This window comes from Devosia indica, assembly GCF_003056405.1.
Classification (GTDB): domain Bacteria; phylum Pseudomonadota; class Alphaproteobacteria; order Rhizobiales; family Devosiaceae; genus Devosia; species Devosia indica.
Genome location: NZ_PYVZ01000006.1, coordinates 57,672 through 171,631 on the forward strand (window position 1 = coordinate 57,672; position 113,960 = coordinate 171,631).

Annotated in this window: 107 protein-coding genes and 7 tRNA genes (2 of these 114 cut by a window edge); 40 read left to right on the top strand and 74 right to left on the bottom strand. The window is 61.0% G+C overall.

Annotated elements, in window-relative coordinates; all coding sequences use genetic code 11:
• The 21 genes from nuoL to DDE76_RS07780 form a co-directional block, all read right to left on the bottom strand.
• Positions 1-1,238, bottom strand: partial view of an NADH-quinone oxidoreductase subunit L gene (nuoL, locus tag DDE76_RS07680; RefSeq protein WP_104894424.1) — the 5' portion only. Its footprint begins 814 nt before the window's first position; the window shows 1,238 of its 2,052 coding nt (coding positions 1-1,238); its start codon is at positions 1,236-1,238; the stop codon falls past the left edge of the window.
• A 10-nt stretch (positions 1,239-1,248) separates the two neighbouring features.
• Entirely contained in the window at positions 1,249-1,557 is a 309-nt protein-coding gene (gene nuoK / locus DDE76_RS07685; protein WP_086470809.1) for an NADH-quinone oxidoreductase subunit NuoK, read from the bottom strand.
• A 15-nt stretch (positions 1,558-1,572) separates the two neighbouring features.
• Entirely contained in the window at positions 1,573-2,181 is a 609-nt protein-coding gene (locus DDE76_RS07690; protein ID WP_104894425.1) for an NADH-quinone oxidoreductase subunit J, read from the bottom strand.
• Between the two features lie 11 nt (positions 2,182-2,192).
• Positions 2,193-2,681, bottom strand: a complete 489-nt coding sequence (gene nuoI / locus DDE76_RS07695; protein ID WP_104894426.1) for an NADH-quinone oxidoreductase subunit NuoI — start codon at positions 2,679-2,681, stop codon at positions 2,193-2,195.
• Positions 2,681-3,778 carry an NADH-quinone oxidoreductase subunit NuoH gene (gene nuoH / locus DDE76_RS07700; RefSeq protein WP_104894427.1) on the bottom strand — a complete coding sequence of 366 codons (1,098 nt, stop codon included), beginning with the start codon at positions 3,776-3,778 and terminating at the stop codon, positions 2,681-2,683. Before nuoH ends, nuoI begins: the two co-directional genes overlap by 1 nt.
• A gap of 9 nt (positions 3,779-3,787) precedes the next feature.
• A complete protein-coding gene (gene nuoG / locus DDE76_RS07705; protein ID WP_104894428.1) occupies positions 3,788-5,890 on the bottom strand; it encodes an NADH-quinone oxidoreductase subunit NuoG in 2,103 nt (700 codons plus the stop codon).
• Positions 5,891-5,896: 6 nt separating this feature from the next.
• A complete protein-coding gene (gene nuoF, locus DDE76_RS07710; RefSeq protein ID WP_104894429.1) occupies positions 5,897-7,204 on the bottom strand; it encodes an NADH-quinone oxidoreductase subunit NuoF in 1,308 nt (435 codons plus the stop codon).
• 2 nt (positions 7,205-7,206) lie between these two features.
• Complete coding sequence (locus DDE76_RS07715) at positions 7,207-7,410, bottom strand: hypothetical protein (protein ID WP_104894430.1); 204 nt, start codon at positions 7,408-7,410, stop codon at positions 7,207-7,209.
• Complete coding sequence (locus tag DDE76_RS07720; protein WP_104894431.1) at positions 7,411-8,727, bottom strand: NADH-quinone oxidoreductase subunit E; 1,317 nt, start codon at positions 8,725-8,727, stop codon at positions 7,411-7,413. It lies immediately after the preceding gene.
• Positions 8,727-9,917, bottom strand: a complete 1,191-nt coding sequence (locus DDE76_RS07725) for an NADH-quinone oxidoreductase subunit D (protein ID WP_104894432.1) — start codon at positions 9,915-9,917, stop codon at positions 8,727-8,729. Before DDE76_RS07725 ends, DDE76_RS07720 begins: the two co-directional genes overlap by 1 nt.
• A complete protein-coding gene (locus tag DDE76_RS07730) occupies positions 9,917-10,546 on the bottom strand; it encodes an NADH-quinone oxidoreductase subunit C (RefSeq protein WP_104894433.1) in 630 nt (209 codons plus the stop codon). Before DDE76_RS07730 ends, DDE76_RS07725 begins: the two co-directional genes overlap by 1 nt.
• A 9-nt stretch (positions 10,547-10,555) precedes the next feature.
• Positions 10,556-11,137 carry a NuoB/complex I 20 kDa subunit family protein gene (locus tag DDE76_RS07735; RefSeq protein ID WP_104894434.1) on the bottom strand — a complete coding sequence of 194 codons (582 nt, stop codon included), beginning with the start codon at positions 11,135-11,137 and terminating at the stop codon, positions 10,556-10,558.
• A complete protein-coding gene (locus DDE76_RS07740; protein ID WP_104894435.1) occupies positions 11,128-11,493 on the bottom strand; it encodes an NADH-quinone oxidoreductase subunit A in 366 nt (121 codons plus the stop codon). Before DDE76_RS07740 ends, DDE76_RS07735 begins: the two co-directional genes overlap by 10 nt.
• A 421-nt stretch (positions 11,494-11,914) precedes the next feature.
• The gene (locus tag DDE76_RS07745) at positions 11,915-12,505 is read right to left on the bottom strand and encodes an outer membrane protein (RefSeq protein WP_157955704.1); all 591 of its coding nucleotides are present in this window, start codon (positions 12,503-12,505) and stop codon (positions 11,915-11,917) included.
• Between the two features lie 315 nt (positions 12,506-12,820).
• Positions 12,821-13,372 carry an outer membrane protein gene (locus DDE76_RS07750; RefSeq protein ID WP_104894437.1) on the bottom strand — a complete coding sequence of 184 codons (552 nt, stop codon included), beginning with the start codon at positions 13,370-13,372 and terminating at the stop codon, positions 12,821-12,823.
• A 226-nt stretch (positions 13,373-13,598) separates the two neighbouring features.
• Positions 13,599-14,348 (bottom strand): peptide-methionine (S)-S-oxide reductase MsrA, encoded by a 750-nt coding sequence (msrA, locus tag DDE76_RS07755; protein WP_198650868.1) that lies wholly within the window; start codon positions 14,346-14,348, stop codon positions 13,599-13,601.
• A gap of 152 nt (positions 14,349-14,500) precedes the next feature.
• Positions 14,501-14,577: transfer RNA gene (locus DDE76_RS07760), tRNA-Asp, on the bottom strand.
• Between the two features lie 281 nt (positions 14,578-14,858).
• A tRNA-Val gene (locus DDE76_RS07765) sits at positions 14,859-14,934 on the bottom strand.
• Between the two features lie 135 nt (positions 14,935-15,069).
• Positions 15,070-15,342, bottom strand: a complete 273-nt coding sequence (locus DDE76_RS07770; protein WP_046104301.1) for an HU family DNA-binding protein — start codon at positions 15,340-15,342, stop codon at positions 15,070-15,072.
• 201 nt (positions 15,343-15,543) lie between these two features.
• Entirely contained in the window at positions 15,544-16,743 is a 1,200-nt protein-coding gene (gene tet / locus DDE76_RS07775) for a Tet(A)/Tet(B)/Tet(C) family tetracycline efflux MFS transporter (RefSeq protein WP_104894438.1), read from the bottom strand.
• 142 nt (positions 16,744-16,885) lie between these two features.
• Positions 16,886-18,379, bottom strand: a complete 1,494-nt coding sequence (locus DDE76_RS07780) for an NAD(P)H-hydrate epimerase (protein WP_104894439.1) — start codon at positions 18,377-18,379, stop codon at positions 16,886-16,888.
• Between the two features lie 150 nt (positions 18,380-18,529).
• On the opposite strand from DDE76_RS07780, the gene DDE76_RS07785 reads away from it, so the two are divergent.
• Together DDE76_RS07785 and DDE76_RS07790 are read left to right on the top strand one after the other, a co-directional pair.
• Positions 18,530-19,186, top strand: a complete 657-nt coding sequence (locus tag DDE76_RS07785) for a PilZ domain-containing protein (RefSeq protein ID WP_104894440.1) — start codon at positions 18,530-18,532, stop codon at positions 19,184-19,186.
• A gap of 104 nt (positions 19,187-19,290) precedes the next feature.
• A complete protein-coding gene (locus DDE76_RS07790; protein ID WP_157955705.1) occupies positions 19,291-19,941 on the top strand; it encodes a PilZ domain-containing protein in 651 nt (216 codons plus the stop codon).
• Positions 19,942-20,025: 84 nt separating this feature from the next.
• Here DDE76_RS07790 and glnA read toward each other — a convergent pair whose 3' ends face one another.
• Both glnA and DDE76_RS07800 read right to left on the bottom strand, forming a co-directional pair.
• Positions 20,026-21,435 carry a type I glutamate--ammonia ligase gene (gene glnA, locus DDE76_RS07795; RefSeq protein ID WP_104894442.1) on the bottom strand — a complete coding sequence of 470 codons (1,410 nt, stop codon included), beginning with the start codon at positions 21,433-21,435 and terminating at the stop codon, positions 20,026-20,028.
• 70 nt (positions 21,436-21,505) lie between these two features.
• On the bottom strand, positions 21,506-21,844 hold the full coding sequence (locus DDE76_RS07800; protein ID WP_067452386.1) for a P-II family nitrogen regulator: 339 nt from the start codon (positions 21,842-21,844) through the stop codon (positions 21,506-21,508).
• Positions 21,845-22,162: 318 nt separating this feature from the next.
• Here DDE76_RS07800 and DDE76_RS07805 point away from each other — a divergent pair.
• Together DDE76_RS07805 and tig are read left to right on the top strand one after the other, a co-directional pair.
• A tRNA-Leu gene (locus DDE76_RS07805) sits at positions 22,163-22,247 on the top strand.
• Between the two features lie 46 nt (positions 22,248-22,293).
• Positions 22,294-23,673, top strand: coding sequence for a trigger factor (tig, locus tag DDE76_RS07810; protein WP_104894443.1), 1,380 nt, complete (start codon positions 22,294-22,296; stop codon positions 23,671-23,673).
• Positions 23,674-23,745: 72 nt separating this feature from the next.
• On the opposite strand, the gene DDE76_RS07815 is transcribed toward tig, so the two are convergent.
• Together DDE76_RS07815 and DDE76_RS19515 are read right to left on the bottom strand one after the other, a co-directional pair.
• Positions 23,746-25,257 (bottom strand): ABC-F family ATP-binding cassette domain-containing protein, encoded by a 1,512-nt coding sequence (locus DDE76_RS07815; protein WP_104894444.1) that lies wholly within the window; start codon positions 25,255-25,257, stop codon positions 23,746-23,748.
• Positions 25,258-25,530: 273 nt separating this feature from the next.
• Entirely contained in the window at positions 25,531-25,701 is a 171-nt protein-coding gene (locus DDE76_RS19515; protein WP_157289107.1) for a hypothetical protein, read from the bottom strand.
• Between the two features lie 274 nt (positions 25,702-25,975).
• Here DDE76_RS19515 and parE point away from each other — a divergent pair, with 274 nt between their 5' ends.
• From parE to DDE76_RS07830, 3 genes are all read left to right on the top strand, one after another.
• Entirely contained in the window at positions 25,976-27,994 is a 2,019-nt protein-coding gene (parE, locus tag DDE76_RS07820) for a DNA topoisomerase IV subunit B (RefSeq protein ID WP_104894445.1), read from the top strand.
• Positions 27,995-28,327: 333 nt separating this feature from the next.
• Positions 28,328-29,758, top strand: coding sequence for a DEAD/DEAH box helicase (locus tag DDE76_RS07825; RefSeq protein ID WP_245891836.1), 1,431 nt, complete (start codon positions 28,328-28,330; stop codon positions 29,756-29,758).
• Between the two features lie 140 nt (positions 29,759-29,898).
• Positions 29,899-30,966: a GGDEF domain-containing protein gene (locus DDE76_RS07830; protein ID WP_104894447.1), complete on the top strand. Its 1,068-nt coding sequence runs from the start codon at positions 29,899-29,901 to the stop codon at positions 30,964-30,966.
• Here the strand turns inward: DDE76_RS07830 and aroA are convergent, their stop codons facing one another.
• The 9 genes from aroA to DDE76_RS07875 form a co-directional block, all read right to left on the bottom strand.
• A complete protein-coding gene (gene aroA, locus DDE76_RS07835; RefSeq protein WP_104894448.1) occupies positions 30,967-32,250 on the bottom strand; it encodes a 3-phosphoshikimate 1-carboxyvinyltransferase in 1,284 nt (427 codons plus the stop codon). It abuts the gene before it with no gap.
• A gap of 97 nt (positions 32,251-32,347) precedes the next feature.
• Positions 32,348-32,728: a HesB/IscA family protein gene (locus DDE76_RS07840; protein ID WP_104894449.1), complete on the bottom strand. Its 381-nt coding sequence runs from the start codon at positions 32,726-32,728 to the stop codon at positions 32,348-32,350.
• Between the two features lie 51 nt (positions 32,729-32,779).
• A complete protein-coding gene (locus DDE76_RS07845) occupies positions 32,780-33,175 on the bottom strand; it encodes an SUF system Fe-S cluster assembly protein (protein WP_104894450.1) in 396 nt (131 codons plus the stop codon).
• Positions 33,176-33,186: 11 nt separating this feature from the next.
• Positions 33,187-34,407: a cysteine desulfurase gene (locus tag DDE76_RS07850; protein ID WP_104894451.1), complete on the bottom strand. Its 1,221-nt coding sequence runs from the start codon at positions 34,405-34,407 to the stop codon at positions 33,187-33,189.
• A 97-nt stretch (positions 34,408-34,504) separates the two neighbouring features.
• Complete coding sequence (sufD, locus tag DDE76_RS07855) at positions 34,505-35,716, bottom strand: Fe-S cluster assembly protein SufD (RefSeq protein ID WP_104894452.1); 1,212 nt, start codon at positions 35,714-35,716, stop codon at positions 34,505-34,507.
• 2 nt (positions 35,717-35,718) lie between these two features.
• Positions 35,719-36,480 (bottom strand): Fe-S cluster assembly ATPase SufC, encoded by a 762-nt coding sequence (gene sufC, locus DDE76_RS07860; protein ID WP_104894453.1) that lies wholly within the window; start codon positions 36,478-36,480, stop codon positions 35,719-35,721.
• 42 nt (positions 36,481-36,522) lie between these two features.
• On the bottom strand, positions 36,523-37,014 hold the full coding sequence (locus DDE76_RS07865) for a cupin domain-containing protein (protein WP_104894454.1): 492 nt from the start codon (positions 37,012-37,014) through the stop codon (positions 36,523-36,525).
• Positions 37,014-38,543 carry a Fe-S cluster assembly protein SufB gene (sufB, locus tag DDE76_RS07870; protein WP_104894455.1) on the bottom strand — a complete coding sequence of 510 codons (1,530 nt, stop codon included), beginning with the start codon at positions 38,541-38,543 and terminating at the stop codon, positions 37,014-37,016. The genes DDE76_RS07865 and sufB overlap by 1 nt, the downstream gene beginning before the upstream one ends.
• Positions 38,544-38,608: 65 nt before the next feature.
• Positions 38,609-39,754 carry a cysteine desulfurase family protein gene (locus tag DDE76_RS07875; protein WP_104894456.1) on the bottom strand — a complete coding sequence of 382 codons (1,146 nt, stop codon included), beginning with the start codon at positions 39,752-39,754 and terminating at the stop codon, positions 38,609-38,611.
• Positions 39,755-40,042: 288 nt separating this feature from the next.
• Here DDE76_RS07875 and DDE76_RS07880 point away from each other — a divergent pair, with 288 nt between their 5' ends.
• Positions 40,043-40,705: an alpha/beta hydrolase gene (locus tag DDE76_RS07880; RefSeq protein ID WP_104894457.1), complete on the top strand. Its 663-nt coding sequence runs from the start codon at positions 40,043-40,045 to the stop codon at positions 40,703-40,705.
• Positions 40,706-40,835: 130 nt separating this feature from the next.
• A complete protein-coding gene (gene tyrS / locus DDE76_RS07885; protein WP_104894458.1) occupies positions 40,836-42,080 on the top strand; it encodes a tyrosine--tRNA ligase in 1,245 nt (414 codons plus the stop codon).
• 62 nt (positions 42,081-42,142) lie between these two features.
• Here tyrS and DDE76_RS07890 read toward each other — a convergent pair whose 3' ends face one another.
• Positions 42,143-45,664 (bottom strand): YhdP family protein, encoded by a 3,522-nt coding sequence (locus DDE76_RS07890; RefSeq protein WP_157955706.1) that lies wholly within the window; start codon positions 45,662-45,664, stop codon positions 42,143-42,145.
• Between the two features lie 110 nt (positions 45,665-45,774).
• Between DDE76_RS07890 and DDE76_RS07895 the strand changes: the two genes are divergently transcribed.
• Positions 45,775-46,260 carry a peroxiredoxin gene (locus DDE76_RS07895; RefSeq protein ID WP_104894460.1) on the top strand — a complete coding sequence of 162 codons (486 nt, stop codon included), beginning with the start codon at positions 45,775-45,777 and terminating at the stop codon, positions 46,258-46,260.
• 141 nt (positions 46,261-46,401) lie between these two features.
• Positions 46,402-47,466, top strand: a complete 1,065-nt coding sequence (locus DDE76_RS07900) for a M23 family metallopeptidase (RefSeq protein ID WP_157955707.1) — start codon at positions 46,402-46,404, stop codon at positions 47,464-47,466.
• 47 nt (positions 47,467-47,513) lie between these two features.
• Here the strand turns inward: DDE76_RS07900 and prfB are convergent.
• Both prfB and DDE76_RS07910 read right to left on the bottom strand, forming a co-directional pair.
• Positions 47,514-48,639 (bottom strand): peptide chain release factor 2 gene (gene prfB / locus DDE76_RS07905; protein WP_104894462.1). Its coding sequence is split into 2 segments (ribosomal slippage): positions 47,514-48,569 and positions 48,571-48,639, totalling 1,125 coding nucleotides; the frame shifts between segments, so codons are not numbered across the junction.
• A 50-nt stretch (positions 48,640-48,689) separates the two neighbouring features.
• The gene (locus DDE76_RS07910) at positions 48,690-49,211 is read right to left on the bottom strand and encodes a peptide deformylase (RefSeq protein ID WP_104894463.1); all 522 of its coding nucleotides are present in this window, start codon (positions 49,209-49,211) and stop codon (positions 48,690-48,692) included.
• 54 nt (positions 49,212-49,265) lie between these two features.
• On the opposite strand from DDE76_RS07910, the gene DDE76_RS07915 reads away from it, so the two are divergent.
• Positions 49,266-49,342, top strand: a tRNA-Arg gene (locus DDE76_RS07915).
• On the opposite strand, the gene DDE76_RS07920 is transcribed toward DDE76_RS07915, so the two are convergent.
• Genes DDE76_RS07920 through DDE76_RS07930 form a run of 3 tightly spaced genes read right to left on the bottom strand, consistent with a single transcriptional unit; the run spans position 49,337 to position 53,030 of the window.
• Positions 49,337-50,362: a carbohydrate kinase family protein gene (locus tag DDE76_RS07920; RefSeq protein ID WP_104894464.1), complete on the bottom strand. Its 1,026-nt coding sequence runs from the start codon at positions 50,360-50,362 to the stop codon at positions 49,337-49,339. The two genes, DDE76_RS07915 and DDE76_RS07920, sit on opposite strands and share 6 nt — an antisense overlap.
• Before the next feature lie 41 nt (positions 50,363-50,403).
• Positions 50,404-51,294, bottom strand: a complete 891-nt coding sequence (locus DDE76_RS07925) for a siderophore-interacting protein (RefSeq protein ID WP_104894465.1) — start codon at positions 51,292-51,294, stop codon at positions 50,404-50,406.
• Complete coding sequence (locus DDE76_RS07930; RefSeq protein WP_104894466.1) at positions 51,291-53,030, bottom strand: ABC transporter ATP-binding protein; 1,740 nt, start codon at positions 53,028-53,030, stop codon at positions 51,291-51,293. Before DDE76_RS07930 ends, DDE76_RS07925 begins: the two co-directional genes overlap by 4 nt.
• A 366-nt stretch (positions 53,031-53,396) precedes the next feature.
• On the opposite strand from DDE76_RS07930, the gene DDE76_RS07935 reads away from it, so the two are divergent.
• A complete protein-coding gene (locus tag DDE76_RS07935; RefSeq protein ID WP_157955709.1) occupies positions 53,397-53,879 on the top strand; it encodes a CAP domain-containing protein in 483 nt (160 codons plus the stop codon).
• Positions 53,869-54,111, top strand: coding sequence for a sulfurtransferase TusA family protein (locus tag DDE76_RS07940; RefSeq protein WP_245891837.1), 243 nt, complete (start codon positions 53,869-53,871; stop codon positions 54,109-54,111). The genes DDE76_RS07935 and DDE76_RS07940 overlap by 11 nt, the downstream gene beginning before the upstream one ends.
• Here DDE76_RS07940 and DDE76_RS07945 read toward each other — a convergent pair.
• Positions 54,108-55,385: a D-alanyl-D-alanine carboxypeptidase family protein gene (locus DDE76_RS07945; RefSeq protein WP_104894469.1), complete on the bottom strand. Its 1,278-nt coding sequence runs from the start codon at positions 55,383-55,385 to the stop codon at positions 54,108-54,110. The two genes, DDE76_RS07940 and DDE76_RS07945, sit on opposite strands and share 4 nt — an antisense overlap.
• 41 nt (positions 55,386-55,426) lie before the next feature.
• On the opposite strand from DDE76_RS07945, the gene DDE76_RS07950 reads away from it, so the two are divergent.
• A complete protein-coding gene (locus tag DDE76_RS07950) occupies positions 55,427-55,996 on the top strand; it encodes a DJ-1/PfpI family protein (RefSeq protein WP_104895050.1) in 570 nt (189 codons plus the stop codon).
• Positions 55,997-56,007: 11 nt separating this feature from the next.
• Here DDE76_RS07950 and DDE76_RS07955 read toward each other — a convergent pair whose 3' ends face one another.
• Together DDE76_RS07955 and DDE76_RS07960 are read right to left on the bottom strand one after the other, a co-directional pair.
• On the bottom strand, positions 56,008-58,464 hold the full coding sequence (locus DDE76_RS07955) for a beta-glucosidase (RefSeq protein ID WP_104894470.1): 2,457 nt from the start codon (positions 58,462-58,464) through the stop codon (positions 56,008-56,010).
• Between the two features lie 84 nt (positions 58,465-58,548).
• Positions 58,549-58,959 carry a DoxX family protein gene (locus tag DDE76_RS07960; RefSeq protein WP_104894471.1) on the bottom strand — a complete coding sequence of 137 codons (411 nt, stop codon included), beginning with the start codon at positions 58,957-58,959 and terminating at the stop codon, positions 58,549-58,551.
• A gap of 93 nt (positions 58,960-59,052) precedes the next feature.
• Here DDE76_RS07960 and DDE76_RS07965 point away from each other — a divergent pair, with 93 nt between their 5' ends.
• Positions 59,053-59,469 (top strand): winged helix-turn-helix transcriptional regulator, encoded by a 417-nt coding sequence (locus tag DDE76_RS07965; protein ID WP_104894472.1) that lies wholly within the window; start codon positions 59,053-59,055, stop codon positions 59,467-59,469.
• A 3-nt stretch (positions 59,470-59,472) separates the two neighbouring features.
• Here DDE76_RS07965 and DDE76_RS07970 read toward each other — a convergent pair whose 3' ends face one another.
• Positions 59,473-60,372 carry a division plane positioning ATPase MipZ gene (locus tag DDE76_RS07970; RefSeq protein WP_104894473.1) on the bottom strand — a complete coding sequence of 300 codons (900 nt, stop codon included), beginning with the start codon at positions 60,370-60,372 and terminating at the stop codon, positions 59,473-59,475.
• A 260-nt stretch (positions 60,373-60,632) separates the two neighbouring features.
• Here DDE76_RS07970 and DDE76_RS19520 point away from each other — a divergent pair, with 260 nt between their 5' ends.
• From DDE76_RS19520 to DDE76_RS07985, 4 genes are all read left to right on the top strand, one after another.
• A complete protein-coding gene (locus DDE76_RS19520; RefSeq protein WP_157955710.1) occupies positions 60,633-60,785 on the top strand; it encodes a hypothetical protein in 153 nt (50 codons plus the stop codon).
• A gap of 201 nt (positions 60,786-60,986) precedes the next feature.
• Positions 60,987-61,136 (top strand): DUF1127 domain-containing protein, encoded by a 150-nt coding sequence (locus DDE76_RS07975; RefSeq protein ID WP_104894474.1) that lies wholly within the window; start codon positions 60,987-60,989, stop codon positions 61,134-61,136.
• 138 nt (positions 61,137-61,274) lie between these two features.
• Complete coding sequence (gene trmFO, locus DDE76_RS07980; RefSeq protein WP_104894475.1) at positions 61,275-62,657, top strand: methylenetetrahydrofolate--tRNA-(uracil(54)-C(5))-methyltransferase (FADH(2)-oxidizing) TrmFO; 1,383 nt, start codon at positions 61,275-61,277, stop codon at positions 62,655-62,657.
• Complete coding sequence (locus DDE76_RS07985) at positions 62,654-63,109, top strand: YiiD C-terminal domain-containing protein (protein WP_104894476.1); 456 nt, start codon at positions 62,654-62,656, stop codon at positions 63,107-63,109. Before trmFO ends, DDE76_RS07985 begins: the two co-directional genes overlap by 4 nt.
• Positions 63,110-63,122: 13 nt before the next feature.
• Here DDE76_RS07985 and DDE76_RS07990 read toward each other — a convergent pair whose 3' ends face one another.
• Genes DDE76_RS07990 through yajC form a run of 4 tightly spaced genes read right to left on the bottom strand, consistent with a single transcriptional unit; the run spans position 63,123 to position 67,314 of the window.
• Positions 63,123-63,968, bottom strand: a complete 846-nt coding sequence (locus DDE76_RS07990; RefSeq protein ID WP_104894477.1) for a phytoene/squalene synthase family protein — start codon at positions 63,966-63,968, stop codon at positions 63,123-63,125.
• Complete coding sequence (locus DDE76_RS07995; protein ID WP_104894478.1) at positions 63,968-64,375, bottom strand: Mth938-like domain-containing protein; 408 nt, start codon at positions 64,373-64,375, stop codon at positions 63,968-63,970. Before DDE76_RS07995 ends, DDE76_RS07990 begins: the two co-directional genes overlap by 1 nt.
• Positions 64,359-66,908 carry a protein translocase subunit SecD gene (secD, locus tag DDE76_RS08000; RefSeq protein ID WP_104894479.1) on the bottom strand — a complete coding sequence of 850 codons (2,550 nt, stop codon included), beginning with the start codon at positions 66,906-66,908 and terminating at the stop codon, positions 64,359-64,361. The genes DDE76_RS07995 and secD overlap by 17 nt, the downstream gene beginning before the upstream one ends.
• A gap of 58 nt (positions 66,909-66,966) precedes the next feature.
• Entirely contained in the window at positions 66,967-67,314 is a 348-nt protein-coding gene (gene yajC, locus DDE76_RS08005) for a preprotein translocase subunit YajC (protein WP_104894480.1), read from the bottom strand.
• 261 nt (positions 67,315-67,575) lie between these two features.
• Between yajC and DDE76_RS08010 the strand changes: the two genes are divergently transcribed.
• A complete protein-coding gene (locus tag DDE76_RS08010) occupies positions 67,576-68,379 on the top strand; it encodes an ATP-binding protein (RefSeq protein ID WP_104895051.1) in 804 nt (267 codons plus the stop codon).
• A 77-nt stretch (positions 68,380-68,456) separates the two neighbouring features.
• Here the strand turns inward: DDE76_RS08010 and DDE76_RS08015 are convergent, their stop codons facing one another.
• From DDE76_RS08015 to DDE76_RS08065, 11 genes are all read right to left on the bottom strand, one after another.
• Positions 68,457-69,740 carry a M23 family metallopeptidase gene (locus DDE76_RS08015; protein ID WP_104894481.1) on the bottom strand — a complete coding sequence of 428 codons (1,284 nt, stop codon included), beginning with the start codon at positions 69,738-69,740 and terminating at the stop codon, positions 68,457-68,459.
• A gap of 175 nt (positions 69,741-69,915) precedes the next feature.
• The gene (surE, locus tag DDE76_RS08020) at positions 69,916-70,689 is read right to left on the bottom strand and encodes a 5'/3'-nucleotidase SurE (protein WP_104894482.1); all 774 of its coding nucleotides are present in this window, start codon (positions 70,687-70,689) and stop codon (positions 69,916-69,918) included.
• Positions 70,690-72,018, bottom strand: a complete 1,329-nt coding sequence (gene serS / locus DDE76_RS08025) for a serine--tRNA ligase (protein WP_104894483.1) — start codon at positions 72,016-72,018, stop codon at positions 70,690-70,692.
• A 116-nt stretch (positions 72,019-72,134) separates the two neighbouring features.
• A complete protein-coding gene (gene tatC / locus DDE76_RS08030; RefSeq protein WP_104894484.1) occupies positions 72,135-72,968 on the bottom strand; it encodes a twin-arginine translocase subunit TatC in 834 nt (277 codons plus the stop codon).
• On the bottom strand, positions 72,969-73,757 hold the full coding sequence (gene tatB / locus DDE76_RS08035; protein WP_104894485.1) for a Sec-independent protein translocase protein TatB: 789 nt from the start codon (positions 73,755-73,757) through the stop codon (positions 72,969-72,971).
• Between the two features lie 61 nt (positions 73,758-73,818).
• A complete protein-coding gene (locus tag DDE76_RS08040) occupies positions 73,819-74,037 on the bottom strand; it encodes a twin-arginine translocase TatA/TatE family subunit (RefSeq protein ID WP_104894486.1) in 219 nt (72 codons plus the stop codon).
• A 120-nt stretch (positions 74,038-74,157) separates the two neighbouring features.
• Complete coding sequence (gene scpB / locus DDE76_RS08045; RefSeq protein ID WP_245891838.1) at positions 74,158-74,829, bottom strand: SMC-Scp complex subunit ScpB; 672 nt, start codon at positions 74,827-74,829, stop codon at positions 74,158-74,160.
• Positions 74,822-75,613 (bottom strand): segregation and condensation protein A, encoded by a 792-nt coding sequence (locus DDE76_RS08050; RefSeq protein WP_245891839.1) that lies wholly within the window; start codon positions 75,611-75,613, stop codon positions 74,822-74,824. The genes scpB and DDE76_RS08050 overlap by 8 nt, the downstream gene beginning before the upstream one ends.
• A 78-nt stretch (positions 75,614-75,691) precedes the next feature.
• Positions 75,692-77,734: an SPOR domain-containing protein gene (locus tag DDE76_RS08055; RefSeq protein ID WP_104894489.1), complete on the bottom strand. Its 2,043-nt coding sequence runs from the start codon at positions 77,732-77,734 to the stop codon at positions 75,692-75,694.
• A gap of 73 nt (positions 77,735-77,807) precedes the next feature.
• Positions 77,808-79,553, bottom strand: coding sequence for an arginine--tRNA ligase (gene argS / locus DDE76_RS08060; protein ID WP_104894490.1), 1,746 nt, complete (start codon positions 79,551-79,553; stop codon positions 77,808-77,810).
• An 89-nt stretch (positions 79,554-79,642) separates the two neighbouring features.
• Positions 79,643-80,791 (bottom strand): deoxyguanosinetriphosphate triphosphohydrolase, encoded by a 1,149-nt coding sequence (locus tag DDE76_RS08065; protein WP_104894491.1) that lies wholly within the window; start codon positions 80,789-80,791, stop codon positions 79,643-79,645.
• 87 nt (positions 80,792-80,878) lie between these two features.
• Here DDE76_RS08065 and DDE76_RS08070 point away from each other — a divergent pair, with 87 nt between their 5' ends.
• The 3 genes from DDE76_RS08070 to xth are packed head-to-tail and all read left to right on the top strand — an operon-like array spanning position 80,879 to position 83,185.
• Positions 80,879-81,232 (top strand): HesB/IscA family protein, encoded by a 354-nt coding sequence (locus tag DDE76_RS08070; RefSeq protein ID WP_104894492.1) that lies wholly within the window; start codon positions 80,879-80,881, stop codon positions 81,230-81,232.
• Positions 81,233-81,290: 58 nt separating this feature from the next.
• On the top strand, positions 81,291-82,388 hold the full coding sequence (locus tag DDE76_RS08075; RefSeq protein WP_104894493.1) for a serine hydrolase domain-containing protein: 1,098 nt from the start codon (positions 81,291-81,293) through the stop codon (positions 82,386-82,388).
• A 17-nt stretch (positions 82,389-82,405) separates the two neighbouring features.
• Positions 82,406-83,185, top strand: coding sequence for an exodeoxyribonuclease III (gene xth / locus DDE76_RS08080; protein ID WP_104895052.1), 780 nt, complete (start codon positions 82,406-82,408; stop codon positions 83,183-83,185).
• 4 nt (positions 83,186-83,189) lie between these two features.
• Here xth and DDE76_RS08085 read toward each other — a convergent pair whose 3' ends face one another.
• Positions 83,190-83,996 (bottom strand): tetratricopeptide repeat protein, encoded by an 807-nt coding sequence (locus tag DDE76_RS08085; protein WP_158672425.1) that lies wholly within the window; start codon positions 83,994-83,996, stop codon positions 83,190-83,192.
• 639 nt (positions 83,997-84,635) lie between these two features.
• Between DDE76_RS08085 and DDE76_RS08090 the strand changes: the two genes are divergently transcribed.
• Positions 84,636-86,480, top strand: a complete 1,845-nt coding sequence (locus DDE76_RS08090; RefSeq protein ID WP_104894495.1) for an ABC transporter ATP-binding protein — start codon at positions 84,636-84,638, stop codon at positions 86,478-86,480.
• Positions 86,481-86,499: 19 nt separating this feature from the next.
• On the opposite strand, the gene DDE76_RS08095 is transcribed toward DDE76_RS08090, so the two are convergent.
• Together DDE76_RS08095 and DDE76_RS08100 are read right to left on the bottom strand one after the other, a co-directional pair.
• Complete coding sequence (locus DDE76_RS08095; protein WP_104894496.1) at positions 86,500-87,501, bottom strand: CorA family divalent cation transporter; 1,002 nt, start codon at positions 87,499-87,501, stop codon at positions 86,500-86,502.
• A 13-nt stretch (positions 87,502-87,514) separates the two neighbouring features.
• Positions 87,515-90,268 (bottom strand): valine--tRNA ligase, encoded by a 2,754-nt coding sequence (locus DDE76_RS08100; protein WP_104894497.1) that lies wholly within the window; start codon positions 90,266-90,268, stop codon positions 87,515-87,517.
• A gap of 165 nt (positions 90,269-90,433) precedes the next feature.
• Between DDE76_RS08100 and DDE76_RS08105 the strand changes: the two genes are divergently transcribed.
• Entirely contained in the window at positions 90,434-90,721 is a 288-nt protein-coding gene (locus DDE76_RS08105) for a hypothetical protein (protein WP_104894498.1), read from the top strand.
• 2 nt (positions 90,722-90,723) lie between these two features.
• Here DDE76_RS08105 and DDE76_RS20025 read toward each other — a convergent pair whose 3' ends face one another.
• The 4 genes from DDE76_RS20025 to DDE76_RS08125 form a co-directional block, all read right to left on the bottom strand.
• A complete protein-coding gene (locus DDE76_RS20025; RefSeq protein ID WP_104894499.1) occupies positions 90,724-91,509 on the bottom strand; it encodes a DUF2497 domain-containing protein in 786 nt (261 codons plus the stop codon).
• A gap of 185 nt (positions 91,510-91,694) precedes the next feature.
• Entirely contained in the window at positions 91,695-93,059 is a 1,365-nt protein-coding gene (locus DDE76_RS08115) for a TolC family outer membrane protein (RefSeq protein WP_104894500.1), read from the bottom strand.
• A gap of 126 nt (positions 93,060-93,185) precedes the next feature.
• On the bottom strand, positions 93,186-93,803 hold the full coding sequence (locus DDE76_RS08120; protein WP_157955711.1) for a protein-L-isoaspartate O-methyltransferase family protein: 618 nt from the start codon (positions 93,801-93,803) through the stop codon (positions 93,186-93,188).
• A gap of 183 nt (positions 93,804-93,986) precedes the next feature.
• The gene (locus DDE76_RS08125; RefSeq protein ID WP_104894502.1) at positions 93,987-94,199 is read right to left on the bottom strand and encodes a hypothetical protein; all 213 of its coding nucleotides are present in this window, start codon (positions 94,197-94,199) and stop codon (positions 93,987-93,989) included.
• Between the two features lie 146 nt (positions 94,200-94,345).
• Between DDE76_RS08125 and DDE76_RS08130 the strand changes: the two genes are divergently transcribed.
• The 10 genes from DDE76_RS08130 (at position 94,346) to DDE76_RS08175 (ending at position 103,204) form a co-directional block, all read left to right on the top strand.
• Positions 94,346-94,419: transfer RNA gene (locus DDE76_RS08130), tRNA-Cys, on the top strand.
• A 94-nt stretch (positions 94,420-94,513) separates the two neighbouring features.
• Entirely contained in the window at positions 94,514-95,701 is a 1,188-nt protein-coding gene (locus DDE76_RS08135; protein WP_245891840.1) for a benzoate/H(+) symporter BenE family transporter, read from the top strand.
• Complete coding sequence (gene mobA / locus DDE76_RS08140) at positions 95,698-96,312, top strand: molybdenum cofactor guanylyltransferase (RefSeq protein WP_157955712.1); 615 nt, start codon at positions 95,698-95,700, stop codon at positions 96,310-96,312. The genes DDE76_RS08135 and mobA overlap by 4 nt, the downstream gene beginning before the upstream one ends.
• A 96-nt stretch (positions 96,313-96,408) precedes the next feature.
• Positions 96,409-96,484, top strand: a tRNA-Asn gene (locus DDE76_RS08145).
• A 100-nt stretch (positions 96,485-96,584) separates the two neighbouring features.
• On the top strand, positions 96,585-97,805 hold the full coding sequence (locus tag DDE76_RS08150; RefSeq protein WP_104894504.1) for an MFS transporter: 1,221 nt from the start codon (positions 96,585-96,587) through the stop codon (positions 97,803-97,805).
• A complete protein-coding gene (locus tag DDE76_RS08155) occupies positions 97,802-98,254 on the top strand; it encodes an SRPBCC family protein (protein WP_104894505.1) in 453 nt (150 codons plus the stop codon). Before DDE76_RS08150 ends, DDE76_RS08155 begins: the two co-directional genes overlap by 4 nt.
• A gap of 54 nt (positions 98,255-98,308) precedes the next feature.
• Positions 98,309-99,727, top strand: coding sequence for a cryptochrome/photolyase family protein (locus DDE76_RS08160; RefSeq protein ID WP_104894506.1), 1,419 nt, complete (start codon positions 98,309-98,311; stop codon positions 99,725-99,727).
• A 157-nt stretch (positions 99,728-99,884) separates the two neighbouring features.
• A complete protein-coding gene (locus tag DDE76_RS08165) occupies positions 99,885-100,934 on the top strand; it encodes a cysteine synthase A (protein ID WP_104894507.1) in 1,050 nt (349 codons plus the stop codon).
• 95 nt (positions 100,935-101,029) lie between these two features.
• Complete coding sequence (gene cls, locus DDE76_RS08170) at positions 101,030-102,481, top strand: cardiolipin synthase (protein ID WP_245891841.1); 1,452 nt, start codon at positions 101,030-101,032, stop codon at positions 102,479-102,481.
• Positions 102,482-102,490: 9 nt separating this feature from the next.
• Positions 102,491-103,204 carry an alanyl-tRNA editing protein gene (locus tag DDE76_RS08175; protein ID WP_104894508.1) on the top strand — a complete coding sequence of 238 codons (714 nt, stop codon included), beginning with the start codon at positions 102,491-102,493 and terminating at the stop codon, positions 103,202-103,204.
• 14 nt (positions 103,205-103,218) lie between these two features.
• Here DDE76_RS08175 and DDE76_RS08180 read toward each other — a convergent pair whose 3' ends face one another.
• The 5 genes from DDE76_RS08180 to DDE76_RS08200 form a co-directional block, all read right to left on the bottom strand.
• The gene (locus tag DDE76_RS08180) at positions 103,219-104,244 is read right to left on the bottom strand and encodes a transporter substrate-binding domain-containing protein (RefSeq protein ID WP_157955713.1); all 1,026 of its coding nucleotides are present in this window, start codon (positions 104,242-104,244) and stop codon (positions 103,219-103,221) included.
• A 106-nt stretch (positions 104,245-104,350) separates the two neighbouring features.
• The gene (locus DDE76_RS08185) at positions 104,351-105,154 is read right to left on the bottom strand and encodes an amino acid ABC transporter ATP-binding protein (RefSeq protein WP_104894510.1); all 804 of its coding nucleotides are present in this window, start codon (positions 105,152-105,154) and stop codon (positions 104,351-104,353) included.
• A 5-nt stretch (positions 105,155-105,159) separates the two neighbouring features.
• Positions 105,160-106,296 carry an amino acid ABC transporter permease gene (locus tag DDE76_RS08190; RefSeq protein WP_104894511.1) on the bottom strand — a complete coding sequence of 379 codons (1,137 nt, stop codon included), beginning with the start codon at positions 106,294-106,296 and terminating at the stop codon, positions 105,160-105,162.
• A gap of 10 nt (positions 106,297-106,306) precedes the next feature.
• A complete protein-coding gene (locus DDE76_RS08195; RefSeq protein ID WP_104894512.1) occupies positions 106,307-107,842 on the bottom strand; it encodes an amino acid ABC transporter permease in 1,536 nt (511 codons plus the stop codon).
• A 177-nt stretch (positions 107,843-108,019) separates the two neighbouring features.
• Positions 108,020-109,036, bottom strand: a complete 1,017-nt coding sequence (locus DDE76_RS08200; RefSeq protein WP_104894513.1) for an amino acid ABC transporter substrate-binding protein — start codon at positions 109,034-109,036, stop codon at positions 108,020-108,022.
• A gap of 220 nt (positions 109,037-109,256) precedes the next feature.
• On the opposite strand from DDE76_RS08200, the gene metC reads away from it, so the two are divergent.
• Complete coding sequence (gene metC, locus DDE76_RS08205; RefSeq protein WP_104894514.1) at positions 109,257-110,444, top strand: cystathionine beta-lyase; 1,188 nt, start codon at positions 109,257-109,259, stop codon at positions 110,442-110,444.
• Here metC and DDE76_RS08210 read toward each other — a convergent pair.
• Positions 110,426-111,163, bottom strand: coding sequence for a phosphatase PAP2 family protein (locus DDE76_RS08210; RefSeq protein WP_104894515.1), 738 nt, complete (start codon positions 111,161-111,163; stop codon positions 110,426-110,428). The two genes, metC and DDE76_RS08210, sit on opposite strands and share 19 nt — an antisense overlap.
• 104 nt (positions 111,164-111,267) lie before the next feature.
• Here DDE76_RS08210 and DDE76_RS08215 point away from each other — a divergent pair.
• From DDE76_RS08215 to DDE76_RS08225, 3 genes are all read left to right on the top strand, one after another.
• A tRNA-Pro gene (locus DDE76_RS08215) sits at positions 111,268-111,344 on the top strand.
• 28 nt (positions 111,345-111,372) lie between these two features.
• Positions 111,373-111,678 (top strand): ETC complex I subunit, encoded by a 306-nt coding sequence (locus tag DDE76_RS08220; RefSeq protein WP_104894516.1) that lies wholly within the window; start codon positions 111,373-111,375, stop codon positions 111,676-111,678.
• A gap of 103 nt (positions 111,679-111,781) precedes the next feature.
• Positions 111,782-112,648, top strand: a complete 867-nt coding sequence (locus tag DDE76_RS08225; RefSeq protein WP_104894517.1) for a TraB/GumN family protein — start codon at positions 111,782-111,784, stop codon at positions 112,646-112,648.
• 52 nt (positions 112,649-112,700) lie between these two features.
• On the opposite strand, the gene DDE76_RS08230 is transcribed toward DDE76_RS08225, so the two are convergent.
• Both DDE76_RS08230 and DDE76_RS08235 read right to left on the bottom strand, forming a co-directional pair.
• Complete coding sequence (locus DDE76_RS08230; protein ID WP_104894518.1) at positions 112,701-113,852, bottom strand: Gfo/Idh/MocA family protein; 1,152 nt, start codon at positions 113,850-113,852, stop codon at positions 112,701-112,703.
• A 23-nt stretch (positions 113,853-113,875) separates the two neighbouring features.
• A protein-coding gene (locus DDE76_RS08235) for a sugar phosphate isomerase/epimerase family protein (RefSeq protein WP_104894519.1) crosses the window boundary here: on the bottom strand, positions 113,876-113,960 show its final stretch. 974 nt of this gene lie beyond the right edge of the window; 85 of the gene's 1,059 nt are visible here — the last part of the coding sequence; its start codon lies beyond the right edge, outside the window; its stop codon occupies positions 113,876-113,878.

Consider the following 113,960-nt stretch of genomic DNA (forward strand, 5'->3'; position numbering starts at 1 on the left):
GTGCCCGGAATGCCGACACCGGTGAGTGCCAGTGTGCCGATCATCATCATGGCGTAGGTGATGGGGATCTTCTTGCGCAGGCCGCCCATGTTCCGCATGTCCTGCTCATGGTGCATCGCATGGATGACCGAGCCGGCGCCCAGGAACAGCAGGGCCTTGAAGAAGGCGTGGGTGAACAGGTGGAAGATACCGGCCGAATAGGCCCCGACGCCGAGTGCCACGAACATGTAGCCGAGCTGGGAACAGGTCGAATAGGCGATGACGCGCTTGATATCGTTCTGGACGAGGCCAACCGTTGCCGCAAAGAAGGCGGTGATGGCACCGATGACGATGACGACGGTCAAGGCGATCGGCGAGGTTTCGAACAGCGGCGACAGGCGCGCAACCATGAAAACTCCGGCCGTCACCATGGTGGCGGCGTGGATCAGCGCCGACACCGGGGTCGGGCCTTCCATGGCGTCCGGCAGCCAGGTGTGCAGCAGGAATTGCGCCGACTTGCCCATGGCACCCATGAACAGCAGCAGGCAGATAACCGTCATGGCATCGAGCTGCCAGGAGAGGAACTGGATTACGGGCAGGCCGGTGGCGGCGAACTCGTCGGCGGCGTGGAAGGCCCCGTCGAAATCGATGTGGCCCAGCACCAGGAAGGCGCCGAAAATGCCCAGGGCAAAGCCGAAGTCACCGACACGGTTGACGATGAAGGCCTTCATCGCCGCCGCCGTGGCGGAGGGCTTGGTGTACCAGAAGCCGATCAACAGATAGGAGGCCAGCCCCACGCCTTCCCAGCCGAAGAACATCTGCAGGAAGTTGTCGGCGGTCACCAGCATCAGCATGGCGAAGGTGAAGAGCGAGAGATAGGCGAAGAAGCGCGAGCGATGCGGATCTTCTTCCATGTAGCCAATGGAATAGAGGTGCACGAGCGCGGACACGGTGTTGACCACGACCAGCATGATGGCGGTCAGCGTGTCGACACGCAGGATCCAGCGCAGATCCATGTCACCAACCTGGATCCAACGCATCACCTCGACCTTGACCACGGCCGCGTGGCCATCGCCTACGGCGCCGACCAGGCCGTCACCAAAGGCAACGGGGATGAACACGATCCAGCTCAGCACGGCCGCGATGAGCAACAGACCGGTGGTGATGAACTCGGATGGCCGGTGGCCGATGGTGCGGCCGAGCAACCCGGCCACAAGCGCCCCGATGAGGGGCAGGAAGACAATCGCCTGAATGATCATAGCGGTGCTCTTAGCCCTTCATCATATTGACGTCTTCAACCGCGATCGTCCCGCGGTTGCGGTAGAAGATAACCAGGATCGCCAGACCAATGGCGGCCTCGGCGGCAGCCACGGTCAGGATCATCAGCGCAAAGACCTGACCCTGAAGGTCATTGAGATGCGCGCTGAAAGCCACCAGGTTGAGGTTCACCGCCAGCAGGATGAGTTCCACCGACATCAGGATGACGATGATGTTCTTGCGGTTGATGAAAATGCCGAACACGCCGAGCGTGAACAGGATTGCTGCTACGGTCAGGTAATGACCGAGCCCGATTTCCAGACCCATAGTAACCCCCTATAGCCCCTGACCGCTTTTGACTTTGACGTTGCGAACCGTCTCGCTGGGCTTGCGACCCAGTTGCGAGGCGGTGCTCTGCCGTTTGATGCCCGTCCGGTGCCGCAGCGTCAGCACGATGGCGCCGATCATGGCGACAAGCAGAACTGCAGCAGCCCCCTGGAACAGGAAGACGTAGCGCGTGTAGAGCACCAGCCCGAGCGCCCTTGTGTTGTCCATGGTAGCGTCGATCGGCAGCCCCCCGGCACCCACCACATCGGGCGCAATCACAAAGCTGCCGGCCACCAGCAGAAGTTCAAGAAAGAGGATAGCGCCGACCACCATGCCGATCGGTGCATAAGACAGCAAACCAGATTTCAGCTCGGCAAAATCCACGTCGATCATCATCACGACGAAGAGGAACAGCACGGCCACGGCGCCGACATAGACCACGATCAACAGCAGAGCGAGGAATTCGGCTCCGGCCAGCATGAACAGACCTGCTGCGTTGACGAAGGCCAGGATCAGGAACAGCACCGCATGCACGGGATTGCGCGCGGATATGACCATGAAGGCCGACGCCACGGTAATGGCGGAGAAGACGTAGAAGAAGAACAGCGGAAGGGTCATGCTCTTCCCTCTCAGCGATAAGGCGCGTCGGCGGCCAGATTGGCAGCGATTTCACGCTCCCACCGGTCGCCATTGGCAAGGAGCTTCTCCTTGGAGAAGTAGAGTTCCTCGCGCGTTTCTGTTGCGAACTCGAAATTCGGACCTTCGACGATGGCATCGACCGGGCAGGCTTCCTGGCAGAAGCCGCAATAGATGCACTTCACCATGTCGATGTCGTAGCGCACGGTCCGGCGGGTACCGTCATTCTGACGCGGGCCGGCCTCGATGGTGATGGCCTGGGCCGGGCAGATGGCTTCGCACAGCTTGCAGGCAATGCAGCGCTCTTCCCCATTGGGGTAGCGGCGCAGCGCATGTTCACCCCGGAAGCGCGGCGACACGGCGCCCTTTTCGAAGGGATAGTTGATGGTTGGCTTCGCCCCGAAGAAATAACGCATGGCCAGGAAGAAGGCCGTGACGAATTCGGTCAGCAGCAGCTTGTTGATCAGTTGTCCGGCGCGCATCAGGCGATACCCCCGTGCCAGCCCCAGCCGGTGAGCTGGAGAACAAAAGCGACGATCACGACCATGAGCAGGGAGAGCGGCAGGAACAGCTTCCAACCGATCCGCATGAGCTGGTCGTAGCGATAGCGGGGCACGATGGCCTTTGCCATGGCAAACATGAAGAAGACGAGACTTACCTTGATAAAGAACCAGATGACGCCCGGAATCCAGGTAAAGGGCGGCAGGTCAATCGGCGCTGCCCAACCACCCAGGAATAGGATGGTGGTCATGGCGCACATGAGCAGAATGGCGATGTACTCGCCCAGCATGAACAGCAGGTAGGGCGTCGAGGAGTATTCGGTCATGAACCCGGCAACCAGCTCGGATTCGCCTTCGACCATGTCGAAGGGTGGGCGGTTGGTTTCAGCCAGAGCCGAAATGTAGAACACTACGAACATCGGGAAAAGCGGCAACCAGAACCAGTTCAGGAACGAGAGCCACGGCACCCCCAGAGCATGGGCCAGGCCCATTTCAGACTGGGCGATGACGATGTCATTGAGGTTCAGCGAACCGACGCAGAGCAGCACGGTGATGATAACGAGACCGATGGAGACTTCGTAGGACACCATCTGGGCAGCGGCGCGCAGCGCACCGAAAAACGGGTATTTCGAGTTAGAGGCCCAGCCACCGATGATGACGCCATAGACGCCAAGCGAGGAAATACCGAGCAGGTAGAGAATACCGATATTGATATTGGCCATGGCCCAGCCATTGTCCACCGGCACAACGGCCCAGCCGGCCAAGGCCAGGGTCGCGGTAATCAGGGGCGCCAACAGGAAGAGCACCTTGTCAGCGCCGGCGGGAATGACCGCTTCCTTGACACCGAACTTGATCAGGTCGGCGAAGGATTGCAGCAGACCAAAGGGGCCGACAACGTTGGGACCACGGCGCATCTGCACGGCGGCCCAGACCTTGCGGTCGCCCAGAAGGATGAAGGCGGTGAAGATCAACAGGCCAACAAGCAGCGCGAGCGCTTTATAGACAAAGCCGATCTGCTCACCCCATCCAAGGAACGGGATGCCCAGCAGATAATCGAGGGCGGAGAGAATAAAGTCCATTGTGCTCCCCTACTCCGCCGCCTGCCGCAAACCAGCGGCCATCTGGGCGCATTCAGCCATTGTGGCCGAGGCGCGGGCAATCGGATTGCTGAGATAGAAGTCTGCGACCGGCGACACGAAGGGCGCAGACTTGGTCTTGATGGCGGCTTTGCCGAGCTTGGCGATTTCCGCTGCCGAGCCGGGTGCGATTTCATCGATGCGCGCCAGATGCGGGAACTCCGCATAGAGCGCGGCACGGAGCTGGGCCAGCGAATTGTAAGCCAGCGGCTTGCCGATGGCGCCCGAAAGGGCACGAATGATGGCCCAGTCTTCCCTGGCATCGCCCGGCGGGAACACGGCACGGGTGGTGACCTGCACGCGCCCCTCGGTGTTCACATAGGTGCCGGACTTTTCCGTATAGGTCGCGGCCGGCAGGATGACGTCGGCGCGGTGTGCGCCCTTGTCGCCATGCGAGCCGATATAGACCACAAAGGCCTTGCCCATCGCGGTCATGTCGTATTCGTCGGCACCGAGCAGGAAGAGAACATCGAGTTCACCCTTGCCAGCCAGAGCGATCTGGTCGGCCGAGCAGACGCCGCCGTCATGCGGCACGAAACCGATATCGAGCCCACCCACACGGCTGGCCGCATTGTGCAGCAGGGCAAAGCCGTTCCAGTCGCCTTCGACATTGGTGCCAGTGGCGAGCTTGGCGGCGAGTGCGATGGTGTCGCGGCCGGCCTGCTTGCCGAGATCGGCATGCGAAACAGCGCCTTCGCCCACAATGATCAGGGGGCGCTTGGCGTTCTTGAGGGTTTCGGCAAAGGCACCCTTGCCAGCGGCAAGATCGGCCAGGGTTTCGAAGCCTGAACCGAGATAATCGTAAGCGTATGTGAGATCAGCCTGCTCGCCGATGACGGCGATGGGCAGGTTGGTGGCGCGCCAGGTCTTGCGGATGCGCGCATTGATCAGCGACGCTTCCTTGCGCGGGTTGGCGCCGATGATGAGGATGGCGTCGGCCTGCTCGATCCCGGCAATGGTCGGGTTGAACAGATAGGCCGAGCGCGGCATGGACGGATCGATGCCCGACATGGCGGGGCGCACATCAGTCATGCCCGAACCGATCGAGGCGAGCAGGCCCTTGAGGGCATACATTTCCTCGACAGCGGCGAGATCACCGGCAATGGCGCCGACCTTGCTGCCGGCCTTCTTAACCTTGGTGGCAACCGCGGCGAGTGCCTCTTCCCAGGTGGCGGCCTGCAACTTGCCCGACTTGCGCACATAGGGGCGGTCCAGGCGCTGGCTCTTCAAACCATCCCAGATGAAGCGGGTCTTGTCCGAGATCCACTCTTCGTTGATGGCCTCGTTGATCCGCGGCAGAACGCGCATGACTTCGCGGCCACGGCTATCGACGCGGATGGCCGAACCGACAGCGTCCATCACGTCGATGGATTCGGTCTTGGTGAGCTCCCAGGGGCGGGCGTTGAAGGCGTAGGGCTTGGACGTCAGCGCACCGACCGGGCAAAGGTCGATGACATTGCCCTGCAATTCGCTGGTCAGCGCACGCTCGAGATAAGGCGTGATTTCGGCGTCTTCGCCGCGACCCAAGAGGCCCAGTTCGGAAATGCCGGCGACTTCGGTGGTGAAGCGAACGCAGCGCGTGCAGTGAATGCAGCGGTTCATCACCGTTTTGATCAGCGGGCCCATATATTTGTCTTCGACGGCGCGCTTGTTTTCAGCGAAACGCGAGCCGGAAACGCCATAGGCCATGGCCTGATCCTGCAGATCGCACTCGCCGCCCTGATCGCAGATCGGGCAATCGAGCGGGTGGTTGATCAGCAGGAATTCCATCACGCCTTCGCGGGCCTTTTTGACCATGGGCGTGTTGGTGAACATTTCGGGCGGTTCGCCGTTCGGGCCGGGACGCAGATCCTTGACCGACATGGCGCACGACGCCTGCGGCTTTGGCGGGCCACCCTTCACCTCAACCAGACACATGCGGCAATTGCCGGCGACCGACAGGCGCTCATGGTAGCAAAAGCGCGGAATTTCAGCGCCGGCAGCCTCGGCAGCCTGCATCAGGGTGTAGTGATCGGGGACTTCGATGAGCTGCCCGTCGACTTTGAGATTTGCCATGGTCTCTTACTCCGCCGCGATCGACGGAACGGCGCCGTCGCTGGTGGATGAATAGGTGTATTGCTCGATCCGCGCCTCAATGGTGGGGCGGAAGTTGCGGATCAGGCCCTGGATCGGCCAAGCTGCCGCGTCGCCAAGGGCACAGATGGTGTGGCCTTCGATCTGCTTGGTCACTTCGAACAGCATGTCGATTTCGCGCTTCTGGGCGCGGCCCTGAACCATGCGTTCCATGACGCGCATCATCCAGCCGGTGCCTTCGCGGCACGGCGTGCACTGGCCGCAGCTCTCGTGCTTGAAAAAGGCCGAGATGCGCCAAATGGCTTTGATGATGTCGGTGGACTTATCCATGATGATCATGCCGCCGGTGCCAAAAGACGACTTCTTTTCGCGCATGCCGTCGAAGTCCATGATGGCGTCCATCATGTCCTCGCCCTTGACGACGGGGCACGAAGCGCCGCCGGGGATGACGGCGAGCAGATTGTCCCAGCCGCCGCGAATGCCGCCGCAATGCTTTTCGATGATGTCCTTGAAGCTTTCGCCCAGGGCTTCCTCGAAGGTGGCCGGCTTGTTCACATGGCCCGAGACCATGAAGAGCTTGGTGCCGACATTGTTCGGGCGGCCGATGGAGGAGAACCAGGCGCCCGAGCGGCGCAGGATTTCGGGCACAACGGCGATGGATTCGACATTGTTGACGGTGGTCGGATTGCCATAGACGCCCATGCCGGCCGGGAAAGGCGGCTTGAGGCGCGGCTGGCCCTTCTTGCCTTCCAGCGATTCCATCAGCGCGGTTTCTTCGCCGCAGATGTAGGCGCCGGCGCCGTGATGGACGATGATGTCCAGGTCCCAGCCGTGGATATTGTCCTTGCCGATCAGCTTGGCGTCATAGGCTTCCTGAACGGCCTCTTCCAGGCGCTGGCGTTCACGGACGAACTCGCCGCGCACATAGATGAAGGCCAGATGCGCATCCATGGCGCGGCAGGCCAGAAGGCAGCCTTCGATCAGGTGGTGCGGATCGTGGCGCAGGATTTCGCGGTCCTTGCAGGTGCCGGGCTCGGATTCGTCGGCGTTGACCAGCAGGTAATGCGGGCGTCCGTCGGACTGCTTGGGCATGAAGGACCATTTCAGGCCCGTCGGGAAGCCGGCGCCGCCACGGCCACGCAGGCCGGACGATTTGACTTCATTGGTGATCCAGTCGCGTCCGGAATCGATGAATTCCTTGGTTCCAACCCAAGAGCCGCGCTCGCGCGCGCCGTCCAGCCGCCAATCGTGGTGGCCATAGAGATTGGTGAAAATGCGATCCTTGTCAGCGAGCATGATCAGCTTTTCCGCTTCAGCAAAAAGACAAACCAGGCAGCGATACCGATCGCTGCCCCCACCGCCGCAGCCACGAAGCTGGGCAGTGCGATATTGAGAACCATTTCAAAACCGGTGACGATGAACGTGCCCAGCACCGCATAGACCACGCCAACGGCGTAGTCCGCGATCGTCAAAGCCCGAAAATCGATGCCACCAATGGTCATTTAGCGCGGGTCCTTCCCGAAGACCTTGCGATATTCCTCGGCGCCGCCCTTGGCCAGTGCCTTGGCCTGCTTGAGCCAGTCGTCCCGCTCGATACGACCCTTGAAGTTCAGGACCTCGTCGACACGGGTAATGTCGGCCTTCTTGAACTTTGCGACCTGGTCATAGCGCGTGATGCCCAGGGCATTGAGTTTGCGCTCGATCACCGGACCGACGCCCGAGATCAGCTTCAGATCATCAGCAGGGCCTTCGGGACGCTCGAACAAGGGCGTCAGTTCGCCCCCCTTCTCGGCGGTCGGGGTGACTTCCCTGGGATTGGCCGCAGGGGCCTTTGCCACGGGCTTTGACTTCTTGACCGAAGACGATGCGCCGCCCTCTGCGGGCTCAGCGGCCTTCTTCTTGCCTACCGCCTTGCCGTCGTCCACAGCTTCGGCGTGGGACTCGGCGCCGGTGGCACCTTCGCGCATGGCAGTGTTCGGCTTACCGGTGGCCTTGGCCGCGGAATCGGCCGATTTGCGTTCGGCTTCGGCCTTGGCCTGGCTGACCTTGGCTTTCTTCGGGGTGCCCTTGATGGCCGGCGCGTTCTCGGCGGCCACATCCTTGGGCTTTGCAGCAGTGTCGGGCTCAGTCTTGGCTGCCGGTGCAGCAGCGGGTGCCGCTTCTGCCTCGGGCGACGGTGGCGGCACGAACTTTTCGCGCTTGGCTGTCGGCTGCTCGAGCAATGTGGTGCGACCGCCGATGGCAGCAGACGTCATGCGATCGATCTGTGGGCCGGGGGCAATCGTGTCACCCTTGCCAGCAGCGAAGGCATCCACGATCTCTTCCATGCGCTCGGGTGTCAGGTCTTCGTAAACGTCGTGGTAGATCATCACCATGGGGGCGTTCACGCAGGCGCCGAGGCACTCGACTTCTTCCCAGCTCATGGTGCCATCTTCATTGAGATGATGCGGCTCGGGATGGATCTTGTTCTTGCAGACCTCGATCAGCCCCTCAGCCCCACGCAGCATGCAGGGCGTTGTGCCACAGACCTGAATATGGGCGTTCTTGCCCACGGGCTGGAGCTGGAACTGGGTGTAGAAGGTCGCCACTTCGAGCACGCGGATATAGGGCATATCCAGCATCTCGGCGACCTTTTCGATGGTCGCACGGGTGACCCAGCCATCCTGATCCTGCGCACGCATGAGCAGCGGAATGACGGCGGATTGCTGACGACCGGCCGGGTAAAGCGCGATGCGCTTTTCGGCCCAGGCCTGATTTTCAGCATTGAACGCAAAGCTCGCCGGCTGCACCGACTCGTCTGCAAGGCGTCGCGTAGACATCAGCGATCCACCTCTCCGAACACAATATCAATTGACCCCAGGATCGCGGTCACGTCTGCCAGCATGTGTTTGCGGCAAAGGTAGTCCATGGCGCTGAGATGGGCAAAGCCCGGCGCACGGATGTGGCAGCGATAGGGCTTATTGGTGCCATCGGACACCAGATAGACGCCAAACTCACCCTTGGGGGCTTCGACGGCAGCGTAGATCTCGCCAGCCGGCACCTTGTAGCCTTCGGTGTAGAGCTTGAAGTGGTGGATGAGCGCCTCCATGGACTGCTTCATCTCACCGCGCTTGGGCGGAACCACCTTGCCGTCCGTTGAGGCCACCGGGCCCTTACCGTCCGGTGCATTCAACTTCTTCACGCACTGGCGCATGATTTCGTTGGCCTGGCGCATCTCTTCCATGCGGATCAGGTAGCGGTCATAGCAATCGCCATTGGAGCCAACAGGAATGTCGAACTCCATTTCGGCATAGGCGTCATAAGGCTGGCTCTTGCGCAGATCCCAAGCCGCGCCGGACGCGCGCACCATGACCCCAGAGAACCCACGCCCCCAAGCCTCTTCGAGCGGCACGACGCCAATATCGACATTGCGCTGCTTGAAGATGCGATTGCCGGTGAGCAGCGTATCAATGTCCTTGAGGGCGGCCGGGAACTCGTCGCAGAACACGGCGATATCGTCGATCAGCGCCTGCGGGAGATCCTGGTGGACTCCGCCGGGGCGGAAATAGGCAGCATGCATACGAGCGCCAGATGCGCGCTCATAGAAGACCATGAGCTTTTCGCGCTGCTCAAAGCCCCACAGCGGCGGGGTAAGCGCGCCAATATCCATGGCCTGGGTGGTCACGTTCATCAAATGCGCCAGAAGGCGGCCAATTTCGGCATAAAGCACGCGGATGAGCTGGCCACGACGAGGCACCTCAAGCCCGAGCATGCGTTCGACAGCCAGGGCAAAGGCGTGCTCCTGATTCATCGGCGCCACATAGTCGAGGCGGTCGAAATAGGGAACGGCCTGCAGATAAGTCTTGTACTCGATCAGCTTTTCAGTGCCGCGATGCAGCAGCCCGACATGCGGGTCGACGCGCTCGACCAGCTCGCCATCGAGCTCAAGGATCATGCGCAGCACACCGTGTGCCGAAGGGTGCACGGGGCCAAAGTTCAGAGTGAAGTTGCGAACGTCGACTTCAGACATCAGTTCTTCGCCTTCTCGTCACCCGGCAGCACGTAATCCGTACCCTCCCAAGGCGACAAATAATCAAACGAGCGGAATTCCTGAGCCAGGGTTACTGGCTCATAGACCACGCGCTTGCGCTCTTCGTCGTAGCGCACCTCGACGAACCCGGTCAGCGGGAAATCCTTACGCAGGGGGTGACCGTCAAAGCCATAGTCCGTCAGGATCCGGCGCAGATCGGGGTGGCCGGAGAAAAGGACACCGTAGAGATCATAGACCTCACGCTCGAACCAGTTGGCGCCGGCAAAGACATCGCAGATGGAGGGAACGGGCGTCACATCATCGGCTTCCAGCTTGACCCGGATGCGATGATTCAAGTGCGGGCTCAGGAAGTGATAGACCACATCGAAGCGGAACTCGCGCGCAGGATAATCCGCGCCGCAAACATCGACAAAGCTGATGAAACGGCATTTCGGATCATCGCGCAGGAATGTCGCCACATTGACGATAGAATCACGCGCAACAGTGACGGTCAGGTCACCATAAGCCACTTCAAAGCCCAGGACAGCATCACCCAGGGACGCCGCGACATGCTCGCCAAGCGTCACCAGCGGGTCGACAGCAATCGGCTCGACAACAGTTTCGTCCATGCCCCTGCCCTATCGTTCGATCGTACCGTCGCGGCGAATCTTCTTCTGCAGAAGAAGAATGCCGTAGAGAAGCGCTTCCGCCGTCGGCGGGCAGCCCGGAACATAGACGTCGACGGGCAGCACCCGATCGCAACCGCGCACCACGGAATAAGAATAGTGGTAATAGCCGCCGCCATTGGCGCAACTGCCCATGGAGATGACGTAGCGCGGCTCAGGCATCTGGTCATAGACCTTGCGCAGAGCGGGCGCCATCTTGTTGGTCAGCGTGCCGGCAACAATCAGAACGTCGGACTGGCGCGGCGAGGCGCGCGGAGCCGTCCCGAAGCGCTCAATGTCGTAGCGCGGCATCGACATCTGCATCATTTCGACGGCGCAGCAGGCCAGGCCGGTCTGCATCCACATCAACGAGCCGGTACGGGCCCAGGTAATGAGTTGCGACACGGTGGTCACAAGAAAGCCCTTGTCGGCCAGCTCATTGTTGACGCCAGCAAAGAACGGATCATCCGCGCCAACAGGCTTGCCGGTTGCCGGATCGATCGCGCCCGTGGGCTGCGGAGTAACCAGTGTCGAACTGGACGGGCTCAATCCCATTCCAGAGCTCCCTTACGCCATTCATAGATAAAGCCGATGGTCAGCACGGCCAGAAAGATCATCATGGACCAGAAGCCGAACCAGCCTACATCCCGGAAAGCCACCGCCCATGGAAACAGGAAGGCGACTTCAAGATCGAAGATGATGAAGAGAATCGCCACGAGGTAGAACCGGACATCGACCTTCATGCGGGCGTCGCTGAAGGCATCGAAGCCGGCTTCAAAGGCTGAAACCTTCTCCGGATCAGGACGCTTCACCGCAACCAGGAAAGGCGCCACCAAAAGGGCGCCCCCAATGAGGGCGGACAAGGCGATGAAGATGACGATGGGCAGGTAATTGCTGAGCAATTCAGTCATGCGGCAGCCTAAAGTTCAAACCGGCCAGAGGGGACCGAGAAGCGCGCGGGCCACAATGCGATTGGGGCAAACAGGCCGATGCGCCGGTGATGGGCAACGGCTTAGACCTTCCCCCCAAACGTTTCAAGGGAAAGAAAATATGAGAAAAACATTCATGTAACTTGGGGGCGTCTTTTCGCGTCTCCAGCCCCGGCTCGCGGCCCAAAAAGGCAATAGATTTGCTCCAGACGCGGGTTTGCTGGCATGCCCTGTTTCAGGGCCGCGTGCAGGACATCCAATTCTGAGTGAAATTGTGACGCAAGACGGAGGCCCGATTCAGATGGCCAGAAAGTCAAAACGGCGGACCGATAGAATCGGTCCGCCGCGATGGGTTGCAAGATTGAGAGCTTCGGGGCGATAGCCGTCCCGAAACGCTGCAAACTTAGAAGTGGTAGAAGACGCCGACGGTGGCCTTGGCCGACTCGAAGAACGTGTCGCCGGCTTCAGTGGCGAAGTCGCCCTGGCCAACAACTTCACCGCGAACGGTGATGACGTCGTTGACGGCGAATTCAACGCCACCACCGAGCTGGTACACACCAACCGAGCCAGCGGTGGTGTTGTTGAAGCCAACGCCGCCCAGGGCATAGATCAGGGCGTTGTCGGTGACGATGGCACCGGCGCGGAGGTTCGCGAAGAACTCACCCGAGTTGGTGACAGCAGCAGTGGTGTTCCACATGTAGTCAGCGGTGACTTCAACGCCGAGCAGAACCGGGTCCATCGGGATGAAGTTCACACCAACGGCAGCACCGACGACACCGTAGGTGGTGTTGTTGGTGACGTTGGCATAGTTACCAGCGTTGGCGCCGACGAACTGACCGCCGAGACGGGCACCGACGTAGAGGCCTTCCCAGTCGAAACCGGCCGGAGCATAGATCGGCTCCGGAGTGGTCGGGATGATGAGGTCAGCGGCCTGAGCGCCACCAACCATGAGAGCCGCGGCAGAAACGCCAATGGCCAAAGAACGTACAAACATGTCTTGCACTCCCATAGAGTTAACCGTAGTCGACCGATAGATGCCTGACGGGCGCGTGGCTGACAAGAGCGCGCGCCACCAAATTTGGCAGCGCGGATAAGATTTGATGACCATTTCCGGGCAGGTGTTGCACGAACACACCGGAATTGGTTCAATTTGATACAATTGCCATGTTCTGCCCCCTGCCCGCGCAAATGGCGCTGACAATTGTGACAGCCAAAACCTCACTTGCCATCTAGCTGACACAATTTCGCCAAAAACACAATCGGCCCCGAATGCCTGCACCCGGGGCCGATCGCATCAATTTGGAGCTGCCTAGAAGTGGTAGCTGGCACCCAAAGTGAACTGATTCTTGTCATTACCGCCCTGGAGCGGGAAGCCATGCAGATATTGGGCGCGCACGGACACGTCTTCAGTCACTGCCAGTTCGACGCCGCCACCGAGAAGGGCGTCTTCCTCATCGGGGGGCCCCATATCGATGCCGTATCCGCCGGCGGCATAGACAACCACGTTATCGGAGACCACCAGGCCGGCCCGACCAAGGATCTGACCGTAGGACGTTTCGCCCACTGTTCCGTTCTCCAGCAGGCCGCTGACCGCCACTTCGGCTCCCAGCAGATAGAAGTCGAACTGGGCATTCACGCCGGCCTGAACGCCCAGGCCATATTGGGTGCCACTGGTCGAACCGTTCTGCGCAGTGCCATGCACGCCGGCATAAAAGCCGGTCCAGTCGAAGCCTGCGGCGTCAACCATGGGCAATTCGGCCTGGGTCGATGTGGGCACGGTGATAAGGTCGGCCGCCATGGCAGCGCCGGCCGGAAGGGTGGTGGCAAAGGCCGCCAGGGCGAAGGTTGCTGCAACACGCATTGCTGTCATCCTTGTACTGTACCATCTGATGGAGCCGAAACGCCCCCTGCATGCGGGAGTTCCGGGATGGTTTTCCTTTGCGGCGACCACCGTCTCGGCCGTCCATACAGCCCTGGACGGGGTCACCATAAGACCGGTTTTGCAGGCCTTTGAGGGCCAAACGCTGACGATCAGAAGGCCAGAACAGGGCAACTATCCAATGTGGCCACAAGGCCACACTCGGCCATCAGCTTGCCGGCAGCATCCCCACAAGCACCGGCTCGGCGCGGAACTTGTCAGGAAAAATCTCCTCGAGGGCCGCGATCTTGGGCAGGTCGTGCACCACGATATAGGGCCAGTCCGGATTGAGCGTCAGGAAATCCTGGTGGTACTGCTCGGCCGGGTAGAAGGCCTTGAAAGGCTCGAGCGTCGTGACGATCGGACCCTCGAACAGGCCGGTCGCGTCCAATTGCTCGATGTAGGCCTGGGCGACGCGGCGCTGATCCTCATTGAGCGGGAAGATGGTCGAGCGATATTGCGTGCCACGGTCGGGGCCCTGGTAGTTGAGCTGGGTAGGGTTGTGCGCGACCGAGAAATAGATGTGCATCAATTCGCCGAAGCTGACGATCTGAGGGTCGTAGGTGATCTCGACGGTTTCGGCATGGCCGGTGTCGCCGCGGTTGGTCCTGTCATAGGTAGCGGTGGCCGCCTCGCCCCCGGAGTAGCCCGAGACCGCGTTGGTGACACCCTTGACCCGCTGGAACACGCCCTGGACGCCCCAGAAGCACCCCCCGGCGAACACTGCAGTCGCGGTGGTATTGCCCGTTTCGTCCAGATCCAGCGCAGGGGCCGGAATAACCACAGGCTCTTCCTGTGCTTGCGGGGACATTGCGGCAAAAGGCAAGGCGAGAGCAGACAAGGCGGCGAAGCCTGCCAGCAAGCGGCGGCGTGGCAGGCGACCTGCAAATGCGAATTGTGGTGACCGGCTTTCGGGCATCTTGAAACCTCATGCTGAATAACTGCCAGCATATACGGTCATCATGCGCCCGAAGTTACGCCGGATCACCCGGCTCACGACTATATGATAAATGGCAGCGCCATTGCGCGGCAGCGCCAACCTAATCCGAACCAACAATGTTATGGAAAAGGTGGCGCGAGAGACGGGGCTCGAACCCGCGACCTCCGGCGTGACAGGCCGGCGCTCTAACCAACTGAGCTACTCCCGCAGCGCTTGCGAACAAGTCTTTCGCGCAACGTGGCGTCCATGTACTGGGCGCCTAATGTGAAGTCAAGCGCCCTGCCCGCATTCTGTCGCAGAAAATGCGCATTCGCCTGACGGGGCTGTGGATAACTTCTTAAGATCAAAGGATAGGAGCGAAAAGCTGATGCGTTGGGTCAGCTCAGCGCAATCGCGGGACATTGGGTAGGGACGACGCTTTGCAGGTCGGGCGGGACGGGTCCCGCTTGTGGCCCGCGCTGATCGGCCTATTGTGCAATTGCGGGGGAATGGTGGGCGATGACGGGCTCGAACCGCCGACATCTTCGGTGTAAACGAAGCGCTCTACCAACTGAGCTAATCGCCCGCAGCGGCCGGAGCCGACTGATTGGCGCCCTGATTAGGGCGCAAGCCCCTGCCCGTCAACTGACATTTGCAGGAATAGAAACGGCCCCGGCGAAATCGCACGGGGCCGATTGCCAAAGTCCGGCAGAACGCAATCTTAGTTGATGGCGTCCTTGAGACCCTTACCGGGCTTGAACTTGGCCTGGTTCGAAGCCGGAATCTGAATCTCGGCACCAGTGGCCGGATTGCGGCCGGTCGAAGCCTTGCGCTGGGAGACGGCAAAGGTGCCGAAACCGACCAGACGAACTTCGTCGCCGCCCTTGAGAGCAGCAGTAATGGCTTCGAACACTGCGTCAACCGCTTCGGCGGCCTGTGCCTTGGTGATCGTAGCCTTGTCGGCAACGACGCCAACCAGATCGTTTTTGTTCATAGCGTTTCCTCACAGTGAATGCCCGCCGTCTCTGGCGAACGAAAACGCCGACAACCTTTTGTGATTCTGCGCTTGGCGCAAGGAAATCCGGGGGTTTTCGGCTGCCCGACGGTGCAAAGCTGTTAATGAACTGGAAAAAACGCCCCCGCAAGCCCGCATTGGGCAAAAAGCCCCGTATTCCGGGGATTGTCCCCGTTTTGCCTAGCCAGGGTGCACCGTTTGCACAGTCAATGTGCGTCGAATGCCCGTCATCAGCGGTACGGCCATGAGATAAATGCAGATGGCGACCAGCCAAATTGCGCCCGGCCAGCTCGGGCGCAGGCCATGATAGGTCAGTGAGAAGAAGAGTGGCCCGAACACGGATGCGAGGCTGACCAGGCTCGCCAGGACGCCCTGCAGCTGGCCCTGCCGTTCCGAATCGACTTGCCGGGTCAGCAAGGATTGCAGGGCCGGCATGCCGATGCCGCCCAGGGCGAATATCGGCATGATGACAAAGACCAGCCAGCCTTGTCCGGACAGGGCCATGACCAGCATGGCGCTGATCTCGCAGGCCATGCCCAGCAAAAGGGCCCAGCGTTCACCCAGGCGCGCCACGGCGGGGCCGGTCAGGAAGGCCTGCGCGATGGCATGCAACAGACCATATGCCCCCAGGGACAACCCGATCATCATGCCGTTCCAGGCAAAGACGTCCTCGCCAAAGATAGCCCAGATGCTGCCGTAGACGGTGCCGACGAGGTTCATGACGAGATAGATCGCCATGAGCGGAATGAGCGCTTTGAACGTCAGCGCCCAGGCCAGGGGCTTGAATGGGTTCAGCGTGCTCCAGGTGAAGCGTGTACCCTTCTGGCCGGGACGAGATTCAGGCAGCAGAAACAGCGCCAGGGCGAAGTTGGCAGCGTTGAGAAGCGCGGCGATCAGGAAGGGCGAACGCAGCCAGATATCGCCAAGTATGCCGCCCAGCACGGGGCCGACGATGAAGCCGATTCCGAACATGGCATGGAACAGGCCGAATCGCCTGGCCCTTTGTTCTTCAGTCGAGATGTCGGTGATGTAGGCGGTTGCCACCGCCATATTGGCGCTGGTGATGCCGGCAATGGCACGACCGATCACCAGCAACCAGAGCTCGGGTGCAAAGGCCATGACCAGATAGTCGATGGCCGCACCCGCCAAGGAGACCAGCAGAACCGGCCGACGGCCGAATCGGTCGCTCAGCACGCCAAGGATGGGCGAAAACAGGAACTGACAGGCAGAGTAGAGCGCCAGCATGACACCCAAAAGGGTGGCGATGTCGGTGGTGTGTCCCACATCGCGCAACAGCGCGGGCAGAATCGGGAAGATCAGTCCGATACCCACGGCATCGAGCATGACTGCGGCGAGAATGACGACCAGCGCCTTGTTCATTGGGCAACTCCAGACATACGCGCCGCATGGGATAGGGCCTCAAGCGCGGCTCAGGCCAAGCCAGGTCGATCCGCGATTTAGTCAAACCGCCCTTGTGCAGCAAGACAAAGGCGGCAATGGCCCGAATAAGTGACAAGGCATGTCAGGAGCCCGCGCCGCCTTCAAATAGGTGTGTGGCGAGCAGGTTGGGCAGCAAGGGAGGCAGGTCCTCGCTCAGCATGCCCGGACCGCCGAAGCGGCTGGCCGCCTCGGCGTGCAGCCAGACGGCCGCGCTGGCCGCTTCAAATCCCGGCATGCCCTGGGCGAGCAGGCCGGCGACCATGCCGGCCAGAACATCCCCTGCCCCCGCTGTTCCGAGCCAGTATGGAGCATTGTCGTTGATTGCAGCATGGCCATCGGGTGCGGCGATGACGGTGTCGCGTCCCTTGAGGATTACATAGGCCCCTGACCGGTTGGCTGCAGTGCGCGCGCGCGCCAGCTTGTCGCCCTCAAGACCGGGAAAGAGCCGGGCAAATTCGCCTTCATGGGGCGTCAACACAACTGGCGTGGCTCGCCGATGGATCTGAACGAACAGTCTGTCCGGCCAGTCGGCGAAACTGGTCAGGGCGTCGGCGTCGAGCACCAGCGCCGCTTTTGCAGCAAGGCCCACTTCGACATGCGCCATGGTTGCCGGTCCGATACCGGCCGCCGGGCCGATGACACAGGCATTGTGCCGCTCGTCCGCAAGGATCGCCGCTGTGTCTTCGGCAGATGACGCCGATCGCAGCATGATGGCGGTGACATGCGCTGCGTGTACCGTGAGTGCCTCTTCGGCACCAAAAAGCGTAACGAGACCCGCACCGATCCGGAAGGCACCCATCGCCGCCAGACGCGCAGCACCCGTCTGCAACGGGCCGCCAGAGAGCACCGCCACATGTCCCCGATCAAATTTGTGACCATCGCTGACCGGGCTGGGCAGCACCCACAAACCGGGTGCGTTGCGCCAGGTCCTTGGCCCGATAGCATCAAGGACGCTGGCGGGTATGCCGATGTCGGCAAGGGCCAGCCTGCCGCACAGGTCGCGCCCCGGCATCAGCAGGTGGCCGGGCTTGCGTCGAAAGAAGGTCACGGTCGAATCGGCGTTGATGGCGACGCCCCTGACCGCACCCGAGGCGCCATCGACGCCACTGGGCACGTCAATGCTGACAACGGGCAGTGCGGATTGGTTCACACTTTCTATGACCGCTCGAAGTGGCCCGGTAATGTCCCGGTCGAGGCCAGCACCGAGCAAGCCGTCCACGATCAGGGCAGCCCCCTCGAGCGCCAACTGACCTGTCTCGCATGATCCTGTCCAGCGGGCCGCCATTTCCGCAGCATCGCCGTGCAGGCGTGTCTGGTCCGTGGACAACCAGAGTCGCACCGACCAACCCATGCTCTGCAGCAGGCGGGCGACGACAAAGCCATCGCCGCCATTATTGCCAGGCCCGCACAGCACCAGTACGGGCACGCGTGAGTACGTGGCGGCGATCCAATCGGCCACCGCCCGGCCGGCGTGCTCCATCAGGTCCTGCGAAGCAATACCGGACTGCACCGCCAAACGGTCGGCTTGTGCCATCTCCGCAGGGGTCAAAAGAGCATCACGGTGCTGAAGGGACATGTGGGTGGCCGAAATTGGAAATGTGAACGATTGGAAACTTCAGATTAAGAACAAATTTACATCAGATGCGCCAATTGATTATCGATTGGGAAAACTCCTTAAGGGGTAATATTCGATTGGTTCTGATAGTGACAGCTGGGAGGGGGGCCCATGTCATTGATCGCCACAGTAGATGGCAGCGGCCTGGGCGCAAAGGCCAGCACACATGATGTCCGGTTCATTGGGGCGCTGGCAGGCCGCTATGCCCTGCCGGAGCGCCGCCAAGGCGAGAATGGCAAGATTCCGGTCTATGCCTGCCGGCTTTGCTCAATCTCCACCCGCATACTGGTTTCGGTGGGTCCGGTGGTTGGAAAAGAGGGCGAGACAGTCTCCTGTCACTTCAACGAATTCGGGATGCTGCGAGGGCGCATAACGCGCCGGCTGGCGTCTGGTTTCGTTGCCGACCTGCATATGAATGACAATGAGCGCGAAAAACTGGCAGCCAAGATCGACTGGCGGAAAAGGCATGTGCATGCGCAAGTGCCGGACAAGCGCGAGCACAAGCGCGTCCAGCCACGCGATCCGCGCAGCACAATCGTCTTGGCGGACGGTCAAAGCCTGCCCTGTTTCGTGATCGACATGTCGCGGTCGGGGGCGGCCGTTTCGGCCCACTACTGGCCAGAGTTGGGCACGCCCATGGCGCTGGGCCGCATAGTCGGCCGGGTGGTCCGGCACCTTGAAGTCGGGTTTGCATTGCAGTTCATCCAACCCCAAGCGTTCGAAGAGCTCGAGCACCTGATCAAGCCCGCCATTGCGCCCACGCCGTAACGTAAGCCATTGGTCACCGATCTCGATAAAATGCGAATAATCAGTGCAATGCCGCGTTGACGGGGCTGATGCATGCTCTTTCGACCACCAGAGGGAGGTCGGAATTGCCCGAAGTTCTGGAACGTCCAACAATTGCCTTGCACGGTATCGCCAGCGTGGCGGGACGCTATGTCATCGGCGAACAACCAACCCACCCCGGAATCAACCTGTTCGCCTGCCGGCTGCGCATGATCGGCAGCGACAATCTGCGGCTCACGGCCCCGGTCATTCCGCAAATGGGTGAGCAGGTTACAACCAGCTTCAACTCCTTTGGCACCCTGACTGGCCGGGTCACCCGCCAGTTCGAAGACGGGTTCGAGGTGAGCATCGAGCACGACGCAGCGGGGCGCGATCGCCTCAATGCCCGCATCACCAGTTTCAGCGAGAAGCTCTGGACGGCGGAGACGGACCGGCGAGCGGCCCAGCGCGTTATGCCGAGCAATCCACGCACCGTGATCGCGCGTCCGGACAATTGGTCCCAGCCCTGCCTGATCGTTGACTACTCGATCTCCGGGGCGGCCGTCTCGGCGGCTTTTCAACCCGAGGTCGGGGAGATCGTTACCGTCGGCCGGGTCACTGGCGAAGTGGTGCGCCTGTTCGACTTCGGCTTCGCGGTGCGCTTCTTCGAGCCGCAGAATGCCGATCACCTGGAGGGGCTCCTGGAGGCCCCGGATGAATGGCGCGAGGTGATGCGGCGGACCTTCAAGGCGGTCTGAGAGGGCTTCGACCCAAAAGGCTTCACAGAGCCAAAAAGAAAGGGGCCCGAAAGGCCCCTTCCCTGTTCTTTGTGTCTGCCCGCCTTAGGCGGAGTAGTACATCTCGTATTCGACCGGATGCGGGGTGTGCTCGAACTTGACCACTTCCTGCATCTTGAGGTCGATATAGCTATCGATGAAGTCGTCATCCATGACGCCACCCACCTTGAGGAAGTCGCGGTCGGCCGAGAGGCTTTCCAGGGCTTCGCGCAGCGAACCGGAAACGGTCGGGATTTCCTTGAGCTCTTCCTTGGGCAGCTCGTAGAGGTCCTTGTCCATCGGGTCGCCCGGGTGGATCTTGTTCTTGATGCCGTCGAGGCCGGCCATCAGCAGCGCGGTGAACGCCAGATAGGGGTTGGCCATCGGATCGGGGAAACGCACTTCGACGCGCTTGGACTTGGGCGACTGACCAAACGGGATACGGCAGGAGGCCGAACGGTTGCGGGCCGAGTAGGCCAGCAGCACAGGCGCTTCGAAGCCCGGCACCAGACGCTTGTAGGAATTGGTGGTCGGGTTGGTGAAGGCGTTGATGGCCTTGGCGTGCTTGATGACGCCGCCGATGTAGTAGAGGCACTCCATCGACAGGCCGGCATACTGGTCACCGGCAAAAAGCGGCTTGCCGTCCTTCCAGATCGACTGGTGACAGTGCATGCCCGAGCCGTTGTCGCCATAGACGGGCTTGGGCATAAAGGTTGCGGTCTTGCCATAGGCATTGGCAACCTGCTGCACGGCATATTTATAGAGCAGGACGTCGTCGGCCGACTGGATCATCGGCTTGAACTTCATGCCGAGCTCGTGCTGGGCCGAGGCCACTTCGTGGTGGTGCTTCTCGATGATGACGCCCATCGAGCCCATGGCTTCGAGCATCTCACCGCGCATGTCCTGGGCGCTGTCGAGCGGCGGCACCGGGAAGTAGCCCTTCTTGAGGCCAATGTGGTGACCGTTGTTGCCGCCTTCATACTCAGCATTGCTGTTGACCGGCAGTTCGCTGGAATCAACCGAGAAGCCGACATTGTAGGTCGAGGTGGAGTACTTCACGTCGTCGAAAATGAAGAATTCCGGCTCAGGACCGAACACCACGGAGTCGCCGATACCGGACGACTTGACCAGGGCTTCGGCCTTCTTGGCGATGCCGCGCGGGTCGCGGTTATAGGGCTGGTAGGTGGCCGGCTCGAGAATGTCGCAATTGACCGCGAGGGTCGGCGCCGCAAAGAACGGATCCATATAAGCGGAGTCCGGATCGGGCATCAGCACCATGTCGCTTTCGTTGATGGCCTTCCAGCCTGCAATCGAGGAGCCGTCGAACATCACACCTTCTTCGAACATGTCGGCGTCCACCACCGAGGCGTCCATGGTGACGTGCTGGAGCTTACCGCGCAGGTCGGTGAAGCGCACATCGAGGTATTTGATGTTCTCGTCCTTAATACGCTGAACAATATCGCTTCCGGTGGTCATTAGGTCTTCCCCTGTCAAATGCGGAATGCTTGTTGTTGAGTTTGGCGCGGTGCGTCAGAGAGGGAGGGTCTCAGAGCGCGTCGTCGCCGAATTCGCCGGTACGAATACGGATGGCCTGCTCGATGGAATAGACAAAGATCTTGCCGTCCCCGATGCGGCCGGTCTGCGCAGCAACGCGGATCGCCTCAATGGCCTTTTCGGCCAGATCATCTGGACAGACGACTTCGACTTTCACCTTGGGCAGGAAATCCACCACATATTCAGCGCCGCGATAGAGCTCGGTATGCCCTTTCTGGCGCCCGAAACCCTTGGCCTCGGTCACGGTGATGCCCTGCAGACCAACTTCCTGCAGCGCTTCTTTGACTTCGTCGAGCTTGAATGGCTTTACGATAGCCTCGATTTTTTTCACTCTTGCCTCCACAGGCCGTTTTCGGCGGTTACCGGCCAGATTGTATGCATGGGCTGTGCCAGCCTGCCAGAAGGCCAAAACGCACAATTTTTCCAATGCTTTAACTGGCGCAGTGGACACTGCGCCAACGAAGCGCCACACAGCAACTGATTAAAGATTAGGCGAAACGCTTACTTTCTGCTCATTTTTGTCAGAACGCAAATTCGCAATTGCCGCACAAATGGGCGGTCCGGTAGCGTGACCGCACGCCAATTCAAGCTTTGACTGGCTTACACTCTTCATATAGATGCATCGCCAACCCGGCCGACGGGGACCCTTGCGGGTGTGGCGGAACTGGTAGACGCACTGGATTTAGGTTCCAGCGCCGCAAGGCGTGGAGGTTCGAGTCCTCTCACCCGCACCATATGGCCTTCGGCCAACACTATTAATCAATACGGGATCAGACCCCAATGCAGGTAACAGAAACCCTCAACGAAGGCCTGAAGCGCAAGCTGAGCGTCACAATCCCGGCCGCGGATCTCAATTCGCGCCTGGACGTCAAGCTCGAAGAGCTCAAGGGCCAGGCCAATATCAAGGGCTTCCGTCCCGGCAAGGTGCCCACCTCGCACCTGAAGAAGGTGTATGGCCGCTCCGCCATGTCGGAAGTGATGACCGACGCGATCAATGCGACGGTTTCCGACACACTGGACAAGCGCGAAGAACGTGCTGCTGCACAGCCCAAGGTTGACCTGCCGGACGATCAGAGCGTCATCAATGACGTGCTCGACGGCAAGGCCGATCTCGCATTCGAAGTCGAATATGAAGTGCTGCCGCCCGTCACGCTGATGGACATCAAGGGCGTCAAGCTCAACAAGCCGGTGGTTGACGTTTCCGAAGAGGAAGTCGATGCCGAAGTGAAGCGCGTGTTCGCGCAGAACCGCGGCTATACCGACAAGGGCGAAGACGCCGTTGTGGCCGATGGCGACCGACTGGGCCTGAGCTTTGTTGGCAAGATCGACGGCAAGGAATTCGAGGGCGGCTCGTCCGACCATGCGCACCTTACTATCGGATCGGGCGAGTTCATCCCCGGCTTCGAAGAGCAGCTTGTCGGCATGAAGAAGGGCCAGACCGGCGAAGTGAACGTAACCTTCCCGGCGGACTACCAGAACGAAGACCTGGCCGGCAAGAAGGCGACCTTCGAGGTCACCATCCTGCATGTCGATGGCCCCAATGAAGGCGAACTGGACGACGAGTTCGCCAAGCGCCTGGGCCTGGAAGACGTGGCAGCGCTGCGCAAGGCCGTGCGTGACCAGATGGAAAACGCGCTGGCATCGATGGGCCGCCAGCACATGAAGCGCCAGGTGCTGGATGCGCTGGACGATGGTCACAAGTTCGAGGTTCCGGCCCAGCTGGTCGACGCCGAGTTCAACACCATCTGGCAGCGCGTCGTGCACGAGATCGAGCATCACGGCCGGTCCTTCGAAGACGAAGGCACCACCGAGGAAGCTGCCAAGGAACAGTATCGCCGGATCGCCGAGCGTCGCGTGCGCCTGGGCCTGGTCGTTGCCGAAATCGGCAACACCAATGAAGTCCAGGTGACGGACGAAGAGCACCAGCAGGCTCTGATCGCCGAAGTGCGCCGCTTCCCGGGCCAGGAACAGCAGGTCTACGATTACTACCGCAAGAACCCCCAGGCCCTTGCCAGCCTGCGCGCCCCGATCTTCGAAAACAAGGTCGTCGACCACATCATCTCGTTGGGCGAAGTCACCGACAAGACGATGACCCGCGACGAACTCGCCAAGCTGATCCAGGCTGACGAGGACGAGGTTCCGGAAGAGCACCACCACTAAGGCAGTGCCATTCCAGACTTGAAAAGGCCGCCTCCGGGCGGCCTTTTTGTTTTTGCTCGCAACTAGTCCGCGCTAGCCTGCCATTTCGGCGAAAAACCCCTCGGGGCCATCGACCTCGACCAGTTTCCGGCGTTCGATGTGCAGGAAGCGCGTACCGATAGCCTTGAGAAAGGCGCGGTCGTGGGTCACCAGAATAGTGGTTGCCCCCTGCTCTCTTATGTCGGCCTCGAGTTGCTCCTGCCCCGGAATGTCGAGATGGTTGGTCGGCTCATCGAGCAGGTAGAAATTGGGGCGCTCCAGGCGCAGGGCGAGGAGCGCAAGCCGCGCCCGCTGGCCCAGTGACATGGTGCGGATCGGTTTGGATTGCCTATCGGGCGGAAACCCGGCCCCGGCCAGCAAGGCAATGATGCGGCGATCGCCTTCATCAAAGCGATGCAACAAGTAATCGAGCGGTGACGGGTCGAGCGGCAGCCAGCCCAGTGCCTGGTCCATATAGCCCGGCGAGAGTTGCGGGCTGATCCGTAACCCCTGTGGCGCGTTTCCTGCCAGGGCCTCGGTGACTACCCGCATGAACTGGGATTTTCCCGTGCCATTGCGCCCAAGCAGGACAATACGATCACCCTGAAAGATGTGGAGCTTCTCGACGGCAAAAAGCGGCTTGCCGTCCGGCGTGGCGATGGCGACGTTGTCGAACGCCATCATTACGCGTGCCTCGGCGCCGGAATTGCCAAGCTTGACGAGACCGATACGATCCTTGTGTGCCTCCTGTACCTGGGTCTCAATCTTTTCGGCGCGATCGCGCAGTTGCTTGGATTTGACGGTCAGCAGGTCGCTGCCGGAGTTGATGCCGATATTGGTCAGCTTGGCCGCCTGCTTGCGCAATTGTGCGGCCTGCTTGAGATCGCGGTCACGCTGGGCGGCGATGGCCGCATCAATCTGGTCAAGTTCGGCACGGGCTGCCGAATAGCTCAGGGGCAGATAGACCTGCTCGCTTGGCCTGAGGAACAGAGTGCGATTGGAGACTTTGTCGAGGAAGGCCCGGTCATGGCTGGCGATGACCAGAGGAATGTTCCGGGCGGCGTAGGCCAGCCAGTCTTCAAGCATCAGAATGCGGCCGAGATCGAGATGATTGGTGGGCTCGTCCAGCAGCAAGGCATCGGGCTGAGTCACCCAGGCGCGCGCAATCAGGGCCATGCGCTGCCAACCGCCACTGAGTTCCTGCAGCGGCCTGTCGCGCATTTCCTGTGGAATTGAGAGCTCTTCCATGACCACGTCAACGCGCCAGCTCTCGCTGGCCAGGATCTCGGTATCGAGCGCAGATGCCACGAACTCCATTGCGGTCTGGCGCAATGCGGTCTCCGGCACTTCCTGAGGCATGTAGCCGATGGTCAGGCCGCGCGAGCGCGTCACCTCGCCGTCGCTGAGTTCTACCTGGCCCGCCAGGGCGCGCAGCAGCGTGGTCTTGCCGCGGCCATTTGGCGCGACAAGACCGACACGGTCCTGCTCGCCAATTGTCAGGGTCAGGTTTGAAAAGAGAATTTCGCCTGCCCGATGGCCGGCATTGCGGAGATTGATAGTGCCCATGAAAGTCGCTCACTGGTGCGGCGCCAGCAAAGGGCGCCAAATGCCTTGAAATCAGCGTCCTGGGTGAAACCAGGCCGCCAAGAAGGGCAAACCAGAGAAATGAGAACGGGGAATTGGCGTCCGGACCTCGTCTGGTCAGCCCTGCAGCGTCTGCCACAGGGCACAAACGGGACCACGCGTGCGATGCGTCTGAAACAGGATCATCTGCAGCCTCCCCGTTTGAATGAACAACACGACACACCTAACCGCGTTGCCGAGGCAACGCAAGTCAGGTCAGACCAGATAGAAAAGCAGGCTGACACCCAAAAGGGCGCCCAAGCGCGAAATACGGAAACTGGCCAGCCGGTACGCAATACTATCAAATCCGGCGATCGGCCAATATCCGAGAGACGCTGAACCAACCTTGACCGATTGATACGCAATACCCGGTTGTTCGGTTCGCATACGGCAACTCCAGACAAAAACCGTATGTCCATAGGTCTATCAGCGCGCGCTTAAGAAAGTGCTTTCAAGAAGGAAACGAGGGGTAAACCTGCCGCCCTATCTTGGGACGAAACTGTTCCTTTCTTGCGCAGGGGCGCGTTCACATCCGTTCCGCTTGACGAGGCGTGATCACCTTGGCTGTGGGAATTGGCTGGACGGCCAGACCCTCGGAAATGCTTGCTATATGCTAGAAGTTGGACTTGCCTGATTCGGGCACGAACCTTACGGAAAGTGCATGTCGCCAGATCTCTTCGGAAGCGCCGCTCCCAATCCGGAACCGCCCAAGGAAACGAAGCCAGCCAAGCCGGCTGCCCGTTCCGGTGCGGAGCCACCTGCGGAATATGGCGCCTCAGACATCGAAATCCTCGAAGGGCTCGAACCGGTCCGTCGACGCCCCGGCATGTACATCGGGGGCACCGATATCAATGCCTATCACCATCTGTTTGCCGAGGTGATCGACAACTCGATGGACGAGGCCATTGCCGGCCACGCGACGCGGATCGAGGTGCATCTGGGTGCCGACGGATACATCACGGTTACCGATAATGGTCGTGGCATCCCCGTCGAGAAGCACCCGAAATTCCCTGCCCGTTCAACGCTGGAAATCGTCCATACGGTCCTGCATGCCGGTGGCAAGTTCGACAGCAAGGCCTACGAAACCTCCGGCGGCCTGCATGGTGTGGGCGTCTCGGTGGTCAATGCGCTGTCCGACGACATGGTGGTCGAGGTGGCGCGCGACCAGCAATTGTACCGGATCCAGTTTTCGCGCGGTCTGGTGGTCGAGGATGTGGTCAATGTCGGACGGGTGCAGAACCGGCGCGGCACGACCACGCGGTTCCACCCAGATCCGGAGATTTTCGGACCGACGGCGCATTTCTCGGCAGGCCGCATTTTCCGCATGACCCGGGCCAAGGCCTATCTGTTTGGCGGGGTGGAACTGCGCTGGAGCTGCGACGAGGCGCTGGCCAGTGACGAAGTGCCGGCCAAGGCGGTGTTCCACTATCCCGATGGCCTGAAGGACTACATGACCGCGCGGATCGAGGGCGAGACGCGGATCACCGAGGATATATTTGCCGGACGCAGCGGCAGGCCGGGCAGCCATGGCTCGGTGGAATGGGCCATTGCCTGGACCATTGGCGATGGTGGTGTTCAGTCTTATTGCAACACCGTGCCGACCCCCGATGGCGGCACGCATGAAGCAGGTCTGCGCATGGCGCTGCTGCGCGGCCTCAAGAACTACGCCGAACTGACCAAGAACAAGGGCGCGGCAAACCTGACGGCCGAGGATGTGCTGACCAGTTGCGCGGCGATGCTTTCAGTGTTCGTGCGCGAGCCGGAATTTGTCGGTCAGACCAAGGACAAGCTGGCTTCGGGCGAAGCGACGCGCATCGTCGACAACGCTTTGCGCGACGCGTTCGACCATTGGCTGGCGGCCTCGCCGCAGCAGGCAGGCAAGCTGCTCGACTGGGCACTGGAGCGTGCCGAGGAGCGCCTGCGCCGGCGCAAGGAAAAGGAAATCGACCGGGCCAGCGCCACGCGAAAGCTGCGCCTGCCCGGCAAGCTCGCCGACTGTACGCAGAACGCAGCGCAGGGCGCGGAGCTGTTCATCGTCGAAGGCGATTCCGCCGGTGGCTCGGCCAAACAGGCTCGCAACCGGACCAATCAGGCCGTGCTGCCGCTGCGCGGCAAGATCCTGAACGTAGCTGGCGCCAGCCGGGACAAGCTGGCGGCCAACCAGTTGATCGCCGATCTGGTGCAGGCCCTGGGCTGTGGCACGCGAGATCGCTATACCGAGGATGATCTGCGCTATGACAAGATCATCATCATGACAGACGCGGATGTCGACGGGGCCCATATTGCGTCGCTGTTGATCACTTTCTTCTTCCAGGAAATGCCGCGCCTGATCGAAAACGGGCACCTCTATCTCGCCCTGCCCCCGCTGTACCGGATCAGCCAGGGCGGCAAGACGCTTTATGCACGCGATGATGCGCATCGGGCCGAATTGCTGGCCAGCGAGTTCAATGGCAAAGGCAAGATTGACACAACCCGCTTCAAGGGCCTGGGCGAAATGCCTTTCGCGCATTTGCGTGAAACGACAATGTCGCCCAAGTCACGGACCCTGCTGCAGGTGAAAATTCTCGATGATCGCGACGTGACGCGCAATACGGTTGACCGCCTGATGGGGACCAAGCCCGAGGCCCGTTTCGAGTTCATCCAGGAGAATGCGGCCTTTGTGACGGACCTGGACGTCTGAGGCCGCCTTAACCGCGTTGCAGTGTGAATGGCCCATGACCGTTGACAGTCAAGGGGTTTGCGCTATGGTCCGCGCCGCTGGGTAATTCCATTGGACCCATTTTTTTCGGGGCCAGATTGGTGTTCTATCAGCGCGACATTGACCCCGGCGCGATGCACTTGCCGCTGCAATGTCACTACGCGGATGCGCAACAGTATTTCATAGCCCATTCGCTCTCATGCAAGGGACGCGCGCCCTAAGGGCAGAACTTGCGCAATTCCAATGACCGGCGCACCGGCCCGAACCCTTCGGTCCGGACAGGCATCGGACAGACCGCTGAGTGGAACGACCGACTTGACCGACGACTTTTCTGGACTGGGCCTTTCGAGCAAGGTCACCGATGCGGTGGCCGCAGCTGGCTATGACAAGCCAACCGAAATTCAGGCACAGGCCATCCCACACCTTCTGGAAAAGAAGGACCTGATCGGCATCGCCCAGACCGGCACCGGCAAGACAGCATCTTTCGTGCTGCCCATGCTGACGCTGCTGGAAAAGGGACGGGCCCGCGCGCGCATGCCGCGGACGCTCATTCTTGAGCCTACGCGCGAGCTGGCCGCACAGGTGGCCGACAATTTCGAAAAATACGGCAAGAACCACCGTCTCACCATGGCTCTGATCATTGGCGGGGTGTCCTTCGAGGATCAGAACAAGAAGCTCGATCGCGGCGTCGATGTACTGATTGCAACGCCGGGGCGCCTGCTCGACCAGTTCGAACGCGGCAAGATCCTGCTGACGGGCGTAGAAATCCTGGTGATCGACGAAGCCGACCGCATGCTCGACATGGGCTTTATCGACGACATCGAAAAGATCGTGTCCCGCCTGCCGCCGCGCCGCCAGACGATGTTGTTCTCGGCCACGATGGACAACCAGATCGAGCGCCTGACCAAGAAGTTCCTCAAGGACCCGGTGCATGTGCAGGTTTCGCGCGCCGCATCGACCGCCGACACAATCGACCAGAAGCTGGTCAGGGTCCCGTCCAAGCCGGACGAAAAGCGCGCAGCCCTGAGAGCCCGAATTGACGCCTCGGTGGGTCTGACCAACGCTATTATCTTCTGCAACCGCAAGCGTGACGTGGCGACACTGGCCCGCTCGCTGCAGCGGCATGGCTATTCCGCCGGCGCGCTGCATGGCGACATGGACCAGAAGAGTCGGACGGAGACGCTGGACGCGTTCAAGACCAACAAGCTTACGCTGCTCGTCGCCAGCGACGTTGCCGCGCGGGGTCTCGATATTCCGGCTGTCAGCCATGTGTTCAATTTCGACGTGCCGGTACATGCCGAGGACTATGTGCACCGCATTGGCCGCACGGGGCGCGCCGGAAGATCCGGCGTTGCCTACACCTTTGTGGGCCCGTCCGACAGCAAGCATCTGGATGCCATTCTCAAGCTGATCCAGAAGCCGATCGACTGGCTGGAAGGGGACAAGCCCAAGCCGGCGGCGGCGGCGGAGAGTGATGTGTCCACACCGGATGCAGACAAGCCCAGCCGCGGCCGGCGCGGGCGAGCCGCCGTCAAGCCAAGGACCGCGTCCCGGACGCGAGCCCAGGCTGAGGCCGAGGCCGCACTCGAAACGCCAGTGGAGACAAAGGACAACGCAGAACCTGCGCCCAAGAGCACCAGGAAGCGTGCACCCAAAAGGACAGAAACGCCGCCGGACGATTCGCCTTTCGGCGATGCGGGTCCGATCCCGGCATTTTTGTTGCGGCCAGCGCGAATCTCGCAATAAACAGCGCAATAAAGGCCCCAACTGGCAGCAATGTTACCACATGGAGCTTGTTAGAACGGGGTGCGGGGCTGTATTTATTGGCCACGACTCAATTAACGTAGATCGATACGATCGGGGCGCAAATTTGCGCGGGGTGGGTAGTGTCGGACCAGGAATTTACGCGTACGCTGGGATATGCGAATGCCGCGTTTGACTTGCTCAAGCGCAGCGGAATCCCGCCTTATCCACAATTCTATGAGCTGCTCTACACTTACGCGACCGGTGTTAACCCATCGCTGAACAATCGCATCAACGCGATTTTCCGTAGTGGAACAGTCCCCTCCTCCGAACTTGCGGAAACACTCTACAACGAGTTTCTCAAGTCCGACGTCAATGACCGCATGTCGAGCGTGTCCGAGCGGATGCATGCCCGGATCGAGGCTGTGCATGAGGCCATCGACAGCGCGATGACCACGGCAAACGCCTATTCCGGCTCGCTGCAGTCAGCTAGCGGTGATCTGGAGCGTGAGCTCGATGCCGAAGGCATGAAGGCATTGTCCCTGCGATTGCTGGCCGAGACGCGCCGGATGCAGGATACCAACCGGCAGCTTGAGAGCAAGCTGGAGGCGTCGCGCGAGGATATCGCCGCCCTGCAGCGCGACCTGGACGATGTGCGGCGCGAATCCATGCTCGATCCGCTGACCAAGATCGCCAATCGCAAGAGTTTCGATGAAGGCCTTGCCGATGCGATTGCGGTGGCGGCGGAAGGCGGCACGCCGCTTTGCCTGATGCTGCTGGATATCGACCACTTCAAGAACTTCAACGATACCTATGGACACCAGACCGGTGACCAGGTGTTGCGCCTGGTGGCGATGACGCTCAAGTCCAATATCAAGGGCAAGGATCTGGCGGCCCGCTATGGTGGCGAGGAATTCGTCGCTGTCCTGCCCTCCACGGACCTCGATGGCGCCGTCATCGTGGCGGAAAATATCCGCAAGGCGATCCAGGCAAAGGAATTGCTCAAGCGCTCGACCAATGAGAAGCTGGGCCGGATTACGGCCTCCTTCGGTGTTGCCGCCTTCACGCCCCAGGATAATGCCATGTCGCTTATCGAACGGGCCGATCGGTGCCTCTATGCGGCCAAACGGGCGGGCCGCAATAGAGTTGTCAGCGAGACCGAGCTGGTCGAGATCGACGACGCTTCCGAAAGGGATGCGTCGGCCGCCTGATCAGCCGGCTTCTGGCGTCAGTTCGACACCCAGATCCGTGAGCATCTGCCAGTATTCAGGATAGGTCTTGCCGGTGCAGGCCGGGTCCAGAATGACGATATTGGGCACGAGCAGCCCAGCCAGCGCAAAGCTCATGGCAATACGGTGGTCGTGATAGGTCTCGATCTTGATACGCGAATTCCGCCCCTGGAGCCTAGTGGCCAGGTCTGGATCTGCTGCAACGATCAGGTCGTCGCCTTCTTCTCTGGCCAGTCCCGGCAGGATGCGATTGAGCTCATTGGCAACAGCTCGGATGCGGTCGGTTTCCTTGACCCGCAAATTGGCAATGCCGACAAAGCGGACTGGGCGGTTGTTGAAGGCGGCGACGACAGCGATGGTCGGCACGGCGTCCTGCATCTGAGAGCCATCAATGACTTCAGGCATATTGGGGAACTGCGCAAGCACGGCCTGTGCGGCCGCATCCGGCTGCGAGAACGCGTTTGCGGCGATGCCCAGGTCGATCTTGCCACCAGTGAGGGCCTCAATGCCCCATAAATAAGTCGCGGCAGACGCGTCTGGCTCAATGTGGAAGTCAGTTGCTCGATAGCCGGTGGGCTGCACCAGCCAGGAGCCGTCTTGCTGATCTTCGACCTGAGCACCAAAGGCTCGCATGGCACTCAAAGTCAGGTCGACATAGCCGCGGGCGCCGATATCCTTACCAGCCAAGGCGACTTCGATCGGACCGTCTCCGCGTGGCGCGGCCATTAACAGCGCCGACACATACTGGCTGGACAGCGAGGCATCAATTTCCACACGGCCGTGACCGAAAGAGCCCCTGCCCTGAATAGTCACCGGTGGGCAGCCCGTCGGGCTTGCAGCGTCAATCCCGAGCACGTGCAGGGCATCCACGAGCGGCTTGATCGGACGAAGGCGCATGTCTTCATCGCCATCGACAATGACGGTCCCGTCAATCGTGGCGGCGGCGGCGGTGAGGAAGCGCGTTGCGGTTCCGGCATTGCCCAGAAACAGCGGCGCATCGGGAGCGTCCAGCCAGCCTTTGCCGGTGACCAGAAAGGTGGTGGCATCAGGTTCGTCGACTTGCACGCCCATCTCGCGCAAGGCGCGGGCCATCAGGTCCGTATCCTTGCTCTTGAGTGCCCCTGTCAGCCGGCTGGTGCCCTCAGCCAATGCGGCAAGCAGCAGCACACGATTGGTGATCGATTTACTACCCGGCGGCGAAACGCGACCGGACAGTGGACGATCTGGAGGGGTGATGGTCAGAGCAGGCGGAAGGTCGTTTTGCATGATGCCGGATCAATGCCTTACCTGAGCGGCGTGCGCAACTGGAGAGATACCGGCCGGAAGTGCTCGCCAGTCGCCGCCCGCGGGATCGCTCTGGGGATCAGGCGTTCGTTCGTGCCTCGGCCAGAGCTTTCAAGTCGGCTGGTGCCAGGGTCACGCTTTCGCCACAGCCGCAAGCGCCCGTCTGATTGGGATTATTGAAGGTGAAGCTGGAGCCCATCTTGCCCGCTTCAAAATCCATTACGGTGCCGAGGAGGTACATGGTCGCCTTGGGATCGACCCAGACATTGACACCCTTGTCCTCGACATGGTCGTCGCCAGCATTCGGGGCCTCGACATATTCCATGGTGTAGGACACGCCCGCGCAGCCCGCATTCTTGATGCCGACGCGCAAGCCAATCACCGGCTTGTCGGAATCCTCTATGATCTCGGTGATGCGCTCAGCGGCTGCATCTGTCAGCGACATGATCTGGAACGGCATGGCCTAAACTTTCATCGGCGTTTCACGATATATAGGGCAAAACGCGCTAAATTACCACCAGTTCAAAGCAACTTGCGCTTCCTCGCTCATTCGTGAGGCGTCCCAGGGCGGGTCGAACACCATGTTGACGGTGACGTCCTGAATGCCTTCGACACCCCGGGCGGCATTTTCAACCCAACCTGGCATTTCGCCGGCTACGGGGCAACCGGGTGCCGTCAAGGTCATGTCGATGGTCAAATTGCGCTCGTCATCCAGGTCCACCCGGTAGATCAGGCCTAACTCATAGATGTCGACCGGTATCTCGGGATCATAGACCGTTTTCAGGGCCCCGATGAGATCGGTCGTGATGCGTTCGACTTCGCCTTCAGGCAGGGTTGTGGGCATGCTGGGCGCGATACGGGTGTCCGTTTCGGCTGCAGTCTGGTCGATCTTGGTCTCTTCGGTCATATCAGCCTTCCTCAGGCGAAAAATTTCTGGGCACGCTCAATGCCGTCCACCAGCGCATCCACGTCGTCCTTGCCGTTATATAGGGCGAAGGAGGCGCGACATGTAGAGGTGACGCCAAATCGGGCCAGTAGCGGTTGGGCGCAATGAGTGCCTGCCCGCACGGCAATGCCATAGCGGTCGAGAATGGTGGCGATGTCGTGGGCATGCGCGCCGGCGATCTCGAAAGAGAAAATGCCGCCCTTGCCAGGCGCGGTGCCGATCTGGCGCAGAGAGTTGATGCGGCCGATCCGCTCCTGCGCATAGGCAGCAATTTCGTGCTCATGGGCAGCAATGGCGTCGCGGCCAACGCCCTGCATGTAGTCAAGCGCGGCGCCGAGGCCCATCGCCTGCACGATGGGCGGCGTGCCGGCCTCGAAGCGATGGGGCGGCTCGTTATAGGTGACGCCTTCAAGCGTGACGGATTCGATCATCTCGCCGCCGCCCTGGTAGGGCTGCATTTCGGCCAGCAGATCGTATTTGCCATAGAGCACGCCGATACCGGTGGGCCCGTAGAGCTTGTGACCGGTCATCACGTAGAAGTCGGCGCCGAGGTCCTGCAGATCCACGCTGGTGTGAACGGCCCCCTGCGAACCATCAACAAGGACGGGAATGCCGCGCGCATGGGCGATCTCGACGATCTGCTTGATCGGGTTGACCGTGCCCAGCACGTTGGACATATGCGTAACAGCGACGATACGGGTGCGATCCGTCAGCGATGCCTCGAAGGCCGCCATGTCGAGGACGCCATCATCATCGACATCGATCCATTTGATCAACGCGCCCTTGCGCTCGCGATGAAAATGCCAGGGCACGATATTGGAGTGGTGCTCCATGATCGTGGTGACGATCTCATCGCCCTCGCTGACCCGTGGGCCGACAAAAGATGATGCGACCAGATTTATCGCTTCGGTGGCAGATCGAGTGAAAATAATCTCTTCGACACGACCGGCATTGAGGAAGCGGCGCACGCTTTCGCGGCCGGCCTCATAGCCTTCGGTGGCCCGATTGGCGAGCGTATGCAGGCCTCGATGCACATTGGCATATTCGTGCCGGAATGCGTGGTCCATGCGGTCCAGAACCTGGACCGGCTTCTGGGCCGAGGCACCGCTATCGAGGTAGACGAGCCTGTTTCCGTGGATCTGTTCGGACAGGATCGGGAAATCGGCTCGGATTTTGTCGAGGTCGAAGGTCATAGGGGTTACCCCCTCCCTAGCTTTGCCACGGCCCGGCGGGCCAGGCGACGCTACCCTCCCCTCGAATGGAGAGGGTGTAGTTGTGCGTGTGATGAGCTTACTTGCCGCTCATCAGCCAGCCGTCGACAATGCCCTGCAAAGCTTCATTGAGCTCCTCATCCTCGATCGGGTCGAGCAGCTCGGCGATGAAGCCGCGCACCAGCATGGTTTCTGCCTCTGGCTTGGGAATGCCACGGCTCATCAGGTAGAACAGGCTATCCTCATCGATCATGCCGCAAGTCGAACCATGGCCGCAGACGACGTCGTCGGCATAGATCTCGAGTTCGGGCTTGGACAGGATTTCGGCTTCGTCCGAGAGCATCAGGCCCTGATGCATGAATTTGGCATCGGTCTTCTGGGCGTCGCGGGCGACAACGAGCTTGCCCTGCACGACGGCCTTGGCGCGGCCGCGCACAATGGACTTGAACAGCGGCTGCGACGAGGTGTGCGGCACCGCGTGCAGGGTTTCCATGGTGATGTCGGCGTGCTGACCATCGGCCACCAGATTGAGGCCAGTGAGATCAGCATGGGCCCCTGCACCGGCCATGCGCGGGAACACATGGGTACGGGCGAGCCCGGCACCAGCATGGATCACCAGGGTGCGCAGCTTGGCGCCATCGGCGAGCTGATATTCATTGGTGGCGAAGTGCGACACGGCGCGGGCGCTGAGGTCGATGGTGATATGGGTCACCACCGCGTTCTTGCCTGCCGACAGATAGGTTGCGTGATTGCCAACATGGGCCGCGTCGGAGCCCGAGAAGGTTTCGACAATGGTCGCCGAGGCGTCGTCTGCCACGAAGATCTTGAGCGCATCGGCGACATGGGCCGCCTCGCCTTCGATGCGACGCTCCACCTGGATGACCGGATCGACGCTGTTTTCCAGCGTGAGAGTCAAAGCTTCCCTGGCCAGCGCCCCGTTGACATGCACCAGCACGTCGTCACGGGTGGTCAGTACGCCACCCTCGGCCTTGCCAACAATGACGCCGGCCGGGGCCGTGGCGGCATTCTGGATAGCCCCATTGGCGATCATCAGGTTGAAGGCGCCGGGAATGCGCAGCGCCGGGGCGCTGGCTTCATTGGCGGCGGTTGCCAGCGGCGGGATCGCGCGCAGCAGGGTTTTCAGATCGGTATAGTGGTAACTCTCGACGCGACGGGTCGGCAGGCCGGCCACGGTGATGCGCTCGGCGGCAGCATCAGCGCCGGCAGCCTTGAGCTGGGCGATAAGAGCGTCCTCGGCGGGGCCAAGGCGGACTGGAAAGTTTGCGCGCATGATTAGGCAGCCTCTCCGCCGTAGCTGGCATAGCCCTTGGCCTCGAGCTTGAGTGCCAGGTCCTTATCGCCGCTCTCGACGATCTTGCCGTCCGAGAAGACGTGCACGACATCAGGCACGATGTGATTCAGCAGGCGCTGATAGTGGGTGATGACCAGCATGGAGCGCTGGCCATCGCGCAGGGCATTGACGCCCTTGGAGACAACCTGCAGCGCGTCGATGTCGAGGCCGGAGTCGGTCTCGTCGAGCACGGCCAGCGAGGGCTTCAGCAGCGCCATCTGCATGATCTCGGCGCGCTTCTTTTCGCCGCCGGAGAAACCGACATTGAGCGGGCGCTTGAGCATGTCGTTGTCGATGTTGAGCTGGCTGCCAGCCTCCTTGACCAGACGCATGAAGTCGGGCGTCTTGAGCTCCTCCTCGCCACGCGCCTTGCGCTGAGCGTTGAGTGCGGCCTTGAGGAAGGTCATGGTCGCTACGCCGGGAATTTCGATCGGATACTGGAAGGCCAGGAAAAGGCCGGCGGCCGCGCGCTCATCGGGCTCCATCTCCAGGATGTTTTCGCCATTGAGCAGGATTTCGCCCTCGGTGACCTCATAGTCTTCCTTGCCGGCGAGCACATAGCTCAGCGTCGACTTGCCCGAACCATTGCGGCCCATGATGGCATGGACTTCACCAGGCGGGATGATGAGATTCACACCCTTGAGGATTTCACGCTCGTCGATACGGGCATGCAGGTTGCGGATTTCAAGAACGGGAGTGGTCATTTCTTCTACCTTCTTCAGTCTGGGCGGCGTCGCGGCCGGCTCTCAGGACTGGTCATCAATTTCGTTCAGGCCTTTGGCGGGCGTGGGCAGTTCGATACTTTCGTAACCGCCCGGTTTCCGGTCATGGACGCGCAGAACACCTTGCTCAGGCAATTCGACCACGTTGGTCTCTGTCTGATTGGCGACGCAGATATATTTCAGCACGCCCGTGCCGGTATTGGTGAGCTGGTGCGCCAGCTCTGCCCGGCCGGCAGGTGCGCCGAGCACGTCGCCCACGGTCACCTTGTGGGACGTCTCGCCGAAGCGATAGGTCCCCTCACCTTCCAGAATAACGATGATCTCGTCTTCCAGATAATGGACATGAAAGGGGAAGGCCGATTCGCCCGGCTGTACTTCGAAGTAACTGGCGCCAAGCATGGTCAGGCCCATAGCCCGGGTGAAGTTGGCGCCGTTGGCCCCGATCCCGGGGCCCCGGTCGTGCCGCTTGAGCGTCAGACCGGACAGGGCAATGACTGGTGCAATGGTCTTGTCCATCAGCCAACACTGCCTTCAAGGCTGATCGCGATCAGCTTCTGGGTTTCAACCATGAATTCCATGGGCAGGTGCTGAAGCACATCGCGCACGAAGCCATTGACGATCAGGGCCACAGCATCCTCTTCGGAAAGGCCGCGCTGCATGCAGTAGAACATCTGGTCGTCGGAAATCTTGGACGTGGTCGCTTCGTGTTCGAAGACGGCCGTGCCATTGCGGCTCTCGATATAGGGCACGGTGTGCGCGCCGCACTTGTCACCAATCAGCAGTGAGTCGCACTGGGTGAAATTGCGGGCGTTTTTCGCCTTGGCGTGGGCCGAGACCTGGCCGCGATAGGTGTTGTCCGAGAAGCCGGCGGCAATGCCCTTGGAAATGATGCGGCTGGACGTGTTCTTGCCCAGATGCAGCATCTTGGTGCCGCTATCGACCTGCTGGTAACCGTTGGAAATGGCGATCGAATAGAATTCGCCGCGCGAACCGTCGCCGCGCAGGATGCAGCTCGGGTATTTCCAGGTAATGGCCGAACCGGTTTCGACCTGGGTCCAGGAAATGTGCGAGTTCTTGCCCCGGCAGTCACCACGCTTGGTGACGAAATTGTAGATGCCGCCCTTGCCGTTCTTGTCGCCGGGATACCAGTTCTGGACCGTCGAGTACTTGATTTCGGCATTGTCGAGGGCCACCAGTTCCACCACGGCGGCGTGCAACTGGTGCTCGTCGCGCATCGGGGCGGTGCAGCCCTCGAGATAGGATACGTAACTATCATCGTCGGCGATGATCAGCGTGCGCTCGAACTGGCCGGTCTTCTTTTCGTTGATGCGGAAATAGGTCGAGAGCTCCATGGGGCAACGGACGCCCTTGGGGATATAGACGAAGGAGCCATCGGTGAAGACAGCGCAATTGAGCGTGGCGTAGTAATTGTCCGAGACCGGCACCACCGAGCCCAGATACTGCTTGACCAGATCGGGATATTCACGAATGGCGTCAGAAATCGAGCAGAAGATGATGCCCTGCTTGGCCAGTTCCTCACGGAAGGTTGTGACCACTGAAACCGAGTCGAAGACCGCGTCGACCGCGACATTGCCCGAGAACGGCGTGCCGGTCGGTTCGCCCGCGCCTTCGACGCCAGCCAGAATGGCTTGTTCCTTTAGTGGAATGCCGAGCTTCTCATAGGTGCGGAGCAGTTCGGGATCGACTTCGTCCAGGCTCTTGGGGCCGCTGAAAGACTTCGGCGCAGAATAATAGCTGATCGCCTGAAAATCGATCTTGGGATAGTGGACCTTGGCCCAATTGGGCTCTTCCATGGTCTGCCAGCGGCGGAACGCCTCAAGACGCCATTCGAGCATCCATTCAGGCTCGTCCTTCTTGGCCGAGATGAAGCGGATCGTGTCTTCCGTCAGGCCAGCAGGGGCGACGTCGGACTCGATATCTGTTTCGAAGCCGTATTTGTACTTGTCGACGTCGAGCGCCAGCACCTGCTCGACCGTCTCCCGGTCGATTTCTTCCTTGAGGGTCGGAATGTTGTAATCCGCCATGCGGCTTCTCCTTTGTGTCCCTCGGCGGTTCAAGGCCGCCGCGAACGAATAGTCTGATGTGGCGGCTAGGCCGCTTTCCCTGCCCGCTTCTGGCGGGAAAGGAGCGTTTCAAATCCGGCAAGGAACGCGTCCGCGTCCGCCATGGTCGAGTTCCAGCCGAAGCTGACGCGCAATGCGCAATTGGCGAGATCCCTGGGCACGCCCATGGCGGCAAGCACATGGCTGGCGCCGACCTTGCCCGACGAACATGCCGAGCCCGAGGAGACCGACAGTCCCATAAGGTCGAGCGCCATCATCGCGGTCGCATTGCCCACACCCGGTACGGCGAAATTGGTCACATTGCCGATACGGTTCGCGCCTTGGCCGAAAATGACCACATCCGGCGCCAATTTCCTCAGACCGGCCTCGACGCGCTGCACAAGGCCCGAGAGTGTTTCGGCATCATAGTCGTTCGCCGCTGCTGCCGCCCCGAAGGCCGCGATCAGCGTTGCCGATTCCGTGCCGCCTCGGCGACCCTGCTCCTGACCACCGCCGGGAATGAGCCGCACCGTGTCGGCATGCGATTTCACCAGAAGTGCGCCAATGCCGGCGGGTGCGCCGATCTTATGGCCGCTCACTGCCATCATGTCGGGAGCCGAGGTGGCAAATTCCAGAGGGCGTTTGCCAATGGCCTGCACCGCATCAATGAAGAGGGTGTGACGGGTGGGGCCAACAAGCGCGTTGATCCGCTCAATAGGCTGGATGACGCCGGTTTCGTTGTTCACCCAGTGCAGAGCGACCAGAAGGGTCAACCCCTGTTCTTCGGCCTTTTGCAAAGTGACAGTCAGTTGATCGAGATCAATGCGGCCTTCGCCATCCAGTGAGATGGTCCAGACAGGCAGGCCCGTGGCTTCTGCTGCCTTGCCGACAGCAGCGTGCTCCCCCGCACTCAGAGCAACGGCGCCTGCCGAAAAAGCCCTGGCACCGCCCAGGATGGCCTGGGTGATGGCTTCGGTTGCCGAACCGGTAAACACGACCTGCTTGGGTTCGGCGCCCGCCAGTTCGGCCACCTGGCGCCGTCCTGTTTCAACAAGGTTGCGCAGGGCACGGCCATGGGCGTGCACGGACGAGGGATTGCCCACCAGGTCAAGCGCAGCAAGCACGGCTTCCCGCGCTTCGGGGCGAAGCGGAGATGATGCATTGTGATCGAGATATGTGGCCGCTCTCGTCATTGCGCTTTCCGGACGCATGTGCGTCCCATATAGCTTCCATGCCTGCAGCGGGACGCTTCTTGCGTCCACGCAGTCAAACACTTCTTGAAATTTTACGCCCAACTTCATTACAAGGGGCGCTCCATTGGGCCGTTTCGCGGCTCAAAACCGAGTTTCGAATAATTCTAAACTGGTGTTTCGGACCCATGTTTTAGGGAGCAGTCCGCGCTTAGTCAAGCCGCGAACCGCTTTCCACCAGAGGGCCCGCAAGACCAAACGGACAGAGCCAGAAAAGGCCGGAACAAACTTATGCCAGAAGTGATCTTCAACGGCCCGGAAGGGCGCCTGGAAGGCCGGTACCAGCCGGGTAAGGAACCGAACGCGCCCGTAGCGATCGTGTTGCATCCTCACCCGCAATTCGGCGGGACGATGAACAACCAGATCGTCTACAATCTCTTCTATATGTTTGCCGAGCGTGGCTTTTCGGTTCTGCGCTTCAATTCGCGCGGCGTCGGCCGTTCGCAGGGCGTGTTCGATCATGGTATCGGCGAACTCTCGGATGCGGCTGCGGCGCTGGACTGGCTGCAGATCATCAACCGGGAATCGCGCGGGTGCTGGATTGCCGGCTTTTCCTTCGGCGCCTGGATCGGCATGCAGCTTTTGATGCGCCGTCCGGAAGTGGAAGGCTTTATCTCCGTATCGCCACCGGAAAACCTGTACGATTTCTCGTTTCTGGCCCCCTGCCCGTCCTCTGGCCTGATTATCCATGGCGACAAGGACCGCGTGGCCCCGCCCACTTCGGTGCAGAAGCTGGTGGACAAGCTCAAGACGCAGAAGGGTATCACCATCGAGCAGCAGATCGTGGAAGGGGCGAACCACTTCTATGAAGGCAAGGTCGACGAGCTGACCACGCGTTGCGCCGAATATCTCGACCGTCGCCGTCAGGAGATCGCGGACGGCGGCGGGCGCTAACGAGAGCGCAATTGAGACGGTCATTCGGAGGAACCTCATCCCGAGCACGTCGAAGGATGAGGTTCCGGATGTACCGACCCCGTGGATCGACGAGCTCGCCACGCGGTCTCACAAGGCTTCAGTGATTCAAATGACCCAGTTCAAATCCGACTTCCTGCGCACCCTTTCCGAGCGCGGCTTTATTCATCAGACCTCCGACGATGAGGGGCTGGACAAGCTGTTCGCCACCGAAACCGTCACTGCCTATATCGGGTTCGACCCCACCGCTGCCTCGTTGCATGTGGGGAGCCTGATCCAGATCATGATGCTGCACTGGCTGGAAAAAACCGGCCACCGGGCCGTTGCCCTGATGGGTGGCGGCACCGGCATGGTCGGTGACCCGTCCTTCAAGGACGAAGCCCGCAAGCTGATGACGCCTGAGATGATCCAGGCCAATATCGACAGTATCAAGCGGGTGTTCTCCAACTACCTGACCTTTGGCGATGGACCAAAGGACAGCCTGATGCTGAACAATGCCGAATGGCTGATGCCGCTCAACTACCTCGAATTCCTCCGCGATGTTGGCCAGCACTTCTCGGTCAACCGCATGCTGAGCTTTGACTCGGTCAAGCAACGGCTGGATCGCGAACAGTCGCTGAGCTTCCTTGAGTTCAACTACATGATCCTGCAGGCCTATGACTTTGTGGAGCTTAACAAGCGCTATGACGTCAAGCTGCAAATGGGCGGTTCGGACCAGTGGGGCAACATTGTCAATGGGATCGATCTCGGGCATCGCCTGGGGACGCCGCAGCTTTACGCGCTGACCTCGCCGCTGCTGACCACGGCTTCGGGCGCCAAGATGGGCAAGTCGCTCAACGGGGCCATCTGGCTCAACGAAGACATGCTCTCGGCCTATGATTTCTGGCAATACTGGCGCAATACCGAGGACGCGGATGTGGAGCGGTTCCTGAAGCTTTACACCACGCTGCCGCTGGACGAGATCGCCCGGGTCGTGGCCGGCGACGTCAACGAGGCCAAGAAGCGGCTGGCTACTGAGGTGACCGCAATGCTGCGCGGTCGAGAGGCTGCTGAGGGCGCTGCGGAAACGGCGCGTGCGACGTTTGAAACTGGCAAGCTTGATCTGTCCCTGCCCACCGCCGAGATCAATCATGCCGAGCTTAATGCTGGCATTGGCGTACTCAATGCGCTGGTCAAGGTCGGCCTCGCAGCCTCGAATGGCGAGGCCCGGCGGCATGTCTCCTCAGGCGCAGTTCGGATCAATGATGCGGTCATTGACGACGACAAGCTCGTTCTGGCGGACAATGCCTTGCTAGCCGAAGGGGTTATCAAGCTTTCCATCGGCAAGAAGCGGCATGCGCTGCTCAAGCCGGTCTAGAGCGTTACCAAAGTCCCGAAACAGCGATGTCTAGTCGAAAGGCACCCTGGCGGGTGCCTTTCTTATTGAGCGGCCTCCGGGGGCAGTTCGCGGGCGCGGAATTCGAACATTTCGCGGAAGATGCCCGGCGCCAGGATCGAGAGCGGATTGACGAGGAATTGCGGATCTTCAAGTGGCCCGCGCACCGCGAAGGTGACGCCAACAAGCCCCTCACCATCGCGGCCACCGAGAAGCGGTCCCAGGATGGGCAATTGCTGGAAGATATTGTTGAGGCCAAAGAGCGGCACATAGGTGCCACTGAGATCGTATTGGCGCTGGTCGGTATAGATGAAGCCGCGCATGGTGCCGCCAACGGTATCCCCAGCCAGTACTGCATCGGTTACCTCAACCCGGTCACTTTTGCGGATGAAGTCCACTTCCCCGGCCCGGAAGTCCAGCCTGTTTCTGGCGGCAATGGCTGCCCGGGAGTCGGAGTGATTGCCAAGAATCTGGACGACGTTGTTCTCGTCGACGATGGCGAAATTGCGCAAGACCAACCGCCCGACTTCCTGATCGGCCTGTCGATCGATCGTCATCACCAGGCTGCCCGATCCACCAGCGAGCTGGGAGTAGATGCCGAGCAGGCGCAGCACGGTACCCGCATCGTTGAAAGCCATTGAGAGCGTGCGCCCGTTGGGGGCCGGATTGGTGGTGATCGAAACTGCGTTGCCCTCATCGAACTGGGCCGTGAGATTGACCCGCGAAAGGTTCTCACCGCGCAGCGACAGATCGAGGTCCAGGTTAAAGGCGGTGGTCGCGTAGTAGCCAATGGCGCGATCAAGCTGCACATCAAGGACGATAGACTGGTCAAATTGCGTGGACTGCACGCCGCCGCTGCCCTGACCCAGGCTGAAGAAGCGGCTCAACACAGGCTTGAGATCGAGCTGGCTCCCGCGAATTCGGACAGAGAACCCACCGTCCACCGGTGTCAGATCCACGGTCGCGCTATCGCCTTCGCTCAGCGCGAAATTGGTGAAGTTGGCGGCCACCAGACCTTCTGTGGCGTGGTAGTCGAGTAAGCCGTTGAGGCGGACGCTGCCGAAGGTGAGCGCGATATCTTCGAGATGGGTCACATCGCCATCGGGACGGATGATCGCCGTGAGCAGGCCAGGCGTCCCAACCGGCTTGGAGATCCCAAGATCGCGTATGGTGAGACTGGCTTCGGCCAGATCCACGGACATAGACAACGCGCCGCCATCCAGCGGCTGCGCCACGAAACGGACCTGCCCGCCCAGAAATTCGGACGCGTCGAACCCGAAACCGGCCAGGTCGGCCACGTCGATGGTCGACCCCAGCCGGACCACTGGATCGGTTTCCGGCGTGCCTTCAATCGAGATCTCGGCGGCCATGCCATCGATCTCGGCAGTGCCACCGAGCTGATAATTGTCCTGTGAAGCGGAGAAGGACAATTGGCCATTTCCGATCAGCCGCCCCTCGATGGGCTGCGTACTGGCGAAATCGGCTACGGAACCGTTGACGACATAGTCGAAATCCATTTCACGACCGGACTGTTCGTCGCCCAGGGCAATGGTGGCCACCAGCCCGAGATCGACGGCGCCAGTTATGCTGGCCAGGTCGATAGGTAATTCCACCCCACTGAGGGCATCTGGTTGCTGCTGCTCGACCAGCGCCAGCAGGGCAGGAATAGGCGCCATGAGGTCGCCGGAAATTTCCACAATGCTTTCCCCGGGCACGGAATTGTCCATGACCAGGGCCGGATTGGAGACATCAATAGTGCCCGCCTCGGTTTCCAGTGTGCCGCCGCCACCCGCAATCGACATATTGGCGTCGTCCAGCCGCAGGCGCGTCTCGCCGGAGATCAGGATCGGCGACATTTCCGGTGTCGGCTTGATGGCAACACCTTCGCCAACGATATCGATCTGCATGCTGTCAGGCGGAATAGGCACGTCTTCGTCGCCGATGGCCAATGTTCCGACGGGAAAATTGAACCGCATTCGCGCGTCCTTGACCCGGCCCTCAGTGACGTTGGCAACGAACCAGTCCCGGCTCTCGCCCGACATGACATAGGGCCAGAGGCGCTTGAAATCGTCCGCTGTCACCCCCTGCCCGGCTATGGTCATGTCGAGACCCATGCCGGCCTGCACCATATCGATCCGCCCGGCCGCTTCGACGGTGGCGCCGGGTTTGGTGGCAGTCAGGCGGTCAATGCCAAGTGCGCCATATAGTGGCGCTGACCAGCCAGAGAACTCGACCAGGTCGAAGGGCGTTTCGGGCGCATCCATATCATCGGGGTGAATCAAGACATCGCGCGCGGTCAGCGACATACCGATCGTTGGCCCATAGGCCCGATCGAGGCCCAGGGCGAAAACGCCGGACACACGCGCCGACGAACGCCCAATCCGCAATGCCCCTTCTGCTAGGCGGAACTGGCCGAGCTCCGGATTCCAGGTGACATCAAGGATTGAGCTCGCCACGGGGAAATAGTCATCAGCAAGACGCAGATCGAGTCCGGTCAAATCAAGCTTGAAGCCGCCCCCGACGAGCTTTCCTTCGTCGGCGGTGAAGGTCACGTCGATCGAGATCGAGCCGGCGCCGCGCATTGCGGCCACGCTGTCGCGATCGTCGATGAAGGGCACAAAGGCAGAAAAATCGAGATTGGTCAGGTCGGCCTGGAGGCGCCTGACACCATCAGGATCGACCGATCGATCAATCGTACCCACGACAGTCTGGCCACCGATACGCGCGCTGAACTCTCCGGTCACCCGTTCTTCACCAGGCACGGGTCCAATTTCGAGCGACACCGCCTCGAACTGCCGGAACAGGCCGTATATGGGGTCGGCCATATCGATCAGCCCGTCGCGGACGACGAGCCGGGAGAAACGCCCCTGTGCGGTCTGCTCCACAAGGTCGGCAATGGCCAGCTCGCTGGCCTCCAGATTGTAGATCAGCCAGTCATTGTCCGAGCGCATGGGCGGTGCGACACCCTCTTCGAACGAAATGCCTTCCGAAGAGATCGCAACGGCCGGAAAGCTGTCATCGCCTTCGAGAACCCGGACAATTGGCGGGCCACCCTCGGGGTTTTCCTCGACCTCAAGCGTTCCGGGGCGTGGTCCATAGAGGTCCTGGACGATCTGCACATGCGGACCAACAATGGTGATCGTGGTACCCGGCTGCCCGAACAGCGCGCGGGCCGGGGAAAAGCCGACTTCGAGGGCATCCATCTGAACACGGGCGCCGGATTTGCTGTCAGTGTAGGAGACCGGCGAGAACTGGATGACTGGCCAGACACCGCCTTCGAGCGCAAGCGCCATGTCTCCCATCTGCAGATCGGCCGTCTCGGCCACGAAATTCTGCACGAAACTGCGGATAGCCTGGCCGGTAAACGGAACGCGGATCGGCGTAATCAGCATGATCGCATAGAGGACAAGCAGGATAAGGCTGGGAACACCCAGAACCCAGACCGCAATTCGACGCGCGCGACGAAATCCGGTCGAGCGAACCCGCCTGTCTGATGGCGGCGCCTGAGACGGATCTGGTTCTGCTACTTGGTCCACTGCCACCACGTCAAAGATCGGCTGGGTCAACCCCTCCCACCGGAAACAGAATCATCCACCGCAAGTGGTGCATTGATTGATGATACCGGCTGGAATGTGGCGCCGACACCCTCTATTCAAGCAGCAGCACAGGATAGGCCATGACACATCTCAAATCCGGCGACCCAGCACCCGACTTTGTCCTGCACCGTGATGACGGCTCGATCATCGCGAAGGCAGAGCTGATTGGAAATCCCGTGGTCATGTTCTTCTACCCCGAGGACGACTCGGGCGGGTGCACCGACGAAAACCAGGAGTTCTCAGCGCTGTCAGATGCGTTCAGCGTTCGCGACACGTTTCTGGTTGGGGTGTCGCCCGACACGCGGGAAAGCCACCTGAAATTCCGAGCCAAGTACGATCTGAAGGTTCCGCTAGCGTTCGATCCCGACCGATTGGTGATTGAGTCTTTCGGCCTTTGGCAGCTCAAAAAGCTCTATGGCCGGGAGTTCATGGGGCTGGTGCGGACCAGCTTCATCATTGATGCAGAGGGCAAGATCGCCCGCATCATTCGCGCGACCCGCATCAAGGGACACGCCGCCAAGGTGCTGGCAGCGCTCGATGACGTCCTCGCTTCAGACCGGCCATAGCAGGGCTTTCGCCTTTCTTAACCAAACGCCGCCATAGTTTACTAACCATGTTTGGGGCGTTTGGGGGTAGTAGCGTTGCGTCACTCTGCCAGTTCTGAAGGCGGGAACAGCCGGCCAACACGGCGTGGCGTACACCCCGCGTTGTTCTATGTCATGTTTGCCCTGCTGCTCGGCGGTAATGCGCTGCAGGGCACTGCCCTGCTGATGGCGCCGGATATTGCGCGGCTGCTCAGCGGACAAAACGAGCTGATCGTCACGGCCTATGAAGACAGGCTGGCGCAGATGCGGGTCGAAATTGATCGCCTGCAATCGCGCAATTATGCCCAGGCGGGCGATATCAATCTGCAGCTCCAGGAATTATCGGTGCAGCAGGAGGCTCTGCTGGAGCAACACCAGCTTGTCAGGGCGCTGGTGACCAAGGCCGACGAGCTCGGTCTGGCAGCTCTGGGGGATGTTGATGAACAGGTGCCCGTTTCGCCAAGCACGACCAGTGGCAATCCCGATGTTGCTGCCACCTCCGCTTCCGTGGTCCAGATGATGGACGAAACGCAACGGGCGATGAATGGCATTGCCAGCGCCGCAACAGAGCGCACAGCAAGCATTGTGGGCGAGCTCTCCAAGCTTGGTATCGAAGTGGACCTTCCTCAGAGCGCGCTGAGTGGCATGGGCGGGCCATTGCTGGCAGCCGAAAGCGGTGCTGATCTTGCTTCGCCATCGCTTGACGACGCCAACGCGGTAATGGAGGCACTGCTACTGTACAAGGCGGCGCGGGACAGTCTGGAACTGGCGCCCGTACACATGCCCATAACCGGGAACTTCCGCCAGAGCTCGGGCTACGGCAATCGCAAGGACCCCTTCACAGGGGGCCGCGCCTTTCACTCCGGGCTCGATTTCGCAGCACCGACCGGGACGACCGTCCTGAGTGCGGGCGAAGGCGTGGTCATCTTTGCCGGTCAACGCTCAGGCTATGGCAAGGTGGTGGAAGTAGAACATGGCAATGGGCTGGTGACACGCTACGCCCATTTGAGCGCCTTTCTCTCGCAAGAGGGTCAGAGGGTGCAAACGGGCACGCCAATCGCCAAGGTCGGCTCGACTGGCCGCTCGACCGGGCCGCATCTGCATTTTGAAGTGCACCGTGCCGACAAGAGCGTCGACCCCAAGCCTTTCCTCGATACCGGCAAGCGCATCCTGTCGATGCTGAACTAGCAATAGAAGACCCCAGACGCTGTCCGGGGTCTCTTGTCCTGCCAAGGCTAGTCTTCGCTCGTCACGTCTGTCGCCACACCCACACGCTGGGCAAGCGCTGCTTCCATGAACTCGTCCAGCCCACCATCGAGCACGACCGAGGGCTGGCCACTTTCGACGCCAGTGCGCAGGTCCTTGACCATCTGGTAGGGCTGCAGGACGTAGGAACGGATCTGGTGGCCCCAGCCGATATCGGTCTTGCTGGCGGCCTGGGCGTTGGCGGCCTCTTCGCGCTTTTGCAGTTCCATTTCGTAGAGCCGGGCCTTGAGCATGTTCATGGCCGTGGCGCGGTTCTTGTGCTGGCTACGCTCCTGCTGACACGCCACGATGATGCCGGTGGGCACGTGGGTGATGCGGATGGCTGAGTCGGTGGTGTTGACGTGCTGTCCGCCGGCACCGGAAGCGCGATAGGTATCGATCTTGAGATCGGCTTCGCGGATTTCGATATCGATATTGTCGTCCACCACAGGGTAAACCCAGACGCTGGAGAAGCTGGTGTGACGGCGCGCAGCCGAATCGTACGGACTGATCCGCACCAGGCGATGCACGCCACTCTCGGTCTTCATCCAACCATAGGCGTTGTGGCCCTTGATCATGATGGTGGCGGACTTGATGCCGGCCTCTTCACCATCATGCATTTCGATGGTTTCGACCTTCATCTTCCGGGCCTCGGCCCAGCGGGTGTACATGCGCAGCAGCATGTTGGCCCAGTCCTGGCTCTCGGTACCACCGGCGCCGGAGTGAATTTCGACGTAACAATCATTGCTGTCGACTTCACCGGAAAGCAGGGTTTCGATCTGGGTGCGCCGCGCTGTCTGCATCAGTTCGAGCAGAGCATTTTCGGCGTCGCGCACGATCTCCTCATCGCCCTCGGCCTCGCCCAGTTCGATCAGTTCGCAATTGTCCCGAATGCCGGCCTCAAGCTCGCGCACCGTCTTGACGGCAACGTCCAGCTCGTCGCGTTCACGCATGGTGACGCGGGCCTTTTCGGGATCATTCCAGAATTCTGGAGATTCAGTTTGCGCGGTCAGCGCGTCGAGACGGAGTTGAGCTGTGTCCCAGTCAAAGATGCCTCCTCAGCAGGGTCAGAACCTGCTCGATTTCGGCGACGGTCTTTTCGATTTCCGTGCGCATTTGTCTTCCTTCGTGTGTGGGGCTCCGTTTAGCGAAACGGCACCCCCGGATCAACCCATGCGGCGCGTGAGCTTGGCATATCGCTTGATGGCCGCTTCGCGCCTGAGCCGTGACAGCCGATTGAGGAAGAAGATCCCATTGACCTGATCGATCTCATGCTGGGCGACGCGGGCGGGGAACCCGGTCAACTCCAAACCCACTGTGGCGCCGGTTTCGTCGTCAAAGCCGATCCGGGCGAAGCTTGGTCGCGTGATCTCGACCTCGATACCGGGCATGGACACCGATCCTTCCTTGCCGGGGACCGGGTCGCCCCCGGTTTCGATGACGCGCGGATTGAAGAGAACGCGATATTCCCGGCCAGGTGGCGGGACGATGCTGACAACGGCGACTGGGACCAACATGCCGATATGGACTGCCGCCAGCCCATAGGCCTGCGCTGCCTTCGCCGCGTCCAGCAGATCCGTGCCGATTTGCAAGAGCGCTGCGTCCACTGCGACGGGCGCTGCAGCGGCGTGAAAACGCTCATCGGGGAAGAGAATGAATGGCGCTACATCATAACCCATGGCTGGCATTTACCTCCGCCATCTTGCAACTCCTGCCCCCTGCTGGTACGTCGATCCTCGGCTGGTCCCGTAGCTCAGCAGGATAGAGCACAGGATTCCTAATCCTGGGGTCACGCGTTCGAATCGCGTCGGGATCACCATTCCGCTTTCACTATCTTTGTGACGATCTCGCGCCGCGTAGTGTCGGTCAGGGCCAGTGGTCCGGCCATACCGACCTTGTGGCGCGCCAGCGCAAAGCCGAGAGCCACTGCCCGCTGAAGCCGGGTCACGTCCTGACAATAGGACCAAAGAAATGCCCCGCAAAACGTATCCCCTGCCCCTGTCGCATCCCTGACGTCCATGTCCTGTAGCTCGGGGGCATAGGGCGAAGCGCTTTTCTCCGAATACAGCGTCACACCCTCATGCATCCTTGCAACGAGCAGCCAGCCGGGCTGCAGGCCAGCGCCAATTTCGGCCGGGCTCGCCTTGCCCAAGAGACGCGTGAATTCCTCGCTATTGAGGTGCAGGATGTTGGTCTGGGCCAAAAGGCGAGCGAACCCGTCTCCACCCGGGGCGATCCAGGCCATGCCGGGATCGAGCGAGACGATCAGCTCCGGATTGTCGATACGCGCCCGTTCCAAGATCCGGGCGATCAATGCAGGCGATGCTGGATCGAGGTATGAGGTGATGTGGATGGCGTCGCAGCGGGCGATGGCAATGGCCAGAGCTGAATGCTGGCGTTCCAGCCAGTTTGCGATGGCGGCATTGGCGCCATGGGCGGTCAGAAGTGTGCGCCCGGCCTGTTCGACGATGGCAAGACAGGTGGCTGGCGGGATCGCACTTGTTTCTACGCCCGATGTGTCGAAACCCCAGCCATCGAGAGCCTCAAGATGCGCACGGGATGGTCCCAGCGTGCCGGCAACACCGAAAAAGGCCAGATCGATCTCATTGCCGTCGTTGAGCAGGGCCGCCACCCGTGCGGCGTTGAAGGCCGAGCCGCCGAGATAGTCGGCTGCGCCAAGCTCCTGCAGGAGTTCGGCCCCGCGCTGCGCATCCTCGTCGGAGATGGGTGTTTCGACCAGGGGTGACGCATTAATGCGGAGGGCATCAAGGACCGTCGCGCAGTCCTGCTGCGCGACAAGGTCGCGGTTCATTGCCCCCAGAAAGCCCAGTCTTGTCATGGAGCGCTGGTAGCGCCTGCACGGCCAGTGGGCAAGCAGGATCAGAGGCCGAACTTCTCCAGGGTCGCGTCATATTCGTCGCGCAGTTCTTCCCGATCCCGATCCGAGGCCCAGCCAGCCTCGATGGCGCTCTTGACCGCGTCGGGCAAGGCTTCCCACCTTGCCTCCCAGGCTTCGCCTTCGTGGGTCCAGTAGCCAACCAGTTGGTAGCGCTCGGGAGGCAGCTTCAACTCATGGCGCACATATTTGCGAATGGCCCGGACGACGCGCTGTTCCCCGGCGACCCAGACATAGCCGCTGCCCGAAGGCAGGGGCACGGCGCGCACCACATCTTCCATGCGGCTGGGCGCGGTTCCATTGCCGCTCTTGTGCAGCCAGGTGATCGTGGCCTTGGGATGGTCGGGCAGTTCCTGTTCATGCTCGAGTTCGGCCACTTCGATGAAGACGCGGGACTGCACATGCGCGGGCGTTTGCTCGAGTATGCGCGCCAGGGCCGGCAGGCCGGTCGCATCGGCAACCAGCAATTGCCAGGTGAGGTCCCTGGGCGGGGCATAGAGGCCACGCGGGCAGTTAACGGTGATCGTGTCACCGGGCTTTGCCTGTTGCGCCCATTCGCTGGCGAGACCGCCCTTATGCACCACGAAATCGATGTCGACTTCCCCGTCATCCCGACGGTGACGGCGAACCGTGTATGTCGAACACCGGATCGCCTCTCTGCCTCCATCGGGATAGGTCCAACGCCCTTCCTCGTCGATATGAGGCAGATGCAGGTGGCCGGTATCCGGATCGGGGAAGAAAAGGCGAAGATATTCGTCCGCAATGCCAGTTCCCGGGAAACCCGACAGCTCCTGCCCGCCAAAGGTCACCCGGATCATGCCGGGTGTGAGGTAGCGGGTTGCGAGGACAGTGGCCTGGAAGAACATCTTGCTCATGCCGTTTCCTTTGGCGAGGCCAAGCCGCCGAACTGGGCTGAATGCAGATGGGCATAGGCACCCTTACGGTCGAGCAATTCCTGATGCGGGCCCTGTTCGACAATGCCGGTCTCGTCGACAACAACAATGCGATCGGCATGTTGAATGGTGGCCAAGCGGTGGGCGATGACCAAGGTAGTGCGGCCGCGCGACAACTCGGTCAGCGATTGCTGAATGGCCAGTTCGGTGGCGGTATCGAGCGCGGATGTCGCTTCATCCAGAACCAGGATGGGTGGGTTCTTGAGGAAGATCCGGGCGATGGCCACGCGTTGCTTCTGCCCGCCGGACAGCTTGACGCCACGCTCGCCGACTATGGTGTCGAGGCCATTGGGTAACCGGGCAATGACCGATTCCAGCCGCGCCCTGCGGGCAGCCTCGAGGATTTCCTCGTCGCTGGCGTCCAAGCGGCCATAGGCGATGTTCTCGCGCAAGGTGCCGCCGAAAAGGAACACATCCTGCTGCACGATGCCGATCTGGCTGCGCAGGCTGGTCTGGGTCATGTCGCGAATGTCGATGCCATCAATGCTGATGGAGCCTTCGTCAATCTCGTAGAAGCGCGGCAGCAATGCGCACAACGTGGTTTTGCCGGCGCCCGATGGCCCGACAATCGCCACGGTTTCGCCCGCGCGGACGGCCAGATTGAGATTGTCGATGATCTTGCGGCCATGCTCGTAAGCAAAGCCGACCTTGTCGAAAACGATGTCGCCGCGGAGCGTATCGACCACGCGTGCGCCCGGACGGTCGGCGATGTCGGGTGCGGTATCGATGAGCCGGGTAAAGCGGGAAAACCCGGCAATCCCCTTGGGATAGCTTTCAAGCACGGCGGTGATCTGGTCGATGGGCCGCATGAAGACATTGACCAGCAGCAGGAAGCTGACAAAGCCGCCATAGGTCAGTTCCCCGGCGGTCACCAACCAGGCGCCAAACAGCATGACGGCAAGCTGAATCAGGCGCGTGCTGAGATAGGTAACTACATTGCTTGCGGTCATGAGGGCGTAGGCGCGCAGCTTGGTTGCTCGATAGGCCTCGTTGTTGCCCGCGAACAGCTTTTCTTCGTGGTGCTCATTGGCGAAGGCCTTGACCACGCGCACGCCGCCAATCGAGTCCTCGACGCGCGTATTAAAATCGCCGACACGACTATAGAGCTCGCGCCAATTGCGGGTCATGCGCGCGCCATAGGTGCTTACAAGCCAGGTGACGACGGGCACCAGGACCACGGTGATGCTGGCCAATTGCCAATTGGTCCAGAACATCAGGACAAAGGCCCCGACAAAGGTCATTATGGCGAGGAAAACATCTTCCGGGCCGTGATGGGCGACTTCGCCGATATCCTCGAGGTCCTTGGTCACATGGGTGATCAGATTGCCGGTCTTGTGATTGTCGAAGAAGCGGAAGCTGAGCTTTTGCAGGTGGTTGAAGACCTGCCGGCGCATGTCGGTTTCGATCGAGATGCCCAGCATGTGGCCGAAATAATTGACCACGCCGCGCAGAATGGCGCTGACGCAGTAAACGACCAGCAGCGCGATCCCGGCCGCAATAATGAGGCTGAACTCGCCCTGGGGCAGCAATTGATCCACGAAACGGGCAACGGCCAGGGGAAAGGCCAGTTCGAGCAGGCCGGCGATGACCGCACTGCCGAAATCGAGGGCGAAAAGCCCCTTATAGGGGGCATAATAGGAAAAGAAACGCTTGAGCATATTAAGTTGACTTGTTTAATCCGCTTATCCCAATGCCCGATTTGCCGCCTCACCTCAAGGATAATCGGGGTGGGCGATGCCGGGCGAGCGGCGGCCATGGTTTCATATTGCAGCGGGAGTAGCGCAGGTCCGGTCGCGGTGCCAAGGCGGCGGGGCTCTGGCAAGCGTCGTTCAGGATCGATCCGGCTCACAATGCTGCCCCTTTTGCGCGGTCTTCTCACCGCCATTGGCTGAGGCCAGCCCAGATGTTCAATTCAGGATTTTCTGAGCGCCACTCCAGTTTCATCCACCACCACGCCGTTAATGCGGGCTAAGGCGTTGGCTGCTAGAAGCCAGGACGCCCGGATTTCTCCCGGAAGGAAAAACATGTCGAAAATCATCAGCAAGCTGGCAAAAGGCGCGGCGGCCGCCGGCGCGGTCCTGGCGCTGGCCGCCTGCTCCTCATTTGGTGGCGCAACGGCACCGGCCGCTTTGGCACCAGCCCTTTCAGCGCGTATGGACCAGCCCAATGCGCGGCTTGATTCACAGCAGGCCATCGGCCTGATCAATGCCTATCGCGCGACCCGCGGCGTGGCACCACTGACCGCAGATTCGGGCCTGAATGCCACGGCCCAGGCGCTTGCCAGCCAGTACGCGCAGACCGGCAATGCCCCGACCAAGCCACAGGCACTGGTGCAAATGAAACTGAGCGCCGGCTATTCCAGCTTCGCCGAGACATTCTCGGGTTGGCGCAACAATGCCGCCGACGCTGTAAGCCTAGCCGCCCCGGCGAGCAAGGCCGGCGTTGCCGTGGCCTATAATCCATCCTCAAGCTATGGCGTCTATTGGGTGCTGGTCCTTGGCAACTGAGGTCGAAACAATCGACGCCAGGGGACTGAAATGCCCCCTGCCCGTTCTCAAACTCGAGAAACGCCTGGCCGACGCGGAAATGGGGACGACCATCGTGGTGCTGGCGAGTGATCCGATGGCGCGGATCGATATTCCGCTGCATTGCCGAAAGCACGGGCATGGGTGTGCGGTGGCGACGGCCGACGACTACATGCAGTTTACTGTGACGGTCGGCGCCGCCAGCCCAGCCTAGAGGTCGGCGGGACGGGGGCGCGGCAGAGCGATGTCGAGGCCGCCCGCAGTCAGAGCGGGGCGCAGGACGTCCTCAATGGCGGCGCTTTCGACCGGCGCGGGCGTGCCGAAAATCGGCATGTGCGCCGGGCGCGGGCGCGGCAGGGCAATGCCGGTGCGGATACGGCCAAGATCGATGGCCGTGTATTCGCTGACAGCGAGTTCTTCGGTCAAATAGGAGGGCTGATCCTCCAGACCCATCGGGAAGGCCGCTTCCTGAGCCGCAACATATTCCTTGGCATCCTTGCCACAGATCAGTGGGCGCATGTCGACAGGCGCAGCGCCGGCAGCGTTGGCAAGGGTCAACACGCTCTGTCCGGTCGGCTGCAATCGGCCGCCAAGGGCATTGAGGAACAATTCGGCAGCCCGCTCATTGCGTTCGCGACCGGAAGAGCCGCCCAGCACGACCGCCAGAAGCTGGCGTCCATTGCGATCAACCGTGGCCACGATGTTGAGGCCGGATGCGCAGACATAGCCGGTCTTCATGCCGGTGGTGCCGGCAAAGCCTTCGAGAAGGCCGTTGTTGGACTCAAGGCGCGCCTTGCCCAGATTAACCACGCCGGTGCGAAACATGGGCATGTATTGCGGGAAACTCTGCTCGATATAGAGCGCGATGATGGCAAGGTCGCGCGCCGAGGAGACCTGGCGCGGGTCGTGCAGTCCGTGGGGATTGACGAAATTGGTGGCTGTCAGCCCCATGCGCCCGGCTGTCTCGTTCATCTTGGCGACAAAATTTGACTCGCTGCCACCGACCGTTTCGGCGATGGCGACGGCAATGTCGTTGGCCGATTTGACCACCAGAATGTAGAGCGCGTCCTTGAGAGAAACCGTACTGTCAATCTTGAGGCCGGATTTGCTCGGCGCCTGATTATAGGCATTGCGCGAAATGGTCACCGGCGTATCAAGGGTTACCGTGCCCTTGGCCAGTTCCTCGAAGGTCACATAGGCCGTCATCAGCTTGGTCAGCGAGGCGGGATGCCAAGGCTGGCCGGCCTGTTCCGCATAGAGCACCTGCAATGTCGCACGATCCACCAGCAGCATTGGATTGGCCCAGGCCTGGCTCAGGCCGGCAAAGGTCAGGACCAGGGCGAGCAACAATCGACGGACAAGCAGCAAGGTGGAGCGACTCCAGAGGGCATTTCGGAAAGCGGGCCCCTCATACCAGCCGATCCAGCCAATCTCAAGCAAGGCCCGGGCGCCTGACAGCCATGTGAAGGTGCTGACACGGCCTGTCATGCCACAGGCACACCGTTGCGTCAGTGAAATGGAGACAGATGATGACCACCTTGCTGACGATACTGACGCCCGGCTTTGCCGATTGGGAAACCGCTTTGCTGAATGCCGGCGCGCGCGAATATTACCGGCTCGATACCCGCTTTGCGACGCCCGGCGGCGAACCGGTCACGTCAGCGGGCGGACTGAGAGTGGCGCCCCAGCTTGCCATCGAGGAGATCGATCCAAGCGACTACGACGCCCTGCTGGTCAATGGCGGCAGTATCTGGCAACAGCCGGACGCCCCCGACCTGACCAAATTGCTGCAATCTGCCCAGGCGGCGGGCGTGGTAATTGGTGGGATCTGCGACGGCGTCATTCCGCTGGCCCGCGCCGGCGTGCTTGATGACCGGCGCCACACGGCGAATGGTCCCGAGAGCCTGCCACAGACCGGATATGGCGGGGGCGCGTTCTTTGTCGGGTCCCCGAGGGCCATTCTTGATCGCGGCATCATCACCGCGCCGGGAACCGCACCCGTGAGTTTCATGGGTGCGGTCCTGGAAGCGCTCGGGCTGCGCACCGGCGACCTCGACTTCTATCTCGGCCTTTATGCCGCCGAGCATCAGGCCGCCTGATGCGGGGATGGTCAGACCGGCAACATCAAGGTCGAGCTGCGCGAAAGTTCGGCGCTGAGTGGCAGATCGGCGGATGACTGGCCAATGCGCAAGGTGAAGGTTCCGGCCTCGACCAGCCAGTGATGGGCCGTTTCCCGGTACCACGCAAACGCCCGGGCATCGAGGCTCAGGCGGACCATATGCGTTTCGCCGGCATTTAGATGCAGCTTGGCGAAGGCCTTGAGCTCCTTGGCGGGACGGGGCTCTGTCGACTTCTCGTCTGACACATAAAGCTGGACCACGGTCGAGCCGGAACGTGCGCCGGTGTTGGTAACGCTGACAGTAACCGATACGGCGCCATCCGCTTCAAACCTGCTGTCGTCCATGCTGAGATCGGACAGCTCGAAGTCCGTGTAGCCCAGGCCGAATCCAAAGGGATAGAGCGGGGTTATGCCCAAGCGGTCATAGTGCCGGTAGCCGACGAAAACACCTTCTTCGTAGCGCACCTTGCCGTCGAGGCCAGGATAGACTTCGCGATCCTGGCTGTGGGCCGGATTGTCCGCCCAGCGGACCGGGAATGTCTGTGGCAGGCGACCTCCCGGCTCTGCCACGCCGGTCAGCACATCGGCGATGGCATTGCCGGCTTCCTGACCGGGATACCAAGCCTGTAAAATAGCGGCCACCTTGCCGGCCCAGGGCATCTCGACCGGGCCGCCGGTTTGCAGCACAACGACCGTCCGAGGATTGGCGGCGGCAACGGCTTCCACCAGCTCGTTCTGACGTCCGGGCAGCACAATCCCTGGCAGATCGCTCCCCTCGGTATCCCACTCGCCATTGCGGCCGATGAACACGATGGCGGTTTCGGCATTGCGCGCCGCCTCGACCGCCTCAGCTATTGCCGTGTCGCCCAGTGGCAGCCCGATGCCGGCAGCAAAAGCAGCAAGCCCCAGGGTCGCAAAGTCCTTGGTGGTAAATTCAATGACGATGTCATGCGCACGCCCGGCTTCCAGGGTCAGCGTCCCGACAACCTCGTCGCATCCTTCCTCGAAGAATGTCCGGCCCTTGGTCCAATTGGTCGAAGCGTCGGCGATCAGCCTGCCGTCGACATAGACCTTGGCGAAACCGGCAGCGTAGATGCCGACGCGATGCTCGCCGGTCTCTGCGGGCGTATAGGTTCCCGAGACACGAGCAGAGAAGTGCAGCGGATCGACCTTGCCCTCGGCAACCTGGCCCACCCAAAAGGCCTGGGCATCCTCCATGGTGCCGATATGAACCGGGTCACCCGCCAGAGTCTGGTTGTCGAAGTACTCGACTTTCAAGGTTCCGCGTAGCACCGGTTCGAAGCGATGATTGGTGCAGCCCGTGGCGTAAGAGAGGCGGTCCGGGCCCAGGGCAGCGACCAGGCCATCCCAAGGCGAAATACGATAATGCGCGTTGAGCTGGGCGGAGCCACCACCCATGATCTGCGCAGTCTTGGCGTTGGGGCCAATTACCGCTACACGGCCCGATTTGGCCAATGGCAGCACGCCGTCATTCTTGAGCAACACCGCCGCTTCAGCGCCGGCGCGACGGATCAAGGCGCGATGCTCTGGACGGTCGTCAGCACGTTCTTCGAAGGGGCGATGATCGTCAAGCGAACCGACACGCTGCATCAGGCGCAGCATGGCGGCGACCCGCTTGTCGAGCGCTTCGATGCTTACCTCACTGGCAGTGACCGCCTCAACGAGCTTCTGGCCGCGATCGCGGGCGGGTCCAGGCATCTCCAGATCCAATCCGGCATTGACGGTCGCCGCGGTTGAGTGGGAGCCGAACCAGTCGGACATGACGATGCCGTCATAGCCCCATTCGTCGCGCAGGACGGTCGTGAGCAGCCAGTTATGCTCTGACGTATAGGTACCGTTGAGCCGGTTGTAAGAGCTCATGACGCCCCAGGTGCCGGCTTTCTTCACGGCCCACTCGAACGGGACCAGAAAAATCTCGCGCAAGGCGCGTTCACCGATCTCGCTGGACATGGTGGTCCGCTCGATCTCGCTTTCATTGCCCACGAAATGCTTGATGGTGGCGCCGATCCCCTGCCCCTGGAGGCCCGTGATATAGCCGACCGCCAGTTCAGCAGAAAGAAGCGGGTCTTCCGAATAGCATTCGAAATTGCGGCCATTGGTGACCGAGCGGTGGATATTGACGGTCGGGGCCAACAGCATATGGGCGTTCTTGGACTTGACCTCGTCAGCCAGGGCGGCGCCGATCTGTTCAGCCAGGGCGACATTCCAGGTGGCGCCGATGGCAATGCCCACCGGGAAACTTGCCGACTTGACTCCACCAATCAGCGAACCGCCGCCGCGCGCGCCATTCGGGCCATCGGTCACCCGAAGCTTGCCAATACCGAGCCGCTCGATGGCTGGAACCGACCAGAAATCCTCGCCTGAGAGCAGAGACACCTTTTCTTGCAGTGTCATCTGGGCCAGCATTTCTTCGATCCTGTCAGTCATTCACCTGATCTCCTCGATTCATTGGGAGCGAGGAAGACTATGCCGACCGAGAGCTGTCAATCGCTATGCATGCAGTAGTTCTACTCAGCGCGGCGTGATGGGCACCTTGCGCATGCGTCCCCATACGACGAATAGCGAAAGCGCCAGCAGGACAATATTGACTGGCAGAACGCCGTATTCGCCACGCATTGTATGCAGCCCAAAGGCCAGGACCTGAATTACCGAAAAGCCAACCGCCGCCAGAGGTGTCAGGCCGGGCAGGATGCGAATAGCAGCGGGCAGGATGATGCCGATAGCGCCCAGAATTTCCATGGTGCCAACAAATCTGGTGAGCAATTCGGGGTAGTCGCTGGCATAAGTGAGGCCTGAGGCAACCAAGGCGTCGATCGGCTGGCTAACTTTCATAAACCCGGCCATCACATACACGCCGGCCAGCAGGACCTGTCCAACCCAAAGCGCGATGTTCCAACCCGTCTTTGTATCTGACCCACTCATGGCGCATCTCCTCCCGATTGCCTTGCACCCTGGTATCGACTAGTAACCGTGTTTATATTAGTGACTGAGTTACGCAGACAAGGAGGCACATAGATGTCACTGACCGATACCTCGCAGCACTCCAATTGCTCGGCCATGTCGGATGTGCTCAACCGCATTGGCGACAAATGGAGCGTCATGGTCGTGGGCATGCTGGGCCGGAACGGGACCCTGCGCTTCAACGAGCTCAAGCGCCTGATCAACGGTGTTTCCCAGCGGATGCTGACGCTGACCCTGCGCAATCTGGAGCGCGACGGACTGGTTACGCGCACCATCTATCCTGAGGTCCCGCCACGGGTGGAATACAGTCTGACCGAGCTGGGCAAAACCTTGCAGGTGCCCATCAGCGCCTTGTGGGACTGGTCTGCGGAAAATCACGGCGCCATTGTCGAAGCTCGGGCGATCTATGATGCACGCGAAACGGCCGTAGCTGCAGACAGTTCACGCAAGATTGCCTACGCGCGCGGCTAACCTTCACGAATCGTTGTGGGCCATATGGCTGAACCGGTTCACGTCGTTTGACGGCCGGGCGAGCACCTCCCTGCGCGCCTCTGCCCGGCGGCTGGCCGGCAGGTTGAGTGCATTGACCAGCGAGCGATATTCCTGCCGTGCGCTCATATGGGACATGGACGGCACACCGCCGAGCAGCTCGTCATCCAGCGGATCGAACACCGTCATGCCGGTAGCGAACAGCGACCGGAAAATAACCCGCTCGGCTATGCCGTCGGCCACCCGGCAGCCGAGGCGCATGGCAATGCGCTCCAGCATGGTCTGTACCTGGCGCATATTTCTTGAAGAGAGCATCGAAATGCGGTTGCGAACCAGTACCCAATCGATATTGCGCCCATCAATGGCCAGGCGTTCGGACCGCGCGCGTTGCACCAGCCGTGCATAGTGGCTCAGTTCACGGGGCTCGCCAGTCACCGGGTCGACCTGGGCCATGACGCTGAGGTCGATCAGGCTGTCATTAACCGGCGTAATCAGGGTGTCGGCGAGGGAATGGGCCAGACGCGCCAGATTGGTATCGAAGCCTGGGGTGTCGATAACGATGAAATCGGCGGTGCCCTCGACCTCGCCAATGGCCTGACGAAACAGGTCAAATTCGATGCGATGGTTTTCGCGGGCCGAGTCACCGCGGGCCAGCGGCAAATGGTAGTGCGTGGTGTGCGGCAGGCTGAGCCCCTTGGCGCGTGCCCAATCGCGCCGATTGCGCACGTAATGGGTCAGAGTCTGCTGGCGGCTATCGACATCGATCGAAGCCACCTTGTGGCCCTGGTAGAGCAGGTAGACGGCCAGGTGGAAGGCTGTGGTCGATTTGCCCGAACCACCCTTCTCGTTGCCCACTACAATGACATGCGCGCCGTGCCGCACCATCGAATCCTCAAATCTGTTGCCGGAGTGTGTTGATTTGGGACGGATGACACAAGGGAAATCATGGTGGACACATTGATAAGGCCCCGCGCCAACCGTCCGGGAATGAACCATAGCGGCCCTGCAAACCAGCTATTGCGTCGATTCGATGAACTTTCCATGCGCCTGGCGCATGCGGGGCGTGTTCAATCCCTGCTAGCTGGGTCCGTCGTACACGTGCATCCTTTCCTTGCACCGCGATCAACGCAAAAGGGATTCGATCCATGTTTGTGCGAGCCGTCTGGCGCATAAGGCGCCTGGTCGACATCAAGCAAGCGTTGCGGGAAATGGACGTTCCGACAACGCGAGATGCCGATTTGCTGGGGATTTCCGGTCCAGATTTCTCCAAGATGACGCGGTCCCTGTTCGACCGCTGACATTTCGAGCGATACAGACCAGTTCCAAGCGGCCGCCGGCATGCCACCCGGCGGCCTTCTTCTTGCCCGCCGGATGAATGGCTACTGAACAGGCACTGCCTAAGCCTTGCGCAAAATGCATAGCTAGTTTGACCATTCTCTATCTCCTCACTGGAGAAAAGCGGGCCTATATCTGTGTTCGTCAACAACAGGAGACTTCCGATGGACATCCGCAAGACTTTCAAGAAATGGGCCGCCTACCAGCAGACCGTCCGTGAGCTTGCCGCTCTCGACAACCGCCAGCTCAACGACCTGGGCATTTCGCGCACCGATATCAGCCGCGTTGCTCGCAATCATGCCGACGCTCTGTAAGTTCGAAGGCTCAAACACACTAAACCGAACGCTCGCCTCTCTCTGAGATGCGAGCGTTTTCGTTTTTGGGGACGCAGTCCCGCTGACTAGCGAAAACGTCGATTGCTCCCAGGCGGCGGGCTTGGTATCTGGCTCGCCATGTCACATGAACCCATCCATATTATCGGCGGGGGCCTGGCCGGGTCCGAAGCCGCATGGCAGGCCGCAGAGGCCGGTGCCAAGGTCATTCTCCATGAGATGCGAGGCGTGCGGGAAACCGACGCGCACCAGACCGACGAACTGGCGGAACTTGTCTGTTCCAACTCTTTCCGCTCGGATGACCACGAGCAGAATGCCGTCGGGCTGCTGCACGAGGAGATGCGGCGCTGCAACTCGGTGATCATGCGCGCGGCCGACCAGCACAAATTGCCGGCAGGTGGTGCCCTTGCCGTCGACAGGCATGGCTTTTCGGGCGCTGTGACCGAGGCGATATCAAACCACCCCAATATCAGCATTGTGCGCGAGGAAATCACTGGCTGGCCGCCGGGCGATTGGCAGCACGTGATCATCGCGACGGGGCCTTTGACCTCTCCGGCGCTGGCCGAGGCAGTGCTCGAAAAGACGGGCGAGGATTCGCTGGCCTTTTTCGACGCGATCGCGCCGATCGTGCACTATGACAGCATCGACCACGACATCGCCTGGAAGCAATCGCGGTATGACAAGGTCGGGCCGGGCGGCACGGGAGCGGACTATCTGAACCTGCCAATGGACCAGGATCAGTATTTCGCGTTTGTCGAGGCGCTGAAGAGCGCGCCGCTGCATGAATTCAAGGAATGGGAGAAGGTCCCCTATTTCGATGGCTGCCTGCCGATCGAAGTGATGGCGGAGCGCGGAGTGGAGACCTTGCGCCATGGCCCGATGAAGCCGGTGGGGCTGACCAATCCGCGCAATCCGACGGTCAAACCCTACGCCATTGTGCAGCTCCGGCAGGACAATGCGCTGGGTACGCTGTGGAACATGGTCGGGTTCCAGACCAAGATGCGCTATGGCATTCAGGCCGAGATCTTCCGCATGATCCCGGGGCTGGAGAAGGCGCAGTTTGCGCGGCTTGGCGGGTTGCACCGGAACACCTTCATCAATTCGCCCAAGGTTTTGGCGCCGGATCTGAAGCTCAAAGTTGATCCACGGATCCGCTTTGCCGGACAGGTGACGGGTGTCGAGGGCTATGTGGAAAGCGCTGCAGTCGGCTTGATCACGGGTCGGATGACGGCTGCCGAAGCGCTGGGCGGATCGCTGTCGATTCCACCGGCAACAACGGCGCTAGGCGCCCTGATCGGTCACATCACGGGCGGGCATATCGAGGCGGAGAGCTATAGCGGCGCTCGCAGCTTCCAACCGATGAATGTCAATTTCGGCCTGTTTCCGGAGGTAACAGTCAGCAAGCCAGAAGGGGTCAAGCGCTGGCGCGGTCCGGAACGGACCATCGCCAAGCGCCGGGCGATCACCAGCCGGGCGCTGGACGATCTCAAGGCCTGGGCATGACACAGTCGGCGTTGGCCGCGTATCTGCACAGCCATATGCCGCTTTCGCGGGCGATGGCAGTGTCGGTGGTCTCGGCCAATGCCATGGAAGTGGTGCTAGAGGCACCACTGGCTCCAAACCTGAATATGCATGGCACCATGTTTGGCGGCAGCATTGCCAACCTTGCGCTGTTGGCGGCGTGGTCGGTCATGCATCTTCGCCTTGAGGCGGATCAGTTCGCCGGCCAACTCGTGGTCAGCCGCTCTGAAACAGACTATCTCAGGCCCGTTTCCGGCCCGGCGCGTGCCCTTGCACGGCTCGACGGACTGGATTGGGATGGCTTTTCCCGCCAATTGAACCGGCATGGCAAAGCGCGACTGACGGTCACAGCCGAGGTCCTGTCCGATGACCAGATCGCGGCACGGCTGGTTGGGACGTTTGCCGCAATTGCCGGTGGTGAAGCGCAGATCTGAAGCGCCGCAGGCGCTACCGGTTTTTCAGCGTCCACCAGGTCAGGCGCGCGATCTTGCGCCAGTCGGCATCATCCTGCGGGGCCGCGTAGAGGCTGGTACTTTGCTTTTGCCAAAGATCGAGTTGCGCCTCAAGGACCGGCAGAATGGCAAAGGCAGGGCGCAGCGGGGACGGCAATTGGGTCATCGCCTCCCGCGCCTTGTCCAGATGGCCGCGGGCCAGCTCGGCGATCTGACTCAGGGCCGCGTGCAGCCCTTCGCTCTCCTGGCCAGCGAATACTTCTTCCTCTCGCACACCGTTGGCCTCCAGGATCGACCAAGGCAGCATGATGCGGCCCTGCGCCGAGACAAAGCCAAAGGCCCGAAGATGACCGATCATGGCCTGGCCGACCCCCAGATGACCGGCAGCATCACCCGGCTCGACCGGCTCGCCCTCGTTGAGAATCATGGCGGCGAGCTGGAACAGCGTCGAGGCGGTCTCTCCGGCGTAGCCTTCAAAAGTATCCAGATCCGGCATGGGATCGTCATAGAGATCGAAGCGGCGCGCCGCGATCAGGCGCAGCAAGGTGCCTGTCGGCAATTGGTAGCGCTCAAGCGTTTCAAGAAGGGCATCTGCCAGGGGGTTCTGATGTACCGCACCGTGCCCCTGCCCCGTTATGGCGTCGCTCCACCATTGCAGCCGGATTTCGCCCGGCTGCGGACCGGAAACGCGGTCCCTTACGGTGGCAATATCGGTATTGAACGCGTAGAGCGCGGTGATGGCCGGACGCGCCGCGGCAGGCAAAACGAGCGTTGCAAGATAGCGGTCGCGATCTCCCTGGCGCAGGGCTTGCGCGGCAAAATCGAAGCTCTCGTCCGCCATCAGCGGGCCTTTTCCACGGCAATAAGCGCCGCGCCGACTGCGCGTTCCTCGGCCAGCAGGACATTGTAAGTCCGCACGGCGCCGCCGGTCTGAGTTGCCTCGATGATGATCCTGTGATCGCGGAGCGCCTGACGAATTGCCGGATCGATGGCCACAATATCCGTCCCCAGGCCGATCAGGAGCACATCGAGATTTGACGCCTGAGCCAGAACGGGGCCCAGGCTCTCAAGCGTCAGTGCATCAGCCGTCGTCACGTTCCAGCTTTGCATACCCTCGGGCAGACAAAGCAGGGAGCCCTTGTGAGACATTTCGGCAAAACGGAAGCCGCCATTGCCATAGGCATCAATGCCCACCTGCTGCGGGAAGTGCCCCGCAACAGGGAACAACTGATCAGACCGCTGCGCCATCAGCGGTTTTTTCCTTGTCATCGGCACTCTGTTCTGGACGTTCCTTAAGGCCAAGATTGACCAGGATCGGGGCGGCAATGAAGATCGAGGAATAGGTGCCTATCAATACACCGAAGATCATGGAGAGCACAAAGCTCTGAATGACCTCACCGCCGAACACAGCAAGGGCCATGAGTGCGAGAAGGGTCGTCGGACCCGTCAGCACAGTCCGCGACAGCGTCGAGTTGATGGCGCGGTTAAGCAGATCGACAAGTGGTATCTTGCGATACTTGCGCTGGAATTCTCGCACGCGATCATAAACGACAACCGTGTCGTTGAGCGAGTAGCCCACGATGGTGAGGATGGCCGCAATACTGGACTGGTTGAACTCGATACCCGTGAGCGAGAAAAAGCCCAGCGTCAGGATAACGTCGTGCAGCGTCGAGACAACGGCACCGACGGCGAACTGCCATTCGAAGCGGAACCAGAGATAGACCAGTATACCCAGCACAGCCACCGAGAGGCCAATGGTACTCGAAAGGGCCAGTTCGCTCGAGACGGTGCCACTCACCGCCTCGGTGCGGCGCAATTCATAGTCCTGATCGGCCAGAATTGTCGTCACAGCGTCAACAGCGGCCTGTTGCGCCTCTGGTCCGCCCTCCTGCAGCTCGATGCGGATCAGAACGTCTTCCGGCGTCCCGAAACCCTGCACCTGCACATCGCCCAATTCGAGAGAACCAAGCAGTTCGCGGATTTCGCCGACATCGGCAGGGCCACCCTGATGCTGCACTTCAATAGATGTGCCGCCCTTGAAGTCGATGCCCAAGTTCATGCCGTGAAATACGAAGAGGCCGGCTGACGCCAAGGTGAGCACCATCGAGCCGATGATGGCGATTCGCCGCCAATCCATGAACGGCACCTTGGTATCGTCCGGCACAATGCGCAGCAGCTGTATCTTGAGCTTCTTGGGCCGACGCCAAACGTACCAGCGCCCGACGATCAGCATGGTGATGAAATAGGCGGTAAAGAGCGTGGTGAGGATACCAATGGCCAAAGTCACGGCAAATCCCTGCACCGGACCTGAGCCAAGAAAGAACAGGACAACCGCAGCAATGAAGGTGGTGACGTTTGAGTCCAGGATGGCGCTCATGGCGTTCTGGAAACCGGCCTGAATAGACTGGATCGGCCCCCTGCCCGCCGCTTGCTCCTCGCGCATGCGCTCAAAAATCAGCACGTTGGCGTCCACGGCCATACCCATGGTCAGCACGATACCGGCGATGCCTGGCAGCGTCAGTGTTGCTCCAAGCGCTGACAGTGCACCGATGACAAGGCCGATATTGAGCACCAGGGCAACATTGGCGAATGCACCGAACGTGCCATAGGCAATCAGCATGAAGACGATGGTCGAGACACCGCCGATGATGCCGGCGGTGACGCCGCCACGAACGGAGTCGGCACCGAGGCTGGGGCCTACTGAACGTTCCTCAACCACATCGAGACTGGCCGGCAAGGCGCCAGCGCGCAACAGCACCGCGAGGTCGTTGGCCGACGCCGTGGTGAAGCTGCCACTAATCTGCCCGGTGCCGCCGGTGATTGGCTGCTGGATGACGGGCGCCGTGATGACCTGATTGTCGAGCACAATAGCAAAGCGCTGACCGACATTGGCCGACGTGATCTCACCGAATACAATGGCGCCACGGGTATCGAAGCGGAAGGTGACGACCGGAATACCGCGCTGTTGGTCGAAGCTGGGCTGCGCGTCGGACAGGGACTCTCCGCCCAGTGCGATATCCTCATACAAGAGCTCGCGGCCGCCATCCTGGCTGGGCAGGATCATGGTCCCTGCAGGCAAGCCCTGGGCTTCTGCCTGGTCGGCGGTCATACCTGGATAGACCATGTGGAAGGTCAGGCGGGCAGTCTGCGAAATGATGTTCTTGAGGCGTTCACTGTCGCCGAAGCCGGGCACCTGTACCAATAGACGCGTGTCACCTTGCCGCTGAATGGTCGGTTCGGTCGTCCCCAGTTCGTCAATACGGCTGCGGATCACCTCGACGGACTGGGCAACCAGCGCGCTCATACGCTGATTGATCCCATCGGCCGTCAGCGCAATAGTCAATTTGCCATCGGACGTTTCACCAAAGGACAGTTCCTCGGTGCCCACACCTGCAAGCAACGCGTTGGTCAAGGTGTTCTGCAGGCCTTGAATCGCGGTCCGAGCGGCTTCGGTCTGGGTGGGGTCAGTCAGTTCGATGGTGATGGAAGTGTTGGCGACATCGGTAGTGATGATGTTGCCGATGCCATTTTCGTTCGCCAGAACGTTGCGCGCATCACGCCGAAGATCGGAGAGGCGTTCGCTGACAATACCGTCACGGTCAACCTCCAAAAGCAGATGCGATCCGCCCTGCAGATCGAGACCAAGGACCATGGCCTGCTTGGGGAGCCAATCGGGCAGCGCGTCGACGACGTCCTTGGACAAGAAATTCGGCGCCGCAAAAAGCAGGCCAATAATCGCGACAAAGAGGATGACCGCTGTACGAATGGGCGAAGATTGCATCTAGAATAGTCCTGAAAACACGACCGGAGCCCTTAGGCTCCGGCGCTAGGCATTTTAGTTAGGCGGGCTTGTTGTCGTTGACCGGCTCGGACTTGGAGCGCACATCCGCCACCATGCCGCGCACAACCTTGACCTTGACGCCCTGCGCCACCTCGACTTCGAGGTCTTCGCCGTCGACAGCCTTGGTGACCTTGCCAACAATGCCGCCAGTGGTCACGACGGTGTCGCCGCGGCGGATGGCCGAGAGCATGGCCTGCTGCGCCTTCAGGCGCTTCTGCTGCGGGCGGAAAATCAGAAGCCAGAAGATCAGCACCAGAAGGGCGATCGGCATAAGCTGGATGAAGATGTCAGCCATGCCACCAGGGGCCCCAACCGCGTCCTGAGCATAGGCGGGCGTTACAAACATCAAGCGAACTCCTTATTGATTCTTTTTTCGTGCGTTGGAGGAAGGGGCGGCCCGGTCCTGTGTCAACAGGCGGTGGACGCTATCGGGCTTGCCTGCACTTGCGCCCCGGCCAAAATCGCGCGGACTATACATTTGGGGTTGGCGTATTGCAAAGCCAATAAGGACGCGCAGATTGCCGCGTCAAAGCTGAAGGACGACAGGGTGAAGACCAAGGACTATCTGAGCCGGATTGCGGACGCGCTTGAGACCATTGCGACCGCCATGTCTCAGGACGAAAGCGCCAGGCGTTTCGAACTGGGCGACGCTGATGCCTATCATTGGCAGCGGGAAAGTGGCCAGTTGATGGCCGTTTCCAAGGTTAGCCGGGTTCCCTTGTCGATGCTTCGGGGCATCGATCAGGTCCGTGACATCCTGCTGGCCAATACCGAGCAGTTCGCCCGCGGCCATGGCGCCAACAATGCGCTGCTCTGGGGTGCGCGGGGCATGGGCAAGTCATCGCTCGTCAAGGCAATCCATGCCGATATCGGCGCCCGCGAAGGGTTTGAGCGGCTCGTGCTGGTAGAAATTGCCCGGGAGGACCTAGAGTCCCTGCCCCAATTGATGCGCGCGATCGCCGCCCAGCCGGCGCGGTTTATCGTCTTTTGCGATGATCTGAGCTTCGACAGCGGGGAAACCAGCTACAAATCCCTGAAGACGATCCTGGATGGCGGCCTGGAAGGCCGGCCCGCCAATGTGCTGTTCTATGCCACCTCGAACCGCCGTCACCTGATGCCGCGCGACATGATCGAAAATGAACGCTCGACTGCGATCAATCCAAGCGAGGCCGTGGAAGAGAAGGTTTCGCTGTCTGACCGATTCGGGTTGTGGCTGGGCTTTCACAATTCCGATCAGGAGAACTATCTCGCCATGGTCACAGGCTATGCCGACTATTATGGCCTCTCGATTGATCCGGAGAGGCTGCGGGCACGGGCCATAGAATGGGCGGCCACGCGCGGTTCCCGCTCTGGCCGGGTCGCCATTCAGCTCGTCCGATCACTGGCGGGCGAAGAAGGCAAGGCCGTTTGAGATCTTGCGCGGCAGCACAGCAAAAAAGGCCGGAGCACCACTTCCGGCCTTTTCCAATCTGGAGGTCTGGGTTCGCCTCAGCTTGCCAGCAGGGGCACTGGATCAACCGGGGTAGCGCCTTTGCGCAGCTCAAAGTGGAGCTGTGGCCTGGACACCGAGCCGGTCTGACCCACAGCGCCGATCGTGTCGCCGCGATTGACCACGGCGCCCTTTGCGACGCTCATCGAGGCCAGGTGAGCATAGGCCGAGACATAGCCATTGGGGTGACGGATCAGCACGAGGTTGCCATAACCTTCGACGCCAGAACCGACATAGATGACGGTACCGTTTTCAGCGGCCTTAACCGAAGACCCCTCGGGCACATCGATATTGATGCCGGTGCCGCGCGAGGCGGCGAAGTCGGTGATGACACGGCCGGACACGGGCCAGCGGAACTTTTCGCCGGAGGCTGTAGGTTCAGCGGCCGGAGCGGGCGTGGTCGGCACCGAGGCGACCTGGGTTACTTCGGCACCAGCGGGCGCAACCTCCGGCGCAGGCGCCGGGGACTTCGCGGTAGTCGCCTGCTGCAGGACATTGCCGCCGGACAGATTGGACGGGCGCGAGGCCGGCATGACCGGAGCGGTCGTCTCCTGGCTGGCGCTGGCCACCTCGACCCGCTGCGCATTCACCAGATCGGAGCGACCGGGAATGATGATCTTCTGGCCAACAATGATCTTGTCAGGCGAGCTCAGGCCATTGGCGTGCACGATGGCCTGAGTGGTCACATCATATTTGCGCGCGATGGTGTAGAGCGACTCGCCGCCCGCAATGGTGTGCGTATAGGCGTTGGCGTTGGCGGCAGCCTGTACCGGCACGCTGGAATTGACCGGCAATGCGGCGCTGGAAGGATTGGTGCCCATAGCGACGGCGGCTGGAGCGGCCGGCAGCGGGGCAAGATTTTGCTGAGCAGGCATGGCTTGCGTGTTTCCCATAGATGACGACGAACTCAATGCAGGCAGGGCCTGGGTCTGCACCGTGGAGCCAGATGCTCCGATCGGCGAGGTGGCACCGGAGGGCTGCATGAAGCCGCCATTGACCGGCGCCGGGGGCAGCGTATTGCCGCCGTTCCAGGCTGCGCCGACATTTGCCGGCGGCAGAAATTCCATGCTGGCAACCTGCACCGGCTGGGGTGCACCTATGGTCGGGGGCATGGGCTGATTGAGGGTTGCGGGGGCCGACTGCGCGACCGAGCCCGTGACGGTGTTGTCGCTAAAACTGCGACTCCCGAGGCTCGAACAGCCGGACAATCCAACGGCGGCGATCATTACACCGGCAACGGCGACCGCACTTCTATGGGTCCGCGGAAAAACGCGAATACTCATCGGCTTACTCGTACGCAGGTACTCAACAACTGAGCTTGACGCTACGCCGGTAAGGTAAAGACGAGTTTAAGGTCGATGCGATTTGAGCGAAATCGTATCAGGGTGATTCAGGGGTGGGTAAGGTTAAGGAGGCGGTCCTGGACCCCAAAGATGAACGGAATCCGGAGCGCGCCGCCTATCGCCCCTTGAGCGACAGGCTACCCAGCCGATGCAGGGCGCCGGGGTGGGTCTGCTGGAGCGCGAAAGGCGTCACGGTAATGGCATTGCCCCGGCGCAGGACTTCGAAGTCCGCCGCGGGATCGAGCGGTTGGGGCGTTTCGGGGATGGCCATGAAGAACTGGCCTTCATTGTCGCTGGGATAATAGCGGATGGGTGAACGCGAGAAGCGCTGATGCGCGACCGCAGTCAGGCCGACGACTTCCTCGGTGGTACAGAACGGGAAATTGACGTTGTAGAAGACGTCGTCGCCGTCATGGGCCGCCAGGATCGCCGACACCACTTCGGCGCCGTAGCGGCGGGCATTGGCCCAGTCCGGCTTGTGGGAGACCTCGTAGTCCATGGACTGGCTCATGGCGATGCCGATGGCGCCTTGCAGCACGCCCTCGCGCGCGCCCGCGGCCGTCCCCGAGCAATTGACGATATCCCCCAGATTCTGACCGGCATTGACGCCCGAGAGCACAAGGTCCGCCGGCCTGTCACCCAATATATGGGTCATGCCGGCAACCACGCAGTCAGCAGGCGAGCCGCCAGTGACGGCGAAGCGCCTCGGCCCCCTGGTGTCGAATGACAGTTCCCGGCCAAAGGTGAAGCGGTGCCCTGCCCCGGACTGGTTGCCGTCCGGGGCCACGATCCACACATCATCAGAGATCGCGTGGGCGATATCGGACATGATGGCGATGCCGGGCGCGTCGACACCGTCGTCATTGGTAATGAGGATGCGCAGGCTCATCTATTTGCCGCCGATGGAGGTCAACCCGCCCATATAGGGCTGCAAGGCCTCGGGGATAAGCACGGAGCCATCTTCCTGCTGGTAGTTTTCCAGCACCGCAATCAGACAGCGCCCGACGGCCGTACCGGAGCCATTGAGGGTGTGGACATAGCGCGGGGCCTGCTTCTCGCCGGATGGTCGATAGCGGGCATCCATGCGGCGGGCCTGGAAATCACCGCAGACCGAAACCGAGGAGATTTCGCGATAGGTGTCCTGTCCCGGCAACCAGACTTCGAGGTCATAGGTCTTGCGGGCACCAAAGCCCATGTCGCCGGTGCAGAGCGTCATCACCCGATAATGCAGGCCAAGGCGCTGCAGCACGGTTTCGGCACAGGCGAGCATGCGCTCGTGCTCGTTGATCGATTCTTCGGGCGTGGTGATGGAGACCAGCTCGACCTTGTCGAACTGGTGCTGGCGCAGCATGCCGCGCGTATCGCGCCCGGCCGAGCCGGCCTCGGAGCGGAAGCAGGGGGTCAGCGCAGTAAAGCGCAGGGGGAGTTCTTCTTCAGCGAGGATGGATTCTCGGACGAAGTTGGTCATGGGCACTTCGGCGGTCGGGATCAACGCCAAGCGACTTTCGCCATGTGGCGTGAAGAACAGATCCTCCTCAAATTTCGGCAACTGGCCCGTACCGAAAAGAGCGTCATCGCGCACGAGCACTGGAGGCTGGACTTCGAGGTAGCCGTGTTCTGTGGTGTGCAGGTCGAGCATGAACTGGCCCAGGGCCCGTTCAAGCCGGGCGATCTGGCCCTTCAATACAACGAAGCGGCTGCCGGAGAGTTTGGCGGCGATTTCGAAATCCATGTCCCTCTCGGCGACGCCGATTTCGAAATGCTCCTTGGGCGAGAAGGCAAAGCTCGGCTTTGCCGGACGCGCCTTTGCAGCGGTTTCGGCGGTGCCATTGGCACCGAAATATTCGACATTGTCGGCTTCATCATCGCCAAAGGGCACATCGTCGAGCGCCATATTGGGGATGGCCGAGAGGGTGTCGCGCAGTTCCTTTCCAACGGCGCGTTCTTCGGCCTCGCCGGTGGGGATGAATTCCTTGAGCGCGGCAACCTCGGCCATCAGCGCCTGGGCTTTGGCCTCGTCCTTCTGGGCCTTGGCCTGGCCGATCTGCTTGGAGAGGCTGTTGCGCTTTTCCTGGGCTTCGTTGAGCTTGACGATGATGGCGCGGCGGCGTTCGTCGATCGCGATGAGATCGGAGGACCGCACGGACACGTTCTTGCGCTGGCTCATGGCCGCGTCGAAAGCGTCAGGGTTGTCTCTGATCCACTTGATATCGAACATTGCTTGCTACGGGCCCTGCCCGCCTCTTCATCGCTAGCGCAGGCCTTGGGTGAGGAGCCCGGAACACGCCTGCGAGCGCTTCGGGCACAGAAAACTGCGCCCGAAATCGAGCGCAGCTAGTCGGAGGATGAGCCAGACATCTCCGCATCCTGTGCGGCCAGGGCCGCCTCGCGGCGCTTCTGGACGTAGCGGACCGACAGGATAGCGAGTTCGTAGAGAGCATACATCGGCATGGCAAGACCGATCTGCGAGATCGGATCCGGGGGTGACACCAATGCAGCCAACGCCAGGATGCCGACGATGGCGTAGCGACGCCCTTTGCGGAGCATGTCGACATTGACCAGATCGATCTGGGCCAGCAGCGTCAACACGACGGGCAACTGGAAACAGATGCCGAAGGCCAGGATGAGCGTGGTGGCGAGGCCGAGATATTCAGAGACCCTGGCGAGCAACTTGATCTCGTCGGTCTGCATGCCGGCAAAGAAGCCAAGCGCCAAGGGCAGGACAACAAAATAGACCATGGCTGCGCCGAGCAGGAAAAAGACCGGCGTGGCGACCAGATACGGGATCAGCGCCTTGCGCTCGTGCTTATAGAGCCCGGGCGCCACAAAGCCGTAGATCTGCGTGGCGACGTAGGGGAACCCCAGGAAAATGGCGCCGAACAGCGACAGGTTGAGCTGGGTGAAGAAGAATTCCTGCGGGGCGGTATAGATCAGCTCCATATCGCCAGGATTGGGGTAGATCGAGCGATAGGGATTGAGCAGGATATCGAAAATCTGACCGGCGAAGATGAAACAGACCATCATAAGGGCCACGACCGCGATGGCACTGCGGATCAGGCGCTTGCGCAGTTCGGTCAGGTGCTCGAGCAGCGGCGCTTCGCTGCCGGCGAGTTCGTCAGCGATCTCGGGCTTGCTCTTGTCATCGATCTTGGGCTGCGTATCGGCCATTTATTCCGTCTTTCCGGCCGTTTCGGCAGTCTTCTTGCGCGAGGCGCGAGGCTTGGCCGGCTTTTCGGCCGGTTCGGCGGCCTTGACTGGCGTCTTGCGCGTGGGCTTCGCGGCGGTTGCGCTGCGCGCGGGGCGCGGCTTGTCGGATTTGGCCGTTTCGCTGGCAGGCACGTCAGCGGCCTGAGCCTTTGCGGACGGTTTACGGGCCGACCTGGATGCTGGTGACTTTCCGGACGCGGCTTTGGCCGTGCCAGCCTTGGCGGTGGCCGCCCTGGGGGTCGCAGACTTGGAGGTGGAAGATTTGGCCGCAATTGCTGCACTGCCCGCCGCCTTAGCGGGCTCGGCCCCGGATGTCCGCGCTGGCGCCTTCACCGGTTCGGGCTTGTCGGACGTAAAGCCATACTCGGCAGCCATTTCGTCGGCAGACTTTCTGGCAGGTGCCATGCCAGCCTGTTGCTGGATGGCCTCGACCACGCTCTCCTGCTTGGGGTCGGTCGGCTTCAAGGCGCCACTGGGGCTCTCCTGGCCGTCCTTGCCCATGCTGTTGAAATCCTTGCGGATCTCGTCGGCCGTTTTCTTGAGCGGCGAAGTAATCGAGGTCCGCAGATTGCGCACCTCATCAAGCCCCGTGGTCCTGTTGATCTCGCGCTGGAACTCGCGTCCCATGCGCTGGACCTGACCAATCACCTTGCCAATCCGGCCCATGACAACGGGCAGGTCCTTGGGGCCGATAAAGATCAGCGCAACCACGCCGATCACCAGCATCTCTGTCCAGCCTAGGCCGAGCATTTATTCAGTCTCCGGACGACGGCCAGGCCGCCTCTCGTGAAATGGTTCAAGGCGGTGCCGCTCAGGCGTCCTTGCTCTTGTCCACTTCCTTGGCATCGACGGTGCTCGGCGCATCTGCATGCAGACGCTCGGCAGGTTTGTCGTCGTCCTTCATGCCCTTCTGGAAGGCTTTGATGCCGGAGGCAACTTCACCCATCATGCCGGAAATCTTCCCGCGGCCGAACAGCAGGATAACGACGACGGCAACAACGAGAATGCCCCAAATAGACGGCGCGTGCATAATGGTCTCCCTAGAACTCTGTTACGCGTTACACGCGATAGATAGACCGAGAAATAGGTTCAAATGCACCTGAACACAAGAACGTGTTCCTTTTCGCCCTCGGGAAAACCCGATTAACGATCACGTTTCCTCATCTTCGGGGTCCAGATCGCCCAGATCGGCAGGATCGAGCGGATCTTCGTCGTCGCGCAGGGCGCCGTCGAGGGGCAGCGGAATCTGCATATCGGCCGGCAGGCGACCGGACAGGAGGCCCGCGCCCTTGAGTTCGTCCAGTCCGGGCAGGTCGGACAGGCTTTCCAGACCAAAATGATCGAGGAAGGCATCGGTGGTGCCGTAGGTGACTGGCCGACCCGGCGTACGGCGCCGGCCGCGCATGCGGACCCAGCCGGCCTCCATCAAGAGGTCGAGCGTGCCCTTGCCCGTGGCGACGCCGCGCACTTCCTCGATTTCAGCCCGGGTCGCGGGTTGGTGATAGGCGATGATGGAGAGCGTTTCGAGCGCTGCGCGCGACAGCGGGCGGGTCTCATGTTCTTCGCGCCTGAGCAGGAATCCGAGGTCCTCAGCAGTGCGAAAAGCCCAGCCCTCGCCGCGCTGGACAAGATTGACGCCACGCTCGGCATAGACTTGCTGCAGCCGCAGAAGCAGTCCCGGAATGTCGACCCCTTCGCCCAGATAAGGCTCAAGATCAGAGGGGCGCAACGGCACGTCCGACGCGAAGAGCAGGGCCTCAAGAATACGCAGATGGCGGCGCAAGACTTCGCCGGATTGCTCACCAGTCTGTTGCTCACTCACTGGCTTCACTCCGCCGACGGCGCATAAACAAGGGGCCGAAGGTTTCAGTCTGGCGAATGTCGATCTGCCCCTGCCGGACCAGTTCCAGGCTGGATGCGAAGGACGACGCGCGGATTGTGGCCCGCTCGCCGGGTGTCGTCAGATAATCGACCAAGTAGGCGTCGAGCGATATCCACTCCTGGCTTTCGCCAATCAACCGCTCGAGAATGTCACGCGCGTCCTGCAAGGACCACACGGTGCGCAGGCGCGGGGCATAATCGGTGGCAATGCCGCGTTCGCGCTGGCTCGAATAGGCCTTGAGCAGATCGTAAAGGCTGGCTTCCCAGATCGAATGCCGGGCAATTTCCATGGGCTCGGGCGCGCCGCGCGGGTAGATCTGGAAGCCGAGGCGCGGCCTTTTCATCAACCTGTTGGCCGCCGTGCGCATGGCTTCCAGGCGCTTGAGCCGGAACTGCAGCATGGCGGCGAGCATTTCGCCGCTCGGCTCATCGTCTCCGGCTGCCTGGGGCACCATCAACCGGCTCTTGAGATAAGCCAGCCAGGCTGCCATGACGAGATAGTCGGCGGCGACCTCGATACGACGCTCGCGCACCGTGTCGATGAAGCGGAGATATTGCTCGGCAAGCGCCAAGATGGAAATGCCGGAGAGGTCGACCTTCTGACGCCGGGCCAGATCGAGGAGCAGATCCAGAGGCCCTTCATAGCCTCCCACATCGACACGCAACACGTCTTCGGCGGCCGGAGGCGCCGGTGGGTCGAACCAGTTGGTTTCTGCCTGCGTCATGGGCTGCCGATCAGGATGGCGATCATGTGTCATCCTTGTCCGCTGGCGCGGCACGCGTCAAGCAAGGCCATGCCGGGGTCAGAGCAAGATGCAGTCGCCGCCGGCAGCCTTTACGTTGGTGCAGATATTGGACGCAGTTTCGCGCGAATTGGCCGGCACCAGGACGCGGTAGTAGATGCCGCGTTCGCCCAGATCGACGCGCTGGATTTCCAGGTTGGCGCCACCGAACAACACCCCGTAGCGGGTGGCGATGGCCTGTGCCGACTGGCGTGCGGCCTCTTCGCTGCGCTGTGAGGCCAATTGCACATAGGCCGAAGCCGCGCCGCCGGACGCGGTTGCGGCCGCCGGTTGCTGCGCAGGCGGTGTCGCCACGGGTTCACTCACGACGGGCGCCGGGGCCGCATTTGCGGCAGCAATAGCAGCCGATGCCAGGGTGGCGAAATCGGACGGACGCTCCATCGGTACGCGAACGGTGCTGCCTGGCACGACGGTTCCGGTGGCGTCGACGACGGCAATGTCTGAACCAGGCTCGGCAATGCCGGTTGCCGGGACCGTCGTTTCCGGCGCCGTCTCGGCGGCGGCGGCAGGCGTGGGCGTGTCGGTCTGTGCGCTGGCGATCAGATCGGGGGTCGAGAAATCGGCGCCCGGCACTTCGGGGACATCGGGGCGATCAACAGGCAGGATGGCCGAACCGGCGAGGCTGTCATCGCCGCTGACAATGGTGCCGTCGGGCCGCACGGTGACGGTGCGCACCTTGCGATTGACCAGACCGTCCTGATTGGGATCGACCGTGGTTGCCCCTGAATCGTCGAGCACGCCGACGCTGGCGGGGGCGCTGTTGGCGGCAACGACGGCCTCGGTATCGGCCTGATCACGCGAAACCAATTGCTCGCCATCGCCGGTGTTGGCGCCGGAAATCTCGTTGAATACCACCGATTGTGGCGCTTCTGGCGTTTCCTCGGCCTCCGGAACTTCCTTGGTCGGGGTCGTATCGGCGACCAGCAATGGCGCCGGACCGGTCGTGGTCCCGCCCTGCCCCAGGACCCAATAAAGACCAAATCCGGCAACGGCCAGCAGGCCGACAGCCACCAGAGGTCCGACCACGGCGCGGTTCATGCGGCGCGGCTCACGCTGCGGCTCGGCCAGGGCTTCGGTTTCGTTCGGGGTAGCATCGGGATCGCTGCGGCCATTCCCATTGACCCATTCCACATGCGCACCAGTGGCGGCGGCAGCGGCGAGGATAGCCTCATCCACCGAACTCATATCGTCGGTGCGGACCGACGGCGCAGGTTCGGCGGGCTTTGGCGCCACGGGCGTGGCTTCGACAGCTTTAGCGGGTGCCGGTGTGGCGACTGTCGGCGTTGCGAGGCTGCGCAGGGCCGGGCTCGCCGGCGCGGCCGCGGGCGGCGCCATACGGACAGCCGGGCCGACGAGACGCTCGATCTCATCGAGCGGGTCGACAGGCTCATCGGTCTTTTTGGCCTGAACCGGTTCCGGTGATGCGGACACTGCTGGCTGCTGCCGTTCGACGGACGGCGTCGGGGCTTGCGGCCTGGCCGAACCGTCGCCAAGGCCGAATATGGGCGGCATGCCGAAATTGTCGTCGCTGCGAGGGGGCGGTTCGGGTCTTGCTTCAGGCGCGGCCGGCGCTGCGGCCGGTTGCGGGGCCGAGAGGTCTGTCGCCAGTTCTGCCGCGATCAGATCAGCCAGGCTGTCCTGATCCAGCGGCGCCAGGTTTTCTTCTGACGGCTCGGTGGTGGTGTCGTCCACCTGCTGAGGCGCCTGGGTGGCGGTGGGCGGAGCGCTGCCCTGCCCTGCATTAAGACCGAAGTCGAAAGAGAACGGCTCGACTTTCGGCGCGGCGGGTGTGGTGTCAGCGCCCGGAATGCGCACTGGTGTCGGAGCGGGCCGGGGCGCCTGAGCCGTGGCGCTCGGGGATAGATCGGCCCGTGGCGCCGGCTCTGCCCGGGGCTCCCCGGGAATGCGCACGGGCGACGACTGTTCCTTGGCTTGCGGCTGGTCCCCACGCGCCTCGTCGGCCATCAGGCGCGCCAGCTCGGCAATAAGATCGTCGGGTGCTTCAGTCTGTGCGGCCATCGATTGCGGTTTCGCTGACGTCATTTTGCAGCGCCCCTAGAATGCGGAATGTCCTGTCAAGGATTTTGCCGCGTATTTTCACACCAATGCGCCCGAATTATGAAAGCTCTTCGGGTGCAGAGACCCCCAAAATCCCTAGGCCGTTGCGGATTACCTGGCGAACGGCGTCGACGAGTGCGAGTCGCGCTAGGGTCAACTTCGGGCTCGAAGGGTTAACAAATCGTAACTGCGGATCATCCTTGCCCTTGGCCCAGAAGCCATGCAAGGCCCCGGCAAGCTCGTGCACGTAGAAAGCAATGCGATGTGGCTCATGGGCAATCGTCGCCGCCGCGACGGTGCGCGGCCAAGCGCCCAGCAGCCGGATCAGCTCGATATCTGCAGCGCTGCCAAGCAGTTCCAGCTCCGCGCCAGCGAGGGCAGCAGGTGAAATGTCGAGCTCGGGCATGTCGCGTTCCGCTGTGCGGAAGATCGAGCAGGCGCGCGCATGGGCGTATTGGACATAAAAGACCGGATTGTCGCGCGTCTGTTCCTTGACCAGGGCGAAATCGAAATCCATCGATGCGTCATTGCGCCGGAACAGAAGCATGAAGCGAGTCGCATCGGCGCCGACTTCATCGACAACGTCGGCCAGAGTGACCAGGTCGCCGGAGCGCTTGGACATCTTGAATGGCTCGCCATTCTTGAGCAGCCGCACAAGCTGGCAGATGCGCACGTCAATGTCGGCCTCGCCATGGGAGACAGCCTTCACCGCTGCCTGCAGGCGCTTGACGTAGCCTGAATGGTCAGCGCCGAGCACATTGATCATGTGCTTGAAGCCGCGCAGATATTTGTTGCGGTGATAGGCGATGTCAGCGGCGAAATAGGTGTAGGAGCCGTCGGACTTGATCAGAGCGCGATCGGTATCGTCGCCATAGTCCGTTGCCCGGAACAGGGTCTGTTCGCGATCTTCCCATTCCTCAGGCGTCTTGCCCTTGGGGGGGTCGAGGCGCCCTTCATAGACCATGCCTTCTTCACGCAGCCAGGCCAAAGTCGATTCGATGTCGCCGCCCTCTCCGTGCAGGGTGCGCTCCGAAAAGAACTCGTCATGATGGATATTGAGCTGGGCGAGGTCGGCCTTGACCAGTTCCATCATTGCGGCCAGAGCGGCTTCACGCGCGATCAGCACGGCCTCCTGCTCGGGCATCTCTAGCAAGGACTTGCCGTATTCGGACGCTAGCGCCTTGCCGACGGGCACCAGATAGTCGCCGGGATAGAAGCCGGGCGGAATCTCTATGGCTTCCCCGAGCGCTTCGCGATAGCGCAGCATGGCCGACTGGCCAAGGATGATGGTCTGCCCGCCGGTGTCGTTGATGTAGTATTCCCGGGTGACATCATAGCCCGACCAGGCCATCAGGGATGCCAAGGCATCGCCAAATACGGCGCCACGAGTATGGCCGACATGCATCGGACCAGTGGGGTTGGCCGACACATACTCAACATTGACCCGTTCACCCTTGCCCAGGTCGGGCCGGCCGAAATTTTCTCCCTGGGCGCCGACCGCCCGGAGCACCTGATGCCAGATGGAATCTGCAAGCCGGAAATTTATGAAACCAGGACCAGCAACGTCCACCGAGGTGACGTCGGGCGCCGATTTGAAACGTTCCACCAGACCGGACGCCACTTCCCGCGGGTTCTTGCCCAGCGGCTTGGCCACGACCATTGCGGCATTGGTCGACAGGTCACCATGGGCTGGATCGCGCGGCGGCTCCACGACTACGCGCGCAAGCAGCTCGTTGTTGAGCTGGGGATAGTCGGCACGCAGGGCCTCGATGACCCGGGTAGTGAAGAGGGCGAAAATGTCCATGTCAAACCTGTGGGGAGACTGTCCTGGTCACGTTCCCCAACTGGACAGTGAAAACACTTTTTGCGGGAAACGCTCCTGTGGCGCCGGGGTTAACGGAAATCCGGTCGAGCGTCAAACAGACGCTGGTGTTCATCAAGGGCATAGGGATCGGTCATGCCGGCGATAAAGTCGGCGACAATACGTGCGCGGTCTGCTCCGTCCACTGCCCTGCCCGCCTCACCCCAGCGGCCCGGCATGTCGGCATCCGCCATATAGGATGCGAAGAGCCGCTCCACCACGGCCTCGCTCTCGCGGACTGGCACCATGACGTCCTCATGGCGATAGACGCGCGCAAACAGGAAGGATTTCAGCGCTTTTTCATCGGCCGCCATTGCAGGAGAGAACTGCACGAGTGTCCGCCCCGCCAGCCGCACATCCTCGGGAGAATCGACTCCGGCCGCGGCAATGTTCTCCGAGCCGGTGGCGATGACATTCTCGACCGCCCGGGTGATCATGCGTCTCTGGACTTCATGGGTCTGGCGTTTGACGGCGATATCGGGATAACGCTCCAGCACTTCCTCAACGATGGGCCCGGCCATCGGGACACCGATGAAATCTTGCAAGGTCACAAGGTTGGCGCGCAGGGCGTCGTCAATGTCATGCGCATTGTAGGCGATATCGTCGGCGATGGCGGCGACCTGCGCCTCAAGGCTTGCATAGGTGGCGACCCGCAGATCGGCCGGCGCGGGAATTTCGGCGAGGTCCACCAAATGCGGTAGCGGCCCATTGTGCTTGAGGATGCCCTCAAGCGTTTCCCAGGTCAGGTTGAGCCCGTCATGCTCGGCATATCGGTTTTCAAGGCGGGTCACGACACGTAGCGCCTGAACGTTGTGGTCGAACCCGCCAAAGGGCTCCATTGCCCGGTCGAGCGCCCGTTCTCCCGCATGGCCAAAAGGAGTGTGGCCCAGATCGTGGCTAAGAGCGATGGCCTCCGCCAGATCTTCATCGAGACGCAGCGCCCGTGCAATTGAGCGCGCAATCTGGCTGACTTCCAGTGTGTGGGTCAGACGGTTGCGAAAGTGCCGACCTTCATGGGCAAGGAAAACCTGGGTCTTGTGTTGCAGACGCCTGAAAGCGGTCGAGTGGATGATGCGGTCCCGATCGCGCTGGAATTCGGAGCGTGTGGGGCTTACGCCAGCGCCAAAAAGCCGTCCGATGGATTGGGAGGACTTGCTGGCATAGGAGGCGGTATCTCTCATCTGGTCTCTTCCGGGCCTTTGCAACGGCGCATTGAACGCCTATCTTAGGCGGAGCGTTATGACATTACGACTGACCCGGGATATCCCATGACCGACGCCGCACTTGCCGATGCCCCTGCCGTAACCCTTTCGGACCGCGCCGCCAAGCGTGTGTCGCGCATCCTGTCCAAGGAAGCGCCTGGCACGGTGCTGCGCGTCTCGGTGGCCGGAGGCGGCTGCTCGGGTTTTCAGTACGAATATAATCTGGTGCAGGAAACGCCCGGCGAAGATGACCTTGTCCTGCAAAAGGGTGACGCCACGGTGCTGATCGACTCCCTGAGCCTCGAATTCATGGGCGGAGCCGAAATCGACTTTGTCGACGACCTGATCGGCCAGTCGTTCCAGATCAAGAATCCCAACGCGGTCGCCTCCTGTGGCTGCGGAACCAGTTTCGCCGTCTAAGCTTCACCTCCTGTGCACCGGACGCTAAGGTCCGGCCGCAACAGGAGGAATCAAGACCATGACCAGCCGCATTGACGACGTGATGGATGCCGCCATCGCCAATCAAAAAATCGTCGGCGCGGAGCTGATTGTCACCCGTCATGGCGATGTCACCTATCAACGGAGTGCCGGCTGGTTCGATCGGGAGGCCGATCGCCCGATGATCGATAATGCGATCTATCGGCTGGCCTCGCTTACCAAGCCCATTGTTGCCGCGACGGCCCTGGCCATGGTGGACAAGGCAATGATCGGCGTGGACGACCGGGTGAGCCGGCATATTCCCTGGTTTGCGCCTCGCCTGAAGGATGGCCGGGAAGCTGAAATCACGATCCACCACCTGCTTACCCATACTGCGGGCCTTGCCTACAGCTATCCGCAGGACCCGACGATCTCGACGGGTCTGGGCGCGACCGATCAGGGCCTCGAAGAAAACTTTACCCGTGTTGCAAGCCATCCACTCGATTACGAACCAGGAACGGCGTGGCAATATTCCGTGGCCATCGATGTTCTTGGCGCTGTGCTGGCGCAGGTTCATGGGGGTACGCTGGATGACGCGGTGAAGGCGCACATTACTGGTCCGCTGGACATGGCCGAGACAGGCTTTTTCGTGGCTGACGAGAAACGGCTGGCGAAGCCCTATGCCGATGGTTTGCCGCCCATACCGATGTCGGATCCACAGACTGTTCAAGGCGACAATGGACCGCTGGTGTTCTCGCCATCCCGCATCTTCAGCAAAACGGCCTTCCAGTCCGGTGGGGCGGGCATGGCGGGCACGCCCGCAGACATGCTGCGGTTCTTCGAAGCCCTGCGCAATGGCGGCGGCGGAGTGGTTCGGCAAGAGACGGTTGCGCGTGCCTTCTCAAACCAGATCGGGAATGTCGAGCGCGTCCCCGGACAACGCTTCGGCTATCTTGGCGCCATCGTCGACGATCCGGTGGCTGCCAATTCGCCCTCGGCCAAAGGCACGGTCAATTGGGGCGGCGTTTACGGCCATTCCTGGCTTGTCGACCCGGTCAACGGCCTGTGCATTCTTTCCATGAGCAATACGGCAGTTGAGGGGTGCACGGGGCGCTATCCAAAGGATATCATCGCCGCAGTCTATGCCGACCTGATCTGAGGCGAAATCCAATGTCCCTGCGCATTGCCACCTGGAATATCAATGGCATCAAGGCCCGGCTGGAGCTGGTGCTGCGCTGGCTGGAGGAGGAAAAACCTGACATTGTCGGCCTGCAGGAGATCAAGACGGTCGACGAAGGGTTTCCAAGAGCCGAGTTTGAAGCACTCGGCTACAATGTCGAAACGCATGGGCAGAAAAGCTGGAACGGGGTGGCCCTGCTTTCCAAGCTGCCCTTTGACGAGGTGCATCGCGGCCTGCCGGGCAGTAACGAGGACGAACAGGCCCGGTTGATCGAAGGGGTGTTTTCCATCGATGGGGGCATTGTGCGGGTATGCAATATCTACCTGCCGAACGGTAACCCGGTGGATACCGAAAAATTCCCCTATAAGCTGGCCTGGATGGATCGGCTCAATGCCTTTGTCGAGGACCGGTTGGCGCTCGAGGAGCCCTTCATCCTGATGGGTGACTTCAATCTCATACCTGCACCAATCGACGCCCACGACCCCAATGCCTGGTGGGGCGACGCGCTCTACCGGCCGGAAAGCCTCGAGAAGTTCCGCATTCTGAGGAATATGGGCATGACCGATGCCCTGCGGGCCATCACGGCCGAAGAGGCCTACACGTTCTGGGACTTCCAGGCGGGAGCATGGCGGCGCAATGCCGGCATTCGCATCGACCATCTGATGCTCTCGCCGCAGGCGGCGGACCGGCTGGACGATGTGGTGGTGCACAAGGATGTGCGCGGCTGGGACAAGCCCAGTGACCACGTGCCCGTGGAGGGCGCCTTCAGCTTCTGAGCAATCAGAATTCGGTACTGACAACCACGCCTGAATTGGCCATTTCGAGAGCAGCGGCGCGCGTTTCGGGCGTCGCCACCGACATGGCGCGATTGAGCAGGTCCTCGGCTGCCGCGAGGTCGCTGGTGCCAAGGCAGGTGGTTCGCGCGAAGTTGAGCCACATCAGCCCTTCGGCAGGACGCGGTGGATAGCTTTCCATGCCGTTGAACAGAAGGTCGCCCAATTGCGCCTGGGCCAGGCAATGGCCCTTATGCGCAGCCGATTGCAGCCAGCGGGCAGACAGCATAGGGCTCAGGCCGAGCCCGTCTTCCTGCTGGTAAAGCAAACCAATGCGGTATTGTGCCTCGGCATCGCCGAAATAAGTGGCCGCATGCATCAGCATACGATGATATTCGGCCGGGTTCTGGGAGACGCCGGCTTCGGGTACGCCCATGCGGAAATACTCGCCGAGCTTGACGAAGGAATTGGCGACGATGTCGGCTTCGAGCCCGCGCGGCGCGGTGTCGGCATGCTGATTGGCGATCTGTGCGAAGTAGCCGAAGGCCTTGACCGGGTCCTTGTCGACCCCTTCGCCGTTCTCATACATCGTACCCAATTGCCAGAGCGCCAGAGGCCGACCGGCGGCAGCGTCGCTCTCAAGCGCGGACAGATAGGTATCATTGGATACAAAGGCGCCCGTTCCATCGAGCGTGCGGGCGAAGTCAAGCGCCGCATCGGCCGCCGTCTGGGCGTACGCAGGGGCGGCCAGGCCAAAGGCCAGCAACGCTCCGGACACGGCGCAGGCAAGGGACTTGTCCCAAGTGGTGCGCATAACACTCCTTTCGCCCACAATGCTGTGGGCGCATCCGATTGACGATCCCCGTAGCGGGCTCGCCGTTGCAGTGGCCCGGTTGGGAACACCGCATCTGATCAATAAAGATATTGCCCGGATGACGCCGCCGGACAAAGCAAAGTCTGAATAAGTCGTAAACGCGCTTTGTGACCGCATTCGGCCCATCCCATCACAACGATGTTCCATGCACCGCGCACCGGTCTGGCACGCGCTTGCCTGGGGAACCATTCTGGTTCGCAAATGGGTGTCCATTGCCACCGTCTCTGGCGCTTTGCGCCGCTCGTCCTGTCATGCGTTCACGGGGAAGTTGACACAACCCAGGCGCATCTTCGACGCGTCTGGAGGAGTGATCGCATCCGCCCCCGAATGCCATGCGTCCTGCTTTAGGGTCAGATTGTGGCGGGAAACATCGCCAAATCGTTGATGTGAGATTTCCGCATTCTGAATCGGCATCGTTGTTGCGAAATCGTCACAGATGCTGATGCATGCTTTCCCGCATATTGCAGCGGCCGCCGCTTGTGGCCATAGTTTGTGCACAACGCCAAGCGCGGGAGACAATGATGAAAACGATCCTGTCCAGCCAGAACACCATTTGTCTGAAACAGGACCAGTTTATTCATGTCTTCCAAGAAATCCGCCGGGACAATCGCCGGACGAAAGCAAGCTAGCGCCCCTTTCCAGCTTCCCTTTCTTCGCAGCGTCTCACGGCAAGAGGCGGCGAGAAACCGTGCGCGCTGGCACCGCTTTCTCTCCTATTACAAGCCGCACCTGCCTTTGCTTGGTGCCGTATTGTGCTGCGCCGTGCTGGTGTCGCTGACGGCGCTTGCGCTGCCGCTGATCGCCAACCAAATCGTTTCGCGCCTGCCTGACCTGGTCGGCTCGCCCGACGCCGTAGGGCAATTGCTTGCGCTGGGTGGGGTGCTGCTGGCGATCTTCGCGGTGCAGGCGCTGGCCACCTATTTCGTCGACTATCGCGGCCATGTCATGGGCGCGCGGATCGAGGCCCAAGTGCGCAGCGAGTTGTTCGAACACTGCCAGAAGCTGTCCTTCAGCTTCTATGACCGGCAGCGAACCGGGCAGCTAATGAGCCGGATCACCAATGACTCGCTGTGGCTGGGTGAGCTGTTTCACCATGGTCCGGAGGACCTGGCGATCAGCCTGCTCAAATTCACCGGGGCGCTGGCCGTCCTCATCTGGATCGACCCGCTTGTTGCAGTTGTGATTGTCGGCCTGCTCCCGTTCGCAATGGGTTACGCATTGTATTTCAACAACCGGATGAACAAGGCCTTGCGGACGTCCAAAGAGCGGATCGCCGGGGTCAATGAGCGGGTTGAAGACGCGCTTGGCGGCATCAGGGTGGTGCAGTCCTTTGCCAATGAAGAGGACGAAAAGGCCCGTTTTGACACCGAGAACGCGAAATTCCTGCGCTCGCGGGCCGAGGGCTATCGCAGTGAGGCCATGCTCTGGAGCGGCATGGACGCCTTTGCCCAATTGGTCACTATCGTGGTGATCGTGTTTGGCGCCATCCGCATATTGGGTGGCGAGATGGATGCGGCGGGCCTGCTTACGCTGTTGCTCTGTGTCGGGGTGCTGCTCGATCCGCTGAAGCGGTTCGACAATTTCATCCGCCTCTGGCAGGAGGGCTATACGGGCTTTGTCCGGGCCATGGAGCTGCTTGAAGAGCAACCGGACATTGCAGACCGGCCGCATGCGCGGCCGCTCGACGCGGTGACCGGGGCGATTGGCTTTGAAAATGTCGGCTTTCGCTATGAGGCCGATGGACCCAAAGTGCTCGAAGGGGTTTCCCTCTCAATCAGCCCCGGCGAGTTCGTAGCCTTGGTCGGGCCCTCGGGCGTGGGCAAGAGCACCTTGTGCAGCCTGATCCCTCGCTTTTACGACGTTGATGCGGGCAAGGTGACACTGGATGGCCAGGACGTGCGGGATGTGACGTTGGCGACACTGCGACGCCATGTGGGTGTGGTGCAGCAGGATGTTTATCTGTTCAGCGGCACCGTTGCGGAGAATCTGCGCTATGGCCGGGCCGACGCCACCATGGACGAGATCATGGCGGCCGCCCATGCCGCCAACGCGCATGACTTCATCATGGCCCTGCCCAATGGTTATCACACCGATATCGGGCAGCGCGGCGTCAAGCTGTCGGGTGGACAGAAGCAAAGGCTGACCATTGCCCGGGCGTTTCTCAAGAACCCGGCCATCCTGATCTTTGACGAGGCGACAAGTGCGTTGGACAATGAGAGCGAACGCGCCATCCAGCAATCCCTGTTGTCTCTGGCCAAGGGTCGCACGACGCTGGTGATCGCCCACCGTCTGTCCACTATTCGTCACGCAGACCGCATTCTCGTGCTCACGCGCGACGGGATTGTCGAAGAAGGCACGCATGATGCGCTGATGGCCAAGGCCGGGGTCTATGCTGACCTGCACAGCCTGCAGGGTCGTCTATGAACCGGATGCGCGGGCGGCTTCAAAGCAGATGGCGCCTGCGCATCCACCATATGATGCCGCCGACAACCGCTACCAGACCGGCGCAGACCAGCCAGAACGCGCCGGCGCTATCGGCAAAGGGAATGCCAGCGACATTCATGCCCAAAAGTCCGGTAATGAGTGTCAGCGGCGAAAAGACCACGGTGACGGCCGCAAGCAGCAGCATGGTGTGGTTCATCTGCTCGGAGCGCTCGTCGATGATTTCTTCGTGCACCAGCACGGCGCGCTCGGAAAGCGACTGCAATTCGTCACCCAGACGTGCGGTGCGCATCGCGGCTTCGCGCAGGCGCTGGCGGTCGCGGTCAGACAGGAATGGCAGATCGGCCATTTCAAGGGCGCTCAGGGCATCGCGCTGAGGCCAGACCAGCCTGCGCAGATTGATCAAGGTACGCCTGAGCTGCTCCAGGCGATCCTGGGCATGTTCGGTCCGGTGAGTGATCAGTGTCTCTTCGATCTCATCAAGCCGATCACCCAAAACCTCGATCAAAGGCTCGAGACGGTCCGTGACTTTCAGCGATAGTCGCGCCACCAGATCGGCCGGTGAAACCGGCGCGTGGCGGGACGTCTCGGCGCTGCCAATGCCCAAAAGCTCGACGATGTTGATTTCCGAGGCGATGACCACCCGGCCCGCTTCCAGCCATAGGGTGATGATCTGCCGCCCGACATCTTCCGGCGCCGCGCCGGGTCGAACAACGCGAAACATGAGCAGGGCCTGGTGATCCAGCACGGTGCATCGGGCGCGAGAGCTCGGGGCCGACAAAAGGCCGGCGTGGAACTCGCCCAACTCATTGCGCAACCAGACCTTGAAATCCGGGGTCCGCGCATTGCCAGCGACGATTGCAAAGCCGCCGGGTGGTGTTTCAGCGAGCGGGGCACCGGGCTCCTGAGCGACAATGCCGCCCTTGCCATCAAGGATCAGGGCAGCCCCCACTCCCGAAACGGACTTGCGCGCCGAAAAGTCGGGAGTGGGTATCGAAACCACGGGCTTGCCTCGCTCAGCTCAGACGGGTGAGTGCGTCCAGGATCTTGCCACGGCGCTGAACAGCGGCCTCACGGCGCAGCTTCTGCTCCTCGATGACCTCTTCCGGGGCCTTGGAAACAAATTGCTCATTGCCCAGTTTCTTGTCGATCTGGGCGACCTCGCCGTCGAGCTTGGCCACTTCCTTCTCGAGACGGGCCTTTTCGACAGCAATGTCGATGACGCCGGCAAGGGGCAAGGCAAAGGTGGAGTCCCCGACAACGAATTGTGCCGACTCGCCCGGCACTTCATTGTGTGGAGAGATTTCGTCAAGGCGGGCCAGGCGGGAGATCAGCGAAGTGCCAGCCACAAGGCGGGACAGCGTCTGCTCCCCTGCCCCGGTAACGACCATCTGCAGCTTGGCGCCAGCAGGCACATTCATTTCAGCACGCACCGAGCGGACATTGGAGATGACGTCGATCAACCAGGCCAACTCGGCATCGGCGGCGGCATCTTCCAGGCCCGACAGGTCCGGCCATTCGGTGGTGATCAGCATGCCGTCGCGCGCTGGCCCAAACTTGCCGGTTTCGGCCCAGAGCTCTTCCGTTACGAAGGGCATCATGGGGTGTAGCATAATCAGGATCTGATCGAGTGCCCAGGCCGCGGTGGCCCGAGTTTCGGCCTTGGCGACTTCGTCTTCACCATTGAAGACTGGCTTGGCGAACTCGACAAACCAGTCGCAGAACGTGCCCCACACAAAATCATAGGCGCTGTTGGCCGCCTCGTTGAACTTGTAGTCCTCAATACCGGCACGTACCGCCGCAGCGCCGCGCGCAGTGGCCCCAACAATCCAGCGGTTGAGGGCCAGCGTGTTGGCCTTGGGATCGTAGCCTTCAACGCGGCGGCATTCGTTCATCTCGAGGAAGCGCGCGGCGTTCCAGAGCTTGGTGACGAAGTTGCGATAGCCTTCCACGCGGCTGATGGCGAGCTTGAGATCGCGGCCCTGTGCGGCCATGGCAGCCAGGGTGAAGCGCGTGGCGTCGGCACCATATTCGTCGACGAGCTTGAGGGGATCGATCACGTTCCCCTTGGTCTTGCTCATCTTCTGGCCCTTTTCGTCGCGGACCAAGGCATGCATGTAAACGGTGTGGAACGGCTCCTTGTCGAGGAATTCAAGCCCCATCATCATCATGCGGGCGACCCAGAAGAAAATGATGTCGAAGCCGGTAACCAGCACATCGGTGGGGTAGTAGCGCTTGAGCTCTGGAGTCTCATCCGGCCAGCCCAGGGTCGAAAACGGCCACAGGGCCGAGGAGAACCAGGTGTCGAGCACGTCCGGATCGCGGGTCAGTTCGACCGGCTTGCCATAATGCTTATCGGCGAGCGCCTGAGCCTCCGCCTCGTCATAGGCGACGAAGGCCTCATTGTCCGGGCCGTACCAGGCCGGAATCTGATGGCCCCACCAGAGCTGGCGCGAAATGCACCAGGGCTTGATGTTTTCGAGCCAGGCGAAATAGGTGTTTTCGTATTGCTGCGGCACGAATTTGGTGCGGCCTTCGCGAACGGAAGCCAGGGCCGGCTCGGCCAGCACATCGGCCTTCACCCACCATTGGTCGGTCAGGAAGGGTTCGATGACGACAAGTTTGGACTTCTCGTCATGTGGCACCATGATCTTCTTGTTTTCGATGTGGTCGAGACCGCGCGTCGGGTTCTCCTCGGCCAGGGCCGTCAGGTCCGCGACAATGGCCTTGCGGGCTTCGAAACGGTCCATGCCGCGATATTTCGGCGGGATGAAGTCGGAATCGATGATGGCGCCACGCGTGGTGAAAACATTGATCGGCTCGACACCGGCGCGGGCGCCGACCTCGAAGTCGTTGAAGTCATGCGCCGGGGTGATCTTCACCGCCCCGGTGCCCAAGGTTGGATCGGCGTATTCGTCTGCGATGACAGGAATGCGGCGGCCCACCAGTGGCAGCTCGACGAACTTGCCAATCAGGCCCTGATAGCGCTCGTCCTCCGGATGCACGGCCACTGCGACGTCGCCCAGCATGGTTTCAGGGCGGGTCGTTGCAACTATGATGTAGTCGCGGATTTCCGTGCCGGTGACATTGCCCTCTTCGTCCGTCACCGGGCACTCGTAAGTCACGCCATCGGCCAGCGGGTAGCGCAGATGCCACATATGGCCCTTGACCTCGATATTCTCAACTTCGAGGTCAGAAATCGCGGTCTCAAGGCCCGGATGCCAGTTCACCAGCCGCTTGGCGCGGTAGATAAGGCCACGCTTGTGCAGCTCGACAAACACCTTGGTGACGGCGCGAACCATCTGGTCGTCGGGTTGGCCACGATCGCCCATCGTGAATTTCTCGCGGCTGAAATCGGCCGAAGCACCAAGGCGCTTCAACTGATTCATGATCGTGCCGCCGCTCTCTGCTTTCCACTCCCAGACGCGATCGACAAAGGCGTCGCGGCCCATGGTGCGGCGGTCGAGCTGTTTCTCGGCAAGCTGGCGCTCGACGATCATCTGGGTGGCGATGCCGGCATGGTCGGTGCCTGGCTGCCAGAGGACATCCTTCTTGAGCATGCGATTGAAGCGGACAAGAATGTCCTGGATGGTGTTGTTGAGCGCGTGCCCGATATGCAGGGAACCAGTGACGTTGGGCGGCGGGATGACGATGGTGAAGGTTTCCGCCCCCGGCTTGGCCCCTGCCCCGGCCGCAAAGGAATTGGTTTTTAGCCAGGCATCATAGATGCGGCCCTCAACGGCGGCGGGCTCGTAGGTTTTTTCTAGCATTGGGCTACTCGCAACAGCAGCGACCCGCCAGGCGAGACCTAGGCGGGCCGGAGAAAGGTTGGCAGACTTCAAGCAAATGCTGCGTGCGGGGTCAACTGCAACCAGCCCCGATGCGATGGCGTTTCGTTCCCATCCCCGCTCTCGTCCACGAGGCCAAGATCAGCCATGAAAGACGCCGCCAAGCTAGGAACCATAATTGCGGGGCTGATCGCAGCGCCGGCAATGGCTGCGTGCCCACCGCCGATGGCAGGCGACACGGCCGCAGAAATCAGAGCCAATAGTGAGCGCCTAATCTGCCTGCAAAATGAGTTGGCAACGAGCATGGAGCAACGTCGACTTCAGATGCAACTCGATGCAATCAACAATCGCTTGCGTGACCTGGACTTGCAGCGGCGGCTCGACAGTCTGCCGCAGCAGCCGACAAACATGGTCCAACCGCCGATATGCCCATAGGGTCACTCGCCGCGGGACACGCGGGCGATTTCCTTTTCCACCATGCGCTCGACGACCGCTGGCAGGTTCTCGTCCAGCCACTCCTTGAGCATGGGGCGCAGCATGTCGCGCATCATGGCTTCGATGGTCAGGCCAGGATTGCCGATGCCAAGGGCGCTCAACTTGCCAATAGAGCCGCGGACCGCAGCACGCGTCGCAGGCTCGAGCAATTGATCGGCCATATCGGCCGTCAAAGTCGGATCCGGCAGAGACTCTGCCTGAGCCGCAGGCTCTTCCATGGCGGGCTCTGGTTCTGGCGGCGCTTGAAGCTCAGGCTCAAACGCCGGCTCTGGATCGGGCTCGGGCTGAAATGCGGGTTCCGGGGCAGACTTGGCTGCGGGGGCCGGCGGATCGGCCGGCAGCTCACGCGCAGGCGCGGGCTCAAAACTGGGCAGGTCGTCTTCGGCGTCGAAAGTCACATCCTCGGCTTCGACCAGTCCGGGCGCCTCGGTCTCAGTGCTCTCCGTGTCCGCCAGAATGGAATCGAAGCTGAAGCCATCAGCATCTTCTCCCTCTTCAACGATCTGCGAGGGCGACAGAGCCAGGGGCTCGATGTCATCCAGCATGTCGCTGAGATCGCGATCATCCTGATCCCCCAACGGTTTGGCGGGCGCCGCCTGCATGGGCGGCGGCGCAGATTGCGCGGAAGGGCGGCGCGGTGCACCAGCGGCATCATCATCGGCAATGATCTGTCGGATGGACGACAGAATCTCGTCCATGGACGGTTCTTTGGGTGCCGGCTTGTTCATCAGTGCCTCTTACTCATGCGCCCGACCGGGTCGACGTCCGCAGCCGACAACCCTGATTCGTAAGCATTAGCTTAACCACATGGGGGCGACTTAGGAATCATCCCAAGGCTGTAAGTGATGGTCTTCCACGAAAAGTTGAGGCCGGGACATGCCCGGCCATAATATCTTGCAGTATCTTAGGCGATTTACTCGACAACCGTCCGCAGTTCCTGCCAGACATCCTCGACCGCCTGGGTATAGGGCACGGCCGTCTTGATCTGGACCGGCAGCCCAAGATCGAGCGCTGTCAGCCGGCCCATGGCGCTCAGCAGAGAAAAGGTCGCTACGATCTTGCCGTTGGAGGCATTGATCAGCGATTCCCGTGCACTGGTCAGATCGGCCTGGGCGTTCAGCACATCCAGCGTCGTCGCGGTGCCCAGGTCACGCTCCTGAATGACGCCGTCCAGGACGGTGTTGCTGGAGGTAACGGCAGCCTGCGCGGCGCTGATCTGCGCATCGGCACTCTGGATGCCGGTCCATGCAGAGATAACCGCCTCCCTGATCTGGTCGTAAGCGCCCATGGCGTCCACTTCCGACTTGATCTGGTTGAGATTGGCCTGGCGTACGCCTGACCCGATGGCGCCACCCGAATAGATGGGAATGTTGATCTGGAAGCCAAGCGACCCGCGAATGCCGTCCTGTGCGCCGCCGGAGGGGCCCGTCCAGCTCGTGCCGACAGAACCAGTCACTGTCGCGGTCGGGCCAAAGGCGGCTTTCGCCGCGTCGCTACTGGCCTGGGCCGAACGGATGCTGGCCTTTGACAACAGAATGGCCGGATGACCGATTTCGGCTTCGGAAATGGCGGCGTCAATCGAGCGTGGAATGAGATTGGCATAACCATGGCTGGTCGACAGGCCTTGCGGACGCTGACCAACCAGACGCTGGAAGGTGGCTTCGCTGGTCTGCAGGGTGCTTAATGCGGCCTGATAGGCGGCCTGGCCCTGCGCAAGTCTAGCCTCCGCCTGTGCCACATCAATGCGGGTGCCTTCGCCGACATCGAGACGGTCTTGCGCCGACTGCAGCTGAGCCTGGAAGAAGCTGATGTTTTCCTGGCGCAGAGACAGCAACTCACGGCCGCTCAACACCGACATATAGGCCTGCACGACCTCGAGCAGAACATTCTGCTCGGTATTGCGGATCTGATACTCGGCCACTTCGGCGGCGGCCCGGGCCGCTTCCACACGAGCCGCGGTACGATTGTTGTCGTAGATGGTCTGATTGTATGACAGGCCGGTCGACAGCGATTGCCCACTCGTCCAGTTGCCGCCCACAAGGCTGGCACTCTGGCTGCCGCTGATCGAAGCGCCAATGGTCGGTAGAGCGCCGGCTTTTGCCTGAACAATTCCCTCGGACGAAGCCTTGGCGCTGAGCAAGGCCGATTGCAGGTCCGGCGCGTATTCGTAGGCTGCGGCCAAGGCCTGGCTGATCGATTGTGCGTGCGCGGCGCCCAGCGACGAGCAGGTCAGCAGAAGCGCACAGGCAGTCGCCCGCAAAAAACCAAGACTATTCATAAACCCGTCTCCTGACCCAATCACCCATACGCGCGGCAAATGGGGTGTACAACCGACTCAGGCCATCCCTACCAAACTTTAATTGCATCTTCATGCCCGTGCGTGACCCGATAGCAACATAATGCGTCAAAAGACGAACTCTTCTGACGCATCGTTCGACATAATCGGCGGCAGCATCGCATTGAAATGCGTCCGCGAGACAACACCGTCTGTGGTGCGAATCCAAACCGTCGCGACCCCGGTGCGGCCAGCGCCGGTCACCGCCACAAGCCGCCCACCGGGGGCCAGCCTTTGCAGATAGGTGTCCTGAACATTTCCAATCGCCCCTTCGAAGACCATGACGTCATATGGGCCCGCATCCAGAGCCGCCTGCTCATGGGTGAGAACGGCAGCGTTCGCCGCGCCAATCCGACTCAGATTGTGAACCGCAATCCTTGCCAGGTGTTTATCATTTTCATAGGCGACAACCGAGGCGGCGATTTTGCTTAGAACGGCCGACGAGTAGCCCGTGCCGCAGGCAACATCGAGAACACGGTCTGCCGGATTGATGGCCGCCAGTTGAGCCATGCGGGCAAATTCGACCGGCGAGGCCAGCTTCCGGCCATGGCCAATGTCGTGCTGGGCATCGCTATAGGCGAGCGCGGCTCTATGTTCGGGCACAAAGTCTTCGCGCGGGATCGTCAGCAGCGCGGACAACAGGCGTGGCTCCACAACCGAACTTACGGCGATCTGGCTGTCGACCATGGCTTTGCGCGCCAATGAAAAATCAGTATCGGCCAAATCCGGCCTCCTGCCCCGCATATGCCGGACGTGAATATGCCCTGACGTCCTTCAAGGCAAGAGTCTGCAGCCCCGCGCGGTGACTTATTTCAAGTTCTGCCAGCGGGACCCGGTCAGACCGAGGCGGAGGCGATCCCCGCACAAGCCCTATTCGCGCCGGCCGGAGGGGCTTGGCCGCTTGAACTGGTCGGTCAGGGCCAGCAGCACAACCATATGCAGGCGCTCCGGCGTGGTGGGCGCCTTGAGGCATTTGACTCGAGACGAGACGGTGTAGCGCGCGCCGTTTCGTTCACCGGTCGCGGTATAGACGAGGTACTTGCTTGCTTCATCATAGTAGGACGCGGTGACCTTGAACTGCATAGACTGCCTGCCTGTCCCGACCGGCTACCCGGACACGCTTGAATAGTGTGCACAGGCCGACCGCCGCCGTGCTGGCCAGAAAATTCACAGTGCAACACACAACCTATTGCATAAGCGATTATCGTCCAATAGGTACAGCGCCCAGAGGCCGCGTGGCGGAGTGGTTACGCAGCGGATTGCAAATCCGTGTACTCCGGTTCAATTCCGGACGCGGCCTCCATTTCCAAGGATGAGCGAAGCTGACCCGAACGCCCTGGGTGGTGCGAACCGTTGCAAGCGGGTAGTTTCCGCGCGTCCAATTCCTGGGAACTGCCATGACCATCGGCGCGCCAACGATCACCCGTACAGATTATGCCCAACCGGTCATGGCCGGCGTGCTGGCAGCAATTGTCGGCTATGCCAGCACCTTCACGCTCATCCTTGCAGCCCTCACGGCGGCTGGCGCTTCGCCACAGCAAGCCGGCTCCGGATTGTTCTCGATCTGCATCGCCATCGGCCTTCTCAATATCGTCGTGGCCTGGCGCATCCGCATTCCGGTGAGTTTTGCCTGGAGCACGCCAGGAGCGGCCTTTCTGCTGACCGTCGGCGAGCCGGTCGGTGGCTTCCCGGCCGTGGCCGGAGCGTTTCTTGTATGTGCGGCTCTTGTCGTCCTGACAGGACTCATCAAGCCGCTGGCCCAGGTCATTGCTGCGATTCCAGCGGCCATCGCCAACGCCATGCTGGCGGGCATGCTGCTGACGCTTTGCCTTGCGCCACTAAACGCGGTTGCCGAGATGCCCTGGCAAGCCCTGCCCGTCATCGTCGTCTGGGCCGTTAGCCTGCGATTTGCACGGCGCTATGCAGTGCCTTTGGCGGTGGTCGCCGCCGGCATAATTCTGGCCACCACAACACAGTTGCCTGAAGGCACGTTTGGCAATGCCTGGCCGGCACTGGTGCCGGTTCTACCCAGTTTCACCATCGACGCCATCGTGCGCATTGCGTTGCCGCTCTATGTCGTCACGATGGCATCGCAGAACCTGCCTGGCCTGGCCGTGATGCGGGCCAATGGTTACGCGCTTCGCCCGTCGCCTCTCTTCACCGTGACCGGGATCGCCAGTGCGGCAACGGCCGTATTTGGCGGGGTGACCAGCAATCTAGCGGCGATTACTGCTGCAATCTGCGCGGGCCCGGAGGCGCACCCTGACCCTGACAAGCGATGGCCGGCGCCGGTCGCGGCCGGTTTCACCTATCTCGTGCTGGGTCTTGCCGCCAGCCTGGCCGCGGCATTCATTGCTGCTGTCCCGCCACTGCTGATTCAGGCCGTGGCCGGGCTGGCGCTGTTTTCCAGCCTGGCTGCCGCCCTGGCCGGAGCGCTGGCCGTTGAAGAAGCGCGTCTGCCGGCAATCCTGACCTTCGTAACAACCGCATCGGGGATAACTGTTGCCGGCGTCGGGGCACCGTTCTGGGGGTTGGTTGGCGGAATCCTTTTGCTGCTCCTGCTGCGTCAGAGGCAGACCCTTTGAATGCCTATTTCGTCATTCTGGCCGGCGGCGGCGGGAGCCGGCTGGGCCATGTTCGCAAGGCAGAAATCCGCCTGGGCGGAGCATCCCTGCAGGAAAGGGTTGCCAATCGGTTACGCATCGATCGAAGCGCGATTTTGATCTCCACGGGTGCTGGCCTGTCTATACCCAGTGCGATCGGCACTGCCCTGCCCGACCTCGACACGCCGATTGGGGGGCCCCTGGCCGGCATTCTCGCGGCGGCGGCACATTTGCGCCATCAAGCATCGACGGACAGTGTGCTGCTCTCGGTTGCAGTCGACACCCCGTTTCTACCTGAGGACTTTGCCTCTCGGTTGATGGAGCCGCTGGAGCACGGGGCACGGGCGGCGAAGGCGTGCTGGCGGGGCAATGCTTATCCAACCAATGCGGCCTGGCGGCTGGCCGACCTGCAGGACCTGCCTGAGCAAGCGAGCGCAGGGCCGGTTGCACCAAGCCCCAGGGCGCTTCTGGCGCAATTGGGCGCTGTCTCTGTCGATTGGGAGGCGACGCACGCCAGCGATCCCTTCGCCAATCTCAACACCCTTGCCGACCTGATCGACCTCTCTTATCGCGTGCAGGGTTCATCAGACTGACAAGATATTCACATGAGATGAGATTTGGGGCTTGGCAAACCGGATCGGTTTGGTTACACGGACCTCGCTTCGCCAAGACGGCGTCGCAAGAAGTGTTCCGCGATAGCTCAGTTGGTAGAGCAAGCGACTGTTAATCGCTGGGTCGTAGGTTCGAGTCCTACTCGCGGAGCCATTTCCTCCCCCAAATTCGACTGAATAGTGTATCCGGGCGATTGCTCTTGCCGTGCTCGAGGCGTAGGACGGCAGCGTTTTCGTCTTTCCAGCGATTTCCCATGACCACCATTGCCGCGGCCCCCGCGCCCGAAGCGCAGCGCGCTGCCCTATCTATAATTCTTGCCGTCAGCGGCGCCCATTTCCTCAATGACCTGCTGCAGTTTCTGCTTCCGGCGCTCTATCCCTTGCTCAAGGAAAACTACGGCCTGAGCTACCTGCAGATCGGCCTTTTGACGCTCGGACAGCAGATTACTGCCTGCCTCCTGCAACCGGCCTTCGGACTGTCAGGCGACCTCAGGCCCAAGCCCTATTGGCTCGCCTTGTCGATGGTGATCGTGGCGGCAGGCGTTGCCATGCTGGCGGCGGCGAGCGGGTTCTGGCTGCTGTTCTTTGCCGCCGTGGTCCTCGGCACTGGTTCAGCACTCTTCCACCCCGAAGCATCGCGTGTGGCGCGCATGGCGTCGGGCGGGCGGCTGGGCTTCGCCCAATCGCTGTTTCAGGTTGGCGGCAATGCGGGCACGGCGCTCGGCCCCCTGGCCGCTGCGTTGATTCTGCTGCCAATGGGCCAAGGCAGCGTCTTCTGGTTCCTGATCGTGGCGGCGCTCGGCCTGCTGTTGATGACGCATGTGGGCCGCTGGTTTGTCGACCATCAGCGGCAATTGGCCTTGCGACCGACGGTACCGGTCAGCAAGCCGGCGCTGTCGCGCCAGCGCCTGACCGTAGCCTTCGTGGTGATCGGGGCCCTGCTGCTCAGCAAATTCATCTATATCGAGGGCCTGAAGAGCTACTACGCCTTCTTCCTGATCGAGAAGTTCGCTCTCTCCGCCCAAGAGGCGCAATTCTTTCTCTTCGCATTTTTGGGTGCGGTGGCGGCGGGCACATTTATTGGCGGTCCAGTGGGTGACCGTTATGGCCGTCTGGCGGTGATCTGGGTGTCCATATTGGGCGCCCTGCCCTTCACGCTGGCCCTGCCCTATCTCGACCTGTTCTGGACCTGCAACATGAGCATTCTGGTTGGCCTCATTCTCTCATCGGCCTTTTCGGCGATGGTGGTCTACGCCCAGGAACTGGTGCCGGGCAAAGTTGGCATGGTTGCTGGCTTCGTGTTCGGCTTCGCTTTCGGCATCGGGGCGCTGGGCGCCGCGGTTATGGGCGCTCTGGCGGACTGGCTCGGCATGATCGCCGTGTTCCAGATTTGCGCCTTCCTGCCGGCGCTTGGTATTCTGACCATATTGCTGCCCAAGACAGCCGAACTGCATCCGGAAAGGACACAAGCATGAGCAATGGCATGGAAGCCGACAGCGAAAGCCAGATCACGCTGACCCGCACCATTGCGGCGCATGTCTCCGACGTGTTCGCAGCCTGGACCGATCCGGCCCTGATCGAGCAGTGGGAGGCCGATGAGGCCGAGTTCGACGCATTCGAAGGTGGACAATACCGGTTTGTGACCTTTGCCGAGGATGAGGGCGAGACGGATCATGAGGTCAGCGGCGAGGTGCTGACCTATGTGGAGGACGAACGACTCGTCCTCTCCTGGATTCACAAGGACGAGGACGAAGACAGTGAGTTGATCTTCGTGCTGGACATTATGTTCAAGGCGATAGCGGACGACAGCACCAGCATTACGCTGACCGAGCGCGGCCTGCCCCATGCAGACGCGCAGACGCGCATTTTTTCGATGGAAGCCTGGAGCGCCGCGCTCGAAGAACTGGCCGAATTGATGGAATAGCTCTGAACCGGATCGGTATCGCTGGCGTATTGCCCGAGATAAGTGAGGTTCGCTGTGTCCACCGTACTGGTCTGGCTGCGCAATGATCTGCGCCTTTCTGACAATCCCGCGCTGGATGCAGCGCGGCGCTCTGGTGAGCGCGTCGTTGCGCTTTATGTCCACGAGACCGACGAGGCAATCCGCGCGCCTGGCGGTGCGGCACGGTGGTGGTTGCATCAGAGCCTTTTGGCTTTGGGCAAGGATCTCGCCGACAATGGCATCGCGCTACAGGTGGAGACCGGCCCCGCGGCCGAGGTTGTCAACCGGGTTCGGCGTGACGTTGAGGCGGACGCGGTGCACTGGAACCGGCGCTATGCACCCGGGCAGCGGGAAGCCGATGCGGCCATCAAGGGCGATCTGCGCAAGCAGGGCGTGGACGTCAGGTCGCACGCCGGGAATGTTTTGCTGGAACCCTGGGAAATCGAGACCGGGCAAGGCAGGCCCTATTCGGTGTTTACGCCATTCTGGAAAGCCCTCAAGGCACGCGACATTGCACGCCCACTGCCAAGGTCTGCGAACGGCGGCAGCACCGTCTCGACCGGTCGGATCGACGTCGAATACAGACAGCCTGAATGGGCCGGGAAGCTGACACAATATTGGGACATCGGAGAAGCGGCGGCTCAAGAACGGCTCAAGCGGTTTCTTGAAGAATGTGTCCAGGACTATCCGAAGGGCCGGGACTACCCGGCACAGGCGGTCACTTCACGCCTCTCGGCGCATCTGCGGTTTGGCGAGATCAGCCCTCGGCAGATCTGGCACGCAGCATGGGCCTTTGCCCAGGCGCATCCGGACAGCGCATCCGCGGTCGAGAAATTCCTGTCCGAGCTGGCTTGGCGGGACTTCAGCTTTTACCAGCTCTATCACCGCGACGACATTTCCAATGTGCCGATGCAGCCCAAATATGGCGGCCTGAAGTGGCGCCACGCGCCGGCCCAACTCGAGGTCTGGCAGGGCGGACAGACTGGCATCCCGATCATCGACGCCGGGATGCGCGAGCTTTGGGAAACCGGCTATATGCATAACCGGGTGCGCATGCTGGTCGCCTCGTTCCTGACCAAGAACCTTCTTATCGACTGGCGCGAGGGCGAGCATTGGTTCTGGGATTGCCTGGTTGATGCGGACGACGCCAACAACCCGGCAAGCTGGCAGTGGGTTGCGGGCAGCGGCCTGGACGCCACCCCCTATTTCCGCATTTTCAATCCGGTGACCCAGGGTGAACGGTTCGATCCGGATGGCGACTATGTGCGTCGCTGGGTGCCCGAACTGGCAGCATTGCCCAGCAAGTTCATCCATGACCCGAGCCAGGCGCCGGAAGGGGTGCTGGAAGAGGCCGGCATTGTGCTGGACGAAACCTATCCGCGTGCCATCGTGGATCTCAAGGAGACCCGCCGGCGTGCCCTCGATGCTTTCGAGGCCCTGTCCGCCGAGGCATGACCGGCGCAAATCTATGCTCCAATGATCGCGTGCCGTGACCGGGCCTTGCTTGCGAAGGGGGCTCAGGGAAAAGCGCTGCCGAATCCCGCGCTTGGCGCTTGCCGCGCCATGATCGTCACCCTACGATAAGTCTCTGTTCCTCCCAGAAAATAGATTCATGGCCAAGCACGAAGACCTCATCTCCGCCATCGGCAATACGCCGCTGATCCGCCTCAACCGCGTCTCAACGCTGACGGGCTGCGACATCTGGGGCAAGGCGGAGTTTTTGAATCCGGGCCAGTCGGTCAAGGATCGCGCGGCGCTGTTCATCATCCATGACGCGGTCAAGTCCGGGAAGCTCAAGCCTGGCGGCACTATCGTGGAAGGGACGGCCGGCAATACGGGCATTGGCCTGACACTGGTGGCCAATTCGCTCGGCTTCAAATCGGTGATCGTCATTCCCGAAACACAGAGCCAAGAGAAGAAGGACGCATTGCGTCTATATGGCGCCGAGCTGATCGAGGTTCCGGCCAAGCCCTATCGCAATCCGAACAACTACATCAAAGTGTCTGGACGCTTGGCCGAAAAGCTGAATGCGGAATTGCCAAACGGGGCGGTCTGGGCAAATCAGTTCGACAATGTCTCCAACCGCCGGGCCCATGTGGAAACCACAGGGCCAGAAATCTGGCAGCAGACCAATGGCCGAATCGACGGCTTCATCTGCGCGGTGGGTTCGGGCGGTACGCTGGCCGGGGTTGCAGAAGCGCTGCGCGCACGCAATCCTGACGTCAAGATCGGGCTGGCCGATCCCGAAGGGGCAGCGCTCTATGAGTACTATGCCCATGGCGAGCTGAAATCTTCGGGGGGATCGATCACGGAAGGCATTGGCCAGGGTCGCATCACGGCCAATCTGGAGGGCCTCAAGGTCGATATGCCTTACCAGATATCAGACGCGGAAGCCCTGCCCTATATTTACGACCTGCTTGAGCATGAGGGCCTGTGCCTGGGCGGATCGAGCGCCATCAATATTGCTGGTGCCGTCCACATGGCGCGCGATCTCGGCCCGGGCAAGACCATTGTGACGGTGCTGTGCGACTACGGTAACCGCTATGCCAGCAAGATTTTCAATCCCGAATTTTTGCGCGGCAAGAACCTGCCGGTTCCGGCCTGGATGGAAGAGCGTACGCCCATCGACATCTCGAGCGTGATAGAGCCTGATCCGGCATAATCCGCAATCGGCAAGACCAGGACCTTCACGAAAGACACATTGCTGCCAACGGCTTGCCTGATAGAATGCCAATCCATTCTAGCGTGTAGGCCAATTTGTTCGGGATAGACGACATTCTCCGCGCCATCGTGGCGGACATGCACCTGGTGGCGCTGATCATGGGCGCCGTCTATCTGCTGGCCTTCGTGTGTGCGGTGCGGGAAATCCTGAACTCGCGCACCTCGCAGGGTTCCATTGCCTGGCTGCTCTCGCTGATGCTGCTGCCGATTCCGACGGTGCTCCTGTATCTGGTCTTTGGCTGGAAGTTTTTCGACGACTACGCGACCGACCGCATGCAGAACGGACGCGCCAACAGGCCGTTGCGGGCCCGCGACCTTGCGCTGGTCGACGGAGACACAGACGCCAAATGGCCGGTGCAGGTGCAGGTTTCGGAATTGCCGTTTCTCAAGGGCAATGATGTCGAGCTGCTGGTGGATGGGCAAGCAACGTTCGATTCGATCTTTGCCGGGATCGAGGCGGCCCAGGAGTATCTTCTGGTCCAGTTCTACATTGTTCGGGACGACAGGCTCGGGCAGGAACTGGCCGAGCGGCTGATCGCCAAGGCAAAGTCCGGCGTCGCGGTCTATATGCTGTACGACGATATCGGCAGCACCGGCATGCCAAAGCATTTCCGCCGGGAGCTGCGTGACGCCGGCATCAAGGTGTCGAGCTTCAATCAGCGCCACAAATTCCTGCGACTGTTCGGCGCGACGCGCATCAATTACCGCAACCACCGAAAGATCGTGGTGGCTGATGGTCACCACGCCTGGGTGGGCGGGCACAATGTCGGTGTCGAGTATCTGGGCGAAGATCCAAAGCTTGGCCACTGGCGAGACACCCATGTTCGCGTTTCAGGGCCGGCAGCGCTTGGGTGCGCCCTGCTGTTCCGGGAGGACTGGGAATGGGCTACGGGCGAACGTCTGCCCAACCGGCCACCATCGGAACTGAGACGCTACGGCGACCAATCCGTATTGGTGATGGGCAGCGGACCGGCGGACAAGCTTGAGGAATGCGCCATCGCGTTTACCGACCTCATCGGTCGCGCCCGAAAAAGGCTTTGGATTGTCAGTCCGTATTTCGTGCCGGATACTGACATCCGCACCGCCCTGTTCGCGGCCCGGTTGCGCGGGGTCGATGTCAGGATCATGCTGCCGGACAATCCGGATCACGCCCTGGTGTGGCTGGCGAGCATGGCGCATGCCGATTCCATGGTGCAGCACGACATCTCCGTCTATCGCTACACGGACGGATTCCTCCACCAGAAGGTGGTCCTGATGGACGAGGAAATGGCCACGGTTGGTAGCGTCAATTTCGACAATCGCTCGTTCGCCATCAATTTCGAGATCACCTTGTGGTTTACCGACGCCGAAACCATTTCCGGTGTCGATGCCATGCTGACCAAGGATTTTGAATCCTGCCGCCGGGTCGGACTCTCGGAAGTGAACAGCCGCCCCTGGGCGCTTTACCTGGCGACGCAGGCCGCGCGCCTTCTATCCCCCGTATTGTGAGAGTCCCTGATGACCGAGTTCCTGTTCCGCGACGATAGCTATCTGCAATCGACTTCAGCCCAGGTGGTCGAGGTCACAGCCGATGGTGGTGTTATCCTGGATCGGACGGTGTTTTATGCCACCTCGGGCGGGCAACCCGGCGATAGCGGCCAGATTACACGCAGCGATGGCAGCCGGGTCGAAATCGCAACCGCCGTACACCCCGAGGGGGACAAGACCCGCATCGTGCACGTGATGGCCGAGGGGATCGCGCCGCCGGAGCCGGGTGAACCTGTCACGGTAGAGATCAACTGGGATCGCCGCTATCGCCTTATGCGCATGCATACGGCCCTGCACCTGTTGTCCGTTGTCTTTCCCTTCCCAGTGACTGGGGGCTCCATCAGTGAGGACAAGGGGCGGCTGGATTTTGACATGCCGGAGGTGCCAGCGGATCTTGCGGCATTTGAGGCGCAGCTCAATTCCATGATTGATGCCGATCACACCGTCACGTCAGAGTGGATTAGTGACGCGGAGATGGCTGCGCAAACGGACCTGATCAAAACCATGAAGGTCAAGCCTCCCATGGGTCAGGGCAAGGTGCGGCTGGTGCGGATCGGAGACGTTGATTTGCAGCCCTGCGGCGGTACGCATGTGGCAGGCACGGCCGAAATCGGCCGCGTAGCCTTGGGGAAGATCGAAAAGAAGGGCAAACAGAATCGGCGCGTCAGCCTGCTGTTTGCCTGAGAAGAGCCCAAAGGTCAGCGAATGGGCGGTGCGTAAAACAGGCCGCCATTGGCCCAGAGAGCATTCTGGCCGCGGAGCATTGCTGCGCCGGTCTGTGGTCCGAAATGGCGGTCATATAGCTCGGAATAATTGCCGATAGCCCTGATGGCATCGGCCATAAAGGTCGGACGCAGGTCTAGGGCGGCACCGTAGTCGCCCTCGACTCCGAGAACGCGCCGGACGGCCGGCGTTCTGGCAGCAGACAGTGAGTCGATGTTGAGGCTGGTTACTCCAACTTCTTCAGCCTCAATCAGGGCGAATATGGTCCAGCGCACAATCTGGAACCACTGGTCATCCTGATCGCGTACGACCGGTCCTAGGACTTCCTTGGAAATTCTCTCTGGCAGAATGCGATGCAATGCCGGATCGGGCAGTTCGCGGCGAATGGCCTGAAGCTGCCGCCCGGAGGCGGAAATAGCCTGGCACAAGCCGCTGCGGTATGCGGTCGCCAGATCAGCGATTTCCTCGTATGCCACCGCACGATAGCTGGTCTGGTTCGTGAAGAAAAACTCGTCAAGCGCTTCGACTTCACCATAGCTGTCGGCCACGCAGATGCTGACACCATCCAGCTCATATGCAGACACAACGCCCATGGCGTTGGGGACGAGAAATGCCTGACCGTCGAAAAAGGCCGGCGCCACATAGCGTGCACCGTAGCGAATATCGCGTCCCATCGTCCACGCACCATTGCGCATGAACACATCAACTGCCCCTGTCTCAAGTGGCGCAAAACGGGCCTCGCCGCGATAGGAGCGAAATTCAATCAGGTCAGGATTGCCGAAAATCGCTGCGGCCAGAGCACGGCACAAATCGACATCGAAGCCGGACCACCGGCCATCAATGTCCTGCTGGGAAAAGCCCGCAAGTGGATTGCTGGAGCCGCAAATGAGAAAGCCGCGCTCGCGTACGGCGTCCAGGGTCTGGGCACTAGCGGGCACAGGCCACGCGGCAGCCGACACCAGGGCAGTCAGAAACAGCAATGACTTGAACAGCTTGCTCACCAGGACGGCCTTCCACTTCCCGAGCAGCATATTGGACGGCGCAACAAAGGGGTCAAGCGGCTGTCCGGCTTGACCCCCGTTTTTTGGCGTTCAACGCTTCCAGCGTCTAGTGCAGGATCTGGCTGAGGAACAGCTTGGTTCGCTCGTGCTGCGGATTGGAGAAGAAGGTCTCGGGCTCGTTCTGCTCGATGATCTGCCCCTGATCCATAAAGATCACACGATTGGCGACCTGACGCGCAAAGCCCATTTCGTGGGTGACGCAGATCATCGTCATGCCTTCTTCGGCAAGGCTGATCATTACTTCGAGCACTTCCTTGACCATTTCGGGGTCGAGTGCGGAAGTCGGCTCGTCGAACAGCATGATCTTGGGCTGCATGCAAAGAGAGCGCGCAATGGCAACGCGTTGCTGCTGACCACCGGAAAGCTGGCCGGGGAACTTGTTCGCCTGTTCCGGAATTTTGACCCGCTCCAGATAGTGCATCGCCGTAGCTTCTGCTTCCGCCTGTGGAATGCCTCGCACCCAGATCGGTGCCAAAGTCAGGTTCTGCAGGATGGTCAGATGCGGGAACAGATTGAAGTGCTGGAACACCATGCCAACTTCTCGCCGCACCTCATCGATGCGCTTGAGGTCAGCGGTCAGCTCCGTGCCGTTGACGATGATCTGCCCCTGTTGATGTTCTTCGAGGCGGTTCATGCAGCGGATGAGTGTCGACTTGCCCGAGCCGGAAGGGCCGGCGACGACAATACGCTCGCCCCGCATCACCTTGAGATCGATGTCACGCAACACATGGAAGTCACCATACCATTTGTGCATGCCGACAACGTCGATTGCCACATCGGTGTCGGACACCTTCATCTGGCTGGCATTGATGGCGCGCTCTTCGGCGCTGTTGGAGGAAATGTCGCTCATTGACGTTACCCTTTATGCCCGGTGTCCAGTCGTCGCTCCATCCAGATGGAGTAGCGGGACATGGCGAAACAGAAGACCCAGAAAACCATGCCGGCGAAAAGATAGCCCGTAATGGCCTGGGTTGGAGATGACCAATCGATATCGGAACTTGCCGCCTGCACGGTGTTCAACAGATCGAAAATCCCGACGATCGATACCAGAGAGGTGTCCTTGAACAGCGCGATGAAGCTGTTGACGATGCCAGGAATGACGTGTTTGAGAGCCTGCGGCAGGATGATGAACCACATGGACTTCCAGTAGCTCAACCCCAAAGACGAGGCCGCCTCATACTGTCCGCGCGGCAGCGCCTGCAGGCCACCTCGAACAACCTCGGCGAGATAGGCCGAGGAGAACAGGGTTACACCCACAAGCGCCCGCAATAACTTGTCGACCGTCGTGCCCTGCGGCATGAAAAGCGGCAACATTACCGACGCCATGAACAGCACCGTAATCAGGGGGACTGCGCGCCACAGTTCGATGAACATGATGCACAGCGTCTTGATGATCGGCAGTTTGGATTGCCGCCCAAGGGCCAGCAGGATGCCGATCGGTATCGAACAGATAATGCCGACAAGCGAGATGATCAGGGTCACCAGCAGGCCACCCCACTGTTCGGTCGGCACCGACGGCATGCCCAGTACACCACCGTTGAGCAGGTAGAAGCAAACCACGGGGTAGACCACAAAGAACAGGATCGCATTGGTCCGCTTGAACGGGACCCGCGGGATCGCCAGCGGGATGATCAATAAGGTGCCCAGGGCAAAGACCAGATTTGGCCGCCAATATTCTTCGGCTGGGTAAAAACCGTAGATGAAGAACGTCATGCGGGCCGAGATATAAGCCCAACATGCTCCTGCTGTTTCAACCCGGCATTGCTCAACCGTGCCGCCGGGCGGCACGGCGTCGCCGCCCAGGAAGTTGGGCATGACGAACCCGTAGATGGGCGGGATCGCCCAGACCAGCAGCACGATCGCCAAAATGGTCAGCAGACTGTCGCTGGGCGTTGCGAAGAGGTTGCGGCGGGCCCAGGCAATCGGGCCGGCCGTATTGACCGGCGCGGGGGCCGGCTCAACCATTTGTTCCCGAACGAAGGAGAATGACATGCTGGACCTCCTAGCGTTCCACAAGCGCGACACGCGCATTGTACCAGTTCATGAATGCCGACGTCGTCAGTGACAGGGTCAGATAGACCAGCATGGTGATTGCAATCACCTCGATGGCCTTGCCCGTCTGGTTAAGGGTGGTGCCCATGAAGACGTTGACCAGTTCGGGATATCCGATGGCTGCACCAAGAGACGAGTTCTTGGTGAGGTTCAGATACTGGCTGGTGAGCGGCGGAATGATTACCCGCATGGCCTGCGGCACGACGACCAGACGCAGCCGGTCCCCTTCCCGTAATCCAAGCGAAGACGCCGCTTCGGTCTGCCCTTTGCTGACAGCTTGAATGCCGCTGCGCACGTTTTCAGCGATGAAGGCTGCCGTGTAGATGGTCAGCCCCAGGACCAGGGCCACCATTTCAGGAACAAGCTGCAGGCCGCCCGCGAAATTGAAGCGCTCCAGCACCGGGATCTCAAAGGCCAGGCTGGCGCCGGTCACCCAGTAGACCAGTGCCGGCAAAGCGATGACGATGAGGACAGGCAAGGCCAAGGGCAGCTTGCCTTCCGTGGCCGCCGACCGCCGATCGGCGGACAGCATGGTCCAGGCTATGCCAAGCGCGACCAGAGCAGCGCCGAGGACGATGATCCCTTCACCAAGCCCGGCGAACATGCCACCAAGCAGGAAATTGGCCACTGCCCAGCCGATGGCGAACCCGATGAAAACCCGGCCATAGCGGCCATAAGGGGAGAGGCTGATACCCGCAAGGACCAGTGCGCCGATCAACGGGAACACCGGGCCCAAGGACAGCGCCGGAACGACCGTTCCAAGCAGGCTGATGGCAAGATATCCGACCCCGAAGGTCACAATCAGCCCTGCGATCCGGGACGCCCGAGAGACGACGACCGGATAGTGACCCGTCTTGGTTCTGACGCGGGTCGCCCAGACGACCATGGCAATGGCGGCAACAAGAGCCAACACAGCCGTTACGGCAACCCAGAATATCTCAAAATCGGGCAGTGGCCGCGGCACAATAATGCCGCGCTGATTGACGAAGATGCTGAGGGGTAGTTCGAAAGACTGGCGCACCGCAGGCATGGCCTTGAGCACGGCGAAGTACCAGAAGAAGAGCTGCAGCAGCAGCGGGATATTGCGGATCACTTCGACATAGACCGTCGCACACCGGGCGATCAGCCAGTTCGAGGACAGACGTGCAACCCCGAGCACAAAGCCGAGCATCGTCGCAAAGATGATGCCGATGACGGCTACGAGCAGAGTATTGAGCAGTCCGACGACAAAGGCCTGCCAGTAGTAGGAGGAGCGGTCGAACGGAATAAGGGTGAAACTAATACCGAAGCCAGAGGTCTCGAACAGGAAGCCGAAGCCGGTCGACTTGTTCTGTGCGGCGAGATTCTGCGCTGTATTGAGTATGATCCAAGTGAGGAAGGCGATAACGAGGCCGGCCACGACCAACTGATAGAAAATGCCTCGAATTACCGGATCATTGTAGAAAGCTGTTCGCGGTGGCCCCGCGATATTGTCCTGGACGGCCATTGGGCGAAAGTCCCCTTAGCAGAGGGCAGCATGGCGTGGGCATGGACTATTCCAGGGACGACTCGCCAACGCCCGATCGCCCCAGCGATCGGGTTGCCCCCGATGGAATAACACGCTTTGCAAACTGCCCAATACGAACTGGCGCCCCCGCAGGAGGGGCGCCAGCACTGTTTCGCCTTAGCGGATGGGCATGGCGTACTGCAGACCACCATCGGTCCACAGTGCGTTCAGGCCGCGCTCAAGGCCAATGTCGGTCTCGGGACCAACATGCTTGGCAAAGGATTCGCCGTAGTTACCAACATGCTTGATGATGCGGTAGGCCCAGTCAGCGGTGAGGCCGATCGGGGCGCCGAAGTCACCCTCGACGCCGAGCAGGCGCTTGATGGCCGGATTATCGGAACCAAGCATTTCATCGACATTGGCCGAGGTCACGCCCAGCTCTTCAGCTTCGAGCAGCGCGTAGTAGGTCCAGCGGTTGATATAGAACCACTGCTCATCACCCTGGCGGACGGAGGGGCCAAGCGGCTCCTTGGAGATGATTTCCGGCAGAATGGCATAGTCGTCCGGATTGCCGAACTTGGAGCGCTCAGCAGCCAGAGCCGAGGAGTCTGTGGTGTAGACGTCGCAACGGCCATCTTCGAAGGCCTTAACCACCTCGTCCTGGTCGGTGAACACCACCGGCGAGTAGTCCATGCCGTTGGTCTCGAAGTAGTCGGCGGCGTTGAGTTCGGTGGTGGTGCCGGACTCGATGCAGATGGCCGCACCGGACAGATCCAGAGCAGACGCAATGCCATCGGCCTTGCGCACCATGAAGCCCTGACCGTCATAGTACATCGTCCCTGCGAACATGATGCCCAGATCGGTATCGCGGCTCATGGTCCAGGTCGTGGTACGCGAGAGAATGTCGATTTCACCCGCCGACAGAGCGGCGAAACGCTCCTGGGATGTCAGCGGGGTATAGCGAACTGCCTCGGGATCATCGAAAACCGCGGCCGCAACGGCTCGGCAGAAGTCGACTTCAAGCCCGGTCCAGTTGTTGTTGGCATCGGGGGCCGAGAAGCCTGGCACACCACCAGTGACACCGCACTGGATATAACCCTTGGCCTTTACGTCATCGAGAGTAGCGGCTTGAGCAGCCGTCGCGCCGAGGCCCAGCGAGGCCGCGATTGCGATCGATACGAGCGCTTTTTGCATTTGCATTTTTGCCTTTTGTTTCCTGACCCTGTGTTTTCGAGGCCGACCAATGTTCCCGCGGCCCCGAGAGCACCACCGCTTTGAGTGCGGTTTGGATGCTGCTAAGCATGCAACCTTCTATTGTCCCTAACGTCAAGGGCCGATGGCACGTTGAGTCAGCAAGTCTGTCTCTTTTTTAGCCAGACGCGTGACGTGAACCGTTTTTGAGCATACCCGAACCATGTCCGATAATACTCCCGAACAGTCCAGCAACCATTCGATCGAAACCATCCTGACACATGGTGGACGGATTCCGGACAATCAGTTCGGCTTCGTCAATACTCCGGTCTATCGTGGATCAACGGTGCTGTTCAAAACGCTGGCAGATCTGGACGCCCAGTCGCAGGCCTATCTCTATGGGCGGGCCGGCAACCCGACTACCGAATCGGTCGAGCAAGTGATTACAGAGCTCGAAGGCGCGTATCGCACCAAGCTGGTACCCTCGGGACTGGCCGCCATAACCATTGCGCTGATGGCATGCGTCAAATCGGGTGACGATATCCTGATTAGCGACAGCGCATACGAGCCGGGCCGCAAGTTTGCAGACGGTTTCCTTGAGCGCATGGGGGTGAGCGTCCGCTTTTACGACCCCAGAATCGGGTCTGGCCTTGCTGACTTGATGCTTCCCAATACCCGCGCGGTGCTGGCCGAAAGCCCCGGCTCCCTGACCTTCGAAATCCAGGATATCCCGGCCTTGGCCGCAGCCGCCCATGCCGGCGGGGCTCGACTGATCGTGGACAATAGTTGGGCGAGCCCGCTTTATTGTCGGCCCCTGTCCCTGGGGGCCGATATCGTCGTACATGCGGCCACGAAGATGTTTGTGGGGCATTCCGACGCTTTCGCCGGGACGATCTCGACGACCCGCGAAGCCTGGGAAGATGTGGAGCGCGTTCGCACTCTACTGGGCTTCTTCACCTCAGGAGACGAGGCGTTCCTTGTCGCGCGGGGCCTGCGCACTCTCGCCATCCGGATGAAGGAACATCAGCACCGGGCCATTGAAATCGCCCAATGGCTGGAGGAGCAAGGCGAAGTGGTCAAAGTGCTGCACCCTGCCCTGCCGAGCCATCCAGACCATGCGCTCTGGCAGCGGGATTTCTCGGGCTCCGGCAGCCTGTTCGGTTTCGTGCTCAAGCCGGCTCCAAAGGCCGCAGTGGCCGCATTTGTTGACCAGATGCACATTTTCTCCATGGGGTATTCCTGGGGCGGCTACGAAAGTCTCTGCCTGCCGGTATCGATCACCAAGGCGCGGACCGTCGTGCCATGGACCGAAAAAGGCCAACTTTTCCGAGTGCATACTGGTCTGGAGGGAGTCGAGGACATCAAGGCAGATCTAAGCGCCGCTCTCGACCGCTATGCGCGGGCCCGATGAACAAGCCGGCGCAGACCTTCAAGCGGCTTCATGCTGATCCGTCCGTCAGGCAATTGCGTGAAAAGCCAGCCTTTGCGGGCAAACAAATTGCGCACGAGATAGGCGCCCAGCATCCCTACGATCAGCCCGGCGAAGACGTCGGTGGGGTAATGCGCCCCGACCGGAACACGGGAAATGGAAACGACGATGCCAACTGCCAACAGCAGCGGGAATAGTGGCGGCATCATAAACCCGACCACGAACGCCGTCGCGATCGCAGTTGTGGCGTGACCGCTCGGAAAGCTCTGGAAGGTCCAGTCGTTTACCACGTTCTGAAAGGAGAAGGCGCCGAAGGTCTCAAACTCCTCCGGCCTGCCCCGCCCGATCAGTCGCTTGAGGACCGTAGTGATGAGGCCGGGCACTGCAACGCCAACGAATATGAAGGACGAAATAGCGGCCAGTTCACCGCTCGCCTGCCGCCAGGTCCCTTTCAGGGGGAACATTGCCAGCCGAAGCAGGATCATCAAAACCAGGCTGGGAATAAGAATCCAGTCCGACAGACCATAGTCGGTGATGAAGAAAAAAGGGGCACGCCACGTGTCCGGCCACTCGATGGCGCCGCGGGACGCGAGGACGTCTATGCTGCCCAACAGACCCAGAATGGCCACCATGCCGACCAGAAAGAACGGCCACGTCTTGCGATCAAGGCCGAGAGGCCAAGGTTTTTGCAGATCAAACATGGCTTTCTTGTCCACTGTCCGCCAATGCTTCGTCAAGCTTGTCGGCAGCGCATCAAGCGGCCTTGCCCTTTGCCTCCGAACACGGTATCGGAAAGCCGCGACGTCGGAGTGTAGCTCAGCCTGGTAGAGCACCGGTTTTGGGAACCGGGGGTCCAAAGTTCGAATCTTTGTACTCCGACCATTCGCCCGCATCGTGTTGAGGACTTTGCATGACCGCCCGAATCTATCGCCCCGCCCGCAACGCCATGCAATCCGGTAAGGGCAAGTCCAAGCAATGGATTCTGGTCCACGAAGCCACCACGCCGCGCAGTATCGATCCGCTGATGGGCTATACCAGCAGTTCCGACATGAACCAGCAGGTTCGTCTGTCGTTCGAAACGCTGGAAGAGGCCGAAGCCTACGCCAAGCGCAATGGTATTCCCTATTCGGTCCAGCCCGCCCATGAGCCTACACCGAAGCGCGTGAGCTATCCCGACAATTTCCGGGCCGACCGCAAGACGCCCTGGACCCACTGAGCCTAGTGTTCAGATCTTGATTCGCTTTCGCGCCGCAAGAGATTGCGGCGCTTCGCTTTTTGGCGGTAGCATTACAAGGCGAAATCTTACTTGTGGGGTCATCATGCCGTTCCGCCTGCTGCTGACTTTGCCATTTCTGCTCCTGGCGTCGACCAGCCCTGGTCAAGCCGCCCCCGCACTATGGCAGATCAGCGATGAGGACAGCTCCATCTGGATATTTGGGTCTGTCCATCTGCTCAGGGCGGATACCAATTGGCGCAGCCCGAAGCTGGACAAGGTGCTCTCAAAGGCTGAGCGCGTCTATTTCGAGACAGATCTCAGCGTGGAGGCACAGATGGCCATGACGCCGCTGTCGTTCGAGCTGGGCTTTAACCGCGATGGCAGGCTGCTCAACGACATCATAGGTGCAGAGCTTACTGATCGCGTGCGGGAGGCTGCTGGCAGGTATGCCATCCCAATGGCGACGTTGCTGACCATGAAGCCCTGGATGGCTGCCACGACCCTCTCGACCGGACCATTGCTGGAGTCGGGGTATGAAGCAGCATATGGCGTCGAAACCGTGCTTGCAGCAGAGCTCGACGAAAACCGGCTGGGGTTTCTCGAGACGCCCGAACAACAGCTCAACTTTCTGGCTGGTGGAAGCCTCGACGAACAGATCGCAATGCTTGAAGGGACCCTGGATACGCTCGACGTCATGCAGTCCGATCTTGACGAAATGGTGCGGGCCTGGGCCGATGGCCAGCCCGAGCAATTGGGCGAGCTCTTCATGGCGCAAATGGGCAGCTTCGACCAAAGCATGGTCGAGCGCCTGATCGACTTGCGGAACGCCGATTGGGTCGAGCAGATCGCCGCCATGCTAGAGCGCAATGAAAGCGCGCTGCTGGTCGTCGGCGCGGCACATTTGGCTGGCGACGCCAGCGTGGTCAGGCTACTTGAGGCGCGTGGATTCTATAGCGACCGCCTGCAATAGAAAAGGCCAGCAGCGGAAGCTGCCGGCCAGATCTTACAGCTCGCGGTGACGGTCAGACGTCCGCGAAACGGGTCCACTTGCTGTCGTTCTGGCTGGAATTCACCGAAGCGGTGATGAACTGCATGCCTTCGATACCGTCCGCCATGGTGGGCAGCAGGCTCTCGAATTCAGCACCTTCACCACGGATGACGGCAGCAAACTGGCTGTAGAGCGTGGCGAAGGCCTCAAGATAGCCTTCCGGATGGCCGGCAGGAATACGCACGTTCATCGAGGCAGCCGGGGGCACGGAAATAGAGCCACCGCGGGTCAGCAATTGCCGCGGCTTACCGAATTCGGTGAACCACATGTAGTTCGGGTTCTCCTGGCTCCATTCGAGACCACCTTTGTCACCATAGACGCGGAGCTGAAGGCCGTTTTCCTTGCCAACCGCAACCTGGCTGGCCCAGAGCATGCCTTTGGCTCCACCTTCAAAGCGCAGCATGATGTGGACGTTGTCGTCCAACTGGCGGCCCGGCACGAAAGCGGTCAGATCAGCCGACACGGCTTCCGTCTTGAGGCCGGTGACAAAGCGAAGCAAATTATAGGCATGGGTGCCGATATCGCCGATACAGCCACCAGCGCCCGAGCGCGACGGATCAGTGCGCCAGGCGGCCTGCTTGTTATCTGCGTCGGCCGCTTCGGTGAGCCAATCCTGGGCATATTCGGCCTGAACAACACGAATATTGCCCAAGGCCCCGGACGCGACGAGCTCGCGCGCCTGACGGATCAGAGGGTAACCGGTGTAGTTGTGTGTCAGCAGGAACTTGGCACCATTGGCCGGTTTGATGTCCGTCAGCTTGCGGGCGTCGTCCAGGCTTGAGGTGATCGGCTTGTCGCATATGACGTGGATTCCGGCCTCAAGAAATGCCTTGGTCGGACCGAAATGCATGTGGTTTGGCGTGACGATGGAAACCGCCTGGATGCCATCGGGGCGGGCGGCCTCAGACTTGGCCATCTCCTCATAAGAGGTATAGATTCTATCCTCGGCCAGACCAAGATTTTTGCCGGATTCCCTGGCGACCTCGGGCCGCGACGACAACGCGCCGGCGACCAGTTCGAAATCGCCATCTATGCGGGATGCGATGCGGTGTACCTGGCCGATAAAGGCCCCAGTACCACCACCGACCATGCCCAGACGAATTGGCTTTGCGCCATTTTCAGCCATTTTTCTCTCCCTGCTCCGACGGCTTACGACAAACCGAGCATCTTGCGATTGGCGGCCTGATCGGTACCGCCGCTGGCAAAATCGTCAAAGGCTTTTTCGGTGACACGG

Excerpts from the sequence above, each read along its gene's own strand:
- DDE76_RS07690 (WP_104894425.1), bottom strand. The coding sequence starts at position 2,181 with ATGACCCTTCCGCTGTTCTTCTTCTACGTCTTCTCCGCCATTACCGTG.
- nuoI (WP_104894426.1), bottom strand. The coding sequence starts at position 2,681 with ATGCGCGCCGGACAACTGATCAACAAGCTGCTGCTGACCGAATTCGTC.
- nuoH (WP_104894427.1), bottom strand. The coding sequence starts at position 3,778 with ATGGACTTTATTCTCTCCGCCCTCGATTATCTGCTGGGCATCCCGTTC.
- nuoG (WP_104894428.1), bottom strand. The coding sequence starts at position 5,890 with ATGGCAAATCTCAAAGTCGACGGGCAGCTCATCGAAGTCCCCGATCAC.
- nuoF (WP_104894429.1), bottom strand. The coding sequence starts at position 7,204 with ATGCTCGCTGACAAGGATCGCATTTTCACCAATCTCTATGGCCACCAC.
- DDE76_RS07715 (WP_104894430.1), bottom strand. The coding sequence starts at position 7,410 with ATGACCATTGGTGGCATCGATTTTCGGGCTTTGACGATCGCGGACTAC.
- DDE76_RS07720 (WP_104894431.1), bottom strand. The coding sequence starts at position 8,727 with ATGTCTACGCGACGCCTTGCAGACGAGTCGGTGCAGCCGGCGAGCTTT.
- DDE76_RS07725 (WP_104894432.1), bottom strand. The coding sequence starts at position 9,917 with ATGTCTGAAGTCGACGTTCGCAACTTCACTCTGAACTTTGGCCCCGTG.
- DDE76_RS07730 (WP_104894433.1), bottom strand. The coding sequence starts at position 10,546 with ATGGACGAAACTGTTGTCGAGCCGATTGCTGTCGACCCGCTGGTGACG.
- DDE76_RS07735 (WP_104894434.1), bottom strand. The coding sequence starts at position 11,137 with ATGGGATTGAGCCCGTCCAGTTCGACACTGGTTACTCCGCAGCCCACG.
- DDE76_RS07740 (WP_104894435.1), bottom strand. The coding sequence starts at position 11,493 with ATGACTGAATTGCTCAGCAATTACCTGCCCATCGTCATCTTCATCGCC.
- DDE76_RS07745 (WP_157955704.1), bottom strand. The coding sequence starts at position 12,505 with ATGTTTGTACGTTCTTTGGCCATTGGCGTTTCTGCCGCGGCTCTCATG.
- DDE76_RS07750 (WP_104894437.1), bottom strand. The coding sequence starts at position 13,372 with ATGCGTGTTGCAGCAACCTTCGCCCTGGCGGCCTTTGCCACCACCCTT.
- msrA (WP_198650868.1), bottom strand. The coding sequence starts at position 14,348 with ATGCCCGAAAGCCGGTCACCACAATTCGCATTTGCAGGTCGCCTGCCA.
- DDE76_RS07770 (WP_046104301.1), bottom strand. The coding sequence starts at position 15,342 with ATGAACAAAAACGATCTGGTTGGCGTCGTTGCCGACAAGGCTACGATC.
- tet (WP_104894438.1), bottom strand. The coding sequence starts at position 16,743 with ATGAACAAGGCGCTGGTCGTCATTCTCGCCGCAGTCATGCTCGATGCC.
- DDE76_RS07780 (WP_104894439.1), bottom strand. The coding sequence starts at position 18,379 with ATGTCCCTTCAGCACCGTGATGCTCTTTTGACCCCTGCGGAGATGGCA.
- DDE76_RS07785 (WP_104894440.1), top strand. The coding sequence starts at position 18,530 with ATGTCATTGATCGCCACAGTAGATGGCAGCGGCCTGGGCGCAAAGGCC.
- glnA (WP_104894442.1), bottom strand. The coding sequence starts at position 21,435 with ATGACCACCGGAAGCGATATTGTTCAGCGTATTAAGGACGAGAACATC.
- tig (WP_104894443.1), top strand. The coding sequence starts at position 22,294 with ATGCAGGTAACAGAAACCCTCAACGAAGGCCTGAAGCGCAAGCTGAGC.
- DDE76_RS07815 (WP_104894444.1), bottom strand. The coding sequence starts at position 25,257 with ATGGGCACTATCAATCTCCGCAATGCCGGCCATCGGGCAGGCGAAATT.
- DDE76_RS19515 (WP_157289107.1), bottom strand. The coding sequence starts at position 25,701 with ATGCGAACCGAACAACCGGGTATTGCGTATCAATCGGTCAAGGTTGGT.
- parE (WP_104894445.1), top strand. The coding sequence starts at position 25,976 with ATGTCGCCAGATCTCTTCGGAAGCGCCGCTCCCAATCCGGAACCGCCC.
- aroA (WP_104894448.1), bottom strand. The coding sequence starts at position 32,250 with ATGCAAAACGACCTTCCGCCTGCTCTGACCATCACCCCTCCAGATCGT.
- DDE76_RS07840 (WP_104894449.1), bottom strand. The coding sequence starts at position 32,728 with ATGCCGTTCCAGATCATGTCGCTGACAGATGCAGCCGCTGAGCGCATC.
- DDE76_RS07845 (WP_104894450.1), bottom strand. The coding sequence starts at position 33,175 with ATGACCGAAGAGACCAAGATCGACCAGACTGCAGCCGAAACGGACACC.
- DDE76_RS07850 (WP_104894451.1), bottom strand. The coding sequence starts at position 34,407 with ATGACCTTCGACCTCGACAAAATCCGAGCCGATTTCCCGATCCTGTCC.
- sufD (WP_104894452.1), bottom strand. The coding sequence starts at position 35,716 with ATGCGCGCAAACTTTCCAGTCCGCCTTGGCCCCGCCGAGGACGCTCTT.
- sufC (WP_104894453.1), bottom strand. The coding sequence starts at position 36,480 with ATGACCACTCCCGTTCTTGAAATCCGCAACCTGCATGCCCGTATCGAC.
- DDE76_RS07865 (WP_104894454.1), bottom strand. The coding sequence starts at position 37,014 with ATGGACAAGACCATTGCACCAGTCATTGCCCTGTCCGGTCTGACGCTC.
- sufB (WP_104894455.1), bottom strand. The coding sequence starts at position 38,543 with ATGGCGGATTACAACATTCCGACCCTCAAGGAAGAAATCGACCGGGAG.
- DDE76_RS07875 (WP_104894456.1), bottom strand. The coding sequence starts at position 39,754 with ATGACGAGAGCGGCCACATATCTCGATCACAATGCATCATCTCCGCTT.
- DDE76_RS07880 (WP_104894457.1), top strand. The coding sequence starts at position 40,043 with ATGCCAGAAGTGATCTTCAACGGCCCGGAAGGGCGCCTGGAAGGCCGG.
- tyrS (WP_104894458.1), top strand. The coding sequence starts at position 40,836 with ATGACCCAGTTCAAATCCGACTTCCTGCGCACCCTTTCCGAGCGCGGC.
- DDE76_RS07895 (WP_104894460.1), top strand. The coding sequence starts at position 45,775 with ATGACACATCTCAAATCCGGCGACCCAGCACCCGACTTTGTCCTGCAC.
- DDE76_RS07910 (WP_104894463.1), bottom strand. The coding sequence starts at position 49,211 with ATGCCAGCCATGGGTTATGATGTAGCGCCATTCATTCTCTTCCCCGAT.
- DDE76_RS07920 (WP_104894464.1), bottom strand. The coding sequence starts at position 50,362 with ATGACAAGACTGGGCTTTCTGGGGGCAATGAACCGCGACCTTGTCGCG.
- DDE76_RS07925 (WP_104894465.1), bottom strand. The coding sequence starts at position 51,294 with ATGAGCAAGATGTTCTTCCAGGCCACTGTCCTCGCAACCCGCTACCTC.
- DDE76_RS07930 (WP_104894466.1), bottom strand. The coding sequence starts at position 53,030 with ATGCTCAAGCGTTTCTTTTCCTATTATGCCCCCTATAAGGGGCTTTTC.
- DDE76_RS07935 (WP_157955709.1), top strand. The coding sequence starts at position 53,397 with ATGTCGAAAATCATCAGCAAGCTGGCAAAAGGCGCGGCGGCCGCCGGC.
- DDE76_RS07945 (WP_104894469.1), bottom strand. The coding sequence starts at position 55,385 with ATGACAGGCCGTGTCAGCACCTTCACATGGCTGTCAGGCGCCCGGGCC.
- DDE76_RS07950 (WP_104895050.1), top strand. The coding sequence starts at position 55,427 with ATGACCACCTTGCTGACGATACTGACGCCCGGCTTTGCCGATTGGGAA.
- DDE76_RS07955 (WP_104894470.1), bottom strand. The coding sequence starts at position 58,464 with ATGACTGACAGGATCGAAGAAATGCTGGCCCAGATGACACTGCAAGAA.
- DDE76_RS07960 (WP_104894471.1), bottom strand. The coding sequence starts at position 58,959 with ATGAGTGGGTCAGATACAAAGACGGGTTGGAACATCGCGCTTTGGGTT.
- DDE76_RS07965 (WP_104894472.1), top strand. The coding sequence starts at position 59,053 with ATGTCACTGACCGATACCTCGCAGCACTCCAATTGCTCGGCCATGTCG.
- DDE76_RS07970 (WP_104894473.1), bottom strand. The coding sequence starts at position 60,372 with ATGGTGCGGCACGGCGCGCATGTCATTGTAGTGGGCAACGAGAAGGGT.
- DDE76_RS19520 (WP_157955710.1), top strand. The coding sequence starts at position 60,633 with ATGTTTGTGCGAGCCGTCTGGCGCATAAGGCGCCTGGTCGACATCAAG.
- DDE76_RS07975 (WP_104894474.1), top strand. The coding sequence starts at position 60,987 with ATGGACATCCGCAAGACTTTCAAGAAATGGGCCGCCTACCAGCAGACC.
- trmFO (WP_104894475.1), top strand. The coding sequence starts at position 61,275 with ATGTCACATGAACCCATCCATATTATCGGCGGGGGCCTGGCCGGGTCC.
- DDE76_RS07985 (WP_104894476.1), top strand. The coding sequence starts at position 62,654 with ATGACACAGTCGGCGTTGGCCGCGTATCTGCACAGCCATATGCCGCTT.
- DDE76_RS07990 (WP_104894477.1), bottom strand. The coding sequence starts at position 63,968 with ATGGCGGACGAGAGCTTCGATTTTGCCGCGCAAGCCCTGCGCCAGGGA.
- DDE76_RS07995 (WP_104894478.1), bottom strand. The coding sequence starts at position 64,375 with ATGGCGCAGCGGTCTGATCAGTTGTTCCCTGTTGCGGGGCACTTCCCG.
- secD (WP_104894479.1), bottom strand. The coding sequence starts at position 66,908 with ATGCAATCTTCGCCCATTCGTACAGCGGTCATCCTCTTTGTCGCGATT.
- yajC (WP_104894480.1), bottom strand. The coding sequence starts at position 67,314 with ATGTTTGTAACGCCCGCCTATGCTCAGGACGCGGTTGGGGCCCCTGGT.
- DDE76_RS08010 (WP_104895051.1), top strand. The coding sequence starts at position 67,576 with ATGTCTCAGGACGAAAGCGCCAGGCGTTTCGAACTGGGCGACGCTGAT.
- DDE76_RS08015 (WP_104894481.1), bottom strand. The coding sequence starts at position 69,740 with ATGAGTATTCGCGTTTTTCCGCGGACCCATAGAAGTGCGGTCGCCGTT.
- surE (WP_104894482.1), bottom strand. The coding sequence starts at position 70,689 with ATGAGCCTGCGCATCCTCATTACCAATGACGACGGTGTCGACGCGCCC.
- serS (WP_104894483.1), bottom strand. The coding sequence starts at position 72,018 with ATGTTCGATATCAAGTGGATCAGAGACAACCCTGACGCTTTCGACGCG.
- tatC (WP_104894484.1), bottom strand. The coding sequence starts at position 72,968 with ATGGCCGATACGCAGCCCAAGATCGATGACAAGAGCAAGCCCGAGATC.
- tatB (WP_104894485.1), bottom strand. The coding sequence starts at position 73,757 with ATGCTCGGCCTAGGCTGGACAGAGATGCTGGTGATCGGCGTGGTTGCG.
- DDE76_RS08040 (WP_104894486.1), bottom strand. The coding sequence starts at position 74,037 with ATGCACGCGCCGTCTATTTGGGGCATTCTCGTTGTTGCCGTCGTCGTT.
- DDE76_RS08050 (WP_245891839.1), bottom strand. The coding sequence starts at position 75,613 with ATGACGCAGGCAGAAACCAACTGGTTCGACCCACCGGCGCCTCCGGCC.
- DDE76_RS08055 (WP_104894489.1), bottom strand. The coding sequence starts at position 77,734 with ATGACGTCAGCGAAACCGCAATCGATGGCCGCACAGACTGAAGCACCC.
- argS (WP_104894490.1), bottom strand. The coding sequence starts at position 79,553 with ATGGACATTTTCGCCCTCTTCACTACCCGGGTCATCGAGGCCCTGCGT.
- DDE76_RS08065 (WP_104894491.1), bottom strand. The coding sequence starts at position 80,791 with ATGAGAGATACCGCCTCCTATGCCAGCAAGTCCTCCCAATCCATCGGA.
- DDE76_RS08070 (WP_104894492.1), top strand. The coding sequence starts at position 80,879 with ATGACCGACGCCGCACTTGCCGATGCCCCTGCCGTAACCCTTTCGGAC.
- DDE76_RS08075 (WP_104894493.1), top strand. The coding sequence starts at position 81,291 with ATGACCAGCCGCATTGACGACGTGATGGATGCCGCCATCGCCAATCAA.
- DDE76_RS08085 (WP_158672425.1), bottom strand. The coding sequence starts at position 83,996 with ATGCGCACCACTTGGGACAAGTCCCTTGCCTGCGCCGTGTCCGGAGCG.
- DDE76_RS08090 (WP_104894495.1), top strand. The coding sequence starts at position 84,636 with ATGTCTTCCAAGAAATCCGCCGGGACAATCGCCGGACGAAAGCAAGCT.
- DDE76_RS08100 (WP_104894497.1), bottom strand. The coding sequence starts at position 90,268 with ATGCTAGAAAAAACCTACGAGCCCGCCGCCGTTGAGGGCCGCATCTAT.
- DDE76_RS08105 (WP_104894498.1), top strand. The coding sequence starts at position 90,434 with ATGAAAGACGCCGCCAAGCTAGGAACCATAATTGCGGGGCTGATCGCA.
- DDE76_RS20025 (WP_104894499.1), bottom strand. The coding sequence starts at position 91,509 with ATGAACAAGCCGGCACCCAAAGAACCGTCCATGGACGAGATTCTGTCG.
- DDE76_RS08115 (WP_104894500.1), bottom strand. The coding sequence starts at position 93,059 with ATGAATAGTCTTGGTTTTTTGCGGGCGACTGCCTGTGCGCTTCTGCTG.
- DDE76_RS08120 (WP_157955711.1), bottom strand. The coding sequence starts at position 93,803 with ATGGTCGACAGCCAGATCGCCGTAAGTTCGGTTGTGGAGCCACGCCTG.
- DDE76_RS08125 (WP_104894502.1), bottom strand. The coding sequence starts at position 94,199 with ATGCAGTTCAAGGTCACCGCGTCCTACTATGATGAAGCAAGCAAGTAC.
- DDE76_RS08135 (WP_245891840.1), top strand. The coding sequence starts at position 94,514 with ATGACCATCGGCGCGCCAACGATCACCCGTACAGATTATGCCCAACCG.
- DDE76_RS08150 (WP_104894504.1), top strand. The coding sequence starts at position 96,585 with ATGACCACCATTGCCGCGGCCCCCGCGCCCGAAGCGCAGCGCGCTGCC.
- DDE76_RS08155 (WP_104894505.1), top strand. The coding sequence starts at position 97,802 with ATGAGCAATGGCATGGAAGCCGACAGCGAAAGCCAGATCACGCTGACC.
- DDE76_RS08165 (WP_104894507.1), top strand. The coding sequence starts at position 99,885 with ATGGCCAAGCACGAAGACCTCATCTCCGCCATCGGCAATACGCCGCTG.
- DDE76_RS08175 (WP_104894508.1), top strand. The coding sequence starts at position 102,491 with ATGACCGAGTTCCTGTTCCGCGACGATAGCTATCTGCAATCGACTTCA.
- DDE76_RS08185 (WP_104894510.1), bottom strand. The coding sequence starts at position 105,154 with ATGAGCGACATTTCCTCCAACAGCGCCGAAGAGCGCGCCATCAATGCC.
- DDE76_RS08190 (WP_104894511.1), bottom strand. The coding sequence starts at position 106,296 with ATGTCATTCTCCTTCGTTCGGGAACAAATGGTTGAGCCGGCCCCCGCG.
- DDE76_RS08195 (WP_104894512.1), bottom strand. The coding sequence starts at position 107,842 with ATGGCCGTCCAGGACAATATCGCGGGGCCACCGCGAACAGCTTTCTAC.
- DDE76_RS08200 (WP_104894513.1), bottom strand. The coding sequence starts at position 109,036 with ATGCAAAAAGCGCTCGTATCGATCGCAATCGCGGCCTCGCTGGGCCTC.
- metC (WP_104894514.1), top strand. The coding sequence starts at position 109,257 with ATGTCCGATAATACTCCCGAACAGTCCAGCAACCATTCGATCGAAACC.
- DDE76_RS08210 (WP_104894515.1), bottom strand. The coding sequence starts at position 111,163 with ATGTTTGATCTGCAAAAACCTTGGCCTCTCGGCCTTGATCGCAAGACG.
- DDE76_RS08220 (WP_104894516.1), top strand. The coding sequence starts at position 111,373 with ATGACCGCCCGAATCTATCGCCCCGCCCGCAACGCCATGCAATCCGGT.
- DDE76_RS08225 (WP_104894517.1), top strand. The coding sequence starts at position 111,782 with ATGCCGTTCCGCCTGCTGCTGACTTTGCCATTTCTGCTCCTGGCGTCG.
- DDE76_RS08230 (WP_104894518.1), bottom strand. The coding sequence starts at position 113,852 with ATGGCTGAAAATGGCGCAAAGCCAATTCGTCTGGGCATGGTCGGTGGT.